Annotated in this window: 111 protein-coding genes and 4 tRNA genes (3 of these 115 only partly in view); 76 read left to right on the top strand and 39 right to left on the bottom strand. The window is 69.4% G+C overall.

The annotated features are described in order from the left end of the window. A protein-coding gene (locus tag KZC50_RS03455) for a pirin family protein (protein ID WP_301131909.1) crosses the window boundary here: on the bottom strand, positions 1–532 show its 5' portion. It extends 464 nt beyond the left edge of the window; only the first 532 of its 996 coding nucleotides appear in the window; its start codon is at positions 530–532; its stop codon lies off the left edge, out of view. An 8-nt stretch (positions 533–540) separates the two neighbouring features. Next, entirely contained in the window at positions 541–909 is a 369-nt protein-coding gene (locus KZC50_RS03450; RefSeq protein WP_343823355.1) for a GNAT family N-acetyltransferase, read from the bottom strand. A 32-nt stretch (positions 910–941) separates the two neighbouring features. Here KZC50_RS03450 and KZC50_RS03445 point away from each other — a divergent pair, with 32 nt between their 5' ends. Then, positions 942–3,473 carry a DEAD/DEAH box helicase gene (locus tag KZC50_RS03445; protein ID WP_310890625.1) on the top strand — a complete coding sequence of 844 codons (2,532 nt, stop codon included), beginning with the start codon at positions 942–944 and terminating at the stop codon, positions 3,471–3,473. Positions 3,474–3,503: 30 nt separating this feature from the next. On the opposite strand, the gene KZC50_RS03440 is transcribed toward KZC50_RS03445, so the two are convergent. Further along, positions 3,504–4,019 (bottom strand): DUF4262 domain-containing protein, encoded by a 516-nt coding sequence (locus KZC50_RS03440; protein WP_310890624.1) that lies wholly within the window; start codon positions 4,017–4,019, stop codon positions 3,504–3,506. A gap of 140 nt (positions 4,020–4,159) precedes the next feature. Here KZC50_RS03440 and recQ point away from each other — a divergent pair, with 140 nt between their 5' ends. Together recQ and KZC50_RS03430 are read left to right on the top strand one after the other, a co-directional pair. After that, positions 4,160–6,184: a DNA helicase RecQ gene (recQ, locus tag KZC50_RS03435; RefSeq protein WP_310890623.1), complete on the top strand. Its 2,025-nt coding sequence runs from the start codon at positions 4,160–4,162 to the stop codon at positions 6,182–6,184. A 182-nt stretch (positions 6,185–6,366) separates the two neighbouring features. Next, positions 6,367–8,472 carry an acyl-CoA dehydrogenase family protein gene (locus tag KZC50_RS03430; RefSeq protein WP_310890622.1) on the top strand — a complete coding sequence of 702 codons (2,106 nt, stop codon included), beginning with the start codon at positions 6,367–6,369 and terminating at the stop codon, positions 8,470–8,472. A 119-nt stretch (positions 8,473–8,591) separates the two neighbouring features. Here the strand turns inward: KZC50_RS03430 and KZC50_RS03425 are convergent, their stop codons facing one another. Then, on the bottom strand, positions 8,592–9,140 hold the full coding sequence (locus KZC50_RS03425) for a type 1 glutamine amidotransferase domain-containing protein (RefSeq protein WP_310890621.1): 549 nt from the start codon (positions 9,138–9,140) through the stop codon (positions 8,592–8,594). 107 nt (positions 9,141–9,247) lie between these two features. Between KZC50_RS03425 and KZC50_RS03420 the strand changes: the two genes are divergently transcribed. The 4 genes from KZC50_RS03420 to KZC50_RS03405 are packed head-to-tail and all read left to right on the top strand — an operon-like array spanning position 9,248 to position 12,898. Next, complete coding sequence (locus KZC50_RS03420) at positions 9,248–9,826, top strand: DNA-3-methyladenine glycosylase I (protein WP_310890620.1); 579 nt, start codon at positions 9,248–9,250, stop codon at positions 9,824–9,826. Positions 9,827–9,850: 24 nt separating this feature from the next. Then, positions 9,851–10,078: a hypothetical protein gene (locus KZC50_RS03415; RefSeq protein WP_053546559.1), complete on the top strand. Its 228-nt coding sequence runs from the start codon at positions 9,851–9,853 to the stop codon at positions 10,076–10,078. Next, complete coding sequence (locus tag KZC50_RS03410; protein WP_053546558.1) at positions 10,075–10,500, top strand: TA system VapC family ribonuclease toxin; 426 nt, start codon at positions 10,075–10,077, stop codon at positions 10,498–10,500. The genes KZC50_RS03415 and KZC50_RS03410 overlap by 4 nt, the downstream gene beginning before the upstream one ends. A 43-nt stretch (positions 10,501–10,543) precedes the next feature. Next, positions 10,544–12,898, top strand: coding sequence for an ATP-binding cassette domain-containing protein (locus KZC50_RS03405; protein WP_310890619.1), 2,355 nt, complete (start codon positions 10,544–10,546; stop codon positions 12,896–12,898). Between the two features lie 9 nt (positions 12,899–12,907). Here KZC50_RS03405 and KZC50_RS03400 read toward each other — a convergent pair whose 3' ends face one another. The 3 genes from KZC50_RS03400 to KZC50_RS03390 form a co-directional block, all read right to left on the bottom strand. Further along, entirely contained in the window at positions 12,908–13,447 is a 540-nt protein-coding gene (locus KZC50_RS03400; RefSeq protein ID WP_310890618.1) for a recombinase family protein, read from the bottom strand. 65 nt (positions 13,448–13,512) lie between these two features. Beyond that, positions 13,513–15,258 carry a cation:proton antiporter gene (locus KZC50_RS03395; RefSeq protein ID WP_310890617.1) on the bottom strand — a complete coding sequence of 582 codons (1,746 nt, stop codon included), beginning with the start codon at positions 15,256–15,258 and terminating at the stop codon, positions 13,513–13,515. Next, complete coding sequence (locus tag KZC50_RS03390; RefSeq protein ID WP_310890616.1) at positions 15,259–16,299, bottom strand: malate dehydrogenase; 1,041 nt, start codon at positions 16,297–16,299, stop codon at positions 15,259–15,261. It abuts the gene before it with no gap. Between the two features lie 74 nt (positions 16,300–16,373). On the opposite strand from KZC50_RS03390, the gene ypfJ reads away from it, so the two are divergent. From ypfJ to KZC50_RS03370, 4 genes are all read left to right on the top strand, one after another. Next, on the top strand, positions 16,374–17,246 hold the full coding sequence (ypfJ, locus tag KZC50_RS03385) for a KPN_02809 family neutral zinc metallopeptidase (protein ID WP_310890615.1): 873 nt from the start codon (positions 16,374–16,376) through the stop codon (positions 17,244–17,246). Continuing rightward, positions 17,243–18,235, top strand: a complete 993-nt coding sequence (gene pip / locus KZC50_RS03380) for a prolyl aminopeptidase (RefSeq protein ID WP_236967817.1) — start codon at positions 17,243–17,245, stop codon at positions 18,233–18,235. The genes ypfJ and pip overlap by 4 nt, the downstream gene beginning before the upstream one ends. Continuing rightward, positions 18,232–18,393, top strand: coding sequence for a hypothetical protein (locus KZC50_RS03375; protein WP_156305094.1), 162 nt, complete (start codon positions 18,232–18,234; stop codon positions 18,391–18,393). The genes pip and KZC50_RS03375 overlap by 4 nt, the downstream gene beginning before the upstream one ends. Before the next feature lie 230 nt (positions 18,394–18,623). After that, on the top strand, positions 18,624–20,150 hold the full coding sequence (locus KZC50_RS03370) for a DEAD/DEAH box helicase (protein ID WP_310890614.1): 1,527 nt from the start codon (positions 18,624–18,626) through the stop codon (positions 20,148–20,150). A gap of 82 nt (positions 20,151–20,232) precedes the next feature. Here KZC50_RS03370 and KZC50_RS03365 read toward each other — a convergent pair whose 3' ends face one another. From KZC50_RS03365 to KZC50_RS03350, 4 genes are all read right to left on the bottom strand, one after another. Beyond that, a complete protein-coding gene (locus KZC50_RS03365; protein WP_310890613.1) occupies positions 20,233–21,876 on the bottom strand; it encodes a GMC family oxidoreductase in 1,644 nt (547 codons plus the stop codon). Next, positions 21,873–23,666, bottom strand: coding sequence for an aldehyde dehydrogenase family protein (locus KZC50_RS03360; RefSeq protein ID WP_310890612.1), 1,794 nt, complete (start codon positions 23,664–23,666; stop codon positions 21,873–21,875). Before KZC50_RS03360 ends, KZC50_RS03365 begins: the two co-directional genes overlap by 4 nt. A gap of 80 nt (positions 23,667–23,746) precedes the next feature. Beyond that, positions 23,747–25,012, bottom strand: coding sequence for a kynureninase (locus tag KZC50_RS03355; protein WP_375294563.1), 1,266 nt, complete (start codon positions 25,010–25,012; stop codon positions 23,747–23,749). Positions 25,013–25,019: 7 nt separating this feature from the next. Then, entirely contained in the window at positions 25,020–25,892 is an 873-nt protein-coding gene (locus tag KZC50_RS03350) for an amidohydrolase family protein (protein ID WP_310890611.1), read from the bottom strand. A gap of 158 nt (positions 25,893–26,050) precedes the next feature. Here KZC50_RS03350 and KZC50_RS03345 point away from each other — a divergent pair, with 158 nt between their 5' ends. Then, positions 26,051–29,194, top strand: a complete 3,144-nt coding sequence (locus KZC50_RS03345; RefSeq protein WP_310890610.1) for a DUF8811 domain-containing protein — start codon at positions 26,051–26,053, stop codon at positions 29,192–29,194. A 79-nt stretch (positions 29,195–29,273) separates the two neighbouring features. Here KZC50_RS03345 and kynA read toward each other — a convergent pair whose 3' ends face one another. Both kynA and KZC50_RS03335 read right to left on the bottom strand, forming a co-directional pair. Next, positions 29,274–30,122, bottom strand: a complete 849-nt coding sequence (kynA, locus tag KZC50_RS03340) for a tryptophan 2,3-dioxygenase (protein WP_310890609.1) — start codon at positions 30,120–30,122, stop codon at positions 29,274–29,276. Between the two features lie 72 nt (positions 30,123–30,194). Beyond that, complete coding sequence (locus KZC50_RS03335; protein WP_310890608.1) at positions 30,195–30,449, bottom strand: glutaredoxin domain-containing protein; 255 nt, start codon at positions 30,447–30,449, stop codon at positions 30,195–30,197. 65 nt (positions 30,450–30,514) lie between these two features. Between KZC50_RS03335 and KZC50_RS03330 the strand changes: the two genes are divergently transcribed. Then, on the top strand, positions 30,515–31,657 hold the full coding sequence (locus tag KZC50_RS03330; RefSeq protein ID WP_310890607.1) for a glycosyltransferase: 1,143 nt from the start codon (positions 30,515–30,517) through the stop codon (positions 31,655–31,657). A 43-nt stretch (positions 31,658–31,700) separates the two neighbouring features. On the opposite strand, the gene KZC50_RS03325 is transcribed toward KZC50_RS03330, so the two are convergent. Next, positions 31,701–32,855, bottom strand: a complete 1,155-nt coding sequence (locus KZC50_RS03325) for a xylanase (protein ID WP_310890606.1) — start codon at positions 32,853–32,855, stop codon at positions 31,701–31,703. Positions 32,856–32,918: 63 nt separating this feature from the next. Here KZC50_RS03325 and KZC50_RS03320 point away from each other — a divergent pair, with 63 nt between their 5' ends. The 3 genes from KZC50_RS03320 to KZC50_RS03310 all read left to right on the top strand — a co-directional run bounded on the left by KZC50_RS03320 (position 32,919) and on the right by KZC50_RS03310 (position 35,089). Beyond that, positions 32,919–33,434 carry a glycine cleavage system transcriptional repressor gene (locus KZC50_RS03320; protein ID WP_301131934.1) on the top strand — a complete coding sequence of 172 codons (516 nt, stop codon included), beginning with the start codon at positions 32,919–32,921 and terminating at the stop codon, positions 33,432–33,434. Positions 33,435–33,692: 258 nt separating this feature from the next. After that, a complete protein-coding gene (gene tatA, locus KZC50_RS03315) occupies positions 33,693–33,944 on the top strand; it encodes a twin-arginine translocase TatA/TatE family subunit (RefSeq protein WP_053546544.1) in 252 nt (83 codons plus the stop codon). 65 nt (positions 33,945–34,009) lie between these two features. Further along, a complete protein-coding gene (locus KZC50_RS03310; protein ID WP_310890605.1) occupies positions 34,010–35,089 on the top strand; it encodes an NADH:flavin oxidoreductase/NADH oxidase in 1,080 nt (359 codons plus the stop codon). 7 nt (positions 35,090–35,096) lie between these two features. Here the strand turns inward: KZC50_RS03310 and KZC50_RS03305 are convergent, their stop codons facing one another. Then, the gene (locus KZC50_RS03305; RefSeq protein WP_310890604.1) at positions 35,097–35,903 is read right to left on the bottom strand and encodes a siderophore-interacting protein; all 807 of its coding nucleotides are present in this window, start codon (positions 35,901–35,903) and stop codon (positions 35,097–35,099) included. Between the two features lie 150 nt (positions 35,904–36,053). Between KZC50_RS03305 and KZC50_RS03300 the strand changes: the two genes are divergently transcribed. After that, complete coding sequence (locus KZC50_RS03300) at positions 36,054–37,103, top strand: alpha/beta fold hydrolase (protein ID WP_310890603.1); 1,050 nt, start codon at positions 36,054–36,056, stop codon at positions 37,101–37,103. Between the two features lie 44 nt (positions 37,104–37,147). On the opposite strand, the gene KZC50_RS03295 is transcribed toward KZC50_RS03300, so the two are convergent. The 3 genes from KZC50_RS03295 to KZC50_RS03285 all read right to left on the bottom strand — a co-directional run bounded on the left by KZC50_RS03295 (position 37,148) and on the right by KZC50_RS03285 (position 37,477). Beyond that, positions 37,148–37,220: transfer RNA gene (locus KZC50_RS03295), tRNA-Phe, on the bottom strand. A gap of 82 nt (positions 37,221–37,302) precedes the next feature. Beyond that, positions 37,303–37,376 (bottom strand) — tRNA-Asp (locus tag KZC50_RS03290). A gap of 28 nt (positions 37,377–37,404) precedes the next feature. Beyond that, positions 37,405–37,477: transfer RNA gene (locus KZC50_RS03285), tRNA-Glu, on the bottom strand. A gap of 192 nt (positions 37,478–37,669) precedes the next feature. Here KZC50_RS03285 and KZC50_RS03280 point away from each other — a divergent pair. Next, positions 37,670–39,160, top strand: coding sequence for a M23 family metallopeptidase (locus KZC50_RS03280; RefSeq protein WP_301131940.1), 1,491 nt, complete (start codon positions 37,670–37,672; stop codon positions 39,158–39,160). Positions 39,161–39,231: 71 nt separating this feature from the next. Here the strand turns inward: KZC50_RS03280 and ppa are convergent, their stop codons facing one another. Further along, positions 39,232–39,765, bottom strand: coding sequence for an inorganic diphosphatase (gene ppa, locus KZC50_RS03275; RefSeq protein WP_053546539.1), 534 nt, complete (start codon positions 39,763–39,765; stop codon positions 39,232–39,234). 159 nt (positions 39,766–39,924) lie between these two features. Between ppa and tilS the strand changes: the two genes are divergently transcribed. The 14 genes from tilS to KZC50_RS03205 all read left to right on the top strand — a co-directional run bounded on the left by tilS (position 39,925) and on the right by KZC50_RS03205 (position 54,825). Then, entirely contained in the window at positions 39,925–40,920 is a 996-nt protein-coding gene (gene tilS, locus KZC50_RS03270; protein WP_310890602.1) for a tRNA lysidine(34) synthetase TilS, read from the top strand. A 46-nt stretch (positions 40,921–40,966) separates the two neighbouring features. After that, positions 40,967–41,518 (top strand): hypoxanthine phosphoribosyltransferase, encoded by a 552-nt coding sequence (gene hpt / locus KZC50_RS03265; protein ID WP_053546537.1) that lies wholly within the window; start codon positions 40,967–40,969, stop codon positions 41,516–41,518. A 167-nt stretch (positions 41,519–41,685) separates the two neighbouring features. After that, a complete protein-coding gene (gene ftsH, locus KZC50_RS03260; protein WP_053546536.1) occupies positions 41,686–43,695 on the top strand; it encodes an ATP-dependent zinc metalloprotease FtsH in 2,010 nt (669 codons plus the stop codon). A 9-nt stretch (positions 43,696–43,704) separates the two neighbouring features. Further along, on the top strand, positions 43,705–44,292 hold the full coding sequence (gene folE, locus KZC50_RS03255) for a GTP cyclohydrolase I (RefSeq protein ID WP_236967832.1): 588 nt from the start codon (positions 43,705–43,707) through the stop codon (positions 44,290–44,292). An 11-nt stretch (positions 44,293–44,303) separates the two neighbouring features. Next, positions 44,304–45,125 carry a dihydropteroate synthase gene (folP, locus tag KZC50_RS03250; protein WP_375294583.1) on the top strand — a complete coding sequence of 274 codons (822 nt, stop codon included), beginning with the start codon at positions 44,304–44,306 and terminating at the stop codon, positions 45,123–45,125. Next, positions 45,098–45,472 carry a dihydroneopterin aldolase gene (folB, locus tag KZC50_RS03245; protein ID WP_053546534.1) on the top strand — a complete coding sequence of 125 codons (375 nt, stop codon included), beginning with the start codon at positions 45,098–45,100 and terminating at the stop codon, positions 45,470–45,472. Before folP ends, folB begins: the two co-directional genes overlap by 28 nt. Next, a complete protein-coding gene (gene folK / locus KZC50_RS03240; RefSeq protein ID WP_310890600.1) occupies positions 45,469–46,002 on the top strand; it encodes a 2-amino-4-hydroxy-6-hydroxymethyldihydropteridine diphosphokinase in 534 nt (177 codons plus the stop codon). The genes folB and folK overlap by 4 nt, the downstream gene beginning before the upstream one ends. After that, complete coding sequence (locus KZC50_RS03235) at positions 45,999–46,514, top strand: DUF3180 domain-containing protein (RefSeq protein WP_236967836.1); 516 nt, start codon at positions 45,999–46,001, stop codon at positions 46,512–46,514. Before folK ends, KZC50_RS03235 begins: the two co-directional genes overlap by 4 nt. 25 nt (positions 46,515–46,539) lie before the next feature. After that, positions 46,540–47,106, top strand: a complete 567-nt coding sequence (locus KZC50_RS03230) for a PH domain-containing protein (protein ID WP_375294582.1) — start codon at positions 46,540–46,542, stop codon at positions 47,104–47,106. Continuing rightward, positions 47,103–48,788 carry a PH domain-containing protein gene (locus tag KZC50_RS03225; RefSeq protein ID WP_310890599.1) on the top strand — a complete coding sequence of 562 codons (1,686 nt, stop codon included), beginning with the start codon at positions 47,103–47,105 and terminating at the stop codon, positions 48,786–48,788. Before KZC50_RS03230 ends, KZC50_RS03225 begins: the two co-directional genes overlap by 4 nt. Beyond that, the gene (locus KZC50_RS03220) at positions 48,785–49,492 is read left to right on the top strand and encodes a DUF2520 domain-containing protein (protein ID WP_236967839.1); all 708 of its coding nucleotides are present in this window, start codon (positions 48,785–48,787) and stop codon (positions 49,490–49,492) included. The genes KZC50_RS03225 and KZC50_RS03220 overlap by 4 nt, the downstream gene beginning before the upstream one ends. Before the next feature lie 82 nt (positions 49,493–49,574). Further along, positions 49,575–51,101 (top strand): lysine--tRNA ligase, encoded by a 1,527-nt coding sequence (lysS, locus tag KZC50_RS03215; RefSeq protein ID WP_053546530.1) that lies wholly within the window; start codon positions 49,575–49,577, stop codon positions 51,099–51,101. A gap of 236 nt (positions 51,102–51,337) precedes the next feature. Beyond that, a complete protein-coding gene (locus KZC50_RS03210) occupies positions 51,338–52,276 on the top strand; it encodes a HamA C-terminal domain-containing protein (protein ID WP_310890598.1) in 939 nt (312 codons plus the stop codon). Then, entirely contained in the window at positions 52,273–54,825 is a 2,553-nt protein-coding gene (locus KZC50_RS03205) for a DEAD/DEAH box helicase (protein WP_310890597.1), read from the top strand. The genes KZC50_RS03210 and KZC50_RS03205 overlap by 4 nt, the downstream gene beginning before the upstream one ends. Here KZC50_RS03205 and KZC50_RS03200 read toward each other — a convergent pair. Further along, on the bottom strand, positions 54,822–55,544 hold the full coding sequence (locus KZC50_RS03200; protein ID WP_310890596.1) for a DCL family protein: 723 nt from the start codon (positions 55,542–55,544) through the stop codon (positions 54,822–54,824). The two genes, KZC50_RS03205 and KZC50_RS03200, sit on opposite strands and share 4 nt — an antisense overlap. Before the next feature lie 119 nt (positions 55,545–55,663). Here KZC50_RS03200 and KZC50_RS03195 point away from each other — a divergent pair, with 119 nt between their 5' ends. Further along, entirely contained in the window at positions 55,664–56,146 is a 483-nt protein-coding gene (locus KZC50_RS03195; RefSeq protein ID WP_310890595.1) for a hypothetical protein, read from the top strand. A 52-nt stretch (positions 56,147–56,198) separates the two neighbouring features. Further along, positions 56,199–56,519 carry a hypothetical protein gene (locus tag KZC50_RS03190; RefSeq protein WP_310890594.1) on the top strand — a complete coding sequence of 107 codons (321 nt, stop codon included), beginning with the start codon at positions 56,199–56,201 and terminating at the stop codon, positions 56,517–56,519. Between the two features lie 156 nt (positions 56,520–56,675). Here the strand turns inward: KZC50_RS03190 and KZC50_RS03185 are convergent, their stop codons facing one another. Next, positions 56,676–56,957 carry a helix-turn-helix domain-containing protein gene (locus KZC50_RS03185; protein ID WP_242090337.1) on the bottom strand — a complete coding sequence of 94 codons (282 nt, stop codon included), beginning with the start codon at positions 56,955–56,957 and terminating at the stop codon, positions 56,676–56,678. Positions 56,958–57,019: 62 nt separating this feature from the next. On the opposite strand from KZC50_RS03185, the gene KZC50_RS03180 reads away from it, so the two are divergent. The 21 genes from KZC50_RS03180 (at position 57,020) to KZC50_RS03080 (ending at position 76,944) form a co-directional block, all read left to right on the top strand. Next, complete coding sequence (locus tag KZC50_RS03180; RefSeq protein ID WP_310890593.1) at positions 57,020–57,400, top strand: hypothetical protein; 381 nt, start codon at positions 57,020–57,022, stop codon at positions 57,398–57,400. A gap of 490 nt (positions 57,401–57,890) precedes the next feature. Continuing rightward, positions 57,891–58,226 (top strand): Cd(II)/Pb(II)-sensing metalloregulatory transcriptional regulator CmtR, encoded by a 336-nt coding sequence (gene cmtR / locus KZC50_RS03175; RefSeq protein ID WP_310890592.1) that lies wholly within the window; start codon positions 57,891–57,893, stop codon positions 58,224–58,226. Between the two features lie 262 nt (positions 58,227–58,488). Then, positions 58,489–60,381 carry a heavy metal translocating P-type ATPase gene (locus KZC50_RS03170; RefSeq protein WP_375294581.1) on the top strand — a complete coding sequence of 631 codons (1,893 nt, stop codon included), beginning with the start codon at positions 58,489–58,491 and terminating at the stop codon, positions 60,379–60,381. A 47-nt stretch (positions 60,382–60,428) separates the two neighbouring features. Next, positions 60,429–60,866: a hypothetical protein gene (locus tag KZC50_RS03165; protein ID WP_310890590.1), complete on the top strand. Its 438-nt coding sequence runs from the start codon at positions 60,429–60,431 to the stop codon at positions 60,864–60,866. Between the two features lie 100 nt (positions 60,867–60,966). Next, a complete protein-coding gene (locus tag KZC50_RS03160; protein WP_310890589.1) occupies positions 60,967–61,629 on the top strand; it encodes a DsbA family protein in 663 nt (220 codons plus the stop codon). Beyond that, positions 61,629–62,648 carry a flavin-containing monooxygenase gene (locus KZC50_RS03155; protein WP_310890588.1) on the top strand — a complete coding sequence of 340 codons (1,020 nt, stop codon included), beginning with the start codon at positions 61,629–61,631 and terminating at the stop codon, positions 62,646–62,648. The genes KZC50_RS03160 and KZC50_RS03155 overlap by 1 nt, the downstream gene beginning before the upstream one ends. Positions 62,649–62,661: 13 nt before the next feature. Continuing rightward, positions 62,662–63,573 (top strand): cation diffusion facilitator family transporter, encoded by a 912-nt coding sequence (locus tag KZC50_RS03150; RefSeq protein WP_310890587.1) that lies wholly within the window; start codon positions 62,662–62,664, stop codon positions 63,571–63,573. Continuing rightward, positions 63,566–64,237 (top strand): copper resistance CopC family protein, encoded by a 672-nt coding sequence (locus KZC50_RS03145; protein WP_082334822.1) that lies wholly within the window; start codon positions 63,566–63,568, stop codon positions 64,235–64,237. The genes KZC50_RS03150 and KZC50_RS03145 overlap by 8 nt, the downstream gene beginning before the upstream one ends. Beyond that, positions 64,227–64,763: a signal peptidase II gene (locus KZC50_RS03140; protein ID WP_053549020.1), complete on the top strand. Its 537-nt coding sequence runs from the start codon at positions 64,227–64,229 to the stop codon at positions 64,761–64,763. The genes KZC50_RS03145 and KZC50_RS03140 overlap by 11 nt, the downstream gene beginning before the upstream one ends. Continuing rightward, the gene (locus KZC50_RS03135; protein WP_053549021.1) at positions 64,760–65,095 is read left to right on the top strand and encodes a DUF6804 family protein; all 336 of its coding nucleotides are present in this window, start codon (positions 64,760–64,762) and stop codon (positions 65,093–65,095) included. The genes KZC50_RS03140 and KZC50_RS03135 overlap by 4 nt, the downstream gene beginning before the upstream one ends. Then, a complete protein-coding gene (locus KZC50_RS03130; protein WP_053549022.1) occupies positions 65,092–65,700 on the top strand; it encodes a TlpA family protein disulfide reductase in 609 nt (202 codons plus the stop codon). The genes KZC50_RS03135 and KZC50_RS03130 overlap by 4 nt, the downstream gene beginning before the upstream one ends. Then, positions 65,697–66,464, top strand: coding sequence for a cytochrome c biogenesis CcdA family protein (locus KZC50_RS03125; RefSeq protein ID WP_301135779.1), 768 nt, complete (start codon positions 65,697–65,699; stop codon positions 66,462–66,464). Before KZC50_RS03130 ends, KZC50_RS03125 begins: the two co-directional genes overlap by 4 nt. Next, positions 66,445–68,163, top strand: a complete 1,719-nt coding sequence (gene resB, locus KZC50_RS03120) for a cytochrome c biogenesis protein ResB (RefSeq protein ID WP_053549024.1) — start codon at positions 66,445–66,447, stop codon at positions 68,161–68,163. Before KZC50_RS03125 ends, resB begins: the two co-directional genes overlap by 20 nt. Next, positions 68,160–68,441: a TFIIB-type zinc ribbon-containing protein gene (locus KZC50_RS03115; RefSeq protein ID WP_310890586.1), complete on the top strand. Its 282-nt coding sequence runs from the start codon at positions 68,160–68,162 to the stop codon at positions 68,439–68,441. The genes resB and KZC50_RS03115 overlap by 4 nt, the downstream gene beginning before the upstream one ends. A 21-nt stretch (positions 68,442–68,462) precedes the next feature. Then, positions 68,463–69,401 (top strand): cytochrome c oxidase assembly protein, encoded by a 939-nt coding sequence (locus KZC50_RS03110; RefSeq protein WP_231718064.1) that lies wholly within the window; start codon positions 68,463–68,465, stop codon positions 69,399–69,401. Positions 69,402–69,404: 3 nt separating this feature from the next. Then, positions 69,405–71,021 (top strand): apolipoprotein N-acyltransferase, encoded by a 1,617-nt coding sequence (lnt, locus tag KZC50_RS03105; protein ID WP_310890585.1) that lies wholly within the window; start codon positions 69,405–69,407, stop codon positions 71,019–71,021. Further along, a complete protein-coding gene (locus KZC50_RS03100; protein ID WP_301135775.1) occupies positions 71,018–72,424 on the top strand; it encodes a M23 family metallopeptidase in 1,407 nt (468 codons plus the stop codon). The genes lnt and KZC50_RS03100 overlap by 4 nt, the downstream gene beginning before the upstream one ends. A gap of 192 nt (positions 72,425–72,616) precedes the next feature. Then, positions 72,617–73,324: a M23 family metallopeptidase gene (locus KZC50_RS03095; protein WP_053549030.1), complete on the top strand. Its 708-nt coding sequence runs from the start codon at positions 72,617–72,619 to the stop codon at positions 73,322–73,324. A 76-nt stretch (positions 73,325–73,400) separates the two neighbouring features. Beyond that, positions 73,401–74,408 (top strand): c-type cytochrome biogenesis protein CcsB, encoded by a 1,008-nt coding sequence (ccsB, locus tag KZC50_RS03090; RefSeq protein ID WP_053549028.1) that lies wholly within the window; start codon positions 73,401–73,403, stop codon positions 74,406–74,408. A 114-nt stretch (positions 74,409–74,522) separates the two neighbouring features. Beyond that, entirely contained in the window at positions 74,523–76,502 is a 1,980-nt protein-coding gene (locus KZC50_RS03085; protein WP_310891521.1) for a bifunctional copper resistance protein CopD/cytochrome c oxidase assembly protein, read from the top strand. A 46-nt stretch (positions 76,503–76,548) separates the two neighbouring features. Beyond that, positions 76,549–76,944, top strand: coding sequence for a DUF4307 domain-containing protein (locus KZC50_RS03080; RefSeq protein WP_310890584.1), 396 nt, complete (start codon positions 76,549–76,551; stop codon positions 76,942–76,944). Between the two features lie 82 nt (positions 76,945–77,026). Here the strand turns inward: KZC50_RS03080 and KZC50_RS03075 are convergent, their stop codons facing one another. Genes KZC50_RS03075 through KZC50_RS03055 form a run of 5 tightly spaced genes read right to left on the bottom strand, consistent with a single transcriptional unit; the run spans position 77,027 to position 84,050 of the window. After that, positions 77,027–77,467 carry a hypothetical protein gene (locus tag KZC50_RS03075; RefSeq protein ID WP_310890583.1) on the bottom strand — a complete coding sequence of 147 codons (441 nt, stop codon included), beginning with the start codon at positions 77,465–77,467 and terminating at the stop codon, positions 77,027–77,029. Next, the gene (locus KZC50_RS03070; protein WP_310890582.1) at positions 77,451–79,568 is read right to left on the bottom strand and encodes a hypothetical protein; all 2,118 of its coding nucleotides are present in this window, start codon (positions 79,566–79,568) and stop codon (positions 77,451–77,453) included. The genes KZC50_RS03075 and KZC50_RS03070 overlap by 17 nt, the downstream gene beginning before the upstream one ends. Beyond that, entirely contained in the window at positions 79,565–81,382 is a 1,818-nt protein-coding gene (locus tag KZC50_RS03065) for a hypothetical protein (protein ID WP_310890581.1), read from the bottom strand. Before KZC50_RS03065 ends, KZC50_RS03070 begins: the two co-directional genes overlap by 4 nt. After that, positions 81,376–82,848 carry a site-specific integrase gene (locus KZC50_RS03060; RefSeq protein WP_242088071.1) on the bottom strand — a complete coding sequence of 491 codons (1,473 nt, stop codon included), beginning with the start codon at positions 82,846–82,848 and terminating at the stop codon, positions 81,376–81,378. The genes KZC50_RS03065 and KZC50_RS03060 overlap by 7 nt, the downstream gene beginning before the upstream one ends. A gap of 44 nt (positions 82,849–82,892) precedes the next feature. Further along, complete coding sequence (locus tag KZC50_RS03055; protein WP_310890580.1) at positions 82,893–84,050, bottom strand: DUF4192 family protein; 1,158 nt, start codon at positions 84,048–84,050, stop codon at positions 82,893–82,895. Positions 84,051–84,169: 119 nt separating this feature from the next. Here KZC50_RS03055 and KZC50_RS03050 point away from each other — a divergent pair, with 119 nt between their 5' ends. From KZC50_RS03050 to KZC50_RS03035, 4 genes are all read left to right on the top strand, one after another. Continuing rightward, a complete protein-coding gene (locus KZC50_RS03050) occupies positions 84,170–84,373 on the top strand; it encodes a hypothetical protein (RefSeq protein ID WP_310890579.1) in 204 nt (67 codons plus the stop codon). A gap of 51 nt (positions 84,374–84,424) precedes the next feature. Further along, positions 84,425–85,891, top strand: a complete 1,467-nt coding sequence (gene cls, locus KZC50_RS03045) for a cardiolipin synthase (RefSeq protein WP_310890578.1) — start codon at positions 84,425–84,427, stop codon at positions 85,889–85,891. Between the two features lie 79 nt (positions 85,892–85,970). Further along, the gene (locus KZC50_RS03040; RefSeq protein ID WP_310890577.1) at positions 85,971–86,717 is read left to right on the top strand and encodes a hypothetical protein; all 747 of its coding nucleotides are present in this window, start codon (positions 85,971–85,973) and stop codon (positions 86,715–86,717) included. Between the two features lie 406 nt (positions 86,718–87,123). Next, positions 87,124–87,978: a hypothetical protein gene (locus KZC50_RS03035; RefSeq protein WP_156305092.1), complete on the top strand. Its 855-nt coding sequence runs from the start codon at positions 87,124–87,126 to the stop codon at positions 87,976–87,978. A gap of 115 nt (positions 87,979–88,093) precedes the next feature. On the opposite strand, the gene KZC50_RS03030 is transcribed toward KZC50_RS03035, so the two are convergent. Further along, a complete protein-coding gene (locus tag KZC50_RS03030; protein ID WP_053546524.1) occupies positions 88,094–88,321 on the bottom strand; it encodes a helix-turn-helix domain-containing protein in 228 nt (75 codons plus the stop codon). Further along, positions 88,318–88,938, bottom strand: a complete 621-nt coding sequence (locus KZC50_RS03025) for a hypothetical protein (RefSeq protein ID WP_310890576.1) — start codon at positions 88,936–88,938, stop codon at positions 88,318–88,320. Before KZC50_RS03025 ends, KZC50_RS03030 begins: the two co-directional genes overlap by 4 nt. Before the next feature lie 204 nt (positions 88,939–89,142). Here KZC50_RS03025 and KZC50_RS03020 point away from each other — a divergent pair, with 204 nt between their 5' ends. From KZC50_RS03020 to KZC50_RS03000, 5 genes are all read left to right on the top strand, one after another. Beyond that, positions 89,143–91,671 (top strand): ATP-dependent Clp protease ATP-binding subunit, encoded by a 2,529-nt coding sequence (locus KZC50_RS03020; RefSeq protein WP_053546806.1) that lies wholly within the window; start codon positions 89,143–89,145, stop codon positions 91,669–91,671. A gap of 79 nt (positions 91,672–91,750) precedes the next feature. Then, positions 91,751–92,254 (top strand): amino-acid N-acetyltransferase, encoded by a 504-nt coding sequence (locus KZC50_RS03015; protein ID WP_301131960.1) that lies wholly within the window; start codon positions 91,751–91,753, stop codon positions 92,252–92,254. 55 nt (positions 92,255–92,309) lie between these two features. Next, positions 92,310–92,987 carry a hypothetical protein gene (locus KZC50_RS03010; RefSeq protein ID WP_236967849.1) on the top strand — a complete coding sequence of 226 codons (678 nt, stop codon included), beginning with the start codon at positions 92,310–92,312 and terminating at the stop codon, positions 92,985–92,987. A gap of 49 nt (positions 92,988–93,036) precedes the next feature. Next, positions 93,037–93,441, top strand: a complete 405-nt coding sequence (locus KZC50_RS03005; RefSeq protein ID WP_310890575.1) for a dehydrogenase — start codon at positions 93,037–93,039, stop codon at positions 93,439–93,441. Between the two features lie 191 nt (positions 93,442–93,632). Continuing rightward, complete coding sequence (locus tag KZC50_RS03000) at positions 93,633–94,016, top strand: hypothetical protein (RefSeq protein ID WP_310890574.1); 384 nt, start codon at positions 93,633–93,635, stop codon at positions 94,014–94,016. 23 nt (positions 94,017–94,039) lie between these two features. Here the strand turns inward: KZC50_RS03000 and radA are convergent, their stop codons facing one another. Both radA and KZC50_RS02990 read right to left on the bottom strand, forming a co-directional pair. Next, positions 94,040–95,404, bottom strand: coding sequence for a DNA repair protein RadA (gene radA / locus KZC50_RS02995; protein ID WP_053546516.1), 1,365 nt, complete (start codon positions 95,402–95,404; stop codon positions 94,040–94,042). 46 nt (positions 95,405–95,450) lie between these two features. Next, the gene (locus KZC50_RS02990) at positions 95,451–96,401 is read right to left on the bottom strand and encodes an L-lactate dehydrogenase (protein WP_310890573.1); all 951 of its coding nucleotides are present in this window, start codon (positions 96,399–96,401) and stop codon (positions 95,451–95,453) included. Positions 96,402–96,546: 145 nt separating this feature from the next. On the opposite strand from KZC50_RS02990, the gene pdxH reads away from it, so the two are divergent. After that, positions 96,547–97,197 (top strand): pyridoxamine 5'-phosphate oxidase, encoded by a 651-nt coding sequence (gene pdxH / locus KZC50_RS02985; RefSeq protein WP_310890572.1) that lies wholly within the window; start codon positions 96,547–96,549, stop codon positions 97,195–97,197. Between the two features lie 29 nt (positions 97,198–97,226). On the opposite strand, the gene KZC50_RS02980 is transcribed toward pdxH, so the two are convergent. The 3 genes from KZC50_RS02980 to KZC50_RS02970 all read right to left on the bottom strand — a co-directional run bounded on the left by KZC50_RS02980 (position 97,227) and on the right by KZC50_RS02970 (position 100,450). Further along, the gene (locus KZC50_RS02980) at positions 97,227–97,871 is read right to left on the bottom strand and encodes a response regulator (RefSeq protein WP_301131967.1); all 645 of its coding nucleotides are present in this window, start codon (positions 97,869–97,871) and stop codon (positions 97,227–97,229) included. Then, positions 97,868–99,514, bottom strand: coding sequence for a sensor histidine kinase (locus tag KZC50_RS02975; protein ID WP_310890571.1), 1,647 nt, complete (start codon positions 99,512–99,514; stop codon positions 97,868–97,870). The genes KZC50_RS02980 and KZC50_RS02975 overlap by 4 nt, the downstream gene beginning before the upstream one ends. A 117-nt stretch (positions 99,515–99,631) precedes the next feature. Then, entirely contained in the window at positions 99,632–100,450 is an 819-nt protein-coding gene (locus KZC50_RS02970) for a universal stress protein (protein ID WP_310890570.1), read from the bottom strand. 122 nt (positions 100,451–100,572) lie between these two features. Here KZC50_RS02970 and KZC50_RS02965 point away from each other — a divergent pair, with 122 nt between their 5' ends. Both KZC50_RS02965 and KZC50_RS02960 read left to right on the top strand, forming a co-directional pair. Next, on the top strand, positions 100,573–101,097 hold the full coding sequence (locus KZC50_RS02965; RefSeq protein WP_310890569.1) for a pyridoxamine 5'-phosphate oxidase family protein: 525 nt from the start codon (positions 100,573–100,575) through the stop codon (positions 101,095–101,097). A gap of 101 nt (positions 101,098–101,198) precedes the next feature. Continuing rightward, a tRNA-Ser gene (locus KZC50_RS02960) sits at positions 101,199–101,289 on the top strand. A gap of 165 nt (positions 101,290–101,454) precedes the next feature. On the opposite strand, the gene KZC50_RS02955 is transcribed toward KZC50_RS02960, so the two are convergent. The 3 genes from KZC50_RS02955 to KZC50_RS02945 all read right to left on the bottom strand — a co-directional run bounded on the left by KZC50_RS02955 (position 101,455) and on the right by KZC50_RS02945 (position 104,024). Continuing rightward, positions 101,455–102,894 (bottom strand): LLM class flavin-dependent oxidoreductase, encoded by a 1,440-nt coding sequence (locus KZC50_RS02955; RefSeq protein ID WP_310890568.1) that lies wholly within the window; start codon positions 102,892–102,894, stop codon positions 101,455–101,457. Between the two features lie 198 nt (positions 102,895–103,092). After that, a complete protein-coding gene (locus tag KZC50_RS02950) occupies positions 103,093–103,446 on the bottom strand; it encodes a TraR/DksA family transcriptional regulator (protein ID WP_310890567.1) in 354 nt (117 codons plus the stop codon). Between the two features lie 8 nt (positions 103,447–103,454). Continuing rightward, complete coding sequence (locus KZC50_RS02945) at positions 103,455–104,024, bottom strand: NADPH-dependent FMN reductase (protein WP_053546478.1); 570 nt, start codon at positions 104,022–104,024, stop codon at positions 103,455–103,457. Between the two features lie 148 nt (positions 104,025–104,172). On the opposite strand from KZC50_RS02945, the gene KZC50_RS02940 reads away from it, so the two are divergent. Further along, the gene (locus KZC50_RS02940) at positions 104,173–105,147 is read left to right on the top strand and encodes an ATP-binding cassette domain-containing protein (RefSeq protein WP_310890566.1); all 975 of its coding nucleotides are present in this window, start codon (positions 104,173–104,175) and stop codon (positions 105,145–105,147) included. Then, positions 105,144–106,022 carry an ABC transporter permease gene (locus KZC50_RS02935; protein ID WP_375294562.1) on the top strand — a complete coding sequence of 293 codons (879 nt, stop codon included), beginning with the start codon at positions 105,144–105,146 and terminating at the stop codon, positions 106,020–106,022. Before KZC50_RS02940 ends, KZC50_RS02935 begins: the two co-directional genes overlap by 4 nt. 64 nt (positions 106,023–106,086) lie before the next feature. Here KZC50_RS02935 and KZC50_RS02930 read toward each other — a convergent pair whose 3' ends face one another. Then, the gene (locus KZC50_RS02930) at positions 106,087–106,428 is read right to left on the bottom strand and encodes a hypothetical protein (protein ID WP_301131983.1); all 342 of its coding nucleotides are present in this window, start codon (positions 106,426–106,428) and stop codon (positions 106,087–106,089) included. A gap of 214 nt (positions 106,429–106,642) precedes the next feature. On the opposite strand from KZC50_RS02930, the gene msuE reads away from it, so the two are divergent. Then, positions 106,643–107,272 carry an FMN reductase gene (gene msuE, locus KZC50_RS02925; RefSeq protein WP_310890565.1) on the top strand — a complete coding sequence of 210 codons (630 nt, stop codon included), beginning with the start codon at positions 106,643–106,645 and terminating at the stop codon, positions 107,270–107,272. A gap of 127 nt (positions 107,273–107,399) precedes the next feature. Next, the gene (locus KZC50_RS02920; protein ID WP_310890564.1) at positions 107,400–108,359 is read left to right on the top strand and encodes an intradiol ring-cleavage dioxygenase; all 960 of its coding nucleotides are present in this window, start codon (positions 107,400–107,402) and stop codon (positions 108,357–108,359) included. A 34-nt stretch (positions 108,360–108,393) separates the two neighbouring features. Here KZC50_RS02920 and KZC50_RS02915 read toward each other — a convergent pair whose 3' ends face one another. Both KZC50_RS02915 and KZC50_RS02910 read right to left on the bottom strand, forming a co-directional pair. Continuing rightward, complete coding sequence (locus KZC50_RS02915) at positions 108,394–108,597, bottom strand: hypothetical protein (protein WP_310890563.1); 204 nt, start codon at positions 108,595–108,597, stop codon at positions 108,394–108,396. Between the two features lie 41 nt (positions 108,598–108,638). Beyond that, positions 108,639–108,950, bottom strand: a complete 312-nt coding sequence (locus KZC50_RS02910; RefSeq protein WP_310890562.1) for a sugar ABC transporter ATPase — start codon at positions 108,948–108,950, stop codon at positions 108,639–108,641. Positions 108,951–109,148: 198 nt separating this feature from the next. On the opposite strand from KZC50_RS02910, the gene KZC50_RS02905 reads away from it, so the two are divergent. Beyond that, on the top strand, positions 109,149–109,601 hold the full coding sequence (locus KZC50_RS02905; protein ID WP_310890561.1) for an SRPBCC family protein: 453 nt from the start codon (positions 109,149–109,151) through the stop codon (positions 109,599–109,601). Positions 109,602–109,732: 131 nt separating this feature from the next. Continuing rightward, a complete protein-coding gene (locus KZC50_RS02900) occupies positions 109,733–110,908 on the top strand; it encodes an alcohol dehydrogenase catalytic domain-containing protein (protein ID WP_310890560.1) in 1,176 nt (391 codons plus the stop codon). A gap of 7 nt (positions 110,909–110,915) precedes the next feature. Further along, entirely contained in the window at positions 110,916–111,218 is a 303-nt protein-coding gene (locus KZC50_RS02895) for a hypothetical protein (RefSeq protein ID WP_310890559.1), read from the top strand. Between the two features lie 163 nt (positions 111,219–111,381). Beyond that, positions 111,382–111,704 carry the 5' portion of a DUF7882 family protein gene (locus KZC50_RS02890; RefSeq protein WP_236967878.1) on the top strand. The gene runs 10 nt beyond the window's last position, so the window shows 323 of its 333 coding nt (coding positions 1–323); the start codon lies at positions 111,382–111,384; its stop codon lies beyond the right edge, outside the window. Beyond that, on the top strand, positions 111,701–111,704 hold the 5' end (the start) of the coding sequence (locus KZC50_RS02885) for a hypothetical protein (RefSeq protein ID WP_310890558.1). Its footprint extends 260 nt past the window's final position; 4 of the gene's 264 nt are visible here — the first part of the coding sequence; its start codon is at positions 111,701–111,703; its stop codon lies off the right edge, out of view. Before KZC50_RS02890 ends, KZC50_RS02885 begins: the two co-directional genes overlap by 14 nt.

Raw genomic sequence — 111,704 nt, 5'->3', positions numbered from 1 at the left:
GGGTGCCGAGGACCACGGTCGCCGCACCCGGCTCGCCCGCCGTCGCCTCCAATGTCAGCGAGGGGAGGTCGCTGTGCTGCTCGAACGCGGGTCCGCCGTGACGGCGCGACTCCGGGAGCGCGACCCACAGCTGCAGGGCGTCCAGCGGCGTGGCCTCCTCGCCGAGGGAGTACTCCGAGTGCGCGATGCCGGCGCCGCTCGTCATGAGGTTGAGCGCCCCGCGTCGCACGATCACGTCGCTGCCCACCGAGTCGCGATGACGGACGTCGCCGACGAACGGCCACGTCACCGTCTGCAGCCCGATGTGCGGGTGCGGTTCGACGCGCATCCGCGTGACCTGCGGCCCGAACCGGTCGAGGAAGCACCACGCCCCGACGAGCGGCAGGTCGCGCTGCGGCAACGCGCGGCGGACCGACATCGCCCGCACGCCGCCGAGCGGCACCTCGCGGGCTTCGAGCAGCAGGGCGCGGGGGCCGTCGCACTCGGAGGCGGTCTCCGTGGCGACGGCGTCGTCGGTGTCGAGTCGGGTCATCTCGGACCTCAGCCTTCGGAGGCCTCGGGTCGCGGCGTCGGCCAGTCCACCGTGAGCCCGTCGACATCGTTCTCGCTCAGGTACTTCGCGACGAACGGGCAGTAGGGCCGGACCGTCTCACCGCTGCGGGCGACGTCGGCCATGGCCCCGGCGACGAGGGTGCCGCCCAGTCCCTGCCCGCGAAAGGCGGGATCGGTCTGGGTGTGGGTGAACCGGAGGCGGCCCTTCGGGTCGGTGCTGAACTCGCTGAAGCCGGCGAGCTCGCCGTCGACGTGGATCTCGTAGCGCCCGGCCTCGTCGTTGCGGGTGACGGTCGTCTGGTCGTTGTCGGTCACGGTGGTCCTCTCGTCGTGATCCTCAACGTAGGCGCGCGGCATCCGATTCCGCCAGCGACTGGCAGAGTGGGGGGATGCCCGCGACCCTGACCGAGTCCCTCGCGTCGGCCGCCGGCGATGCGGATGCCGTGTACGACGTCTTCGTCGAATGGGCCACCGACCGGGGTTTCACCCTCTATCCGGCCCAGGACGAGGCCGTCATCGAGCTGGTCTCGGGCGCGCACGTGATCCTGTCCACCCCGACCGGCACCGGCAAGTCGCTCGTCGCCGTCGCGGCGCACGCCGCCTCGCTCGCCCGAGGCGGCCGCACGTACTACACGGCGCCGATCAAGGCCCTGGTGAGCGAGAAGTTCTTCGCGCTCGTGGAGATCTTCGGCGCCGACAAGGTCGGCATGGTCACGGGGGATTCCTCCGTGAACCCCGATGCGGCGATCGTCTGCTGCACGGCCGAGATCCTCGCGAACCTCGCCCTCCGACAGGGGACGGATGCCGCGATCGACCAGGTCGTCATGGACGAGTTCCACTACTACGGCGACCCCGAGCGCGGGTGGGCGTGGCAGGTGCCGCTGCTGACCCTCACCGGCACGCAGTTCCTCCTGATGTCGGCGACGCTCGGCGACGTCACCGCCATCGCGGACGATCTGCGGGAGCGCACCGGACGCCCGGTCGCGGAGGTCACCGGCGTCGAGCGCCCGGTGCCGCTGCACCACGACTACGAGCGGATGCCGGTCCACGAGGTCGTCCAGCGGCTCATGGATCAGGGCGAGACGCCGGTGTACATCGTCCACTTCTCCCAGGCGCAGGCGGTCGAGCGCGCGCAGGCCCTGTCGTCGGCGAAGGTCGCCACGCGCGAGCAGCGTGACGCCATCGCGGAGGCGATCGGCGGGTTCCGCTTCACCACCGCGTTCGGCAAGACCCTGTCGCGGCTCGTGCGCGCGGGGATCGGCATCCATCACGCGGGCATGCTCCCGCGCTACCGCCGTCTGGTCGAGACGCTCGCGCAGCGCGGACTCCTGCGGGTCATCTGCGGCACCGACACGCTCGGCGTCGGCATCAACGTCCCCATCCGGACGGTCGTGATCACGGCGCTGTCGAAGTACGACGGCACGCGGATGCGGCAGCTCTCGGCGCGCGAGTTCCATCAGGTCGCCGGGCGCGCGGGCCGCGCCGGGTACGACCCCTACGGCAACGTCATCGTGATGGCGCCGGAGTGGGAGATCGAGAACGAGGCGGCGCTGCGGAAGGCCGGCGACGACGCGGCGAAGCGGAAGAAGATCGTTCGTAAGAAGGCGCCGACGGGTGTCGTGAACTGGGGGCTGGGGTCGTTCGAGCGCCTGGTCGCGGCCACGCCCGAGCCGCTGACGCCGCACATGCAGATGACCGCGGCGATGCTCATCAACGTCATCGGTCGCGGCGGGGACGTCTTCGGCAACGTGCGCGCGCTCGTGTCCGACAACCACGAACCCCTCGCCCGCCGGTACGAGCTCGCCCGGCGCGCGCTGGCGATCTTCCGGACGCTCCGCGCCGCCGGCATCGTCGAGGTCGACCGCACGAGCCCTGAGCCCGTGGTGCGCCTGACGGTCGACCTCCAGCCGAACTTCGCGCTCAACCAGCCGCTGTCGCCGTTCGCGCTCGCCGCGATCGACCTGCTCGATCGCGACAGCGGAGCACCGCAGGAGGACGGTACGGGCTCGGGCCACTACGCCCTCGACGTCGTCAGTGTCATCGAGGCGACGCTCGACGATCCGCGGGCGATCCTGTCGCAGCAGGAGTACCGCGCGCGCGGGGAAGCGGTCGCGGCGATGAAGCGCGACGGCATCGAGTACGACGAGCGCATGGCGCTCCTCGAGGAGATCACCTACCCGAAGCCGCTCGCCGACCTGCTCGCGCAGTCGTTCGAGGTCTTCGCGTCGAGCCAGCCGTGGGTCCGCGACTTCGAGCTGTCGCCCAAGTCGGTGGTGCGCGACATGTTCGAGCGGGCGATGTCGTTCGGAGAGTTCGTCGCCTTCTACCAACTCGGTCGCAGCGAAGGTCTGGTCCTGCGGTACCTGTCGGACGCCTATCGCGCGATCCGACAGACGGTCCCCGCCGAGGCCCGCACCGACGACCTCATGGACGTCATCGAGTGGCTCGGCGAGCTCGTCCGTCAGGTCGACTCGAGCCTCGTCGACGAGTGGGAGTCGCTGACCCACCCGACCGCCGAGGGGGACGACGCGCCCGTCGTTCCGCCCGCGCCTCCGTCGGTGCTCACCAACCGTCGCGCATTCGCGGTCCTCGTCCGCAACGAGCTGTTCCGCCGCGTGCAGCTGGCGGCGCTGCAGGACGACGATGCGCTGGTCGCACTCGACCCCGACGTCGACTGGCCCGCCGCCCTCGACGCCTACTTCGACGAGCACGAAGAGATCCTCACCGGCGGCCCCGCGCGTTCGCCGTCGCTCGTGCGCATCGACGAGACGGATGCCGCCGCCGGCCGGTGGGTCGTCGAGCAGACCCTCGACGACCCTGCGGGGGATCACGACTGGCGCATCCGCGGCGAGGTGGACCTCGCGGCATCCGTCGAGGAGGGCACCGCCGTGCTCCGCGTGAACGAGGTCGTCCGCCTCTGACCGTTGATCCGCGCGCGGATCCAGCCGTCGTCAGGCGCGCCACTGCCCCGGGAGCGGTTGCGCGTCGGGCGTGAGGGCGCACCCGTCGTCCCAGGGGAACCGGCCCTTCTCATCGGCGTAGACGAGCTGCAGCAGCGGCACGGACGCGTGATCCGGGCGATGGTAGTGCCGGTTGGCGGTGAACGCGATCTCGGCGGGGTTGGGGACACGCTGCACCGAGATCCGTCTGGGCATCGACGCCGCATCCAGCGTCATCCCCGGCAGGAGGTGCGCGCCGTCGAGCACCGCCGCCGCCACCTCGTTGAGCACCTGTCCGGCCGTGTTCATGGACACCCCCGTGATCGCGAGCTCGGGGTGTCCGATGCCGAACAGGCCGGCGGTGTATCCGAACGCGGGGCTCTCGCCGGCCTCGGCGCACGCGCACCCCGGCATGGAGCACGCCCCTCCCACGTAGGTGATGTACGCGCCGTGCCGCCGGATCATCTCGGCGACGTGCGCGTCCTCCTGGTCGAGCCAGGCGAGTTCTGCGTCGGTGATGTCGAACATCGGTCTTCCTTTCGTCTCGCGCCCTGTGTCGCGATGTTCGAAGATCGCACACGCCTCCGACATTCTCCTCGAACATCTGTTCTCCACAGAAGCGCCCCCGCGCCCCACGTCGTGTCGGGGTCGGCGGTTACGCTGGAGGAATGCCGCGTCCTGTCGAACCCGCCGACCCGGGGGTGCCGTTCGACGCCCCGCCGTTCGACGACGCCCCGCCGTTCGACGACGTCCCGCCGGACGAGTGGGCGCCGCCCGAGGACGACGGCTGGATGCCGCCCCCCGAGCCGTACGGAGGGTCGGGTGCCCCGCCCGCAGCCGCGCCGCCCGGTCCTGGCGCGCCCCCGGTCCGCGATTTCACCGGCACCGCGCCCGTCGACGTCCTCCGCGAGGTCTACGGGTACGACGCGTTCCGCGGCGATCAGGCCGCGATCATCGATCAGGTGACCGGCGGCGGTGACGCGGTCGTCCTCATGCCGACCGGCGGCGGTAAGAGCGTCTGCTACCAGGTGCCCGCGCTCGTCCGGCCGGGCACCGGCCTCGTGGTCAGCCCCCTCATCGCCCTCATGCACGATCAGGTCGACGCGCTCGTGGCCAACGGCGTGCGGGCGGCGTACCTCAACTCCACGCAGGATGCCGCCGAGCGGCGTCGCGTCGAACAGGCGTATGTGAGCGGCGGGCTCGACCTCCTCTACGTCGCCCCCGAGCGGCTGAACACCGACTCGGCCCGCCGCCTCCTCGGGCAGGGCCGGCTCAGCGTGATCGCCATCGACGAGGCCCACTGCGTCTCGCAGTGGGGGCACGACTTCCGCCCCGACTACCTCGGCCTCGGCGATCTCGCCGAGCGCTTCCCCGACGTCCCGCGGATCGCCCTGACCGCGACCGCGACGCCCGCGACCCACCGGGAGATCTCCGAGCGGCTCCAGCTCCCGGGTGCCCGCCACTTCGTCTCCAGCTTCGACCGTCCCAACATCCAGTACCGCATCGAGGCGAAGTCCGACCCGCGCCGTCAGCTGACCGCGTTCATCCGTTCGCAGCCCGAGGGAGCCGCAGGCATCGTCTACGCGCTGAGCCGGAAGTCGGTCGAACAGACCGCCGAGTACCTGAGCGCCCAGGGCATCGACGCCCTGCCTTACCACGCGGGTCTTCCCGCGGAGACGCGCGCGGCCAACCAGTCCCGCTTCCTCCGCGAGGACGGGGTCGTGATGGTCGCCACCATCGCGTTCGGGATGGGCATCGACAAGCCCGACGTCCGCTTCGTCGCCCACATCGACCTGCCGAAGTCCGTGGAGGGCTACTACCAGGAAACCGGTCGCGCCGGCCGCGACGGCCAGCCCGCCGTCGCGTGGATGGCCTACGGCCTCGGCGACGTCGTGCAGCAGCGGCGCATGATCGACCAGTCGCCCGGCGATCGCACCTACAAGATGCGACTCGGCCAGCACCTCGACGCCATGCTGGCCCTCTGCGAGACGGTCGGATGCCGCCGCCAGAACCTCCTCGGCTACTTCGGTGAAGCCTCCACCCCGTGCGGCAACTGCGACACGTGCATCGAGGCCCCCGACACGTGGGACGGACTCGTCCCCGCGCAGAAGCTGCTGTCGACCATCGTGCGCCTCCAGCGCGAGCGCAACCAGGCGTTCGGCGCGGGCCACCTGATCGACATCCTCCGCGGCGCCTCGACCGACCGCATCCGTCAGCAGGGGCACGATGCCCTGGCGACCTATGGGCTCGGTGCCGATCTGTCGGACCAGGATTGGCGGAGCGTCATCCGTCAGCTTCTCGCCCGCGGAATCCTGGTCGCCCGCGGCGAGTACGGCACCCTCGCGCTGGGCGAGAGTGCCGGGGGCGTGCTCCGCGGCGAGACCCCCGTGCCTCTCCGTCGCGACACCATCGGTCGCACGTCGGCGCCGCGCGTCCGACGCGCTGCCGCGCCCGACGGGGTGGCGGCGGGAGATGTCCCGCTGTTCGAGGCGCTCCGTGCCTGGCGGGCGGGGGTCGCCCGCGAACTCGGCGTCCCGGCCTACATCGTCTTCGGCGACGCCACCCTTCGCGCGCTCGCGCAGCGGCGTCCGTCCTCGCTCGCCGATCTCGACGGGGTTCCCGGCATCGGGGCGAAGAAGCGCGAAGCGTACGGCGACGCGGTCCTGGAGGTCGTCGCCGAACAGGCGGCGTAAGCCGGCCGCTTCAGTGGGTCGCTCGCCCCGCGACCCGAGGCGCCTGTCGATCGGACACAACCGCTCCCGGCGCGAAGCCCCGGCATCCTTGTGGGTTAAGTCCAACGGAGTTTGCCCAGCCTTGTGGGAGACCTACCGTTGAGCCAACCTTGCTTCTGTCCATCCCTCGAAAGGTGATGCACATGGCTGACGCCGCCGTCCGCACATCCAGGCCCGCCACCAACCGCCGCACCCCCGCCGGCGGCGCTCCCCGGGCACCCCATTCCGCCGCCGAGGCCGCCGAGGCCCGCATCGACATCGCCGCCGTGGAGAACATGCTCCTCGGCACGTGGGCAGACACCCGCCGCGAAACCCGCGAGGCCATCAAGGACTCCGCCTTCTGGCAGGTCACCGGCCAGACGAAGGAGGAGCACCGCGAGCGGGTCCTCACCCAGCTGCACATGCTCGTCGACATCGAAGGGTCGCGTCGCGCGTTCCCGGCCGAGTACGGCGGACACGACAACAACGGCGCCAACATCGCCGGATTCGAAGAGCTCGTCCTCGCCGACCCGAGCCTGCAGATCAAATCCGGCGTGCAGTGGGGTCTCTTCGGCTCGGCCATCTACCAGCTCGGCACCAAGACCCACTGGGACCGCTGGCTCCCCGCGGTCATCTCGCTCGAACTCCCCGGCGCCTTCGCGATGACCGAGACCGGTCACGGATCGGATGTCGCGGCCATCGGCACCACCGCCACCTACGACCCCGACACCGAAGAGTTCGTCATCAACACCCCGTTCCGCGGGGCGTGGAAGGACTACCTCGGCAACGCCGCCCTCCACGGCAAGGCGGCCACCGTCTTCGCCCAGCTGATCACCGGCGGCGTCAACTACGGCGTGCACTGCTTCTTCGTGCCGTTGCGTGACGACGACGGCAACTTCCTCCCCGGGATCGGCGGTGAGGACGACGGCGTCAAGGGTGGCCTCAACGGCATCGACAACGGCCGCCTGCACTTCGATCACGTCCGCGTCCCGCGCGAGAACCTCCTCAACCGCTACGGCGACGTCGCCCCCGACGGCAGCTACTCCTCCGATATCGCCAGCCCCGGTCGCCGCTTCTTCACGATGCTCGGCGCGCTGGTGCAGGGCCGCGTCTCGCTCGACGGCGCGGCGACGACGGCATCGGCCCTCGCGCTGAAGATCGCCGTGACGTACGGCAACCAGCGTCGTCAGTTCGATTCGGGCAGCGGCACCGACGAGGTCACCCTGCTCGACTACGGCAAGCACCAGCGCCGCCTGCTCCCGCTCATCGCCCAGAACTACGCGCAGTTCTTCGCGCACGACGAGCTGCTGACGACGTTCGACGGCGTCTTCTCGGGGCGCAACGACACCCCCGACGAGCGGGAGAACCTCGAGACGCTCGCTGCCGCGCTCAAGCCGCTGTCGACGTGGAACGCGCTCGACACGATCCAGGAGGCGCGCGAAGCGTGCGGCGGCCAGGGCTTCCTCGCCGAGAACCGCCTCGTGGGCCTGCACCACGACCTCGACGTCTACGTCACCTTCGAGGGCGACAACAACGTGCTGCTGCAGCTGGTGGGCAAGCGTCTGCTCGCCGACTACGCCCGCCAGTTCAAGGGAGCGGATGCCGCGGCGCTGGCGAAGTTCGCCGTCGGCCAGACCGCCGGGAAGGTGTTCCACGGCGCCGGACTCCGGCAGCTCGGACAGTCCGTCGCCGACTTCGGATCCACGGCCCGCTCGGTCGAGCTCGGCCTCCGTGCCGAGCAGCAGCACGAGCTGCTCGCCGGCCGCGTCGAGCAGATGGTCGCCGATCTCGCGACGGCGCTCCGCCCGGCATCCAAGCTGTCGCCGGCCGAGGCGGCCGACCTGTTCAACCAGCACCAGGCCGAACTCATCGAGGCGGCCCGCGCGCACGGGGAGCTGCTCCAGTGGGAGGCGTTCTCCGACGGGGTGAAGGCGATCCAGGACGAGGGGACCCGTCAGGTGCTCACGTGGCTGCGCGATCTGTTCGGGCTTCACCTCATCGAGAAGCACCTGGCGTGGTACCTCATCAACGGGCGGCTCTCGGCCCAGCGTGCGGCATCCGTCTCGCGGTACATCGGCCGGCTGTCTGCGCGACTCCGTCCGCACGCGCAGGATCTCGTCGACGCCTACGGCCTCGCGCCGGAGCACGTCCGCGCCCCGATCGCATCGGGCGCCGAGCAGGAGCGCCAGGATGAGGCGCGCGAGCACTACGCCCGGCTGAAGGCCTCCGGAGATGCGCCGACGTCCGAGAAGGCGCTGCAGAAGAAGTAGGTCGCAGCTCGTCGCGGGACATGCCGCGAAAACAGGAGACCCGGCGAGAACAGGACGATTCCGAGGAATCGGACCTGCACTCGCCGGGTCTCCTGTTGCGGTGAGGGGGAGCGGAACCGTCAGGCGGTCTGCTCGGCGTGCGCGCCCTCGGCGATCTCCTCGATCACCTTCGCGTTGAAGGCGGGGAGGTCATCCGGCGTGCGGCTCGTGACGAACCCGGCGTCGACGACGACCTCCTCGTCGACCCAGGTGGCCCCGGCGTTGCGCAGGTCGGTCTTGAGGCTCGCGAAGCTCGTGAGCGTGCGGCCCGAGACCACCTCGGCCTCGATGAGCGTCCACGCCGCGTGGCAGATGGCGCCGACGGGCTTGTGCTGGGCGAAGAACGCGCGGGAGAAGGCGACGGATGCCGCGTCCATCCGCAGATCGTCGGCGTTGACGACGCCGCCGGGGAGGACGAGGGCATCGAAGTCGGCGGCGTCCGCATCCGACGACACGATGTCGACGCTCTGGGAGTGGCCGTTCTTGCCGGTGATGGAGCCGGCGGCGGGGGCGACCATGACCGCGGTGGCCCCGGCGGCCGTGACCGCCTCCCACGGGGAGGTGAGTTCGCTGTCTTCGAATCCGTCCGTCGCGAGGAAGGCGACGCGCTTTCCGGTGAGATCTGTCATGCCCTCACGGTAGGCAGGGTGCGTGCCGGCGTGCGCGGGGTTGACACCGCCCGGCGACGTGGCATCATCCGCGTGCGCGTGTCGGTGGCTGCTCCTATGCTGGCGCGATGATCGGGGATGTCGTGGTCGGCGACGACGGACGCAGCCGGTGCGCGTGGGTGGGGGCGGATGCCGAGTACGCGCGCTACCACGACGAGGAGTGGGGGCGCCCGCTCCGCGGCGACCGCGCGCTGTTCGAGAAGGTGAGCCTCGAGGGCTTCCAAGCGGGCCTGTCCTGGATCACCATCCTCCGCAAGCGTCCGCGTTTCCGCGAGGTCTTCGTCGGGTTCGAACCGGAGGTCGTCGCGGCGTTCGACGAGGCGGACGTCGAGCGCCTGATGACGGATGCCGGCATCATCCGCAACCGCGCGAAGATCCTCGCCACGATCTCCAACGCGGGCCTGGTCGCGCAGATGGAACCGGGGGAGTTCGAGGCCCTGCTGTGGTCGTTCGCCCCGGCATCCGGGGTGCGCCCGACGACCCTCGCGGACGTGCCGGCGGTGACGGCGGAGTCCGAGGCGATGAGCAAGGCCCTCCGCAGACGCGGCTTCCGCTTCGTGGGGCCCACGACCATGTACGCCCTCATGCAGTCGGCGGCCATGGTCGACGACCACGTCGTCGCGTGCTGGCGAGCCGTTGACGAGTGATGCGTGATGCATGATGCTTGATGCATGCGCACGACCCTCACGATCGATGACGACGTCCTCGCCGCCGCGAAGCAGTTCGCCGACGTCCGCGGCATCACCCTCGGCGAAGCCATCTCGCAGCTCGCCCGCGCGACGCTCACCGAGCGGCGCCGATTCGGTACGCGCAACGGCGTCGTGCTCCTGCCCACCCAGGCCTCGTCGGGGAGCGCCGGCCTCGACGACGTCAACGCCCTCCGAGACGACCTCGCGTGACGCGTCATCTGCTCGACGTCAACGTCGTCATCGCCCTGATCGATCCCCTGCACGTTCATCACGAACGAGCGCACGCGTGGTTCGCCACCCGCGACGCGCCGTGGTGCACCAGCCCGACGGTGCAGAATGGTGTCGTCCGCGTCGTCAGCCACCCGAAGTACCCGAACACCCAGCCCGCGCCCACGGTGATCGCGAGCCTCGCGAGCCTCGCCGCGCAGCCGGATCACGAGTTCCTCCCCGACTCGGTCAGTCTGCTGGACGCATCGGTGCACACCGAGCGCCTGCTGGCGAGCTCGCAGGTCACCGACACCTATCTGCTGCACCTGGCCGCGTCGTACGAGGCGAGGCTCGCGACGTTCGATACCCGGATCGTCACCGCGGCGGTACCCTCGGGCGCGGAGGTCGTCTTCGCCATCCCCTAGACGCCGCGGCCGGGCCGGTCGACGATCGACGGAGGGACCCACGATGAGTGACTACACCGGAACGCACATCGCCGACGCGCACGACGTGATCCGCGTCATCGGGGCGCGCGAGAACAACCTGAAGAACGTCGACGTGGAGATCCCCAAACGCCGGCTGACGGTGTTCACCGGAGTCAGCGGGTCGGGGAAGTCCTCGCTCGTCTTCGGCACGATCGCGAGCGAGTCCCAGCGCCTCATCAACGAGACCTACCCGACCTTCGTCCAGCAGTTCATGGCGCAGCTCAACCGGCCCGACGTCGACGGTCTCGAGAACGTGAGCCCCGCGATCATCGTCGACCAGGAGCGCATGGGGGCGAACGCCCGGTCGACCGTGGGCACCGCGACCGATGCCCACGCGATGCTCCGGATGCTGTTCAGCCGCCTCGGGCAGCCGCACGTCGGATCGCCGCAGGCCTTCTCGTTCAACATCCCCTCCGTCTCCGGTGCCGGCGCGATGACGCGCGAGAAGAACGGGGAGACCGTCAAGGAACGCCGGTCGTTCGAGATCACCGGGGGGATGTGCCCGCGCTGCGAAGGTCTCGGCGAGGTCAGCGACATCGACCTCGACGAGCTGGTCGACCGCGAGAAGTCGCTCGCCGACGGTGCGATCACGATCCCCGGCTACAGCGTCGACGGGTGGCTCGTACGCATCTTCACCGAATCCGGCTTCATCGATCCCCACAAGCCCGTGAAGGACTTCACCGAGAGCGAGCACCACGACTTCTTCTACAAGGAGCCGGTGAAGGTCAAGGTGCAGAACATGTCGATGACCTACGAGGGCATCGTCCCGAAGATCACCAAGAGCATGCTGCAGAAGGACCGGGAGGCGTTGCAGCCGCACATCCGCGCGTTCGTCGACCGCGCCGTTAAGTTCCAGCCGTGTCCCGACTGCGGCGGCACCCGCCTCAACGACGGGGCGCGCTCCTCGAAGATCGGCGACGTCAACATCGCCGATGCCGCCGCCATGCAGATCACCGACCTCGCCACGTGGCTCGACACCATCGCCGACCCTGCCGTGGCACCCCTGCTGGCGACCCTCCGGCGCACCATCGCGTCGTTCATCGACATCGGTCTCGGGTACCTCTCGCTCGACCGGTCGGCGGGGACGCTCTCGGGAGGGGAGTCGCAGCGGACGAAGATGATCCGGCACCTGGGCTCGGCCCTCACCGACGTCACCTACGTCTTCGACGAGCCCACCGCGGGCCTGCACCCGCACGACATCGCCCGTATGAACCGGCTGCTCCGGCAGCTGCGCGACAAGGGCAACACGGTGCTGGTCGTCGAGCACAAGCCCGAGGTCATCGAGATCGCCGATCACATCGTCGACCTCGGCCCGGGCGCCGGGCGCGCGGGCGGCGAGATCCAGTACGTCGGCGATGTGGCGGGCCTGCGCGTCTCGGGGACGGTCACGGGGCGCCACCTCGACGACCGTGCCCGGGTGAAGGACACCGTCCGAACCCCCTCCGGCGCGATCGAGATCCGCGGGGCCACGCGCCACAACCTCCGGGGCGTGGACGTCGACATCCCGCTCGGTATCCTCACCGTCGTCACGGGGGTCGCGGGGTCGGGGAAGTCCTCGCTCATCCACGGCAGCCTGCCCGACCGCGACGGGGTGGTCGTCGTCGACCAGGCCCCGATCAAGGGCAACCGGCGCTCCAGCCCCGCGACCTACACCGGGCTCATGGATGCCGTGCGCTCCGCCTTCGCCAAGGCGAACGGCGTGAAGCCGGGCATCTTCAGCGCTAACTCCGAGGGTGCGTGCATCGCGTGCCGCGGCCTCGGCGTGATCATCACCACCCTCGGTTTCACCCAGACGGTCGAGACCCTCTGCGAGGTCTGCGACGGCAGCGGGTTCAGCGACACCGTGCTGGAGTTCCGCCTCAACGGGAAGAACATCGCCGAGGTGCTGGCGATGTCGGCGGCCGAGGCCGCGGACTTCTTCCCCACCGGGGCGGTCCACACCACTCTCATCCGCATGATCGACGTCGGGCTCGGCTACATCACGCTCGGCCAGGCGCTCACGACGCTCTCGGGCGGCGAGCGGCAGCGTCTGAAGCTGGCGATCTCGATGGCGAAGAAGGGCGTGATCTACGTCCTCGACGAACCGACGACGGGCCTGCACCTCGCCGACGTGCAGGCGATGCTCGGGCTGCTGGATCGCCTCGTCGACGCGGGCAACAGCGTCATCGTCATCGAGCACCACCAGGCCGTGATGGCCCACGCCGACTGGATCATCGACCTGGGCCCCGGAGCGGGCCACGACGGCGGGCGCATCGTGTTCGAGGGGACTCCGTCCGCCCTGGTCGCGGCGCGCTCGACGCTCACGGGCGAGCACCTCGCGGCGTACGTCGGCGTCTGAAAGATCCCCTCAGCGCCCGGTGTCGAAGAGGTGCCGACCGCCCGGCTCGAGGACCTTCACGACGACGCCGCGGCGATGGAGCTCGGCGACCGTCCGGGTCTCCTCGTCGATGTCGCGGCCGAGGGCGTGCACGTTCGCCACGACCAGCACGTCACCGCGCTGCAGCGTGCCGAACAGGCGCACGAGCCGCTCCTCCCAGCTCTCCAGGATCTCGGGAGACGGATGCCGGAACCCCTCGATCGGGACGCCGAACCGTGTCAGCGCATCGCGCTGCGCGACCACCGAGGGCATGTCATCGCGTGAGATCACGAGTCCGACGAGGCGCGAACCGGCCGGGCGTGCGCGCCACCAGTGCCGATCCTGCTGCAGCTCGGTGAAGCACTTCGGGCACTCGGCCGCGGGGTGCGGGAGGTGCAGCGGACTCGTGTCCGCGGTCACGGCGTCGTCGGCCGCGCGCTGTCGGTGCACCGAGACATCCACGGAGGCCTCCTCGGCGACGTCCACCGCGGCATCCGTCCCCGTCGACGGAGCCTCACCGATCTCACTCATGGGAGCCCTTTCACGTGAACGCCCATTCTCTCCCGGATCCGTGCAGATCGCACCTCGGCGCGGTCTCACTCGCCGTCGAGCCGCAGCTGCAGGCTGAGCTCGTCGGCATCGAGCTCGGCGAGGGCGTGGCGGAGAGCGGCGGTGCTGTATTCGCCGCCGTGCGACAGCTCCTCCAGCCGCGCGCGCATCGCGTCGATCAGCGCCATCCGCAGCTCGAGCAGATCGCGGGCGAGGCTGGTGGTGTCGTCGTCCGGCGGTTCGGTGAGGCGCCGGCCGACGCGTTCGACGAGGTGCTCCGGGAACGGGGAACCGTCGCGACGGCGGAGTCCCGGCTCCTCGAGAGCGGATGCCGCGGCCCGGCGCAGCGCGTCGTCGATCCGGGTCTGCTCCTCGCGTGTGATCGCATCCTGGGCGGAATCGTCCAGCCGCAGCATCCGCACCAGCGCCCGGAGGGTGAAGCCCTGCAGCATGAGGCTTCCGACCGCCACGGCGAAGGCGACGAAGACGAGCAGTGCGCGGTCGGGACTGTCGCGGGGAAGCGTCTGGGCGGCGGCGAGGGTGACGACGCCGCGCATCCCCGCCCAGACGATGATTGTGCCGTGCTTCCAGCCGAGAGGCGTCGCCTGGTAGTAGTCCAGGTCCGCCATCATGCGCGACACGCGCGCGCGGGCCGCTGCGATCCGGGACTGACGGACCTCGGGGTCGGTGCGGCTGAGCCGCGGTGGTCGTTCGGCGGCGGCGTCCAGGCGCTGCTGGGCGTCGTCCAGACGTTCCCGTCGCCGACCGCGTCGACGCGCCCGCCGGCCCTGGAGCCAGAGGAGGAAGGCGACGTAGACGCTCCGGACGGCGAGGATGATCACGAGCGCGACCGCGGCGAGGCCGACCCCCTGGCCGATTCCCTGCGGCGATTCGCGGAGGTCGAGAAGGATCTCCTTCAGTTCCAGTCCCATCAGGAGGAACACCGCGCCCTCGAGCACGAGCTCGATCGTCCGCCAGTTCAGCTCGTTCGACAGCCGCTGCTCCGGAGTGAACCACCGGGCCGACCCCTGCCCGGTGACGATGCCGGCGACGACGGCGGCGACGAGTCCCGAACCGCCGAGCTCTTCGGTGGGGAGGTAGGCGGCGAACGGGACGATGAAGCCGATCGCGGTGCCGGCCGCCGAGTGCGAAAGCGCGTTCCGCAGGCGCAGGTTCAGCCACCCGATGATCCCGCCGACGACGAGGGCGACGAGGACGCCCCACAGGAACGACCCGACGAAGTCCGGAGCCTCCACTGTCGTCGTCGCGCTCGCACCGATCGCGGCGGCAGCGACCGCCGTGCGGAGGATCACGAGGGACGTCGCGTCGTTCAGGAGGCTCTCGCCCTCGAGCAGCGTCACGACGCGCCGCGAGATGCCCAGGCGCTTGACGATCGAGGTCGCCACGGCATCCGTGGGGCTGAGGATCGCCCCGAGGGCGAGGGCCAGGAAGAAGTCCAGACTCGGGATGACGGCCTGGAAGAAGAGGGCGAGGACCACGGCGCTGACGACCACGAGCAGGACCGAGAGGCCGGCGATGGGCCGGAAATCCCGGCGGAACTCGATCGCCGGCATCGACACCGCCGCCGAATACAGCAGGGGTGGGAGGACGCCGACGAGAATCAGTTCCGGGTCGACCTCGATCGGCGGGACGAACGGGAGGAGGCTCACTCCGATCCCGATGATCACGAGCGCGAGGGGCCCCGCGATGCCGAGCCGGGGCGCGAGGGCCGTGGCGAGGGTGATGACGAGGACGCCGAGGATCGCCGCCAGGACGATCTCGGTCGGCCCCATCTACCGCCCCCCGAGGTCGCGGACCGCGGCGCGCTCGGCGACCAGCTCGTCGACGGAGGTCTGCAGCAGCGATCGTCCGCGGTCGTCGAGGGCGAGACCCTCCACGGCGCGATAGCCACCGTCCGACCCGGACACACCGGGAGACACGACCGGCATCGAACAGACCAGGCCTTCCGGGATGCCGTACTCGCCGTGCGACACGATCGCCGCCGAGGTCCGGCGGCCGTCGGTGCCCAGCTGCTCGTCCCGCACATGCTGGATCACCGCGTGCGCCGCGGAGGCGACGGACGACGAGCCGCGGACCTCGATGATCTCCGCACCCCGGCGGGCGACGCGCGGGAGGAAGGTCTCATCCAGCCACGTGTGCGCCGCGTCCACGCCGCCGAACCGCTCGGCGAGGGCGTCGAGGACCGGGCGCTCGCCGTCCGGCATCCGCACGCGCGCGTGGGCGACATCCGGGAACTGGGTCGCAGAGTGATTCCCCCAGACGATCAGTCCGTCGACCGCGGCGGGGGAGACATCGAGGACGCCGGCGATCTGCGCCACCGCGCGGTTGTGGTCGAGTCGCGTGAGCGCGGAGAAGCGCTCGGTCGGGATCTCGGGCGCCGCCGCCGCGGCGGCGAGGAGGGCGTTGGTGTTGGCGGGATTCCCGACCACGACCGCACGGATGCCGGGGGCGGCGGCCTCGGCGATCGCTCGCCCCTGCGGCCCGAAGATGCCGGCGTTCGCGGCGAGGAGGTCGGCGCGCTCCATGCCCGGTCCGCGGGGGCGGGCGCCGACGAGGAGGGCGATGTCGGCGCCGTCGAACCCGACCCGCGCGTCGTCGGTGACCTCGACGTCCTTAAGGAGAGGGAAGGCGCCGTCCTGCAGCTCGAGGGCTGCGCCTTCGGCCGCGCGGAGGCCCTGGGGGATCTCGAGCAGACGCAGACGCACCGGGCGGTCGGTGCCGAGCATCTCGCCCGCGGCGATGCGGAACAGCAGGGCGTACCCGATCTGCCCTCCGGCGCCGGTGAGAGTGATCGTCGTCGCATCGCGCACCATGGTGCGAGCCTACTCACCCGCGTGCGCACGGGCGGGTGAGCGTGCGCGGACGCGGGGGGCTGTACCGTCAACCCATGACGTTCAACGACAACGCCCGCGTGGGCGGTCATTCCGCCAAACGGCGGGGACGGGGCGTCGCGATCGCGGGCGGCGGCGTGGCCGGCCTCGGAGTGATCGCCGTGCTCCTGCTCAACCTCTTCACCGGCGGCGACTTCTCGGGATTCCTCCCCACCGACGACGCGGGGCAGGGGGCGAGCGGCGAGAGCGAGATCGCCGAGTGCGACACGGGTGCCGACGCCAACGCGCGCGACGACTGCCGCCTGGCGGCGGCGACGCTCGCCGTCGATCAGTACTGGGAGGGCGAGCTCCGTGGCTACCGCCCGCCGCAGCCCGTCATCGTCGACGGTTCGACTTCCACGCCCTGCGGCACCGCGTCGAACCAGACCGGACCCTTCTACTGCCCCGCGGATGAGACCGTCTACATCGATCCGACGTTCTTCTCGCTCCTGCGCGAACGCTTCGACGCCACCGGCGGCCCCCTCGCGCAGCTCTACGTCCTCGCGCACGAGTACGCCCACCACGTGCAGTACATCACCGGTGTCTTCGAGCAGTACCCGCCCGGCGACAGCGGGCCGGCCAGCAACGGCGTCCGCCTGGAGCTCCAGGCCGACTGCCTCGCCGGTGCGTGGGTCGGTGCGATGAGCGAGCAGGTCGACGAGAACGGCACCCCGTTCCTCCAGGCGCCGACCGAGGCGCAGATCCAGGACGCCCTGAACGCCGCGGCGACCGTCGGCGACGACCACATCCAGGAGGTCTCGACCGGACGCGTCTCCCCGGAGACCTGGACCCACGGCTCCAGCGAGCAGCGCCAGGGCTGGTTCCAGACCGGTTACCGCGAAGGCCCCGCGGCGTGCGACACCTTCGCCGTGGACGGGAGCCAGCTGTGACGGCCCACCTCGACGGCATCCTGTACCCGCCGATCGAGCCGTACGACACCGGCGAGCTGCTCGTCGGTGACGGCAACCGCGTCTTCTACGAGCAGAGCGGCAATCCCGACGGCAAGCCCGTGGTGTTCCTCCACGGCGGCCCCGGCGGGGGGACCTCGCCCTGGCACCGCCGCTTCTTCGACCCCGAGCGGTACCGCATCATCCTTCTGGACCAGCGCGGATGCGGGCGGTCGACGCCGCACGCGAGCGCGCCGGATGCCGACCTCCGCCACAACACCACGTGGCACCTCGTGGCCGACATCGACCTGCTGCGCCGGAACCTCGGCATCGACCGGTGGCAGGTCTTCGGCGGCTCGTGGGGGAGCGCCCTCGCCCTGGCGTACGCGCAGACGCACCCCGAGGCGGTCACCGAGATCGTGCTGCGCGGGATCTTCACGCTGCGCCGGCACGAGCTGGAGTGGTTCTACGAGGGCGGCGCCGGGGCGGTGTTCCCCGACCTCTGGGCGGACTTCATCGCGCCGATCCCGGTGCTGGAGCGCTCGCGCATGATCGAGGCGTACCACCGGCGGCTGTTCGACCCCGACCCCGCGGTCCACCGCCCCGCGGGCCTCGCCTGGACCCGGTGGGAGGCGTCGACCCTGACCCTCCGTCCCGACCCGGAGCTCGTCGCGGCGATGACCGACCCCGACACCGCGGTCGCCTTCGCGCGGATCGAGAACCACTACTTCGTCCACGAGGGATGGTTCCGCGAGGGGCAGCTCATCGAGAACGCCCGGATCCTCCGCGGCATCCCGGCCGTCATCGTGCAGGGACGCTACGACGTCTGCACCCCGATGATGACCGCGTGGGATCTCCACCGGGCGTGGCCCGAGGCCGACTTCGTCGTCGTTTCGGATGCCGGGCACGCGGCATCCGAACCCGGGATCGCCACGGCGCTGCGGGCGGCGACCGACCGGTTCGCGGACGACGCCGTCACCTCCGAGGGGTGAGGTCGGAGCACATCATCGTCCAGCGGATCGTGGTCCGTCGCGATCTCAGCCACGACATGGCCGACAAGCTCCTCGCCGACATCCGCACCGAGGTCGCCTACCTCGACGCCCTCCAGGCCCCCATGCCGTCGCTGCACAACGAGGTCTTCCACCACTGATCGGCACCCACCCGAGGGCGCTCGCCGCCGACGTCCAGCCGTGTGCTGGTAGTGTCGGAGACCTTGCAGCGCGATTCTCGCGCTTCTTGCGTCGTTAGAACGCTTCTCTCGCCCGCATCCGCTCTCCCGTAGCGGTTGCCGTCGGCCGATGACATTCACGCGGCGACCCGGGATCGAAATCCGATCCCGGCCACCGACCCCAGGTGCCTGTGCGCGCCGGAGACATCCCCATGACCGAAATGACTTTCGGCGCGCTCGGCGTGCCCCAGCCCCTCGTCGACGCCCTCGCGGCGGACGGCAAGACCACGGCCTTCCCGATCCAGGCCGACACCCTCCCCGACACCCTCGCCGGCCGCGACGTCCTCGGCCGCGGCAAGACGGGCTCGGGCAAGACCCTCGCCTTCTCGCTGCCCCTCGTCGCCCGCATCGCCGAGCGCCGCACCGGCCCCGCGCGTCGCGGACGCCGTCCCCTGGGCCTCGTCCTGGCCCCCACGCGCGAGCTCGCCACCCAGATCGACGCCGTCCTCGCCCCGCTCGCCGCGGCGACGGGCCTGGTGACCACGACGATCTTCGGCGGTGTGAACCAGAACCGTCAGGTGCAGGCCCTCGCCGCCGGCGTCGACATCGTCGTCGCCTGCCCCGGGCGCCTCGAAGACCTCATGCGCCAGGGCTTCGCGCACCTGGACGCCGTGGAGATCACCGTCATCGACGAGGCCGACCACATGGCCGACCTCGGCTTCCTGCCGGTCGTCACCCGCATCCTCGCCGCGACCCCCGCGCAGGGACAGCGCCTGCTGTTCAGCGCGACGCTGGACAACGGCGTCGACAAGCTCGTCGCGCGGTTCCTCCGCAACCAGGTGCTGCACTCGGTCGACGAGGCGCATTCCCCGGTCGCGGCGATGACGCACCACGTCTTCACCGTCGCCGACGCCGACGCGAAGAAGGACCTCGTGCAGACCCTCGCCTCCGGCACGGGCCGCCGCATCCTCTTCTCCCGCACGAAGCACCACGCGAAGAAGCTCGCGAAGCAGCTCACCGCGCAGGGCATCCCGGCGGTCGACCTGCACGGCAACCTGTCGCAGCCGGCGCGCGACCGCAACCTCGCCGCGTTCTCGTCGGGCACCGCCCGCGTCCTCGTGGCGACGGACGTCGCCGCCCGCGGCGTGCACGTCGATGACGTCGAACTCGTCGTCCACGTCGACCCGCCCACCGAGCACAAGGCGTACTTGCACCGTTCGGGCCGCACCGCCCGCGCCGGCGCCGAGGGCGCGGTCGTGACCGTCGTCCTGCCCGAGCAGCGTCGCGACGTCACCCAGCTGCTGCGCAAGGCCGAGATCAGCGTCGCCCCGGTGCAGGTCACCGCGACCGATGCCGTCGTCGCCGAGCTCGTCGGCGAGGTCGCCGCGTACGTGAAGCCCGAGCCCGTCGCCGCCGCCCCCCAGGGTGGCGGACGCAGCCAGGGCGCGAACGCGCAGCGTAAGCGCGCGGCGCGCGGCGAGTCCGGATCCGGTGCCGGTGCGGCATCCGGCGGGGCCTCCCGCGGTCGCCGTCGCCCCCAGGGCGCCGGCGGTTCCGACCGCGTGCAGACGTCCGGTGCAACGCGCACCGCGCACGCTCCCGCTGAGCGGTCCGCTGCTCCCGCCGGCAACCCCCGCTCGACCGGACGCCGGGCCTCCGGCGGCGGCGCCCAGGGCGGGAAGCTCATGGTCGGCTCCGTCGTCCGCGACAACGGCCGGGGCCGCCGCACCGGGCGCTGACCCGGGCCCCGCGCCTTCCCCGACACACGCATCCTGCGCCGGGAGACGCCGTTTCGACGGTGGCTCCCGGCGCAGTCCGCGTTCAGTGGGTGGTCGACGCGAGGAGGTCCGCGGCGCGCTCGCCGATGACGATGCTCGGAGCGTGGGTGTGGCCGCGGATGACGACGGGCATCACCGAGGCGTCCGCGACGCGCAGCCCCTGCACGCCGCGCACCCGGAGTTCGGGGTCGACGACGGATCCCGCATCCGTTCCCATCCGCGCCGTGCCCACCGGGTGGTAGAGCGTGTGGGAGTGGTGCCGGAGTGACGCTTCGGCGCGCTCGGCCGCGGTCATCGCGTCGCCGCCGTCGGGCTGGATCCATCCGCCGGTCGTGACGGCGCGGAGCGACGGCATCCGCAGCAGCCGTTCGCACTCGGCGAGACCCGCGAGCATCGTCCGCTCGTCGACGCCGTCGGGATCGCTGAGGTACCGCGGGTCGATGACGGGCGCCCGGGTCGGGTCGGTCGAGGCGAGTCGGATCTCACCGCGGCTCCGCGGACGCAACAGGATCGCTCCGACCGTGAGCCCCTCCCCGGGTGTCGGCACGAGCCCCTCCCCGACGTACGGGACGGGCGCGAAGATGATCTCGATGTCGGGTAGATCCGCGGCCATCCCGACCTCGTCGGCGACGGGGGTCCGGACGAACCCGTACGCCTCGGCGACGTTCGAGGTCAGCATCCCGCGCCGCCGCGCGAGGTACGGCGCGAGGTGACGTGCGCGCGTGGCGGTGTGCAGCGTGCCGCCGTGCGCGGCCGGCGCGAGCCCCGCGACGAGGTGGTCCTGCAGGTTGCGTCCGACCTCCGGGGCGTCCACCACGGGGCGGATGCCGAGCCCGGCGAGCGCGTCGGCGGGACCGATGCCGCTCAGGAGCAGCAGCTGCGGCGTTTTGATCGCGCCGCCGGCGAGCACGACCTCCTCGCTTGCGGTCACGCGACGAGTGACCCCGTCGATCCGGACGTACACGCCCGTCGCGCGCGGACCGCCGCCGGTGTCGTCGTCGTCGAACAGCACGCGCGTCACGAGCGCGTCGGTCACGATGCGGAGGTTCGGGCGCCCGCGTGCGGGGCGGAGGTACGTGTCGGCGGTCGAGGCCCGGGCGCCGCGGTGCTGCGTGACCATCGTCTGGCTGAACCCCTGCCCGGCGGGGAGGTTCGCCGGCGTCACCGGATGCCCCGCTTCGACCGCGGCGGCGAGGAACGCCGCCGTCTGCGGTCGGGGGTCGCGCTGGTGCTCGACGTGCTGCGGCCCGTCGGCGCCCTGCGTCGGATCCACCGGATCGTCGGTCCGCTCCACGCGCCGGAAGAGGGGCGCCAGGTGCTTCCACGACCACGCGGGGCCCGCGGCATCCGCCCACTCGTCGTAGTCAGCGGCGAATCCGCGCACCCACATCATCGCGTTGAGCGAGGACGAGCCGCCGAGCGTGCGGCCCCGCGGCCAGTACACGCGCCGTCCGGCGAGGTGCTCCTGCGGTGCGGTGTCGTACGACCAGTCGTAGGGACCGCGGAACAGGCGCGAAAACGCGGCGGGCACGTGCAGTTCCGGCGCCCGGTCGACCGGTCCCGCCTCGAAAAGCAGCACGGTGCGTCGCGGATCCTCGCTGAGGCGGGCGGCGAGGGCGGCGCCGGCGGAGCCCGCGCCGACGACGACCACATCGGCGACGAGGGCGCCCCGGCCCGTGTCGCTCATGCGCGCAGCGCCCGGAGGAACGTCGGCACGAGCCCGCCGACGGCGCGGATCGAGCGGAGCCCTCCGCGCGCCCGGAACCGGGTGAAGCCGGCGCTGACGGATGCCCCGGTGCGCGCGCCGACGAACCACGGCGGCTTCGGCAGGACGGAGAAGATCCCCGCCCGACCAGGGATGAGCGCGGACAGCGATCGCGGGAACGGCCGGAACGGCGCCCGCCCGATCGAGCGCTCGACGTCGTCGAGGAGGAGGGCGTTGTGCACGACCCCGGTGCCGCTGCCGATGTCGGCGAGCGTGCCGCCGGGGAACGCGTTCCACGTGAGCGTCGGGGTGAGGAAGACGAACCCGGTCCACGTGTTGATCGCGATCGCGCCGTGGCGGAGCGCGGCGACGGCCTCCTCGAACCCGCTCCCCAGCGCCCGCTCCGTCTCGGGATCGATCAGCAGGTTCGCCCCGAGGGACCCGGCCAGCCGGTCGTTCGCGTACGCGACCGCGCGGTCGAGGAACTCCTGCCCGTCTCCGGCGAGGGTCTGCACGCCGAGGACCGGGGCGAAGTACTCCGTCTGCTCCATCGGCGTCGCGTCGTCGTCCGGTCGGAGTTCGACGAGCAGGCGCTCGCCCCCGACGCGGAGGGCGTGCGGGAAGGATGCCGCGGCCGCGGCCACGCTCGTGGCGCCGCTCGGATACCAGACCGGCCGCGCGGGGGCGGCGGCGAGGGCGCGGCGGAGCTCCTTCAGGAACGCGTTCCGCTGCGGCCAGTCGGCGCTGAGGATCACCACCTGGCCCGCGATGCAGTTGTGGCCGGCGTTGTGCAGGCGCATCGTCGCGATGTGCTCGGCCTGGAACCGGAGGTCGGCGGCGCTCCAACGGCCGGGGACGACGATGATCGGCGAGACTCCGCCGAGCTCGGCGGAGATGGGGACCTTCAGCTTCGGGCGTCCCTCGCGCCGTCGCCGGGTGGTCGCGCCCGAGGGTGGACCCCAGACGATCGCGTCGAAGGTCTCGGCCGCTCCCGTGATGTGCACGTGGTCGATGCCGGAGTGGGCGGTCAGGTGGGCGCCGACCGCGCCGCCGCCACGGACGATCCGCAGGTACCCGCCGGAGATCAGCGGCGCCAGGACCTGACGGAGGATCGGGAGGAGGGCATCCTGCAGGGGGTTGAGCTTCAGCAGCACGACGCGGTTGTGCGCGAGGAGCTCGGTGAAGACGTCCTGCACGGGGATGGAGGTGATGTTGCCCGCGCCGAGGACGAGTCCCACGCCGCCGGGAGCCTGCGGGTCGCGCTGGGCGAGGCCTGCCCGCCGGCGGGCGTCGGCCGCGGTCGTGCCGGGCGTGAACCACACCTCGCCGGTGTACCCCGACAGCACGAGCCGGTCCGAGAGGTCGCCCGGGAACACGTGCGCCCGGACCCGCCCGCCCGGCGCGGACGCGAGCGCGACGTCGTCGAGGGGGGAGGCGCCGCGGGCGAGCGTCCGCAGCGTCCGGGCGTACGCGGCCGTCGCCACGAGCGCGGCGTACGGACCCGAGAGCCACTCCTCGCCGCGGGACGGATGCCCCGGGTCCAGGCCCTTCGCCCGGGACGCGGCATCCGCCCATTCCTCCGCGCCCGCGGCGATGGTGTCGTGCAGCCGGTCGAACAGCCGTGCGCGCTGGGAGAGCGTCAGGTGCCGCCAGGTCCGCGCCCCGCGCCGGAGGCCGTCGAGGGCGGCGTCGACGGTAGCCCGCTCGGTGTCGGTGAGTCCGGCCACCGTGGCTGAGGCGGACGGGGCGGCGAGGTGAGAGGCCTGCGGCATGACGCGCTCCTTCGTGCGTGCCGTCAGTGTACCCGCGCGGTGAGACCTCGTCTCAGGAGGACGGGGACCGGATGCCGCGCTCAGCCGACCTCGGCCACCGCCCGTGCGATCTCGCGCATGCCGTCGAGGGTCTCGGCGAAGCTCGTCGACAGGGGCGAGAGCCCGATCCGGAGTCCTCCGGGGTCGCGATAGTCCGGGATGACGTCGCGCTCCCACAGGCGGCGGGTCACCTCGCGCATGCGGGGGTGCGAGAGCGTCACGTGGCCGCCGCGGAGCGCGGGGGAGCGCGGCGAGGCGATCCCGACCCCGAGGGGCGCGAGGAGCTCCTCGGTCGCCTCGACCGCGAACTCGGTGAGCGCGATGGACTTCGCGCGGATCTCATCGATCCCCGCCTCGGCGATCATCCCGAGGGTGTCCTGCATCGCCAGCATCCCGACGATCGGCGGGGTGCCCGACAGGAACCGGCGCATGCCGTCGGCCGGGCGGTAGCGGGGGCCCATCGCGAAGACGTCGGCCGCGCCCATCCACCCCTGGATCGGCTGCGCCAGTGCCGCCTGGTGGCGGTGGGCGACATAGGCGAAGGCGGGCGAGCCCGGACCACCGTTGAGGTACTTGTAGGTGCAGCCGACCGCGATGTCGACCCGCCACGCGTCGCACTCCACCGGCACGGAACCCGCCGAGTGGCAGAGGTCCCAGAGCACGAGGGCGCCGGCGTCGTGGCTGATGCGCGTAAGGGTCTCGACGTCGGCGAGGTGGCCGGAGCGGTAGGCGACGTGCGAGAGCACCACGACCGCCGTCTCCGGTCCGACCGCGGCGCGCAGCTGGTCGGCCTCGACGCCCGCGGCGGTGTCGACGTCGATCCACCGGATGCGTCCGCCCCGCTCGGCGGCGATCCCCTCGACGAGGTAGCGGTCGGTGGGGAAGTTGTCGCGGTCGACGACGATCTCCACGCGGCGCGGGTCGATCGCGTGCTGGTGGTCGAACGCGGCCCGGATGAGCTTGTACAGCAGCACCGTCGTGGAGTCGCCGATGACCGTCTGCCCGGATGCCGCGCCGATGGCGGTGCGGCCGATCTCGTCGCCGATCGTGAAGGGCACCTCCATCCACGACTCGTCCCAGCCGCGGATGAGGCGTCCGCCCCACTCCTCGAGACCGAACCGCTCCCACCGCTCGAGCGTCGCGCGGGGCGGGCGTCCGAGGGAGTTGCCGTCGAAGTACACCAGCGACGTCTCGCTCCCGACGAACCGGTCGCGGAACCCCGCCAGCTGGTCGGCGGCGTCCAGGCGCGCGGCCAGGCGGTCCAGGTCGTCCGGTCCGGTCGCGGGCGGGGTCGCGGTCCTGGTCACGGGGTCCTCACATCCTCACCACGCGCGCCCGGGCGAAACGGGCGGCGACGGCGGCATCGGTCTCGCGGATGCCGCCGGTGACGGCATCCGGAACGACCGTACCCACTCCGGCGGGCGCGTGGGGGAGCGGCCACGGATCGCTGAGCGCCCGGACGAGCGCATCGCCGCGGATGCCGGCCGCGAGGAGCCGCTCGATCTCGGTCGCGTTCACGCCGAGCGGCAGATCTCCGTTGCCGAGGTCGGTGCCGTAGAGGACGCGGCCGCCCGCGCGATGGAACCGTGCGAGGTGCGCCGTCGCCGTCGCCGCCGCCGGGGAGCCGGCCTCGTGGATCGCGAGCGTCGAGATCCAGAGCGTCTGCGCGGCGGCGCGGGCGAGGAGCTCGTCGTCGAGGTGATCGTCGAACGGGGTGTGCGCGAGGGCGTCCACCCCGGCATCGAGCGCGCGCCGCGTCATCCCCTCGCCCTCGACGTGCGCGACGACCGGGAGACCACGCGTGCGGGCTGCGGCCACGACGGCGCGGAGGATCTCGTCATCCGGAACCGGTCCGGAGCGCGCGTTCAGGGCGATCTTGATGAGCGAGGCGCCGGGCGCGGCCTGTTCCGCGACCGCGACGGCCGCGTCCGCGGCATCCGTCATCTCCCGGACGACACCGCCCGGCGCCCACGCGCGCCCGGCGGGATACCCGCCCACCGCGGTGAGGAACGCGCCCGCGTAGGCCGGATGCGGCATCGTCGCCCGTGCGGCGGCGAGGCGTGTCGGATCCCCGCCGAGGTCCACCCAGCCGGCGATCCCGCCGGCGTTCAGAACCGTCGTGTCGACGAGATGCGCGTGCACGTGATGGTCGATGAAGGGCGGGAGGAGAGTGCCGGCGGAGGCCATCGCGTCAGTGTATGAGAAAGCTCTCAGGAACCTTTGAGGTTGTCTCACCCTCTGCCTACGGTTATCGCGCCGCGCCCACCCGGTGCGGCGCCGCCGACGCATCAGGCCGGATCGGTACACGGGGGCGGCGAATCCTTCCGCAGAAAAAAGGGAGTGTCATGGGTCACAGACGACGCAGGTTCCTCGCGGGGGTGGTCATCGCGACCGCCGTCCCGATCCTCTCGTTGGGCGCGATGCCCGCCGCGTGGGCGGTCGAGGGCGGGCCCGAGCCCGTCCCGGACGGCTCGATCTCGGACACGTTCGAGACGCCGCTTCCCCGCGGTGTCGCCGACAGCCTGCAGCGCGCGAGCGGTCAGGTCGAGGTCACGGTCCGCCTGGATCAGCCCGCGATCGCCGAGGTCGTCGCCGACGGCGCGCTCGCCGAGGGGGACGTGCCGGCAGAGCCCGTGCAGCAGGAGACCCGCGACGTCGTCGCCACCCAGCAGGACGGATTCCTCGCCGAGGCCGCGAACCTCGGCGCCTCCGAGATCGGACGCACCCAGCTCGCCGCCAACGTCGTGGTCGTCTCGGTCGACGCCGCGCAGCTAGAGACCCTCGCCGCGATCGACGGCGTCGTCTCGGTGAACCCCCTCAACCGCTACGAGAAGCACGAGCTTCCGCAGGACACCGCGTCGGGGAGCCTCTCGCAGGCGATCGACTACGTCCAGGCGCGGCCCCTCCACGACGCCGGCATCGACGGCGCGGGCGTGCGGGTGGCGGTCCTCGACTCGGGCATCGACTTCACGCACCGCAACCTCGGCGGCCCGGGCACGCCCGAGGTCGTCGAGGAGTGCTTCGCCGGAGCGGATGCCGATGTCACCGGCGTCTGCGCGGAGTTCTTCGGCCCCGACGCCCCCAAGGTCAAGGGCGGCTACGACTTCGTCGGCGACGTCTGGCCGAACGGCGACGTGATCCCCGACAGCAACCCCATCGACAGCGGTCCCGAGGGCGGCCACGGCACCCACGTCGCCGACATCATCGCCGGCCGCTCCGCCGACGGCGCGCACCAGGGCATCGCCCCCGGAGCCGAGCTCTACGGCGTCAAGGTGTGCTCGGCGGTGTCGACCTCGTGCAACGGCGTGGCGATCCTCCAGGGCCTCGACTGGTCGCTCGATCCGAACGGCGACGGCGACATCTCCGACGCCGTCGACGTCGTGAACCTCTCGCTCGGTTCCTCCTACGGCCAGGACCAGGACGACTCGTCCCTCGCCGCCGACAACCTCGTCCGCGCCGGCATCGTCGTCGTCGCCTCGGCGGGCAACTCCGCCGACCGCCCCTTCATCGTCGGTTCGCCCTCCTCGGCGCCCGGCGTCATCAGCGTCGCCCAGACGGCGCTCCCCGACGACCTGCAGTGGGTCCTCGATCCCTCCAGCGGCGACGCGATCAGCAACGCCGTGCACCAGGCCTGGTCGCCGGTGCCGGAGGGCGTCGTCTCCGCGCCGCTGGTGCGACCCGGAGACGACGGCGGCGTCGGATGCTCGAACGAGGCCTTCGCGGGCTTCCCCGAGGGGTCGATCGCGCTCATCCAGCGCGGTGTCTGCAACGTCTCCGACAAGGCCGTGTTCGCCCAGGCCGCCGGAGCCGTCGCCGTGGTCATCTTCAACAACGCCCCCGGCGACCCGCCGAGCTTCAGCTTCGGCAGCGCCGAGCCGGTCGTCGTCCCCACCTTCACGATCAGCCAGGCCGCCGGTCAGGCCCTCGTCGCCGCGCTCGGCGCCGGTGAGGTCACAGTCACGATCGACCCGGCATCCGCCATCCCGCTGACGAACACCATGGTCGGCACCTCCAGCCGCGGTCTCACCGTCACCGGACTCCGCGCGAAGCCCGACATCGGCGCTCCCGGGGCGTGGCTGTCGGCCGAGACGCAGACCGGCACCGAGGTGACGAACTTCGGCGGAACCTCCGGAGCCGCCCCGGTCGTCTCGGGTGTGGCCGCGCTCGTGCTGCAGAAGCACCCGGACGCCACCCCGGCACAGGTCAAGGCGCGCCTGCTGAACGGCGCCGACTCCTCCAACCGCACCCCGACGGCGGACGGCTTCATCGCCACCCCGATCTCGCGGGTCGGTGCGGGCGAGGTCCGCGCGCTCCCCGCGGCGGATGCGGTGGGTGTACTGGCGACGGCCGGCACCGGCGGCAACGTCGGGCTCGGCATCCCGTCGGTCACGCGGTCGGAGCGCTTCACCGTCGACCTGACCCTGACGAACACGTCGAATGAGCGCAAGCGCTACGACATGGCGGCGGCTTTCCGCGACGAGACCGATGCGGCCAGCCGCGCGGTCGACCTGCAGATCAGCCCGCGCAACGTCACCGTCGCCGCCGGGCAGAGCAAGAAGGTCTCGGTCCGGGTCACGATCGACGGCTCGCGGCTGCAGGACTGGCCGTTCGACTCGGCCGGTGCGATCGGCGACGGCTCGGCCCTCAACGGTCCCGAGTTCGACGGCTGGATCACCGCGACCGCGGGCGACGAGGAACTGCACGTCGGCTGGACGGTGCTTCCGCGGAAGGCCGCCGAGGTCACCGCGCCCAAGAGCGTGAAGCTCGACCGGCGCGGCGAGGCGGACCTCACGCTCAAGAACGACTCGCGCGTCGGCACGGGCGGCGTGGAGATGTTCGCGCTGACCGGCACGAGCGAGCGTCAGCCGAAGCCGGCCGAGGGCGACCCGGGCACGCCGGGGAGCAACGCGGCCCGGATCGACCTCGCCGCGACCGGCGTCCGCACCGTCGACGACGTCGTCCAGTTCGCCGTGGCGACCTACGACCGCCGGACGGTGCTGACCTACCCCGCCGAGTTCGACGTGTACGTCGACGTCGACGAGGACGGCACGGATGACTACGTCGTCTACAACGCGGAGGCCGGAGGGTTCGGCCTCACCGGGCAGTCGGTCGTCTACGTGTACGACCTCGCGACCGATGCGGCGTCGGCCTTCTACTACACCGACGGCGGCTTCGACTCGTCCACCCAGATTCTCACGGCGCCGCTGGCGGCGCTGGGGCTCGAGGCGGGACAGACGTTCTCGTACAGCGTGCTGGCGATCGACAACTACTTCACCGGAGCCGTCACCGACTCCATCGAAGGACAGCGGTTCACCGTCGGCGGGGAGAAGTACCTCGTTCCGACCACGACCGAGATCGGCCCGCGCGAGCGCGTGAAGCTCGACGTCACCGCGAACCCCGCCGCGGGGGAGTCGACCCAGACCGGACTGCTGCTGCTGAACCGCAGCGCCGCGAAGGACGACTTCTCCCTCGTGGAGGTGCGCGGCTGACGCTCGGAAACACCCCCCCCGGAGCGGGTCGGACCTCAGGGTCCGGCCCGTTCCGGGTTTTCGGCGGGTGGGCGCGCGTCTACAACGATGTGCGGACGGCGAAGAGCTCGGGGAAGAACGTCAGCTCCAGTGCCCGCTGCAGGAACGGGGCGCCGCTCGAGCCGCCGGTGCCGGTCTTGAACCCGATGATGCGCTCGACGGTCTTGAGGTGACGGAACCGCCACAGCTGGAAGTTGTCCTCCAGGTCCACGAGCTCCTCGCACGTCTCATACGCCGCCCAGTGCGCCGACGGGTCCGCGTAGATCGCCGTGAAGACGGGGACGAGCTCCTCCGAGAATGTCCACGCGCGGGTCACGTCGCGCGTGAGCACGGCATCCGGAATGTCGTAGCCGGTCCGCGCGAGCATGCGGAGGAACTCGTCGTAGAGGCTCGGAGCCTCCAGCGCCCCCTGCACGAGCGCCCGAGCGGCGGGATCGGCGTCGAAGACCCGGACCATCGCGGCGTTCTTGTTGCCGAGGGTGAATTCGATCGCGCGGTACTGCGCCGACTGGAAGCCGCTGGAGTTGCCGAGCACGTCGCGGAACTGCACGTACTCCGCGGGCGTCAGGGTCGCCAGCACCGACCACTGCTCGGTGAGGGTCTTCTGGATGTGCTTCACGCGGGCGATGCACTTCAGCGCCGGCGGCAGGTCATCGGCCCGGAGCAGGCGCGCAGCCTCGCCGAGTTCGTGCAGCACCAGCTTCAGCCACAGCTCGGTCGTCTGGTGCTGGATGATGAACAGCAGCTCGTCGTGGTGCTCCGGGTTGCTGAGGGGCTCCTGCGCCGAGAGCAGCGCATCGAGACGGAGGTAGCCGCCATAGCTCATCCGGTCGGAGAAGTCGGTGACGACCGTCTCCTCGATCTTCCGTGTGTTGTCCCGGACGCCCATCCGGCCAGAATACGACCGGCCGCGGCATCCGTCACCGGGGCGGCGGGGCGAGCAGAGGTCGAGCGGGGCGGCTCAGATGAGGGACAGCTCGCGCAGCTTCGCCTCGACGTCGGCGTTCGACGGCTCGACCTGGTGCGAGGAGTCCGGGTACAGCACGACGGGGATGTTGGTGCGACCGGAGATGTCGCGCGCGACGTCGGCGGAGGCGGGGTCGGCGACGAGGTCGACGTAGGTGTACTCGACACCCAGCTCGTCGAGCTGCTTCTTGGTGCGGATGCAGTCGCGGCACCAGTCCGCGCCGAACATGGTGATGGTCTTCGAGGTCATCCCCCTATTCTCGCCCCTTGCACGCGGTGTCGGGGGCGGTTCGCGCCGTGCGAACATAGGGGGCGATGCCGCTCTCGATCATCGTCCCGACGTTCAACGAGGCGCCGAACATCGCGGAGCTCGTCCGCCGTGTGACGGCGGTCGTCGACACGTCCGACACCGAGATCCTCTTCATCGACGACAGCACCGACGACACCCCCGCCGTCATCGCCGAGGTCGCCCGCGCCGCTGCCCTGCCGGTTCGTGTCATCCATCGCGATGTGCCCGCCGGAGGGCTCGGAGGCGCGGTCATCGCCGGAATGACGGCCGCGACCTGGGACACGTGCCTGGTCATCGACGGTGACCTGCAGCATCCGCCGGAGAAGATCCCCGAGCTGCGCGACCGGTTCGCCGTCGGCGACGTCGACGTCGTGATCGCCTCGCGCTACGCGGGCGGCGGCACCTCGAAGGGGCTCGCCGACCGTACGCGCGTGCTCGTGTCGAAGGTGTCGACCTCGGTGACCAAGGCGATGTTCCCGGTGCGCCTGCATGAGGTGACCGACCCGATGACCGGGTTCTTCATGGTCGACCGCCGCGCGGTGGACGCCGCGACGCTCAAGCCCCGCGGATTCAAGATCCTGCTCGAGATCCTCGCGCGCCGGCCCCTGCGCATCGCAGAGGTGCCCTTCGACTTCGCCGGGCGTCACGCCGGCGAATCCAAGGCGTCGTTCCGCCAGGGTCTGCACTTCCTCGCGCAGCTGACCGCGCTGCGGTTCGGCAAGATGTCGCTGTTCGCCGTCATCGGCGGGATCGGCGCGGTGGCGAACCTCGCGATCGTCTGGGCACTGACGCAGTTCGGCGTCGACTACGTCATCGCTGCGGTCGTCGGCGCCGAGGTGACCATCATCGGCAACTTCCTGCTGATGGAGCGCTTCGTCTTCCACGACATGAAGCACTCGGCATCCGGGGTGTGGTCGCGTTTCGCGAAGTCCTTCGGGTTCAACAACGCCGAGGCCCTGGTGCGCATCCCGATCATGGCGCTCATGGTCGAGAGCTGGCACATCTCGGCGGTCCTGGCCACCGCCATCACCCTCGTGGTCGCCTTCGTCGTGCGCTTCGTCTTCCACTCCCTCGTCGTCTACGCACCGCGGAAGGATGCCGCGCCCTCGCGCGCGCGCCGCTTCGTCGAGCAGGTCGACGAGCAGGCCATGAGCCCCGGCGAACTCTGAGCGCGTTCGCCGTCGTTGGCGGGGTTCGCGGGGGATAGCGGGGTCAGCCGATGAGTGAGACGAGCGAATCCAGCCCCATGCCGTAGTCGATGCGGACCACCGGGAGCGCGAGCTTGTCGGTGCCGATGGCGACGGTTCCCGGTTCGATCGTGCGCGCCATCTCCCACCCGCCCTGACGGAGCGCCTCCTTGGCCGTGTCGTTGTAGTGGCCGAACGGGTAGGCGACGACCTCCTTGACGCCGAGGACGTCGGCGGAGGCCTGCATGTCGGCGATGATCTCGGGGATCCCCCAGTTCACGATGCGCCCCTGGCCGTCATCTCCCGCCTGGTGCATGTCGTGCGTGTGCGAGCGGCGGAGCACGTACGGTGACGGCGCGGGATCCTGCCGGTAGGCGGTCACCATGAACGACGTGGAGAGGACGCCGTAGCGATCGACGACGGGCACCGCCAGGTCGAACCAGGTCTGGTCGGCGTCATCGTCGGTGACGATCACCGACCGCTCGGGAAGCCACAGGCGACCGTCGATGAAGGCCGAGAGCTCATCCCACGTCGGCAGGTAGAAGCCGGTCGTGGCGATGTGGTTCATGTGCGCGTCGAAGTCGCCGATGTAGGCGTAGTTCCCGCGCAGCCAGTGGTCCTCGCCCTCGGGACGCTCGGTGAACTGGTGGTACATCAGGATCGGGACGCGCGTGGCGGCGGCGACGTTCTCCTCCGCCGTCATCCACGCGCCGTGGAGGGTGGCACGGCGGTCCTCGCACGCCACGAGCTCGGATCCGTTGACGCGGGCGGGGACGGCGCGGGACGCGGCATCCTCCGCGGTGGAGTACCAGCCGGCGAACGCGTAGCCCTCGCGATCGGGGATGGGGAGGGAGGCGTAGAGCGTGCCGGCGGTCTGGAGCATCGGTGCGGCTGAGATCTCGTCGCCCGCGAACGACACGGCGCAGGCGGCCGGGTCGTCGGTGGCGGCGAGGAGCTCCTCCTCGGGAGTGAGGGGGGTCGGCGTCGGCGTCAGGGACGGTGCCGGGGTGGAGGTGGCGGCCACGGTCGGCTCCTCGGCGCGCGGGGAGGTGAGGGCGATGACGCCCCACGTCACGCCGCCGATCAGCGCGACCGCGCCGATCGCGGCGACCAGTGCCCGGCGACGCCGGACCCGAGCGGAGACGCGGCGCCGGCGCGCTCCGGTTCTCGTGCTCTCCATGCGGTTCCCCTTCGCCGTCGACGGGGCCTGTGGTCCGGCCCGGCGCGTGGCTACGCTGATCGTATGACAACCCTCGTGCTCACCGTGGTCGGCGACGATCGGGCGGGTCTCGTGGCGACCGTCGCCGAGATCGTGGGTGCGCACGGGGGCAACTGGGAGACCAGCGCGCTCGCCGAGCTCTCGGGGGCCTTCGCGGGAATCATCGAGGTCTCGGTGCCCGCGACCCGGGCGGACGAGCTGCGCGAGGCGCTGTCGGTGCTCGAAGGGCTGCTGTCCGTCGCGGTGCACGCGGGGGGCGTCTCCTCCGGGCGGGACGAGACGGGGCGCAGGATCTCCCTCACCGTCCTCGGGAACGACCGCACCGGAATCGTGCACGAGATCTCCTCCGCGCTCGGGGCGCAGGGCGTCAGCATCGAGCGCATGTCGACCGAGACCCGCGACGCCGCCATGGCCGGTGGGCGGCTGTTCGAGGCGACCGTCGTCGCGCGCGTGCCCGCCGGGGTGGACGTCGCCGACGTCGCAGCCCGCATCGAGCGCCTCGCCGACGACCTCCAGGTCGACGTCGCCCTCGAGGACTGACCCCCGTACCCAACTCCTCAGTTTCGGGCGGGAACGGGCCCGGGGGTGGGTTTCGGGGCGCCACGGGCCCGGATCGGAGGAGTTCGGCCCGGGCTGTGCCCGGCGGCGGGTTCGGGGCAAACGCATAGCCGTGGGAGGGCGGCGGCGGGGCGGCGCGGGCGTACGCTTCCTCTGCGCGCGTGCGCGACTCGGGATGCCGGTGGGTCTCACCTCCGGCGGCGGCCCGGGCCGGCCGCGCCCGAGTCCGGGAAGACACACATGCTGAACAACCTCACCGGGTGGCACGCCGTCCTCATCCTCGTCGTGATCCTGCTGCTCTTCGGCGCCGGGAAGCTCCCGGCCCTCGCCAAGAGCGCCGGGCAGTCCGCGCGGATCCTGAAGTCCGAGCTCCGCGAAGGAGCGACGGCGCCCACCCTCGCACCCGACGCACCCTCGACGGCGACGGCCGAGAGCTCCGCCGAGCCGCAGCCCCGGGTCTCCTCCACACCGCCTCCGCCCTCGACGGCCTGACCGGCTTCCGCGGCGATTACGATCGACCGGGTGCCCGACCCCGATCGGGCCGCCGGAGGAGCGACATGCGGAACCGTCACCTGTTCACCCCCCTCACGTTGCGTGGTCGCACCGTCCGCAACCGCCTGTGGGTCGCGCCGATGTGCCAGTACTCCGCGGAAGACCGCGACGGGATGCCGACGGACTGGCACCTGGTCCACCTCGGTTCCTTCGCCCACGGCGGGGCGGGTGCGGTGCTGACCGAGGCCACGGCCGTGAGCCCCGAGGGGCGGATCAGCCCCCAGGACCTCGGCCTGTGGAACGACGCGCAGCGCGACGCGCTCGCGCGCATCGTCGACGCCCTCCACGCGTGCGGTGCATCCGCCGGCGTGCAGCTCGCGCACGCGGGCCGCAAGGCCTCGACCCACCGCGCGTGGGACGACACCCGCGGATCGGTCGCCCTCGCCGACGGCGGGTGGGAGACCGTCGCCCCCAGCGCGATCGCCTTCCCGGGTCTCGCGGAGCCCCGCGCCCTCGACGCGGACGGCATCCGGGCGGTCGTCGACGACTTCGCCGCGGCGGCCACTCGCGCGAAGGATGCCGGGTTCGACCTCGTCGAGGTCCACGCCGCGCACGGATACCTTCTGCACGAGTTCCTCTCGCCGCTGTCGAACCACCGCACCGATGCCTACGGCGGCTCGTTCGACAATCGCGTGCGCCTCCTCCTCGAGATCGTCGACGCGGTCCGCGCGGCGATCGGGGACGACCTCATCCTCGTCGTCCGGTTCTCGGCGACCGACTGGACCGACGGCGGCTGGACGATCGACGAGACGGTGGAAGCCGTGCGCCTCGTCGCCGCGCACGGCGCCGACCTTGTCGACATCTCCAGCGGCGGCAACGTCGCCGACGCGCGCATCCCGGTCGGCCCCGGCTATCAGGTGCCCTTCGCCGCCCGCATCCGAGCGGAGACGGGAGTGCCGACGGCCGCGGTCGGGATGATCGACAGCGCGGCGCAGGCCGAGCAGATCCTCGTCACCGGACAGGCGGATGTCGTCCTGTCGGGCCGCGAGATGCTCCGCAACCCGCACTTCGCCCTGCGCGCGGCGCGGGACCTGGATGCCGATCTGTCGGCGACGCCGCCGCAGTTGACGCGCGGCTTCGCCTGACGCCGGCTCAGGCCGTGGGCGCCTCCGCGGCGGCGAGCTGCTGCTTCCACTCGCGGAAGCCCTCCTCGGTCCGCCCGCGCCGCCAGTAGCCCGAGATCGAGACCTGGCCTCGGGTCAGCCCGCGTTCTCCGTACAGATACGGACGGATGCCGTGCATGACCTCCGCCGCTTCGCCGTGCACGAAGGCGTGCACGCGGCCTTCCGGCCACTCCAGCGCCTTCACGGCGGCGAGCAGCGGATCGGCATCCGTCGCCGGCTCGCTGCGGTAGAGGTGGACGACCTCGGCGTCGTCGGGGAGGGGCAGCTCGGGCTCGTGTCCGGGCTGCTCCAGCTGCAGGATGACGTGGGCCACCGCATCGCCGGGCAGCGCCTCGAGGGCCGCGGTGATCGCCGGGAGTGCGGACTCGTCGCCGACGAGCAGGTGCCAGTCGGCCTCGGGGGAGGGGGCGTACGCGCCTCCGGGGCCGTTCACGACCAGGGTGTCGCCGGGTTCGGCGCGCGCCGCCCAGGGCCCGGCGATCCCTTCGTCGCCGTGGACGACGAAGTCGATCGCGAGCGTTCCGGCCCCGGCATCCGGATACAGCGCCGTGTACGTGCGGACGATCGGCATGTCCTCGGGCGGAACGACTCCCCGCATGGCGCGGACGTCCACGCCCTCCGGCAGGACGACGCCCGGGCGGGGGAAGACGAGTTTCACGTACCGATCGGTGAAGCGGCTGCCCGCGAACGCGGACAGGTCGTCGGAGCGGAAGTGCACGCGCCGCACGACGGGGGTGGTCCAGGACGTCGCGGTGACGACGAGCGTGGTCGGCATGGGAGCTCCTCCGTGCGGGCCCTGCCCGCGCTTGCGGGCGGCATCGATGGGTGCGGCCCTGGCGAGTGTACGACGTCCGTCGCTTCGCCGCCCCGGGGTCGGGCGCTGCGCAATGGACGGCAGCTCGCGCGCTCCTGGCATCCTGGACGCATGCCCGCGACAGAGGATGCCCCCGACGTCGACGTCGAGCATGTCGGCGACGGCCGCCATCTCACGCGCGTGACGCGCGTCCAGACGACCTCCGGGGACGCCGGGCGGCCGTTCGTCCTGGTTGCGGGCGTCGGCGTCGCGGCGACGTACTTCGAGTTCCTCGCGCCGACCCTCGCCGAGAGCGGGGACGTGTTCGCCCTCGATCTGCCGGGCTTCGCGGGGATGCCGCGGCCCGGCGATCAGCCGACGGCGGCGTTCTTCGCCGATCGGGTGGAGGAGGTCCTCGACCACTACGGCCTGATGGATCCGGTCATCATCGGTCACTCGATGGGGACGCAGGTGGTCACAGAGGTGCTGATCCGTCGTCCCGAGGTGCGTCACGCCGTCCTCGTCAGCCCCGTCGTCAACGACCGGGAGTCGTCGTTGCCGCTCGTCGCCCTGCGATTCGCGCAGTCGGCGACGCGCGAGACCTTCCATCTGGCGATGACGGCGCTGTCGGCGTACGTCCTCTGCGGCGTCGTGTATTTCGCGCGGGTGCTTCCGCATCTCCTGCGGTACCGGTTGATCGAGCGGCTTCCGCTCGTCGCCGCATCCGTCCTGCTGATCCGTGGCGAGTTCGACCCGATGTCGCCCCGGCGATTCCACTCGCGCCTGGTCGCGGCTGCGCGAGACGCGCGCCGGTGGGAGATCCGGGGAGCCGCGCACTCGATCATCAACGCCCACGCCATCGGAGCGGCCGACCTCATCGTGCGACACGCGAACGACGCGATCGCTCCGAAGGGACGGATGCCGGCCGAGAAGGCGGTCGTTCCGCCGCCGCCGCATGCGGGTGTGGACATCGTCCTCAGTGCGTTGCGCGAGCGATTCGCGGAGTGGTGGTCCGCCGCGCGTGGCGACGAGGCAGGTGTCGAGCGGGCGAAGGAGCGGCACGCCCGCATCCTGTGGCGCGCCTACTCGCGGTCCGGTCGCGATCCGCGTCGCGCCGTGGGTGCCGAGACGGCGACGGCGACCGAGCGTCCTTCCGGAGAAGACGAAACCCCCGCGATGTAGAAGCTACGCGAGGGTTCCTGGGATGACTGTAACGGTCATCCGTGTGGCTCCGACCGGCATCGATCCGGTGACCTTTCGATTTTCAGTCGAACGCTCTACCAACTGAGCTACAGAGCCGCGTGGCATCCGTATCGTGAACGACGCAATGCCACGTCCTAGACGAAAGGCCCTCTTTTCACAAAGGGCCTGTCGCTCGGAGCGACCCTGACGGGACTTGAACCCGCGACCTCCGCCGTGACAGGGCGGCACGCTAACCAACTGCGCTACAGGGCCATACGTTTTCAATTATATGTGCGGAGAGTGACCCCAACGGGATTCGAACCCGTGCTACCGCCGTGAAAGGGCGGCGTCCTAGGCCGCTAAACGATGGGGCCGAGCGAACCGGGAGGCTCACGCTTACCGACGCCCAAGCATACGTAATCTTCGGCCGATGTGCCAATCGAGGGCGTGTGCACCCGGAAAGAGAGCGGTCGAGGGCGCACACTGGGCCCGCGGATGCCGCGTCCCGACGTCGGTTGTGCCGGAAAAAACCGTTGCGAAAGTGACGTGTGTTGCTAGTGTGATCGATGTTGCGACGCGGGAGGGAGGTTGCCGTGCACTCCGACGACGCATCAGACGATTGCGGCTGCGCCCCCACTGCCGCCGAACGCGCGCGCCTCTGGCCCGTGGTCAACCGCCGCAACGCCCTCGGGCTCGGCCTGATCGGCGCGGCGACCCTCGGCACCCTCGCGGGACCGATGATGCCGGCCGCCTTCGCCGCCGACTATCCGACGTGGGACGACGTCAAGCGTGCGCGCGCGAACGAAGCGGCAAAGCGCAGCGAGATCTCCCGCATCGAGGGACTCATCCGCTCGCTCGCCGATGACGTGACCGCCAAGCGCGCCGAGGCCGAGCGCCTTGCCGACGAGTTCTACGTCGCGCAGCAGGAGTACTTCGCCGCCGCCTACCGCGCCGACCAGCTCCAAGCCGAGGCCGACACGCAGGCGGCGGCCGCCGTCGATGCGGCCAACAAGGCGGGGCGTGTCGCCGCCCAGCTCTACCGCCAGGGCGGCGACGACACCTCCCTTGAGCTCTTCTTCGCCGGGTCCGCGGCATCCGCCGACGATCTGCTGTCGCGCCTCGGCACGATGGACAAGCTGATCCAGCGGAACCAGGCCGTGTACGCCGAGGCGATCACGGCGCGCGACTCTGCGCAGAACCTCAGTGACCTGGCCCTGCAGCAGCGTACCGAGCGCGACCGTCTGCAGCGCATCGCCGAAGAGAAGATGGTCGCGTCGCAGCAGGCTGCTGCGGCCGCCGAGGCGGCGCTCCAGGCCGAGCAGAGCAACCGCGTGCGCCTCGAGGCGCAGCTCGCGGCCCTCCGCGACACCACCAGCAAAACGGTCGCCGAGTACGAAGAGGGCGTCCGCGTCCGCGAGGAGGCCGAGCGCAAGGCCCGCGAGGAAGCCGAGCGCCGGGCGCGGGAGGAGGCCGAGCGCCTCGCCCGCCTCGAGCGCGAGCGTCTCGCCCGCGAGCAGCGCGAGCGCGAGCAGGCCGCCAACAACGGCGGGGGCAACTCCGGCGGCGGTGGCGGGGGCGGCGGCAATTCCGGCGGCGGTGGCGGCGGCGGCAACTCCGGTGGTGGCGGCGGCGGAGGCGGCAACGGCTGGGCCCGCCCGTCGGCCGGATGGCGCACCTCCGGGTACGGACCTCGGTCGGTGCAGTGCGGATCGGGCTACTGCTCCAGCGGCTTCCACTACGGCGTCGACCTCGCGGCCGGCTGCAGCGCAGGCATCTACGCCGCCGCAGCGGGCACCGTGGTCTACTCCGGCTACAACGGCGGCTACGGCAACTACATCAAGATCGACCACGGCGGCGGCATCAGCACCGGCTACGCCCACATCCGCTCGGGCGGGCTCTTCGTCGGCTACGGCCAGCGCGTCGGCGCCGGGCAGCTCATCGCCGCCGAGGGCAACACCGGCAACTCGTTCGGCTGCCACCTGCACTTCGAGGCGTACGTCAACGGCGGCACCGTGAACCCCATCGACTTCCTCGCCGCCCGGGGCATCTGGGTCTGATCCCGCCCGCACGGCGCGCGAAAAAGGGGCGCCGGCTCGCGCCGGTCACCCCTTTCCCGATCGGATGCCGATCAGAGCGTCGTGGGAGCTTCGCCCTCACCCTGGGTCTTGGTGCGACCCTCGTGCTCGTCGAAGCGCTCGAAGGCTTCGGCCACGAGGCGCTCGGCCTCGGCGGCGTTCGCCCACTGGTCGACCTTGACCCACTTGCCGGGCTCGAGGTCCTTGTAGTGCTCGAAGAAGTGGTTGATCTCGTTGCGGGTCCACTCGTCGATGTCGTCGACGTCCTGGATGTGGTTCCAGCGGGGGTCCTTCGCCAGGACCGCGACGACCTTGTCGTCTCCGCCCGCCTCGTCGCTCATCTTGAGCACGCCGACCGGGCGGACCTTGGCGAGGACGCCGGGGTAGAGGTCGCGGTCGAGCAGCACGAGCACGTCGAGAGGGTCGCCGTCCTCGCCGAGGGTGTTCTCGAAGAACCCGTAGTTGCTGGGGTAGCCCATGGGGGTGAACAGGACGCGGTCCAGGAACACCCGGCCGGTGCCGTGGTCGACCTCGTACTTCACGCGGCTGCCGCGCGGGATCTCGATGACGGCGTCGTATGCGCCCATGCTGGTCTCCTTCGAAGAGGGGTGAATGCCGCGCATCAGCCTACCGTCGGCCCCGATCGGTCGAAGATGCGGGGGATCCGGGGGGTTCGGCGCGCGGCCGGTGGCCGAAAGGCCCCTGCGTCACGCGTTCTCGACGGCGCGGGCCGCTAGCGTGGGCGCGTGGACGAGCGACGACCGAGCCTTCATCCCGCCGTCGCCGAGATCCGGCGGGCGGTGCGCGCGGCTCTGGCCGACCTCGACCCGAAAGCGACGGTCGTCGTCGCGCTGTCCGGCGGCGCCGACTCCCTCGCCCTCGCCGCGGCGGTGGCCTTCGAGGCGCCGCGCGCCCGCCGCGACGCCCTCGCCGTCATCGTCGATCACGGTCTTCAGGAGGCCTCGGCGGCGGTCGCGGCATCCGCTGCCGAGACGGCCCGCGGCCTTGGCCTCGCCGTCCGTGTCGTCCGTGTCGACGTCGGCGATGAGGGCGGCCCGGAGGCCGCAGCCCGGTCGGCGCGGTACGGGGCGCTCCGCACCGAGGCCGCCGAGCGCGCGCCCGCGGTGATCGTCACCGGACACACCCTCGACGACCAGGCCGAGACGGTGCTGCTGGGGCTCGCTCGCGGGTCGGGAGCCGCGAGCCTGCAGGGGATGGCGGCGGTCGGCGACCTCGACGGCGTTCCCCTCGTCCGGCCACTCCTCGACGTGCGCCGCGAGACCACCCGCGCCGCCTGCACCGCTCAGGGACTGTCGTGGTGGGACGACCCCCACAACACCGACGACCGCTTCGCGCGGGTGCGCGTGCGTGAGCGGGTGCTGCCGGCGCTCGAGGCCGAGATCGGCCCCGGGATCGCCGAGGCCCTCGCCCGGACGGCCGCGCAGCTGCGCGAGGACGCCGCGGCGTTCGACGAGATGATCGCCGAGACCATCGAGGACATCGTCGAGCCGGCCGAAGCCGGGATCGCGGTGTCGGTGGCGGCGCTCGCGGCCAACCCGGCCGCCCTCCGCCATCGCATCATCCGCCACGTCGTGGCCGCCGAGTTCCATCAGAGCCTCACTCGCGCGCAGACCCTCGAGGTCGCGCGCCTGGTCACCCACTGGACGGGTCAGGGGCCCATCGACCTCCCCGGATGCCGCGCCGCCCGCGTCGGCGGTCGCATCGAGGTCACCGCCCGCTGACGCGCACCCCGTCGCCGAACCGGCGTCCGTTCCTTAGACTCGGGGGATGCGCGCGGCCGACATCTCCGACGACCTGACCGACGTTCTGGCGACCGAGGAGGAGATCCTCGCCAAGCTCGACGAGGTCGCCGCCGCCGTCGCTGCCGACTACGAGGGCAAGGACCTCGTGCTCGTCGGCGTCCTCAAGGGCGCGATCATGGTGATGGCCGACTTCTCGCGGGCCCTCCCGACCCTCGTGCCCATGGACTGGATGGCGGTGTCCTCGTACGGCGCCGGCACCAAGTCGAGCGGTGTGGTGCAGATCCGGAAGGACCTCGACACCGACCTGTCGGGCAAGCACGTGCTCATCGTCGAGGACATCATCGACTCGGGCCTCACCCTCAGCTGGCTGCTGGAGAACTTCTCCTCCCGCGGAGCCGCGTCGGTGGAGGTGTTCGCCCTCTTCCGGAAGCCGGATGCCGCCAAGGTCGAGGTCCACTGCCGCTACGTCGGCTTCGACATCCCCAACGACTTCGTCGTGGGCTACGGCCTCGACTACGACGAGCGCTACCGCAACCTCCGCGACGTCGCGGTGCTCGCCCCGCACGTCTACTCCTGACCGGCATCCGCTCGGCCGGGATCCGCCCGGAGGGGCCGGCGATTTCGCCACCGGCGAATGTTCAGGCCGGGCATAGGCGCCGCGGGATACCCTGAACGCACCGTCGCCGGGGCGTGGTGCCCCCGGAAGGACGTCGGCCGACGAAGGGACCGGGCACACGCCCGACTATGGACTTCAAGAAGATCGCGCGCAACCCGCTGTTCTACGTGCTGGTGATCGGACTCCTGCTGATCGTCGGGTTCTCCCTCATCTCCAGCCTCGGGGGCGCGAAGCAGATCACCACGCAGGAGGGCCTCGAGCTCCTCCGCGGCGACACCGTGACCGAGGTGGTGAACACCGACGGCGACCAGCGCGTGGACATGACCCTCTCCGACGCCTACGACGGCGCGACCGAGGTGCAGTTCTACTACGTCTCCGCCCGCGCCGACGAGGTGGTGCGCGCGATCGACTCCGCCTCCCCGACCGACGGCTTCAACGACGTCGTCCCCCGCGCGACGTGGTTCGACGGCTTCCTCTCCCTCCTCCTGCCGATCCTGCTGCTGGGTCTGCTGTTCTGGTTCCTGCTGTCCTCCGCCCAGGGCGGCGGCAGCCGGGTGATGCAGTTCGGCAAGTCCCGCGCGAAGCTCGTGACGAAGGAGATGCCGCAGGTCACCTTCGCCGACGTCGCCGGATCCGACGAGGCGATCGAGGAGCTCGAGGAGATCAAGGACTTCCTCAAGGACCCGACGAAATTCCAGAACGTCGGCGCCCGCATCCCGAAGGGTGTGCTGCTGTACGGCCCTCCCGGAACCGGCAAGACGCTCCTCGCCCGCGCGGTCGCGGGTGAAGCGGGTGTGCCGTTCTACTCGATCTCGGGTTCGGATTTCGTCGAGATGTTCGTCGGCGTCGGCGCGAGCCGCGTCCGCGACCTGTTCAACCAGGCCAAGGAGAGCGCGCCCGCGATCATCTTCATCGACGAGATCGACGCGGTCGGTCGCCACCGCGGCGCCGGCATGGGCGGCGGTCACGACGAGCGCGAGCAGACCCTGAACCAGATGCTCGTCGAGATGGACGGCTTCGACCCCAAGGCCAACGTCATCGTCATCGCCGCGACGAACCGCCCCGACATCCTCGATCCCGCCCTCCTGCGCCCGGGACGCTTCGACCGACAGATCGGCGTGGACGCGCCCGACCTCAAGGGCCGCAAGCAGATCCTCGAGGTGCACGGACGCGGCAAGCCCCTGGCCGACGGTGTCGACCTCGAGGTCGTGGCCCGGAAGACACCCGGCTTCACCGGTGCGGACCTCGCGAACGTCCTGAACGAAGCCGCCCTGCTGACGGCCCGCTCCAACGCCCAGCTCATCGACAACCGTGCCCTCGACGAGGCGATCGACCGCGTGCTCGCCGGCCCGCAGCGCCGCACCCGCGTCATGAAGGACCGCGAGAAGCTGATCACCGCGTACCACGAGGGCGGTCACGCGCTCGCCGCGGCCGCGATGAACCACACCGACCCGGTCACGAAGGTCACGATCCTCCCGCGCGGCAAGGCGCTCGGCTACACGATGGTGCTGCCGCTCGATGACAAGTACTCCGTCACCCGCAACGAGCTCCAGGACCAGCTGGCGTACGCGATGGGCGGCCGCGTGGCCGAGGAGATCGTCTTCCACGACCCCACCACCGGTGCCTCCAACGACATCGAGAAGGCGACGAGCATCGCCCGCAAGATGGTCACCGAGTACGGCATGACCACGGATGTCGGACCCGTCAAGCTCGGGCAGTCCTCCGGCGAGGTCTTCATGGGCCGTGACATGGGGCACGGCCGCGACTTCTCCGAGCGCATCGCCGAGCGCGTGGACGCCCAGGTCCGCGCCCTCATCGAGCAGGCGCACGACGAGGCCTACCGCGTGATCAACGCCAACCGCCACGTCCTGGACCGCCTCGCCCTGGCGCTGCTGGAGAAGGAGACGCTCGACCACCTCGAGCTCGCCGAGATCTTCACCGACGTGCAGAAGCTCACCCCGCGCCCGCAGTGGCTCTCCAGCAACGACCGTCCGGTCTCGCAGCAGCCTCCGGTCGAGGTGCCCAAGCGCGCCGTGCCCGTCGATGTCGCGGCATCCGTCGAGGCGGCGCCGGAGGGCGAGCCCGAGAAGGCCGCCACGCGGCAGCCGTCCGGTCAGGCGCGCCCCGCGACCGCATAGGCTCGGTGCGTGGCCGTCGATCGTGAACGGGTCTCCGCACTGGTGAGGGACCTGCTGGAGGCGATCGGGGAAGACCCCGATCGCCCCGGGCTCAAGCACACACCGCAGCGCGTCGCCGACGCCTACGCCGAGTTCTTCGGCGGGGTGGGGGAAGATCCCGCGGCGCCCCTCGCCCACACGATCTCGGTCTCGCGCGGCCCTGCTCCCGAGACGCTGCCCTCGGGTGCGGTGATGCTGCGCGACATCCTCTTCCGCTCGGTCTGCGAGCATCACCTCCTGCCCTTCCGCGGGCACGCGCACATCGCGTACCTGCCCGGTGAGCAGGTCGTCGGCCTCGGTGCCCTCCCGAAGGTGGTCGACATCCTCGCCGCCCGCCCGCAGGTGCAGGAGCGCCTCGGCGAACAGATCGCCGACGTCATCACCGCGAAGCTCGACGCGCGGGGCGTCCTGGTCGTCCTCGACGCCGCGCACGAATGCCTCACGATGCGCGGAGAACGCCAGCCCGACGCCTCGACCGTCACCATCGCGGCACGCGGCGCGCTCGCCGAACCCGCCGCCCGCGCCGAAGTCGTCCTCCTCCTCGGAGCGCGCCCGTGACGGCGCTCATCATGGGCGTGGTGAACGTCACCCCCGATTCGTTCAGCGACGGCGGACGCTTCCTGGATGCCGAAGCCGCCGTCGCGCACGGGCTGCGCCTGCGCTCCGAGGGCGCGGCGATCCTCGACGTCGGCGGCGAATCCACCCGACCCGGGGCCGAGCGGGTGACCCCCGAGGTCGAGCAGGAGCGGGCGCTGCCGGTCATCGCGGAGCTCACGCGGCAGGGTGCGGTCGTCAGCATCGACACGCTCAACGCCTCCACGGCGGCCGCCGCCGTCTCCGCCGGAGCGCGGCTGGTCAACGACGTCTCGGGCGGTCTCGCCGATCCGGACATGCTGGCCGCCGTCGCGGCATCCGGCGCCGACGTCGTGCTCGGGCACTCGCGGGGGCCGTCGTCGGACATGTACGCCCGGGCCCGGTACGACGACGTCGTGGGCGAGGTCGTCGCCGAACTCGGCGCCCGGATGGACGCCGCGACCCACGCCGGGATCCCGCCCGCGCGGGTGCTGGTCGACCCCGGCATCGGATTCGGCAAGCGCGGCGAGCAGAACTGGGCGACGCTGCGCGGACTGTCCCGGATCGTGGCGATGGGCCCGCGCGTCCTCGTCGGCACGAGCCGCAAGCGCTTCCTCGCCGAGTCGCTCGCCGACGACCCCGGCGACGCATCGGTCGAGCGGCGTGACCTCGCCACCGCCGTCACGAGCGTCCTGGCCGCACAGGTCGGGGTGTGGGGCGTGCGCGTCCACGACGTGGCCGCCACCCGCGACGCGCTCCTCATCGCCGAACGCTGGAAGGGAGATCACCGATGGACGTCGCCGATCGCATCACGCTGAGCGGGCTCCGGGTCTTCGGGTACCACGGCGTCTACGACGACGAGAAGCGCGACGGACAGGACTTCGTCGTCGACCTCCGGCTCGACCTCGACACCCGTCCCGCCGCCGCGAGCGACGACGTCGCCGACACCGTCCACTACGGCGAGCTGGCGGCATCCGTCGCCGCGGTCGTCGCGGGCGACCCGGTCGACCTCCTCGAGACCCTCGCGCAGCGCATCGCCGACGTCGCGCTCGCCGATGCGCGCGTCGCGCGGGTGGAGGTCACGGTGCACAAACCGCAAGCGCCCATCGCCCTGCAGTTCGACGACGTCTCGGTGACCATCGCACGCTCCCGGACCGCGGCATGAGCCGGCGCCTCGCCGACGGCATCCAGGCGGAGCCGCCTCGTTCCGATCGCCCCGTCGAGACGGCGATCGTCGCGCTCGGCGCCAACCTCGGCGACCGCGTGGAGACGCTCGAGGCCGCGGTGGCCGACATCCGTCGCCTGCCGCTCGTCGACGGGATCCGCGTCTCGCCGGCGGTCGAGTCCGTCGCGGTCACGCTGGACGGGCCGGATGCCGAGGCCCCGGCCTACCTCAACGCGGTCGCGATCGTCCGCACCCGCCTCGCGCCGACGGTGCTGCTCGGGTACCTCCACGCCATCGAGGCGCGCCACGGGCGCGTCCGCCGCGAGCGGTGGGGCGACCGCACCCTCGACCTCGACCTCATCGCGTACGGCGACGTCCGCAGTGACGCCCCCGCCCTCCTCCTGCCGCACCCGCGCGCGGCGGAGCGCGACTTCGTCCTGGAGCCGTGGCTCGCACTCGATCCGGATGCCGTCCTCCCCGGTCACGGCCGCGTCGACGCGCTGCTGGCGGACCTCCGGAACCGTCGATGAACCGCACGGGGGCAGGGGTGCTCATCGTCGCGGCGGTGCTCGGCGGTGCCGCGGGGTTCGTGCTGAACCAGGTGCTGACCGCGACCGGGCGGCCGACCTTCACCCCCATGGTGTCGCTCCCGATCCTCCTGCTCCTCCTCGGCGCGGTCGTGGTGGTGCTCGCCGTGCCGATCCGCCAGGCGACACGCGGACGCGGGCGGGCGGCGCTGAATCCCTTCCGGGCGCTCCGGATCGCCATGCTCGCCAAGGCCTCCAGCATCGTCGGCGCCGCGATCGGCGGATTCGGTCTGGGGCTCCTGGCCTTCCGTGCGACGCTCCCGGTGGCGCCGTCGGTAGGCTCGGTGGGCACGCTCATCGCGACCGCCGTCTGCGGCGCGGTCCTCATCGCGGCGGCCCTCGTGGCCGAGCACCTGTGCACCATCCGGAAGGACGACGATGACGAACAGCCCGGAGCCGGAGGCCCCGGTCCCCACGACCCCCTCGGAGCCGGACCCGGCGAGCCGACCCACTGAGGCCGATCGGCCGGCGGCCGTCGCGCTGCCCGCCGAGGCCCCTCAGGGGACGGAGGCCGCGCAGACGGACGAGCCGGCGACGTTCGACCGCATCGTCGAGTCCCGGTCGGAGTCGCGCCTCGTCCTCGCCGAGGGCGTCTGGCACCAGATCTCGCCCCGCTACGTGTGGGTGCAGCTGCTGTCGTCGGGAATCGTCCTGGCGCTCGTCGTCGCGGCGACGCTCGTCCTCGTGCTCGCCTTCGGGCAGGTGTGGGCGTACATCCCCGGCGGGATCTTCACCGTCATCATGGTGTGGACCCTCGCGATCCTGCCGCGGCAGGCGCGGGCGATCGGCTACCGGTTGCGCGAGGACGACCTCGTGTTCCGTCGCGGCATCCTGTGGCAGCGGTTCGTCGCCGTCCCCTATGGCCGCATGCAGCTCGTCGACATCACGCACGGTCCGCTCGACCGCGCGTTCGGCATCGCCCAGCTGAAGTTCGTCACCGCAGCCGCGGCGACCGGGGTCACGATCCCGGGGCTGCCCCAGGCGACCGCCGACACGCTGCGCGACCACCTCGTCGAGGTCGCCGAGAGCCGGCGCACCGGCCTATGACCGCTCCCGATCCGAACGACGGTCCGGGCGGGGCACCGAGCGCGGGCCCCGGCGCCCCGCCGCCCGCGCTCGTGCGCTCACCGCTCAGCGACGGCGAGTGGCACCGGCTGCACCCCCTCACTCCGCTGCTGCGCGGTGGACTTTTCCTCCTCGTCGTCATCGGCATCGTCGTGGCGAACCTCCGCGACCGGCTGATCGCGATCTTCTTCCCGTGGTCCGGTGAGGACGGCGTGGATGTCGACATGCAGGGTGACCCGGTCGACTTCGTCATCGACAACAACCTCTACCTGGTGGCGCTCCTCATCGTCGTCGGGGTGCTCGCCGTCCTCGTCGGCGGGTTCTACCTCTCCTGGCGCTTCCACACCTTCCGCATCACCGATGACGACGTCGAGGTGCGCAGCGGCATCCTGTTCCGCACGCAGCGCCGTGCTCCGCTGGATCGCGTGCAGGGCGTCAACCTCACGCGGCCGATGATCGCCCGCCTCCTCGGGATGGCGAAGCTCGAGGTGATCGGCGCCGGAGCCGACGGCAACGTGCGCCTGGAATACCTCTCGACCGAGAACTCCGAGGCGGTCCGGGCCGACATCCTGCGCCTGGCCTCGGGGCAGCGGTTGGCGGAGGAGAGCGCACGGCGCGAGGCGGCCGGTTCGCGGGTCGCGGCGCTCGGCCAGACGGTCTCGCGGGGGCTGACCGGACTCGTCGAGGGCGAGGAGGCCCCCGTCGCCGAACCCGAATCGGTGGTGGACATCCCGGTCGCGCGGCTGATCCTGTCGCACGTGGTCAGCACGACCACCGTGATGCTGATCCTCGGCGTCGTCGCCGTCGCCGTCGGAGCCGCACGCGGGACCCCGTGGCTGCTCTTCGCGATCGTGCCGGGTCTCATCGGCGTCGGAGCGTACTGGGTGCGTTCGATCATCCGCTCGCTGCGGTATTCGATCGCGCCGACGCCCGACGGCGTGCGGATCACCTTCGGCCTGCTGACCACGATCACCGAGACGGTGCCGCCGGGGCGGATCCACGCGGTCGAGATCACCCAGCCGATCCTGTGGCGCCCCTTCGGCTGGTGGGCGATCCGGATCAACCGCCTCAGCGGACGCAACGCCGCTGACACCTCGGCCGATCAGTTCACCACCGCGCTTCCGGTCGGCACGGCCGCCGATGTCGAGCGCGTTCTGCGGCTGCTGCAGCCGGGTGTGCCGGCGGACGAATGGGGAATGATCGTCACGCAGGGGATGGTCGGGCCCGGCCGGCGACCAGCGCCTGTCGGCGAGGACGATGCCGAAGCGACGGATGCCGCAGCGGATGCGTTCCGGACCTCCCCGCGTCGTGCGTGGCCGCTGCGACCCCTGTCGTGGCGACGCAACGGCTTCCGCGTCACCCCCGACCTGCTGCTCCTGCGTCGCGGGTTCATCTGGCGTCGCCTCGCGATCGTGCCGCTGGCGCGCCTGCAGTCGATCGGCATCGATCAGGGCCCGCTCGACCGTGCTCTGCGGGTCGCCGGGCTCCGGGCGCACATCGTGTCGGGTCCGGTCTACGCCTCGCTCGGAGCGATCGATCGCGACGACGCCGTCGCCGCCTTCGACGACATCGCGCACGCCGCCGTCGCCGCGGCGGGCGACGACCGGTCGCACCGATGGGCGGAGTACCTCGAGGCACCGGTTGATCCGGAGAGCGGGTCGTGAACCGCGACGGCCGCCTCGGCGTCGGCATCGTCGGCGCCGGCCGCGTCGGGCCCGTGCTCGGTGCGGCGCTCGCGGGTGCGGGGCACGCGCTCGTGGGAATCACCTCGGGCTCCGATCGTGAACGCGTCGAGGCGATCCTCCCCGACGTACCGGTCCTCGATGCTCCGGAGGTCGTGCGGCGCAGCGAACTGGTCGTCCTCGCCGTGCCGACCGCCGAGCTCCCCGGGCTCGTGCGCGGGCTCGCCGAGACCGGGGCCTGGCAGCCCGGGCAGCTCGTCCTCCACACCGACCCGGCCTCGGGGGTCGGCATCCTGTCCGATGCGGCCGCACGCGGGGCCATCCCCCTCGCCATCCACCCCGCGATCGCGTTCACCGGCACCTCGATGGACCTCCGGCAGCTGCACGGCGCCTTCGCCGCGGTCACGGCACCCGGGCCGGTCCTGCCCATCGCCCAGGCCCTCGCGGTCGAGATGGGGTGCGAACCCGTCGTCATCGCCGAGGAGGACCGCGCGGCCTACGCGGAAGGCATCGCCACAGCGACGACCTTCTCCCGAGAGATCGTCCGGCAGTCCACCGGTCTGCTCTCCCGTGCGGGGGTGCCGGAGCCGGGTCTTTACCTCTCCTCCCTCGTGCATTCCACGATCGATCACGCGCTCGCCGGCTCGCGCGCCGCGCGGGATGCCGAGCCGCCGAGCGAGTCCTGAACGCGCGGGCCGCGGCATCCGTCGGCGCGGGTCCACGGGTCGTCCGCCGGTAGACTTGCCCGGTCTTCCGAGGAGCCCCCACATGTCTGACACCGCACCCGACGCCGCCCCCGCGCCCGAGCCGACCGAAGAGGACGTCTTCGAGCAAAAGGCGGTGCGCCTGGCCAAGCGCGAGCGCCTCATCGGCGAACGAGCGGATGCCGCGGGCGGTGCGTACCCGGTGACCGTCCCGGTCACCGACACGATCCCGGCCCTGCGGGCTCGTTTCGGCGACCTCGAGGCGGGTGCCGAGACCGGCGTGACCGCGTCCGTCGCGGGCCGCATCGTGTTCAGCCGCAACACCGGCAAGCTCTGCTTCGCGACGCTCCAGTCGGGCGACGGCAGCCGCATCCAGGCGATGGTCTCCCTCGCGCAGGTGGGCGAGGAGTCGCTCCAGGCGTGGAAGGAGCTCGTCGACCTCGGCGACCACGTCTCGGTCACGGGCGAGGTCATCTCCAGCCGCCGCGGCGAGCTGTCGATCATGGTCACCGCGTGGCAGATCGCGGCGAAGGCGATCCTGCCGCTGCCGAACATGTACAGCGAGCTGAGCGAGGAGAGCCGCGTGCGCTCGCGCTTCCTCGACCTGATCGTCCGTGATCGGGCGCGGGAGACGGTCGTCGCCCGCTCGACCGTCAACGCCAGCCTCCGCTCCACGTTCGCCGCGCACGACTTCGTCGAGGTCGAGACGCCGATGCTCCAGGTGCAGCACGGTGGGGCCTCCGCCCGCCCGTTCATCACGCACTCCAACGCCTTCGACACCGACCTGTACCTGCGGATCGCGCCGGAGCTCTTCCTCAAGCGCGCCGTCGTGGGCGGGATCGATCGCGTCTACGAGATCAACCGCAACTTCCGCAACGAAGGCGCCGACTCCACGCACAGCCCCGAGTTCGCGATGCTCGAGGCCTACCAGTCGTACACCGACTACCGGGGGATCGCCGACCTGACGCAGGAGCTCATCCAGAACGCCGCGGTCGCGGTCGCCGGATCCACCACCGTGACGTGGGCGGACGGCACCGAGTACGACCTCGGCGGCCAGTGGGATCGCCTCTCGATGTACGACTCGCTGTCGGCGGCGGCGGGCCGCACGCTCTCGCCCGAGACGCCGTACGACGACCTCGTCGCCCTCGCCGAGGAGCACGGCGTGGAGCTCCCGCCGCACCCCATCCACGGCAAGCTCGTCGAGGAGCTGTGGGAGCACTTCGTCAAGCCGACGCTCACGCGGCCGACGTTCGTCATGGACTTCCCGCTCGACACCAGCCCGCTCGTCCGCGAGCACCGCTCGATCCCCGGCGTGGTCGAGAAGTGGGACCTGTACGTCCGCGGGTTCGAGCTGGCCACCGGCTACTCCGAGCTCGTCGATCCCGTCATCCAGCGCGAGCGGTTCGTCGAGCAGGCCAAGCTCGCCGCCCGGGGCGACCTCGAGGCGATGCGCATCGACGAGGAGTTCCTCCGCGCGCTCGAGCACGGCATGCCCCCGACCGGCGGCATGGGCATGGGGATCGACCGGCTGCTGATGGCGATCACGGGCCTCGGCATCCGCGAGACGATCCTCTTCCCGCTGGTCAAGTAGCACCGGCGGTCTCGCCGGGTCAACGCCGCCCGACGGCACGGAACGCCCAGTCGGTTCTCTTGCCCATTCACCGTGTTGCAATCAGCGCTCAGTTCAGATGCTCGAAACTGGTCGGTGGCCGTAGCTGTGCGTGTCGCGTGGCAGCCAGCCAACGTCCGTAGCGGGCGTTAGCGTGAGACATCGGGCAGTCGAGCGTGACCCTCGCGACGAAGCTACTGTTCCCGCCGAGGTGACAATTGGATGACGACGCAGATCTGATCGAGAGGTTCTTGGCCCTCGCCCGGGGTGAGGACCAAGCGCTGCTCGCGTTCCTGCCCCCCTTCGACGACGCAGTTCTCGTTCCGGGCACGGCGACGACCGTTCGTACCCCCTTTGTCGCGCACGACATCAATGGAGCGCCGGCGGTCGACCAACTCGCCGGGACCATGGCGGGCGCTGTGCTCGACTTCTGCATCCCGCGCGCGAAGACGGAGAAGGCGAACGCTGAGTACCGAGAGACGGGCTCGACATCATCGCTCGTCGCGCTGGTGGAGCAGGCGCGTGACCTTTTCGTCAAGTCAGAGAAGTCCGGCGAGGGAGGCGAACTGCTGCTATTTCTTCTGATGGAACGCCTCCTCCATCGCCCGCAGCTCCTGTCAAAGATGGCGCTGAAAACCAACACGCAGGTTCACGTGCACGGATCGGATGGCATTCACGCATCCCTGGCCGACGATGGGGTGCTTGATGTCTACTGGGGCGAGTCCAAGCTCTACGCCTCGAGCTCTGACGCGTTCAAAGACTGCTTCGAGAGCATCGCTCCGTATCTGAGTCCAGACGGCGACTCGAGGCGACGGCAGGATCTTCTGTTGGTGCGGGACCATCTGAATGTTGACGAAGCCCGGCTCGCTGCTCATCTCCTGGAATACTTCGACGATTCCAATCCAAAGACCCTCCAAGTCCGATGGAACGGTGTCTGTCTCGTCGGGTTTGATCACGCGAATTACCCCAACATCGCAGCGCTCACGGATGCGAACAGGGCCGCGGTTACGGCCGCCGTAAAACGCTGGCACAAGACAGTGTTCTCACGTGTCGAGCAGTTCGAAGTCTTGAGTGTTGGTATCGACCTGTTCTGCATACCAATGCCGGATGTAGCCACACTCCGGGCACGGGTGCTCGAAAGGATGGGGGTGAAGTGAGTGCAGCCGCCGAGCTGGAGGAGGTTGTGTTCAACTCGCGCAAGTTTCGCGAGGTGCTTGCGGACACGCGGCTGCTCACCCTTCGCGCCGAGTTTGACTCCATCGATTGGAAGGATTCTCTGCCGACGATCGATTGGAGCTTCGCGTTGTTGTACGCAAGCGCCCTCACGTCCGTTGAGTCGGAACGATCCCAGTCCGCAATTCTCCGAATAGCCACGGCTTGCATCCTGACCTCCGACGCTCAACCAGAACACAGGGCCGCTGCCGCCGCGCTACTCGAACGCAGCGGCAACCATATGGCGGTGGAGCTCGCCGAGGGGCGAGGTCGAATTCCTCTCGACGCGTGGCTCGAGCTTTCCGGTGCGCTCAGGTTAGAGGTGATGAGGGCCAGGATCGAGCACTCAGTGCGACTCTCCCACGGTGGTCTGATGGCAGTGAATCCTTTTCAGGGCCGATTCTGGGCTGCGGTCGAGGCGAACGACTGGCTCAGTGTGTCCGCTCCAACATCCGCAGGTAAATCCAGGATCATTCGCGAGCACTTCCTTGAGGTCACACGCGAGAGGGCGAAGTTCACCCTCGTCTACGTGGTGCCGACCCGTGCACTGATCGAAGAGGCATCTAGGGATCTCCGCCGCGAGGTCGCCGAGGGCGTTGGTGTATTTACTTTGCCCTGGGACCCGGATCTTGCTGCATCAGAGCGGACCATCCTTGTTGTCACGCAGGAACGCCTTCATCTCGTGCAGGAGATGTTTCCCCATCTGATGGTGGACCTCATGTTTGTCGACGAAGCTCAGTCGCTCGCGGGAGACGCTCGCGGTGTGCTTCTCCAGCGCGCTATCGAGCGCGTAGTCCGCACGAGTCCTAAAGCTCGTATTGTCTTCGCTAGTCCGCTCAGCTCTAATCCGGAACTTCTCATTGAGGCCGCACCAACGGCGATCAGGGCGAGCGCGTTCGTGTCAGAGACGGTAACGGTCAATCAGAACCTCGTCTGGGTCGAACACGTGGATCGGAAGCCAAAGCAGCGTGCCATCTCGCTCATCGCGGATGGGAACCGAACGATGGTCGGGGAGATCGAGCTCGCACAGCGTGCCACGACCGTTCCACTCAGAATCGCCCTGGTTGCCCGAGCGCTATCTGGAGGGGGTGGGGGCAACGTCATCTACGTGAACGGGCCTGCGGAGGCGGAAAAGGTGGCGAAGGCGGTCTATGAGCAGTTACCGCAGGACGACGTCGATGGGGAGATCGAAGACCTGCGCGCGCTCATCCGCACCGCAATTCACAACAAGTACCTGCTCGCTGACGTTCTTGGCCGCCGAGTCGCATTCCACTACGGAAACATGCCACTGATAGTTCGGTCTGAGATTGAGCGCCTGTTTGGTGAGGGCAAGATCCACTATCTCGTTTGCACCTCGACCTTATTGGAAGGCGTGAATCTGCCATGCCGCACTATTTTCATGCGCAACCCGCAGAAAGGGGTTGGTAACCCGCTGAGCGAAGCTGATTTCTGGAACCTCGCAGGACGTGCGGGCCGGTGGGGCAAGGAATTCCAAGGCAACATCGTGTGTATCGATACGGATGATGACGGTCTTTGGCCGAATCTGCCGCTCGTGCGGAAGAGGTCTGCAATCAAGCGGGCGGTCAATGAGGGGTTGGATGACGTCTCCCGGCTGCTCGCCTTCATACGCAGCGTTGATGTCGTTCATGAAGACAGCACCGCCGAAGGGCTCTTTGCCTACTTGTGTGCGCGCGCTTTGGAGGGTGAGCCAAACGATCATCTCCTCGATCGAATCCCCGTCGACGCTGAACGAGAGGAAGTTCACCTCGCGATCAACCATGTGGTCTCTTCGGCGACAGTCCCGTCGGCTCTGGTCGCCAGGCATAGCGGCATCTCGCTAACCTCCATGGAGCGGCTACTTCAGAGCTTCCGCGCCTCCGGGAGCTCTCCTGCGCACCTGGAGCTGCCACTGCCTGAAGAGCCCAACGCTCGGCAACGATTCCAGGAAGCGTTGGTTCGCATTGGTGGCACGATGACGACCGTTTTTGGATCTTCGCAAGAGGGAGAGGACCGCCGGAAATGGCAGCTCGCAAACCTCATCGTGAATTGGATGAAGGGCATGCCGCTGTCGAGGCTCATTGATCAACGCATTGCCAGCAGCACGATCACGCCCGCCGTCGCGATACGGAGTGTCATGACGGATATCGAATCGATCGCACGATTCCATGCGCCGAAGTATCTTGCCTGCTACTCCGACCTGTTAGGGGTCTATGCGGCCGAACTCGGCATGGATGAGATCGAGCGCCCGGATTACGCGATGATGCTTGAGCTTGGGGTGTCTCGTTCTAGCGAGGTGGCCCTGATGTCACTCGGACTTTCACGCACGGCTACCGTCGTCCTGGCTGACTACGTGGGAGTCGACGATTGGTCAACGGCAGAGGCGCTCACCTGGCTTGCGGCCCAGAACCTCGATGGATTGGGCATTCCTGTGTTGATTCAACGAGAGGTCAACGAAGTGGTGTCGACAGCGATACGACGCACTGCAGCCAATTAGGGCTGAGGCGTCCAGTCGGCCTCCGAAGAGCGACTGCGATGTGCGGCCTCGCTCCTCGTCGCCAAGCCCAAGACGGCGTGCTGAGCGTGAAATTTCAGCCATCGCGACGCTTGGGCGCGGTCCGCAAGCCGGCTCCCGATCGCGGCGTCGGTAGGTTTGGCGGGAGCCACCGGGATAGTTGCCCACCCGCCCTCGCCCTCGGCGAAGCGGGAGGTGAGCTGTGCCCAAGTCGGGTTCACATAGATCACTTGAGCGTCGTTTCGGTCGTTGATGACTGCATCGCTCAGAGCGCTGACAGGTTCGCCGTCCTCGGCGAATTGCGCCTCGCGGAAGGCGAGCCGCCGATGTTCGACTTCACTGCGTAGGGCTTCTTTTGCGTCTGACTTGGCTGAGTGCTGTCGGATTGCAGTTATGTAGCTGAAGTCGATTGTTGAGCCATCGACTCGTCGTATCCAGATACCGATGGCATCCCGTCCCACGTGCACTCCGGGGGCGTCCTGGGTGCGACCGATGAAGAACTCTTCGACGCCAACTCCCACTTTCTCTTCGAAGTCGGGGTGCCTCTCGAGGACCTCGGCGAGCATCCGCTGGTGCACAGGGTCAGTCACTGTGCCACCGACGGCGTACCCGGAGTTGCGAAGAATTTCGCGGAAGGCCGCCTCTGCTGAGCTCCGGGTATTCCACCGAAAAGAGTCGAGGATCACTGGGATGCTGGCCACTCCCGAATCCTAGAGGGAGCGATCGACCGCGAGGGTTGCGGGGGAAAGTCCGGCCAAGTCTCAGCAGTCTCGTAGCGGAGCCTGAGAGCGGCTCGTACATAGAGTTCGCGAATTAGACTGTGGAGCACGAGGAGATGGTCGACATGACGACGATCAATGACACCGCCGAACAGTTGCGTGAGTTAGCCAACTTGCACCGCCGGCGGGAGCTCATCGAAGAGACGATCGAGCAGCGCATCCTCACGCTCTGGCGTGCAGGTGGATGGTCGCTGCAGGAACTTGGCGCTGCGATCGGCAAGCGTGCCTCGCAGGTCTCGCGGATCATAGCGAGGTTGGAAGAGCGAAGCGTGAGCTTGGCGGACGCGCGCCGCACCATCACAGCAATGGAGCTCGTACGTCGAGCGCAGCGGGGGGAGATCGATCACGGGGAGTTTGTCGCGCTGCTCAAGAACTGGCGGTACGACCCGAAGTACACGGTCCACGACGAGTCCGACGACTGGGAGATCGCGGATAACAGTTTCGATGCCGTCTACCACGCCTATGTTGGTCTCGATCTGTTAACCGCGGAGGAGTACGAGGAGATCCAGAAAGCTGGCACCTAACCAGTCGCCGCCGTGAGCAGCAACTTGCCGCTTCGCCCGATATCAGTAGCGGATGCAGACAATCATCACCGCGCGACAGGCTACGGAGGGAATCCGGATGACAACACTTAGCAAAAGGGAGCAGGATCGCTATCGTGCCCTCGCGGCCCGAGCGGAAGACGAGCGTTACGCCCCGGTCGAGCAGATGGAGAGGCTAGCCTCGAGGCAGAGCACCACCTCGGAGGAGCTGGATGACTTAGTTCGCGACGTCTACGCGCTGCCCGCTTCCACAACCCCGGCCGGCGCTACCGAGGGCCGAGCCACCGAGGGTGACCTGCAGGAAATCATCGCCCTGGGCGGCGCGAAGCCTGAGGGATCGCCCGAGCCTGCGTGACAGTCCTGGAATCCGCACTGGTGGCCTGCGCTGCATGCCGCCACAGCCGAATGGCGCCATCGGGTTCACCGGTGAGGCTGCGGCTAATGCTATGCAGACTGGAGCCGCGATCGCGGTGGCGATGATCACCACCGAGGGGGCGTAGGTCTGACCCCGCTACCGCGCCCTGATGTCCGGGGCGTGCTGGGGAAGAAGAACGGTGAGTTCGACATCGAGCACCTGTGCGACTGCGAGGAGCGTCATCAAGCGGGGGTTGGCGGCCGAGTCCGGTCGAGACTCGCCCTTCTCGAGCTTCTGGAAGGTGTACCTGCTCAGATTCGCTTCGTAGGCGACCCGATCTTGGCTGTAACCGCGCGCCAAGCGCTGCCGTTGGATGTTGGTTCCGATCTCGCGGACGTACGCACTCCAGTCGGAGTTCGAGGACGAGTCTCTGCGCACCCTCTCAGGCTGACCGCGAGGCCTCCATCTCAAGGCCTAATCGGTATGGCATTCTCTCGTTCATGGGATTCGATTTCGTCGCGATGGACGGCTTCCAGATGGTCGTTCGTGATCCTTTCCTCGAGGCATTGATCCGCGTCGTCTCGGAGCCAAACGGTTCGTCGACGGCTCGCCACGCCTACGAGGCGACCTGTGAGTGGTGGGATGAGCACTCGCAGGGGCCGACCGGGGCGGAGCTGTTCGAGTCGATGTTCGAGCCGGCCGACTGGTTAGCTGTCATTGACGACTCTGGTCGGCCACGCGCCAATCAGGAGGCGCAGGTGCAACTACTCAGAGACTGGTTCCTGCTCTACTGGTCCCGGACGGGCGCGATCAGCTTTATCGCTGGTTCAGACCTCGTGATACGACCCGGCAGCCCCGCGTTCTTGACCCGCGAGTCGTAGGCCGCGGCGCCTTGTGCAATTCGCCAACGGCGCGTTGGCGAATTGACTGTCCTCGGGCTGATGTGGTCTTGCCCGCCCCGCACCGCAAAACCGAAGATGTCTGCGGCGAGAGCATTTGACTGCCCAACACGTTAGGGTCCAAGTCTTCGCTGCTTGTATTCTCGGAGCATCTTCTCCGGTGAATGGATCGTTGTGCCTTCTGCTGTTAAGCGTCCGACCGAGCGTGAACGCTGGTCATCCACTCGATTAGTCCTCTTTGCCTTCACGTTCAACGCGTTGTGTTTGTTCGTGCTCCTGGCGAATCTGCTCACCGGCAATGTCTGGTGGAAGGTCGCCGTGCCGATCGCTGTCGTTTGCCTTCTTCTCGGGGGGCTGGCGGGGTTCCTAGCCAGGAGATTGCGGCTCAAAGAGCGATAGGGGCGAGCTCAATCGTAGGCACCCCGACCAACAGAGATCCTCAACAGGTCATCGCGGGCTGTATAGTCATCGTGTGCTGACTCTTGCTTCTCGTCTTGATGTGATGAACCGGCTCGGTCGGGCGATGGCCGATCCGACGCGTTCGCGGATCCTGCTGTCCTTGCTGGACGGGCCTGGATATCCGGTAGAGCTTTCTCGGGACTTGGAGTTGACTCGCACCAACGTTTCCAATCACTTGACCTGCCTTCGAGGGTGTGGCCTGGTGGTGGCAACACCCGAGGGGCGCCGCACGCGATACGAGATCTCCGATCCTCATCTGACCCGAGGGATGCGCGATCTACTCGAGGCTGTGGTTGCTGTCGATCAGGGTGTCCCCTGCGTTGACGACGCGTGCGAGTGCTGCGCATGACCGGCGGGGTAGGGGTCTTCGAGCGGACGGGGTGGGCGGGATGAGCGAGGAGTGCTGTGCTCCTGACGAGCCTGGCAAGGCCAGGACGGTGCGGCGAATCGAGTTGTCTGCACCTCGGGTAGCCGCCGATTCTTGCTGCTCGCCGGGCGAGCCCACCGCCCTGGCCGTTGACGCAACGCCCTTGCACGTCGAGGACGGGGACGCGTGCTGCGGTCCGAGTGTCTCGTCGACGGTGACCGGTACTGCAGGCGAGGACCCGGAGGTGCGGCCGCCGTGGTGGCGGGATCCTGCACTGCTCCCCTCAGTCCTTTCCGGTGTTTTCCTTCTTGCCGGTTACGTTTTCGAGTGGTCCGGGCTCCCCGTTCCCGCGCTGGTGCTGCAGTGGGTGGCGCTCCTGGCGGGTGCCTACACGTTCGTTCCTGGCGCAGTCCGCCGGCTGCTGCGCGGTCGCCTCGGTGTCGGGCTGCTAATGATGATCGCCGCGATAGGAGCGGTGCTGCTCGGTCACGTCGGTGAGGCCGCGACGCTCGCGTTCCTGTTCTCCCTCGCCGAGGCCCTCGAGGACCGCGCTATGGATCGTGCGAGAGAAGGTCTGCGCGCGCTTCTGTCGCTGATCCCCGACACGGTACGAGTGTCACGGTTGAACGGCGATGTCACGATCCCTGCTGCGGATGTTCAGGAGCTCGACATCCTCGTGGTCGGCGCGGGCGAACGCGTTGCCACCGACGGTGTGGTAGTGGAGGGACGGTCGAGTCTGGACACGTCCGCGGTAACGGGCGAATCTATCCCCGTCGACGTCGCCCCGGGAGACCTGGTGGCAGCCGGCTCCGTGAACGGGGCAGCAACCCTGCGGATCGAGGCGACCGCCGACGGCCGCGACAATTCCCTGACGCAGATCGTCGCCCTCGTGGAGCAGGCACACGCACGAAAAGGCAACCGAGCGCGGCTTGCTGACCGGATCGCGAGGCCTCTCGTTCCTGCGGTGCTAATTGCGGCCGCCGCAATCGTGTTGTTCGGTTTCTTGATCGGGGACCCCGGGACGTGGACGGAACGTGCGCTCGTCGTTTTGGTCGCCGCGTCCCCCTGCGCTCTGGCGATCGCTGTCCCGGTGACGGTGATCAGCGCCATCGGCGCCGCATCCAAATTCGGTGTCATCATCAAATCGGGCGAGGCGTTCGAACAACTCGGCACGATCCGCGCCATCGCTTTGGACAAGACCGGCACCCTCACCCGAAACCAGCCCGTCGTCGTCGAGGTACACCCGGCGCCGGGCGTCACCCGCGAGGAATTGCTGGCCTGGGCGGCGGCAGTCGAATCGACTAGCACGCACCCCCTCGCCACGGCCATCACGGCGGCCACGCCCAGTGCTCCGGCCGCGGTGGATGTGGTGGAGGACGCGGGGCACGGTATTACGGGCCGAGTCGGCGGCCGCACCGTGCGTGTCGGCAACGCACGTTGGTTGGACTTCAGCGAGCAGAGCGACACCGCGGAACACATGGCCGGGCAAGGAATGACGGTTGTGGTCGTGGAGGTTGACGGGAGGTTCGCCGGCCTGATCGGAGTGCGCGACGAGCTGCGCCCGGAATCAGCGGAGACCGTGCGGATGCTGCACACGCAGGGGATCGCTACCGTCATGCTCACCGGTGACAACGGTCGCACCGCCCGCGCGATCGCCCGCGAGGCCGGAATCACCGACGTGCAAGCCGAACAGCTGCCGAGAGACAAGGCCGACGCGATCACCGCCTTGGTCGCCACCCGCCCCACGGCAATGGTCGGCGATGGCATCAACGACGCCCCAGCTTTGGCCACTGCCACTGTCGGAATCGCGATGGGCGTGAAAGGGTCCGCAGCGGCGATCGAATCCGCCGACGTCGCCTTCACCGGCCACGACCTTCGACTCATCCCCGCCGCGCTCGCTCATGCCAGACGCGGCCGACGGATCATGACCGCCAACATCGCCCTCGCCTTGGCGATCATCGTCGTCCTGTTCCCTCTCGCCTTGTTCGGGGTGCTGGGCCTGGCCGGGGTGGTCTTGGTTCACGAGATCGCCGAATTGATCGTCATCGCCAACGGTGTCCGCGCTGCCGGCCGCCCGGCCCTCGCACGCACCATGTCCACTCCCGTCACACCTCAGCCCGCGCTGACGGTGGCCTGAATCTGGGCACCGCAACCCACTGATCCGTAGAAGGTAGACTGCGAAGGATGATTTCGGCCGCTCGAACACAGGATGCTGTGATTCTGAGCGAGCGTCTGCTGATAACGAGGATCATTACGAGCGTGGCTCTCGCGCTGCTACTGATCGTCGGCGCGTGGATGGCGACCCACACCGAACCGGAGGCAGCCGCACCGACCGCGTCGTCCGTCACCGAGCATGTGGACGCGCACATCGCGCCCCTTGCAGCTGGTACTCCGGTGATCGATCAGGGAACGACGAGTCCCGCACTGCTGGGCGTCGCGGTGTGTGTGCTTGGGGTGTTGTGTGGGCTGCTGCTGGTCGTGGTGACCCGGTGGGTGCATCGCACCCGGCGTCCGCAGCCTGAACGAGGACTGCTGCCGTTGCTGAGAGCGCTGTTGCCCGCGCCGGCACCGCCCCGCGCCGCGGCGTTTTCGCTGACACAGTTGAGCATTTCCCGAACCTGACACCTGGCACGCCACCCGTCTGTGGTGGCGACCTTCTCCGGCGCGCCTGCCGGGGAGATTTCTCTTATGCCCACGTGTCGTGACTGTTCGGAGTGCCTCCATGAAAACCCCTGTGAAAGTGACGTTGATCACTGTCGCTGTCGTCGTCGCCTTGATCCTGGCGGCGGTCATCTATGTCCTTGTCAATCAACGCTCGACGCCTTCCCCGGGAGGGGAGGGGGAGCCTGCATCGGTGGTGCGACCGAACTCGCATGTTCTGGACGACGGGGGTGAGGGTGCGGTCACGGTGGTGGAGTTCCTCGACTTCGAGTGTGAGGCGTGCGGGGCGTTCTACCCGATCGTCGAAGACATTCGGGAGAAGTTTGCGGGGCAGATCACCTATGTCGTCCGCTACTTCCCGCTCCCCGGTCACACCAACTCCACCAACGCCGCCCTTGCTGCGGAGGCCGCTGCCGGGCAGGACCGGTTCGAGGACATGTATCACCGGCTGTTCGAGACGCAGGCCGAGTGGGGCGAGTCGCAAGAATCCCGCGCTGATTTGTTCCGCGGATTCGCGGAAGAGCTCGGGCTGGACATGGCGGCCTACGATGCGGCGATCGCGGACCCGGAAACGCTGGCCCGGGTGGAGATGGACCTCAACGAGGGTCAGGCGCTGGGTGTTTCCAGCACCCCGACGTTCTTCGTGGAAGGGGAACCGCTGGAGCTGCAGCAGTGGAACGACCTCGAGGACGCCATCACTCAAGCGCTGAGCACGGCCCCGTGATGCCTGCCAGTCTTGCGCGCCGTCGGGCGATCATTGTTGGTGCCGGCCAGGCGGGCCTTGCTGTCGCTGCGGCGCTGAGCGCGGAAGGGCTGCGGCCGCAACAGGATTTCGTCGTGATCGATGCGGCAGCTCCGGGTCAGCGCAGCTGGTCGTCAAGGTGGCATTCGATGGTGCTGCTCAGTGACGCCCGACACAGTGCTCTCCCGACTCGGCGGCATCCTGGGGATCAACGGCTGCACCCCAGGGTGGATGAGATGGTCGACTACCTCAAGGTTGTCGAGGCCGGGATCGGTGTCGAAACGGCCTGGGGTGTCCGCGTTACCGGGGTCGAGCGACGTGGCGACGGAACTACCCTGCACCTGTCCACCACCGTGGGTGAGGTGCAGACCCGCAATATCGTCTGCGCCACGGGCGCTGCTGCCCACCCCCGACTTCCCGAATGGGCCACCGCATTGAGCGTCCCCGGCGTCGCGATCCATACCACCAGCTACCAATACCCCCGCCAGATTCCCACCCGGGATGTGCTGATCGTCGGCGGCGGCAACAGCGGTTTGCAGATCGCACGGGAACTTGCCGCTTCCCACACGGTGACCGTGGCGGTGCGTACCCGCCGCGCGCACCGGCCGTTGGCGAGCTACCCGTTGGCCGCCGGCGGGCGTCGGCCGTTGTTCGGCGGGGATCTACGGCCCGAGCCGGTGTTCGGTGACAGTTACGAACGACTGCAACAGGCCGGGGTGCGAGTCGTCCCCGCGGTGACCGACGCGCGGGGCGGTGCAGTGACCTTCGCGGACGGGACGACGGCATCACCGGGCTCGGTGATCTTCGCGACCGGCTACCTCCCCGGAGACGACTGGCTCCCCGATGAGGCACGCATCCGTGGGCCGCGGCGCACAACGACCCCCGTACCGGGCCTGTTCGTCGCGGGATTCCCGCAATACAGCCGCCGCGGTGTCGACACCATCGCCGGGGTCTCCGCGGACGCGACAGCGATCGCACACCACATCATCAACCGGCCGTAAGAGAGGGACCAACATGGGCGCTGGACACAGCCACGACACGGGCGAGGCCACCCCCCGGAACAGATTGCTGATCGCGTTCTCGATCACCGCGTCCGTGTTCGTGATCGAAGTCATCGGCGCGATCATCACCGGCAGCCTCGCCCTGCTCGTGGACGCCGCGCACATGCTGACCGACGTGATCGGCCTCGCGATGGCGGTCACCGCCGCGCATCTGATGAACCGGCCCCCGTCTGACCGGTACACGTTCGGGCTGCGGCGTGCGGAAGTGCTCGCCGCCCTCGCCCAGGCCGCACTGCTCCTCGGTGTGGGGATCTTCGCGCTGGTTGAGGGCGTACGGCGACTGTTCGAGCCGCCCGAGATCGCGTCGGGCAGCCTATTGTTCTTCGGGATCGTCGGCCTGGTCGCGAACATCGCATCCCTGCTTGTGCTGATGAGCGGTCGCACACGCAACCTGAACATGCGCGCCGCATTCCTCGAGGTCCTCAATGATGCACTCGGCTCCGTCGGTGTCATCGTCAGCGCCATCCTGATCGCCACCCTCGGCTGGTACCAGGCAGACGCGGTCGCCGGCATCCTGATCGCTCTCCTGATCATCCCGCGCACCTTCATCCTGCTCCGCGCGTCCGGCAGCGTCCTCCTCGAATCCACCCCTCCCGGCCTTGATCTCGCGGAGGTACGCCGACACATCCTCGAGCTCCCGCAGGTGGTCGCTGTGCACGACCTGCACGCCTCCCAAGTCTCCACGGACCTGCCCACTCTGACCGCGCACGTCGTCGTCGACGACACCCTCACCCCGGAACAGTCCGCTCGGCTGCTGCAAGAGCTCCAGGAGTGTGTCTCCGAACACTTTCCGGTGAGCATCGAGCACGCCACGTTCCAGATCGAACCGCAATCCCACCCCGGAGAACACACCACCCATGCGTAACCACCGCCGCTCACTCATCACCAGCCTGGCCACCCTTCTCCTCGGAGCCGGACTGACGTTGGCTGTTGCGACCCCCGCCCAAGCGCACGACGAACTGGTCTCCTCCTCTCCGGCAGCGGAATCCACAATCACCGGATCACCGACAGAAATCACCCTGTCCTTCAGTGGTGAACTCATCGCGGGAATGCAATCCGCCGCCGTCGACGTGATCGCCCCAGATGGGAAGAACATCGCCACCGATGCACCGGCAGAGGATGGCACCTCCATCACTCAGCAGCTCGCCCCGAACCCGCCGGCCGGGCTGTTCACCGTCCGGTGGAAAGTCGTCTCCAGTGATGGCCATCCGATCAGCGGCGAATACACCTACACCGTCGCACCCACCGACGCCGTCGCGAGTAGACCCGCCGCCACACCGAGCACGGCTCCGCAGACCCCCGCACCGACCGCGACCGAAGCGCCCGCTGACAACGGATACGGGGGCGAGACCTCCGGAGGCGGCGATACCTTCGCGATCCTCGCTGTGCTCGGGGGAGTGGTCGTCCTCGGGGCGACCCTCGTCATCGTGTTGATGGTCGGCAGGGAACGTCGACAACTCGACCGTGCCGCCGCCGCGCGAGCCGCCCGGGATGCTCCCGCAGAGAAGGACTCTACAAATGAGTCGTAACCAAGCACGCAGGTTCGCTCTCGCATGCATCGCCGCAGCAGGCGTGGTGCTGATCGATCAGGCCAGCAAGGCGGCCGCCTTGTCCACGCTAAGAGAGGACGAGCGGATCCCACTGCTGGGTGAACTGCTCGGTCTGCAACTCGCTTTCAACCCTGGAGCCCTCCTCTCCTTAGGGTCCGGGGCGACATGGCTGCTGACCCTGCTGGGGGTGGCCGCGACCGTCGTTCTCATCGTCGCCGCAGCTCGCGCCCGCACCACCGGCTGGGCGGTCGGGATCGGGCTGATCCTGGGCGGCGCGATCGGCAACCTCATCGACCGGCTCTTCGCGCCACCCGCGTTCGGCCGCGGCCATGTCACCGACTTCCTCGCGTACGGCAACTGGTTTATCGGCAACCTCGCCGACGTTGCTCTCGGTGCCGGCGTGATCGTCCTGGCCGGAAGTCTCTGGATCCGTCACCGCCGCACCCCCACAACAGCCACGGATGAACCCCCGGTCACGGCTCCCACCCTGGAGGCAGGACGATGACGACGAAACAGCGAAACCCTTCGACCTACCAGCGCAACGCGTTCGCACCGAGCCTGCTCGCCGCGGCAGCCCTATTCCTCGCACCGGTGCTGATGGGCAACGACTGGTTCCTGGCGGTGCTGTTTCTCACCTCCATCCTGGGCGTGATTGTCGCGTGGTTCGCGGTGCAGGCGCGGCAGTGGTGGTGGGTGCCCGTGTTCGCGGTGATGGTGGTGATCTGGAACCCGGTCTTCCCGTTCCCGTTCACCGGGCCCGTGTGGACGGCGGCACAACCGGTCGCAGCCGTGGTATTCCTCGTCGCCGGTGCGCTGATCAAAGTGCGCCGCCCATGACCACGCACAGAGGCCGGACCCGGACTGCTGTCGCCCTGCTCCTCGCGGCGACGTTACTGACCGGATGTGCGGCGGATGACTCCCTCGCGCAGCAGTACCGGGACGGCAATGAGAAGGGTTACATCTCCGGCGATTTCCAGGTCGTGGAGATTCCGGAGCCGGAACGGGGGGATCCGGTCGTGTTCGAGGGTGTTACCGAGACCGGTGACCCGGTGACCAGTGACGACTATCGGGGTGAGGTGTTGGTGGTGAACTTCTGGTACGCCGCGTGTGGGCCGTGCATCGTCGAAGCGCCGCTCCTGGAAGAGGTGTGGCAGGAGTACCAGGACCAGGGTGTCGCGTTCCTCGGCGTGAACACCTACGATCAGCCGGCCACCGCGCTCTCTTTCGCCCGCGATAACAACATCACCTACCCGAGCGTGATCGATGTGAACGACGGGCAGGTCAAACTCGCATTCGCGCAGCTCACCCCCATCCAAGCCACCCCCACCACCCTCGTCATCGACCGTGACGGGAGAGTCGCCGCGCGGATCATCGGACAGCTGGCCTCCGCGTCCATCCTCTCCACACTCGTCGCCGATGCTCTCGCGGAGGATGCCCCGTGAACCCGGGGGTGGCGATCGTCGACGGTGCCCTCTGGGTGGCTGTCCCGGTCGCGGTGCTCGCCGGGCTGGTGTCGTTCCTGTCCCCGTGCGTGTTGCCGCTCGTGCCCGGCTACCTCGGCTACCTCGGCAGCACCACCACCGACACCCTAACCACCTCAACAGGGTCAGGAACGACGGTGCGGACAGAGCGTGCACGACTCCTGCTGGGGGTGGCCCTGTTCATCGCCGGTTTCACCGTGGTGTTCGTGGCCGTCACCATCCTTGGGGGCGCGTTCGGATACTTGCTGCTGCAGTACGCGAACATCCTCACCCGGGTCTTCGGGGTCATCATCCTCCTCCTCGGGCTGGTGTTCCTCGGTCTGTTCGGGTTCGCCCAACGCACCCTTCGCCCCCGCGCCCGAGGCCGCGCCGGGTTGATCGGCGCCCCATTGCTCGGCTTCGCGCTCGGCGTCGGCTGGACGCCCTGTATCGGTCCCACCCTCGCCGCGATCATCTCGATGTCATGGAACCTGGGCGACCCGGCTCGCGCCGGACTGCTCGGCCTGGCCTACTCCCTCGGCTTGGGGATCCCGTTCCTGATCCTTGCGGCCGGGTGGGGATGGGCATCCCGGTCCGTGACATTCCTGCGCCGCCACATCCGCGCGCTGAACATCATCGGCGGAGTGATGCTCATCCTCCTCGGGCTGCTGATGGTCACCGGAGCGTGGACGGCGCTGATGTCGGCACTGCAACAGGTGGTGATCAATGTCCCCCTCCCACTCTGAGACCGATACGACGAACGAGGCTGTCGACCCGCTCCGACCTCGCGACCACGCCGACAGCGACGACGGTGACAATGCCGCGGACGTGACCTCGCCCGCGCTCGGCATCGTGGGCTGGGCGAGGTGGGCGTGGCGGCAGCTGACTAGTATGCGTACCGCCCTGGTGCTGCTGCTGTTTCTCGCGATCGCCGCCGTACCGGGGTCTCTGTTCCCACAGCGCACCGCCGACCCCAACGGCGTCATCAAATGGGAACGCGACAATCCGGAGGTGTTCCCTCTCGCCGACGCGATCGGCCTGTTCGACGTGTACCAGTCGCCCTGGTTCTCCGCGATCTACCTGCTGCTGTTCACCTCCCTCATCGGCTGTGTGATACCCCGCGCAAAGCACCACTACAAAGCCCTCAGATCCCAGCCGCCCCGCACCCCCGCCCGCCTCTCCAGACTCTCCGACTACCGGGAGGTCACCGTATCGGCAGGGGGTCCGACCAAGAACGGGGCGGAAGAGGCGATTGAGCTCGCGGAGCGGCAACTGCGCCGCGCCGGGTACCGGGTGCACAGGTACGACGGCCGCGGGTGGGCTTCGGTCTCGGCGGAGCGCGGGTATCTGCGGGAGACCGGGAACCTGGTCTTCCATGTTGCCTTGATTGGGGTGTTGGTCTCTGCTGGCATCGGCGGCGGGTTCGCATACACCGGACAGCGGGTCGTGGTGGAGGGCACCACGTTTGTCAACGCCCTGAGCGACTACTCCTCTTTTGACCCGGGCCGGTTCATCGACGGAACCGGCCTCGCCCCGTACTCGATGACCCTCGACGAGTTCGAAGTCACGTATCAGCTCCCCGGAGCCCCCGGCGCGGGGCAAGCAGGGGACTTCTCCGCCAACGTGACCATCCGCCAACCCGGGCAGGACGACCGCAGCGAGAGCGTCATCGTCAACTATCCGATCACCGTCGAAGGTGACCGGATCTACCTGCTCGGAAACGGGTACGCGCCCACCCTCACCATCCGGAACCCGGCGGGGGAAGTCGTATTCAGCGAATCGCAGCCGTTCTTGCCGCAGGACTCGTTCATGACCTCCTTGGGGGTCATCAAGGTCCCGGACGGGATGCCTGAGCAGCTCGGTCTGGTCGGATTCTTCTACCCCACCCAGGGTGTGCTGCCGTCCGGTGCGTACACGTCGGTGTACCCGGATGCGATCAACCCGGTGCTCACTCTCAATGTGTTCAGCGGTGACCTCGGGATCGATGACGGCACCCCCCGGTCCGTCTACACCCTCGATGTCGACGGGCTCACCCAGCACACCGGCGCCGACACCGGCGCCGCGTCGCTCGAGCTCACCCCCGGCGCGACCGCTGACCTTCCCAACGGGTGGGGGACGATCACCTGGGAGGACGACACCGCGGTGGTCGGTGAACCGGTGAAACGGTTCGCGTCGCTGCAGATCCAAAACGACCCCTCCGGCACCTGGGTGCTCGCCTTCGCCACCCTCGCCACCCTGGGACTGATCGCCGGGATGTTCGTACCCCGCCGCCGCGTGTGGATCAAAGCCCACACCACCCCTGCGGGCGTCCGTGTCGAATACGCCGGCCTCGCGCGCGGTGAAGACCCGACCCTCCACAAAGCCGTCCGCGACATCGCGGACACTCATGCCGCCGCGCTGACCGGCACCACAAGCCACATCCCTCCCGAAGGAGAAAACCGATGAAATGTCCCATTGACGATGCCCTGCTCGTGGTGACCGAGCGTTCCGGTGTCGAGATTGACTACTGCCCGCAATGCCGTGGCGTCTGGCTGGACCGCGGCGAACTGGACAAGATCATCGACCGCACCTCCGACTCCCGCGCGCCCGAATACCCCGCACCACCATCACGCGACTCCCCCGACGGCCGCAGCGACTCTCAACCGAACCGAGGCGATTCCCGTCACGACCGAGGAGAGAAGCGCCGTCGAGAGGGTTTCCTCGGCGACCTCTTCGACTTCTGATCACTCAACCGAGATGAGACCGTGAACGACTGGATCCCCGGGGCACCGCCGACACTGCTCGGCTTCCTCAGCCCTGGGCCGTTGCCGCTGCCACTGCTGCCAGTAGTGGCAGGCCTGCTCGCCGTCGCCTACCTGGCCGGCGCGGTGCGGCTGTGGTCGCTGGGGCGTCAGTGGCCGGTGTGGCGCACGGTCAGCTTCCTGCTCGGCTGCATCGTCCTCGCCGCGGTTACCGGGCTCGGAGTCGAGGGGTACGGGTACGCGCTGTTCTCGGTGTTTATGTTCCAGCAGCTCACCCTGATGATGGCAATCCCTCCGCTGCTGGTTCTCGGCTCTCCCGGCACGCTGTTGCTGCGCGCCACGCCCCACCACGGCGCCGGCCTCCTGATCCTCCGCGCGGCACATGCGGGGCTGCGCAGCCGGACCGCCCGGTGGCTGCTCAGCCCGTGGCTGGCGGTCCCGTTGTACCTGGCCGCGTTCTACGGTCTCTACCTGGCGAACTTCGCCGACCCGATCCTTGCCACCGTCACGGGCCACACTCTCCTCGAGGTCGGGTTCCTGGTTGCCGGGATGCTGTTCACGATCCCGATTCTGTCCTCAGACCCGCTCCCGGTGCGGATGAGCCACGGTGGACGCGCTCTGGATGTGTTCGCCGAAGCCGCCCTGCACGCGTTCTTCGGCGTGTTCCTGATGATGGCCACCAGCACCCTCGTGCAAGGGTTCGCCGGGCCGACGAGCGCGCTGGGAATGGACCCGATCGAAGACCAACGCCTCGCCGGTGGCCTGGCCTGGTCCTACGGCGAAGCTCCCACCCTGCTGATGCTCATCTACGTGATGCACCGCTGGTTCCGCGAGGACACCGCCCAGGCCGTCGCCGCCGACCGCCGCGCCGACGCTCACGGTGACCCCGAACTCGATGCATACAACGACTACCTGACCCGACTGCACCAGAAAGACACCTGACCGATGCCCACGACCCTGCCCCCTCCTGCCCCGGCTGCTGCGCCGGAGCGCGGGACGCCACAGCGTGCGCCGTCATGGTCGATGCCGCTCTGGGCGGCGGTAGCGGCGGCCGCCGCTGCCGGGGTCTTCCTGGATGTGGCGTCCGCGCCGGTCGGGTGGTGGCCACTGGCTTTCGTGAGCGTCACGGTCGCCCTGCTGAGCCTGATCGGCCGCAGCATCGGCGGTGCACTGCTGGTCGGCACCGTCTTCGGGACCGTGTTCTACACCGCCCACTTGGTATGGGTGGGGGAGTTCCTCGGCCCGGTGCCGTGGCTTGCCCTCGCCGGGCTGGAAGCGATCTTGTTCGGCGTAGGCGCGGTGCCGATCGCCCTCGCCTACCGGTGGACCGCACGTCACCGGCCACGCGGCGCCGTGCAGCTGCTCGCGGTGCCGCTGCTGGTCGGGGGGCTGTGGGCGGTACGCGAGGTGGTGATGGGAGCGTGGCCGTACTCCGGGTTCCCGTGGGCGCGGGTCGGGATGACGCAGGTCGGCGGGCCGTTCGTCGAGGTCGCGTCGTGGACGGGCGTGACCGGGTTGTCGTTCCTGATCGTGATGGTATGCGCCGCCGTGGTGCAGTGGCTGCGTGCGGGCGGGTTCCGATTCGCCCGCGGCCTGCTCCCCGTCGGCGTCGTCGCGGTTCTCCTGGCTGTGATGCCGCAGTTCCCCACCACCGCGGCCGGGGCATTCCGAGTCGGATGGGTGCAGGGCAACGGCCCGACCGGGTACTTCGACGTAAAAGCGCCTGGCGACGTCCTCGCCGCTCAGACATCAGCGACAAGCCCCTTGTACGGGCAGCCGATGGATCTGCTGGCCTGGCCGGAAGGCGGCGTCGACGCCGACCCGCTCAGCGACCCCGCCGCCGCGGCCGCACTGGACCGTGTCGTGAAGGCAGCGCGAGCACCGCTGCTGATGAACGCCGCCACAACCCGCGGCGGCGATGTCTTCAACACCTCGCTGCTGTGGACCGCAGATCCCGCGGACCGGCAGTGGCATGACAAGGTCAACCCGGTCCCGTTCGGAGAATACGTGCCCGACCGGTGGTTCTACGAACTGATCGTCCCTGACCTGGTCGGTCTGATCCAACGCGAATACACCCCCGGCACCAACCCCCCGCTCGTGCAGGTCGGAGACGTCGGTGTCGGGTTGGCGATCTGCTTCGACGTGATCTACGACACCGTCATCTGGGACGGCGCCCAGCAGGGTGCGCAAATGTTCGTGTTTCAGACCAACAACGCCGACTTCCGCGGCACCGACGAGAACCTGCAGCAACTCGCGTTCGCCCGCATGCGCGCCATCGAAACGGGTCGCGCCGTCGTTAACGTCTCGACGGTGGGCACCAGTCAGGTGATCGCCCCAGACGGCACCACCCTCGACAGCATCGGCGTCGACACCTCTGGCGCCGCGGTCAGCACTGTCCCGCTGCGCACGGGGCTCACCCCGTCAATCGTGCTCGGCCCCTGGCTCACCGGTTTCATCGTCCTCGCCTCCGGTGTTGCTCTCGCGGCGGCCGGCTTCTCCCACCGTGCCCGCACGCGGTCGGGCGACACGAATCATCCGACCGGCCGAAGGAGTCTTCGATGAACGCGGCGCGGACGGGACATGCCGGATACGAACACGACCACGGGCGCGCAACGCCACAAGTGGTCCCCACCAAGGCCGCGCGGGAAGATCCGCGGAGGGCAGAGGAATGCGGGTGCGCACCTACTCCCGCCGAGAGCCGAGAGCTGCGGGCAGGTGTCAGCCGACGCACCCTGCTGGGCGCGGGGACCGCTGGCCTGGTCGCCCCGATCGTGGCTGGCCCGTTGCTGCCCTCAGCGTTCGCGGCCACCTATCCGTCCTGGGACGACGTGCAGGCAGCCAAAGCGAACGAAGCGACCAAGGCTGCCGAGGTGCAGCGGATCCAGGGTTTCATCCAAAGCCTCACCGGCGAGGTGGCGCGCACCCGCACCGCCGCTGAGCAGGCCGCGGGTGCGTTCTACACCGCCCAGCAGGAGTACTTCGAGGCGGCCGTGCGAGCGGACACGCTGCAGTCCCAGGCCGACGCGGAAGCAGCCAACGCGACCGACGCGGCGAACAAAGCCGGCCGCGTTGCCGCACAGCTGTATCGAGACGGCGGCGACCAGACCTCTCTCGAGCTGTTCTTCTCGGGCTCCGCCGCCACCGCGGACGACCTGCTCACGCGGCTGGGCGTGATGGACAAACTGCTGGAACGCAACCAGAGGGTGTATGCCACCGCGATCACCGCGCGCGACGCTGCGCAGAGTTTGACCGATCAGGCGGTCGTGGCCAGAGATGAGCGCGACCGGCTGCAGGCGGTCGCGGAGCAGAAGATGTCCGAATCGCAGCAGGCCGCCGATGCCGCCCAAGCAGCCCTCGACGCCCAGACACTCAACCTTGGTCAACTGCAAGCCCAACTCGCCGCTCTCCAAGACACCACGGCGAAGACTATCGCCGATTATCAGGCCGGCGTCGAAGCTGCCCGCATCGCCGAGGAGCAACGCCGAGCGGCGGAACGAGCAGAGGCTGAACGTCTCGCCGCCGCAGGCAACGGAGGGGGAGTGGTCAGTTCCGGGTGGGCACGGCCCACATCCGGGCGCCGCACTTCGGATTTCGGGCCACGCAGCTCGCAATGCGGAAACGGATACTGCTCGACCAGCTACCACTACGGCGTCGACCTGAGCGGTGGCTGCAGCGCCGGGATCTACGCCGCCGCGGCCGGCACCGTCGTCTACGCCGGATACAACGGCGGCTACGGCAACTACATCAAAATCGACCACGGCGGCGGGATCGGCACCGGATACGCCCACATCCGCAACGGCGGGTTCAACGTGGGATACGGCCAGCGCGTGAACGCCGGCGACCTGATCGGCAGCGAAGGCAACACCGGAAACGCGTTCGGCTGCAACCTGCACTTCGAGGCCTACGTCAACGGGTCACCCGTCAACCCCATCAACTTCCTCGCCGACCGCGGCGTCTCCATCTAACCCGAAACGAAGGAGGACATCATGACTGACCAGCCCACATCACCAGGCGGCGATCACCCTCAGAGTGCCCCCACCAGGCGCAGCCTGCGCCACGCTGCACCCCTGCCACACACCAGCATCCTGACGCCACCGCTCCTACGGCGCACGACCGCAAGTAGGTCCGCTCCCCGCGGGTCCAATGTGCTCCGCCCGATGCGGTCCCTGGCGGTCCTCACGATGGTCACCGGCCTGGTCGCAACCGTCGCGCTACCCGCATACGCTGCCTGGCAGCCTGCGGACGCAGAGATCTCGACACTGCAGCAAGTTGCCTCGGACGACGCGCAATCCCTCGTCGTGGCCTCCGACTCAGCCGCAGGACAGCTCTCCCGAGAAAGCTACGCCGCAACCACACAGGCAGAGATCGACCAGAAGAAGGCGGCAGAAGCAGCCGCAGCCCGTGCCCGCGACTCAGCCCGCGTCGCCTCGGTGCCGTTCGACTACACCATGGTGAGCCCCGGCAGCGGGACCGTGCGCTGGCCGGTGGGCGGTCCCTTCACCGTGACCGACAGGTTCGGCGCTCGAGGCGGCGCGCACATGGGCACCGACATGGTCGCCGCCGGCGGTACCCCCGTCTACGCCTCCGTCGACGGCGTCGTGCGGATCTCGCAAGACAGCTACAACGCCTACGGCGTCACCGTCGTGCTGGAATCCGTTCTGAACGGGCAGCAGATCAGCACGGTGTACCCGCACATGCAGACCGGAAGCCGACAGGTCACCACCGGCCAGTCGGTCTCCGCCGGCCAGCTGGTCGGTCTCGTCGGCAGCACCGGGCGCTCCACCGCGAACCATCTGCACTTCGAGGTCTACCTCGACGGAACCGCTGTCGATTCGCTGGCCTGGCTGGAAGCGAACGCAGGCTGACCCATGCCCACGTATCTTCCACCCTCCACGCTCCTCCCCAGCCCGTGACCGCAACGAAGAAGAGGACGACCCTGCCATGACCGGACCCGACGCGCTCTCCCTCGACGGCATCTCGTTGCTGCTGGTATGGACGGCGATCGCCACCTACGTACTTGCGTTCATCGCCTACACCATCGACCTCGCCCAACGCTCCGTCCCCGCCAGCATCCCTCAGCGGGAGCCGCTCCTGGTCGGCGCCGCCGCAGCCGCGAGCTCACAGACGGGGACCACTCCGGCTGAGCCGCTCGACAGCATGCACACGCCTCCCTCGCAGCGGCAGCGGCTGATATGGGCGCGGATCGGGACGTCGCTGACGGTCCTCGCGTTCCTGTTCCACCTCGCTGGCACCATCCTGCGCGGAATCGCCGCCGAACGGGTGCCGTGGGCGAACATGTATGAATTCGCGCTGACGGGCACTGTCCTGATCGTCGCGGTGTACCTGGTGGTGCTCCGCCGCTTCGACCTCCGGTTCCTGGGCGCCTTCCTCATCGGTATGGTGGTGCTGCTCCTTGGCGGGGCGACGATCACGTTCTACGTCGACGTCGTCCCGCTGATGGACCCACTCAAGAGCGTGTGGCTGATCATCCACGTCTTCGTCGCCTCGCTCGCCACCGCCCTGTTCGCAATCGCATGCGGCCTCTCCATCACCCAGCTCATGCAAGCACGCCGTGAACGCCGCGCTCAGGCATCCTCGGAAACCGTCGGCCCCGGGTTCCTGCGCACGCTGCCCCCTGCCGACGCGCTCGAATCACTCGCCTACCGGTTCGCGATCGTGGGATTCGTGTTCTGGACATTCACTCTCATCGCAGGCTCGATCTGGGCGAACGACTCCTGGGGCCGCTACTGGGGCTTTGACACCAAGGAAGTGTGGACGTTCGTGATCTGGGTGCTCTACGCCGGCTACATCCACGCCCGCGCGACCAGGGGCTGGCGGGGCAGCCGCTCCGCCTGGCTGTCCATCATCGGGTTCGTCGCGGTGCTGTTCAACTTCACGATCGTCAACATGTTCTTCAAAGGACTGCACGCCTACTCCGGGCTCAGCTGACATGCGCTCCCACACTGAAGGCACCGACATGCCCCCGAGGCCTCCGACTCCCGGCGCCGCACATACAAGTCTCAACCCTGTTCTCAGGCGCAGAACGTGCCGACCATCACCGGGATGAAGGCCCGCACATTACGGGCAGTCGGACCGGCGATCCTCGGCACAGTCGCACTGGTCGTCATAGTCTGGGCGTTGGGGTTCGGCGGCGGTGCCGCGGAACTGTCGTTAGACGACGCCGGCCCGATCGCACGCTGGGGACTTCCCGTCGCAAAGCTGATCGTGAACCTCGCTGCCGCGGGTATGGTCGGCGTTCTCGTGACCGCGCTTTTCACGCTCCGCCCCGGTGAGCGCGAGTTCGACGTCGCCCTCGATACCGCCTCGATTTCCGCCGCCGTGTTCACCGTCGCGGCGGGCGCGACCGGGTTCCTCACGTTTCTCAGCGTGTTCAACCCCGCGCTCGACGCAGGACCGCAGTTCGGTGCGCAGCTCGGTCGGTTCCTCGTTGAGCTCGAGGTGGGCCGCACCTGGCTGATCACGACGGTTGCAGGCGCAGCACTGACCGTGCTCACCTTCGCCGTCCGGTCCTGGGTCAGCACGTTCGTCGTTGCGCTGCTCGCGGTCGCCTCGCTTGTGCCGATGGGCACACAGGGACACTCTGGCGATGACGCCTTCCACCACGAGGCGATGATGGCGCTCATTCTGCACATCATCGGCGCCGCGGTGTGGCTCGGCGGGCTGCTCCTGCTCATCGCCGTCCGTCCCGTCCTTGATCAGCGCCGCATCCCCGATGTCGTCGCCCGATACTCGAGCATCGCCCTTGCCGCGTTCGTGCTCGTCGCCGTGTCCGGCACCGTTCGTGCGGCTATAGGACTGCAGGAGTGGTCTGCCCTACTCTCTCCCTATGGCGCGATCTTGGGCGTCAAAGTCATCGCGCTCATTGGGCTCGGCCTCCTCGGTGTGTGGTACCGCGCTCGCCTAGTCGGCAGGATGCGCGAATCTGGCGCAGCATCCCGCGCCTTCTGGACACTGATCGCCTTCGAGCTAGCGCTGATGGGTGCGGCCAGCGGCGCCGCGGCAGCGCTGGCACGCACCCCGCCTCCGAACCCAGCCCCACTTCCCGAGATCCCGACACCGGCAGAACGCCTCACCGGTGCACCGTTGCCCCCGGAGCTCACGATCGAACGGTGGGTCACCGCATGGAACGTTGACCTGTTGTGGGCGGTGGTCGCTGGCTTCGCGGTCTTCTTCTACCTCGCCGGGGTGTGGCGGTTGCGGCGCCGTGGCGACGCGTGGCCGGTCTACCGCACGATCCTCTGGATCGCGGGGATGGCACTGCTGGTGTGGGTCACCGGTGGTGTAATCAACGTCTACCAGGACTACCTGTTCAGCATGCACATGGTCGGGCACATGCTGCTCACGATGGCGATCCCGGTGCTGCTGGTGGCTGGAGCTCCGGTGACGCTCGCAGCCCGAGCGATCCGCAAGCGTGACGACGGCACCCGCGGCGGCCGTGAGTGGATCCTGTGGGCCGTGCACTCCCCAGCCGCGCGCGTGTTGACGAACCCATTTGTCGCGGCCGGCCTGTTCATCGGGTCGCTGTGGATCTTCTATTACACCGATCTCTTCCGGTGGTCGCTGTACGACCACCTCGGCCACCAATGGATGATCGCCCACTTCCTCATCACCGGCTACCTGTTCGTCCAATCATTGATCGGCATAGACCCGGTGCCGTGGCGGCTGCCATACGCCGGTCGGCTACTGCTGCTGATCGGAATCATGGCGATGCACGCCTTCTTCGGCATCGCCATCATGATGCAATCGGGGCTGATGGTCGCCGAGTGGTTCGGAGCGATGGGCCGCACCTGGGGAGCCACACCGCTGGAAGACCAGTACATCGGCGGCGGCATCGCCTGGTCGATCGGCGAGATCCCGTCCCTCATCCTCGCGATCGCCGTCGCGATCCAGTGGAGCCGTAGCGACGCACGCGAGACGAAGCGCCGCGACCGGCACGCTGACCGCACCGGCGAAGCCGAACTGGACACGTACAACGCACGCCTGCGCGAGCTCGCCATGCGCGACACCCGCGACCGCAAATGATCGCCTCATCGGAAGGATCTATCGAGATCCGCGCAGGAGGCGCCGCATGACAACAAAGGAACAGCTCGACGAACGCTACGGCCGCGCTTCGCACCCCGCCCGCCGCCGCGCGCGGTGGATCATCCTCACGGTTGCGGCCGCCGCGGCAGTCGTGGCGCTCTCGTGGTTGACCGTCTCGAACTCCGCTGACGATGTCGGATACGACGAGACCGGTTTCGAGCTGGTCGACGCACGCACTGTGACCGTGTCGTTCCAAGTCACCCCACCCACGAACACAGCCTTCGCCTGCGCCATCAAAGCCCTCGATGAAGACTTCGGCGTCGTGGGCTGGCGAGTCGTGGAATACCCCGCGTCGGAGACGGTGACGCGAGCGTTTCTCGAGACCATTCCCACTGTCGCCCAGGCAACGACCGGCACAGTCCACTCCTGCTGGGCCAGGTAACCGCAGCCAAATGTTGCCAGCCCTCAACGGGGCATTCGGGCTTTCCAGCCAACTGGCGCACACTCCCGCGTGACACCGCCAATCACGTCGACCGATTCGTGGGCGTGAGCTCTGACTCGCTCATTGACGTGCGCGCATCGCTGATTCGGACTACCGGGCGCGTTGACGACGAGTGACCGTTTGCTACAACGATCTGTAGTCGAAGTTCTTCCAGAGCCTCCGCGTAAAGCCTGATTGTTGCCTTGGCGACGTCGACCTCGGTGCGAAGCTCGGCGTTCTGGTCGCGCAGGCGCGAGATCTCCTGCGACTGCGGCGAGAGCTCGGCGCGTGGACCCCATTTTTGAACCACCCGGTCGAGATAGTCGTCCTTCAGGTCGACATGTCGGTGAGTGAGCTTCCAACGCGGCAAACCTGTCATGGCGCACAGCTCTACGACGGTCGGACGTACACGCGAGGGGTCACGTGAGACGAGATCGGCGATGGCGCGCTCTATCGATTGACGCTCTTCAGCGTGGTCGCTCATCGTGCTCTCCTTCCTTGTGGATGGTGATGATCTTGGTGAGGCGGTCGAGTTCAGCTTGTTCTCGCGCGTGGCGGATCGGTGGACACAAGGGGTCGGCAACGATCGTGCGTAGGCCTTCAGCGCGAAGCTGAAGCTCCTCGATGTCACGATCGGTGCGGGCGATGTTCGTGCACGACGTGCGACAGGTTCCTAGGTGGGGGCCGTCCGCCGTGTTGCCGCCCGTCTCCTTGTTGCACAACGCTCTCGCCGAGTCGAATACGCAGCTCATGGCGTCGCCCTGAATGACTTGTAGGTCACGACTGTTTAGTAGGCGCCGCGCAGCCGCGTTGCTGGGGACTGTGATTCCCTCAAATCGTGCGGTGCTGGTTACCCTGGCGCGGTATCGCGGAGCGGCGGGACCGCTCACGTGCTCGCCTACCAGGAGACGCGCGTGCGCTTGGCCGAGGTTTTCGAGGCGCTCGAGGAATGCTTCGAAAGAGTGCTCGTCTGGGAATCCTGATGCGAGTGAGCCTGCGTAGCCTTGCGTCATCTGGGTTCCGACGTGCCCGTACTGGACCGACGCGGCGACGATGCCTTGCGGGCGCCGCGCGATGTGCCAGGCGAGCGTGCGGCGGAACCGGCTTAAGTAGAGCGACGGGCACTTTGGGTCGTCGGGGATTTTGTCGGCGCGACCTTGTTCGGCGCACTGTTCGTTGACCCATTGGACGAGGTCCATGATGCCGGCGGTTCGACCTGCAGCCGATACAGCGCGCGATGCTCCTCCTTTCTTCCACTCCTGTGTGCTCGCGAACAGTAGTTGGTTGTCGTGCAACGCTTCCATCGCGAGGACGGCTCGCACGACGGGAGAGCAGACGACCCACGGGACTTCGCGGATCTTTCCTTCCGGCTTCTTGGCGCCGGATTCGTCGAAGACGTTCTTGAAGGTCTTCCCAACCAGGTACTGCATGCGGCCGGACTCGCGCACGCAGCCTCGTTCCAGGTTCAGCGCCTCCCCGGGCCGCATCCCAGAGAGATAGGAGATGACGACGAGGCATGCTGCCCACAGGAGTCGCTCGAGCGTGGGGATCCGCTTCATTGGGAAGGTGACTGTGAGAGGTAGGCCAGCGACAGGCGGGAAGACGGGCTCGTGAAGCACCGTCGTGGCTGCAAGCGGGTGACCGCTCTCCTCGATGAGTCTCGCGGTGCCCGCGTCGATGGGCCCGATGTCGAGAAGCTTGGCGAGTCGACTTCTATCGACGGCAACTTGGTTGCCAGAGCGGAGCCCGGGCGCGGGTAGGTTGTGCGCGCGCAGTCGATTGAGTATGGCCTCGGCCGAGTGCGTGGCACTCGGCCGACCCTCAGCTCTGACTGATTCTGAAGCGGAAGAGCCAGCGGCTTCCGCGGGCGTCGATCGTATCCTTCGGAAGGCGCGGGAGGCGGCCGTGATCGGTTGGGCAAGCTGGTCAACGATGGCGATGCTCCAGCTGAGCAACGCCGCCATGGTCATTTCATCGACTCGGGGAGTTCTGTTCTCACCTGAGCTTGACGGCAGGGGGCCGAGGAGGTCTGCGGCCTTTTGCCCGTTCCACGGGACCAAGCTGTGCAGCCGGGCGAACTCCGGCACGAGTTCGCGGTACTCCCAAAGCGATCGCACTGCGTTGATCAGCTTGTGGCGTTCCCTGAGGCTACCCGTGTCAGCTTGGACCTGAGTGACCCACCAGTCCAGGTCGGCGGGTTCGACTTCCTTGAGCTGAGTACGACCGAGCGCTGCCATCTGGTGGGCGAAGCCGCGAAGGTGTCCGTGTTGGAACCTGATCGTGGCAAGAGACCACGCGGTGTGGTTTGTTTCAAGGCGCTCAGTCTCGATGTTGATGATCGCCCAGAAGTACTCCTTGAAAGAACTCCTCATCTGTTCCGGGTATGACAGCCAATCGAGTCGGACTGGTGACGCGTGGGCCTCGAATACTCCCGCTGACAAGTTCCACACGTCGTCGTGAAAACAAGACTCGTTGGGAACATCCTCACGCGTTGGCCGACGAGCCAACACCCGTGTCGCCGCGTTGGTAGGCAGCGGGGCGTCCAACGTGACTGGTGCCCTGCGGAGCTCGACGAGTGAGATCAAAGGTTTACCCTCCCCGAGACGAGTCGGTCGATGAGCGCTGACTGGTCGACTGTCAGCTGGGCCAACGCGCGATCGCGCGCGCCGTGTGGCATCTGGTCGACGAGTTGGGTTAGGCGGGCGTGGGACTCCCCGTATTTTCGCGCCCAATCGAGTTCAGTCATCTGGTCTCGCTTCTCGACGAGTCGAAGTTGAGTGGCCGCGATGAGGGGCCAATGGGTCGGTAGCGCAACCGCGCACGGGCACCCGGCGCAGAGAAGGAAGGAGGCACGGCACGGTCCATCATTGTGGGGACCGTGCTCGTTGTCGGTGCACGCAGAGAATGCCGTATCGAGATTGCCGCTCAGAAGGCGCTCAGCGATACGCACTGGCACTCCGAGGGCCCTAGCGGCCGAGGGGGTATCTGATGCCAGACGTGCGTAGTCATCCTCGCTCAGAAAAGCCGCGCGATGTGTGGAGCGAGCGAGCTTTACCTGCTCGTCGAGGACCCCGGCGACAAGACGCTGATATCCCTCGAGTTCTCGCGTATTCCTTGCCTGGTAAGTCTGTCGAAGGGTGCGTCGACTGTGTGCGACCGGTTCGTCACGCGCGGAGACGTATGTAAGGCGGATTCGACGAAAGCTGAGGTCGAGCGGCGACCCGTCATCTGCGGTGAGCCCGTGTCCACGCGCCCAGCTTTGGGGCCGAACCTTTGTGCCCTGATACACGGTCGACCGGACAAATCGTCGTGGCCCCGATGTGGGCTGCTGCGGGCTGACCCAGGAGAAGAGATGGTTCTGGCCGCTAACGACTCTCGCCGGAGCGGTGAGCCGCTCGAGGAGTGCGAACACGTTGTGCGCGTTGCGAAGATCGCGGCCGTGATCCGAGCCGCTATCTTCCTCACCGCGGTTGTTGAACGCGGTTACCGTCATGGCTGCCCGAGTCTTCCCCCGGCGGGGTTTCAGGGCGTTGGACACAACAGCGTCATCGACAGCCTCGGGCGTGTGCCCGGAGTGATGAAGAGGGGCCGTCATCGACTCGAGAGTCGACATGCTATGCCCCGTGAGTGCTGCCAGCAGGATTCCGAAGGCCACCGCGTCATGGGCGGTGAGGAAGATGCTGAAAAGCGCAGCGGTCCCGTTGGCAAACCCCGCGCGCATCAGAGGGCGGACATTCACCATGCCGTTGTCATATCGGGGCAGGTCGCCTTCGGTCACGATTCTGTCGAGGGACGCAAGTCGCCGAGCCTCCGAGGCATCGACATCGTCCCCACTCCGCCACCGTTCGAGGGCGACCAGGTTGGGAAGTATGCGGTCTCGAGTCGCGCGTACGTCGTTGCGCGCAGCATCAATGACCCGCGCAAATTCAGTGGCTGACAGTCCAGCGATCTCTCCATCGTCAGGTCGCTTACTCGCGCGGACGTGCAGCAGCTTCGATACCTCCGGGCTGAACTCGCTCGCTCGTCGGCGAAGAGCGGAACGAAGCAGGTCGTATGCGCGCGGCCGGATCTGTAGTCGAGTCTCCGTCAGGGCGACTCGGGGGATCTCTTCCGGCGACGTCGGGATCGGGCTCGAACGCGAAAGATTGCGCATCAAGGCCTTCAGCGCCAGAGCGTGATGATGTGCTGCCTGCCACGAGCGTGCGGTGCCCAGGGGGCCAGCGACCTCGTCAAAGAGCGAAAGGAAGAAGTTCAGGAGAGGGCCATCAATGCCCGTGCCGGAGAAGTCGATCTTGTGGCGCCGTCCGGATTTCGCAGCGATGAACAGATAAGTGGTGGCATCGATGACGCGCGGCTCTGGGACGCTGGATGGGATCGAGGCCGCTCGACCCGCTACCAAGACGTCCTCGATTCAACGCGCGGGTGCTTGTCGAGGAAGAGTGTGAGCAACTGCTCGGCATCCTTGTCCTGCACCTGGCTGAGGAGCGACTCGATGTCGAGGCCGATGAAGGGTTCGAGGTACGTGTTCCGGGTGGTCTCGACGCTGCGATGCCCCAATAGCGTTTGCACCAGGAACCACTCCGATCCCATTTCGTCGCGCAGTGTGTCCGCTTCGGCCTGCGAAAGTGTGGACGCTCTACCTATCCATAGCAGTCGCCCGATGATGAACCACTTCAGTGCAAAGCTGTGCCGCAGGCGGTGAGGCGTCATCCGGCTCATGGGAACGCCCATGGTTGCGACGCGGCTGTTCGCTCGATCGAAGACTCGGTTCCATGCCGTGTGTGGCAAGGGGAGACCCTGTTCGGTGAGCCAGAGCTGCGCAGGCTCGAGTACGTCTTTTGTGCGAATGAAGAGCCGCTGGCGATCGAACGGGGTTAGGAGGTTGAGTTTGAGACGTCGGCCCGCTGCGTCGTATGCGAACCGCGGACTGTCCCTTTCCTCGAGTGTGAGCACGTCTGGGAGGTTCTGGTAGACGCCGCGACGGTGGGCAGTTTCGATGGCGAGACGGCGATCGGTGCTGACGTAAGAGTGGACTGCGGATAGCGCTTCGGCCGATGCCCAGAAGGGTCTTCCGATGCCACCTTTCGCGAGCCCGTCGGGGAGTTGAAGCGTCGCGTAGGGTCCGGTTGGGGCCGCCGGCCATTCCGCACCAATGACGAGGCCTCCGAGCTCCTGAGTGCGTAGCCCTGTACCGTACGCGGCTCGCACGAAGGCACCGTCGCGGAGCCCCGAACGGTGCCTATAGCTCGAATCGACCGAACCGTCAGGCAGATAACCACGCAGACCGAGGTTGACCCATTGAGCAATCGCGGCAGCGGTGAACCACTTGATCGACTTGCTGCGCGGGTACGCGCTCCCGGGGTCTGCGACGCGCCGATGTGAGCGGTCGAAGCTCGGCGGGATTGGCGACTGAACGCCCCGTGTGGCGGCCCACGAGTAGAGCGAACTGATCGCCTGCGCCTGGCGCTGCCAAGTGGAATCGCCGACTGGTCGCTCGTTACCTTGCCCGTAGAGGCGCCAGGTTCGAACATCGCCGAGTGCGGCGGGCGAAGCGTCGCGCCAATCGACATTCCATTGCTGAAGGATGTTGAGGAACACGAGGATGTCATACGCATAGCTGCGGGCCGAGGTCTCCGCCAACCTCCCGCCGGAGCCGCCCGGCCCGAAGTAGTCGTTGATGATGTCGTCGGGGACACCCTCCGGGCCGATGAAGAACGGTGTCGATCGTCTTCGGGGTCGTGATCGGGCGGCGACGACGATCTCCGCGACTTCGGGTGGCACTGGCAGCTCATCATCCAGAAGAAGGCTGGCTGTCTCGTGGAAGAAGAGTCGCCATCGAGGCGTTGTCGCGGAGCTCGTTCCCATCCCGTGAAGCTACTGGGAGTCACACCTCGAACCAATTGCAACACTCACTTTGACCAGAGAAACTCGGGCAGATGCCCCGCCGCGACGAACGAGAGCACGATCTCGGCGAGCCCGTGTTCGGGATCGAGGTCGAGGGCGTGGCGCGCGTGCACCTCGGCGTGCGTCGAGCGCCCCAGGGCCCACGCGAGCCAGGCGCACACCGCGAGGGCTCCCGCTTGCGCGTCTTGTGGCGCGCACGCCGCGAGCCGGCGCACCACCTCCAGTGCACGGACGAGTCGGCGGGGCTGGGGCTGCGCGCCCTCGCCCCACAAGTGCATCGCGAGGTGTGGCGGGTACTCCTCGCCCGATTCCCACCGGCGCTGAGCCTCGAGAGCCTCGTCGCCGCCCTCGATGTCGCTGCACCACTGCACGAGGGCGACGTCGCGCAGGGAGGGCCGCGCGAGGCACCACAGCAGCGTCGCGGCGGGCACGGCGCCCAGTGCGGCGGGATCCCAGTCGAGGGCGTCCTCGTAGAGGGTCGGGACGTCGTCGAGCGCGCACGCGGCCATGAGCGACTGCGGGTCGACGCGTGCCCAGGCGACATCGTCCGGATCGTCGGTCTCCGCCGGACTGTCGTCGCCGGCGGCCGGGCCGCCGCACAGGATCCGGAGCGCGCGGTGGAGGCCGGTGAGGGCCTGCGCGATGCGCGCGCGCTCGGCCGATGACACCGCAGGAAGCTCCGCGCCGCTCACCCCGTCCGTACGGAGGGCGGGGGCGTCGCGCGGGGCCGCGGCGTCCACGTCGATCCGTTCCAGCGGCAGACCCTCGGGCGGCAGCGGCTCCAGCGTCGTGGATCCCCAGCCGTCCGCGGCCACCACGAGCGCGTCGGGCAGGGCGAGACCGCACGCGTCGGCGCGGCGGGCGACGGCATCGAGCAGCTCGCGATGCGGCATCCCCGCGGCATCCGCGAATCGCTCCTCGGTGTAGACGATGGGCACCAGGCCGTCGGCGCCGGCGACGCGGCACACCATGCCGACGACCGTCGCCGAGACGCGGTCGACCGCGTCGTGTTCGCCGCCGGGCAGGTCCACGCGCATGACTCCGAGACTTCGACCGCCGGTGAAGGGCACGACGACCAGGCTCCGCGACGGCGCGAAACCCATCAGGTGGGGGACGAGGGAGAGGAACCCGGCGGGGTCGCCGACGGTCACGGTGGTTGTCATGGATCGAGGATGCGGGCGGACGCCGGACAGGATCGGTCTGTCCACAGCATCCGTGCCCCTGGGGGTCGATCCCACCGGATCCGGGCACCTGGGGAGGAGCGGGCGCGTATCCTGTACAGGTGGAGAACTTCTGGCTCGCGGTGACCTGGTCGCTTCTGCCGACCATCGTCGCCGCAGGGGTGTTCTTCTTCGTGTTGCGCAGCGTCATCCGCGCCGACCGCAACGAGCGCAAGAGCTACGCCCGCATCGAGGCGCAGGAACGCGCCAAGCGCGGTCTCCCGCCCCGCGAACCGGCGGCATCCGCGACGGCGTCCGAGCGCTGAGCCCCCGCCCACTACGCTGGGCACACGCGCGCGGCGCGGAAGGGGGCACGGGTGATCAACGTCACGATCGACGCGACCTGGTGGGTCATCGTCGTCTTCGTCGTGGACATCGTCATCCGCGTCACCGCGATCATCATCGTCCCCCGTAATCGGCGCCCGACGGCGGCGATGGCGTGGCTCCTCGCGATCTACTTCATCCCGCTGGTCGGGGTGTTCCTCTTCCTCCTCATCGGCAACCCGCGGCTTCCGCGCAAGCGCCGCCGCAAGCAGCGCGACATCAACGAGTACATCCACGACACGAGCGCCTCGCTCGACTTCGGCACACTCCGGCCTGATGCGCCGGACTGGTTCACCTCGCTGGTCACGCTGAACCGCAACCTCGGCGCCATGCCGCTGGCGGGCGACAACGGTGCGACGCTGATCGCGGACTACCAGGAAAGCCTCGACGCGATGGCCGACGCGATCCGCGAGGCCACGCGCTACGTGCACGTGGAGTTCTACATCCTCCAGTCCGATGCCGCGACCGACAACTTCTTCCGCGCCCTGGAGGAGGTCGCCGCGCGCGGCGTCGTCGTGCGCGTGCTGCTGGACCACTGGGCCAACCGGGGCAAGCCGTTCTACAAGCAGACCCTTCGACGGCTCGACGCGATGGGCGCGCACTGGAAGCTCATGCTCCCGGTGCAGCCGCTCAAGGGCAAGTATCAGCGGCCCGACCTCCGCAACCACCGGAAGCTCCTGGTCGTCGACGGTCGCGTCGCCTTCACCGGATCGCAGAACGTCACCGACTCCACCTACAACCTGCCGAAGAACATCAAGCGCGGGCTGCACTGGGTCGACCTCATGGCGCGCATCGAAGGACCGGTCGTCGCCTCGATCAACGCGGTGTTCCTCTCCGACTGGTACAGCGAGACCGACGAGATCCTCACCGACGAGATCGACCTGTTCTCGGTCGAGTCGGGACCGGGCGACCTCGACTGCCAGATCATCCCTTCCGGCCCCGGATTCGAATTCCAGAACAACCTCAAGCTCTTCGCGGGTCTCCTCTACGCCGCCCAGAGCAAGATCATCATCGTCAGCCCGTACTTCGTCCCGGATGAGGCGCTGCTCCTCGCCGTCACCACGGCGTGCCAGCGCGGCATCCACGTCGAGCTCTTCGTGTCGGAGGAGGGCGACCAGGCCCTCGTCTATCACGCGCAGCGCAGCTACTACGAGGCGCTGCTCCGCGCGGGCGTGAAGATCTGGATGTACCAGAAGCCGTACATCCTGCACTCGAAGTCCATGACGATCGACGACGAGGTCGCGATCATCGGCTCGTCCAACATGGACATGCGCTCGTTCGGTCTGAACATGGAGATCTCCATGCTCGTGCGCGGCGAGGAGTTCATCGACGAGATGCGCAAGGTCGAGGCGACCTACCGCTCGCTCTCGCGGGAGCTCACCCTCGAGGAGTGGATGCGACAGCCGCTGCGCTCGACCGTCCTCGACAACCTCGCCCGACTGACCTCCGCACTGCAGTGAGACGATCCGGCGGCGGGTGACACCTTCTAGAGGAGGATGCCGCGGCCGCGGCATCCGGCGCGATCGAGAGGCGAACGAGATGACGCGACGGCGGATGGTCCTTTCCGGGTTCGGGGTGGCCGCGGCTCTTGCCCTGGCGCTGGCGGGATGTGCAACGCCGGCGGGAACCGGGGGCACCGGGGGTGCGACGACGGAGCCGGCACCGGCCCCGGATGCGTCGGCGCCGGTCGCGGTCGAGGTCGACGCCGCGTGGCTCGACGACGGCCGGTCGATCGGCATCGTCACCCACGGCTCGTCGACGTGCATTCCGATGGCCGAGGAGCCCACGTTCGCGGACGGTGTGCTGACGGTGACGCTCGTCGAACCGGAGAACACCGCGTGCACGCGGGATCTCGTGCCGCGCGTGAGTCTCGTGGGCGTTCCCGAGGGGGTCGATCCCGCCGAGGACCTCGACATCGTGGTCACCGGCGAGGGGTACCAGGGGGAGGTCGAGCTCGACGGGGTGACCGGGCTCGCCGGCCCCGGGGGTGAGACGCAGTACGCGCCGAGCGCGGGCTGGACCGGAACCGACGGCCAGTTCGTGCTGTTGACCTGGGGTTCGTCGAGCTGCCCGCCGGTGTTCCAGGAGGTCGTGGCGACGGGCCCCGCCGAAGTCACCGCGACCGTCGAGGAGCCACCCGCCGACCAGGTCTGCACGATGGACATGGCTCCGCGCGCCGCCGTGCTCGTTGTGGACGGGGTGGAGGCGGACGACGGCGTCGAGCTCGTCATCACCGGCTCGCCCGAGTTCGCCGACGCCCGCACCCCCATCCTGGGTTCGAACTAGCCCGCCCGCCCTGCCGCCCGTTCACTTGTCGCTTCTTGTGGGTGCGAGGCGGCAGCACCCGCAAGAGGCGACGAGTGAACGGAAGCCCCGCTGACTTGTCGCTTCTCGCGGGCGGGGCGCCAGACTCGCTCGCTTGTCGCCTCCTGCGGGTGCGAGGGTCTGACACCCGCATATCGGGACAAGTGAGCGGGGGTGAGGGTCCTCCACAGGTGAGCCGCGCGGCGGACTGTACACCGATTCGACCCCGGGGCGCCCGCGGGCGCGTAGTCGCTGTCAGCGTGAGGGGGTGCACCGCTCGCCGCTTCCCGATGGCATCCCGGCCCCCTTCTCCGTCGCTGATGCGCGCAGTGCTGGGGTGCCCGCATCGCGTCTGCGCGCGTCCGATCTGCACGCACCGTTCCGCGGAATGCGCACTTTTCACGCGGAAGATCCCGACGACGCGCCGGGATCGGTGTTCCGTCGGGTGCAGGAGTACGCCGAGGTGATGCCGGCATCGCAGTTCTTCTGTCTCGCCACCGCCTGCGTTCTCTGGAGAGCCCCGATTCCACCGGGGCTGATGCGGCGCCGTGATGCGAGCGGCGCTTTCGTCGAAAGTCCTCTCGATGTCGGCGTCTTCCTCCCGGATCGTGCATCGCGGACGCGGGGCGTCCGGGGTCGCTCCATCGCCCCCGGCTGGGCGGATGTCGTCACCGCGCCGGTCGACGGCATCCGACTGACGTCGCCGGCATCGACGTGGGCGATGATGGGCCAGGTGCTCTCGGAGGACGAGCTGGTGATTCTCGGCGATGCGCTGGTGCGAATGCCCCAGCGGGATGCTGACCCCCCTCCTCTCGCGACCGTCGACGAGCTCCGGCGGGCGGCCGAGGTGGGCAGGCGGCCCGGGGTGCTCCGCATCCGCGAGGCGCTTCCGTTCATCCGAACCCGCTCATGGTCGCCGCAGGAGACGCGGATGCGTCTAGTCCTCGTGCGCGACGGCGGGCTTCCCGAGCCGGAGCTCAACTGGCCCGTTCTGGTTGACCGCGCGGTGGTCGCGAACATCGATCTCGCGTATCCCGACCTCATGCTCGGCCTCGAGTACGACGGGGAGCATCACATGACGGATGCCGCCCAGTGGGCGAAGGACATCCGTCGCCTCGAGATGCTGGCGGACCTCGGCTGGAGCATCATGCGCGTGACGAAGCGCGACCTCGACTCGCTTCGCGGCCCGTTCATCGCCCGCGTTCGCTCCCGCGTGCTGGGGATCCGCCGTCGGTCTTCGTGACCTCCGATCGCCCGGGTCCACTTGTCGCCTCTTGCGGGTGTCGGGCCCCCGCACCCGCAAGAGGCGACAAGTGAACGGAAGGGGAACGCGCCACCGACGGAACCGGCGCCGGGGGTCAGGCGCGGGCGAGGAGGTCGCCGACCTCGCAGTCGAGGGCTCGGCAGATGGCGGCGAGGGTGGAGAAGCGCACCGCGCGCGCCCGGTCGTTCTTCAGCACCGACAGGTTCACCACCGACACCCCGACGAGCTCCGACAGGCGGGTGAGGGTCATCCCGCGGTCGGCGAGCAGCTCGTCGAGCCGGCAGTGGATGCCGCTCGGACCCTCGTCCTCGGCGGGGCTCACACCAGGCCCTCGGTCTCTCGCTGCAGCCGTGCCCCGACGGAGAAGACGGTGGTGGCAAGCGCGGCGACGAACGCCGCGACGATGAAGGTGAGCGGCTGGACCGTCAGGATCACGTTCTCGAACGTGCCGTCCGACAGTGCCGCGAAAGCGCCGTTGGCGGCCATGTTCCCGAAGAACGGGTAGAGCACGATCCCGAAGAACGCGGCGATCGACGCCGTCCCGACGTAGACGGTGTGCCGTGCGCTGAACACGATCCCCCGCAGGATGCCGAGAACCAGAAGGCCCAGCATCGCCGCGACGATGAGCACCGCCGCCACGAGGATGACCTGCTGGATCACCAGGGAGATCACGGAAGCCAGCGGCAGGTCGGAGACGCTCAGGATCGCCGTGTCCAGAGCGACCGTCACCGGCGCCCCGTCGACGCCGATGGGAGCTTCGGCGGGGGTGCCGGCGAACTCGGCGAGGACCTCGATGCGACCTCCGCCCAGGGTTTCGATCAGCCGGATCACCGCGCCGACCACCGTGATCGCGGCCAGCACGAGCCCGACGCCGACGAGCACAACGACACCGATGCGATCGGCTCGGGAGAGCGTTCCGGGTGTTGCGGACGAGGACATGCTGCACCTCCATATCGATGAACGTTATTAACGACAATCGTTAACTTATCGATTCTCGATACGAAGTCAAGCTCCGGATGCCGCATCCGCCCGCGTCGGTATGCCCACGGCGAACACGGGCATGCGGCATCCGCCTGCTCGTTACCCTCGATACAAGCGCCCGGAAGTGCGCCCTGTGGCCCTGAGCCCGAAGGAGTGAAGCCGATGTTCGAGAGATTCACGGACCGTGCCCGTCGTGTGGTCGTCCTCGCCCAAGAAGAGGCGAAGATGCTCAACCACAACTACATCGGGACCGAGCACATCCTGCTGGGCCTGATCCACGAAGGAGAGGGCGTCGCCGCCAAGGCGCTGGAGTCCCTCGGCATCTCGCTCGACGCCGTGCGCGAGCAGGTGCAGGACATCATCGGTCAGGGCCAGCAGCAGCCCACCGGTCACATCCCCTTCACTCCGCGCGCCAAGAAGGTGCTCGAGCTCAGCCTCCGCGAGGCCCTCCAGCTCGGCCACAACTACATCGGCACCGAGCACATCCTCCTCGGCCTCATCCGCGAGGGCGAGGGCGTGGCCGCCCAGGTGCTGGTCAAGCTCGGCGCCGACCTGAACAAGGTGCGCCAGCAGGTCATCCAGCTCCTCTCCGGCTACCAGGGCAAGGAGCCCGCGGGCGTCGCCGCCGGCGCCGGCGAGCAGAGCGCATCCGGACCCCAGGGCGGCTCGGCCGTCCTCGACCAGTTCGGCCGCAACCTCACCCAGGCCGCCCGCGACAACAAGCTCGACCCCGTCATCGGGCGCGAGAAGGAGATCGAGCGGGTCATGCAGATCCTCTCGCGTCGCTCGAAGAACAACCCCGTCCTCATCGGTGAGCCCGGTGTGGGAAAGACCGCCGTCGTCGAGGGCCTGGCCCAGGCGATCGTGAAGGGTGACGTCCCCGAGACGCTGAAGGACAAGCAGCTCTACTCCCTCGACCTCGGTTCGCTCATCGCCGGGTCCCGCTACCGCGGTGACTTCGAGGAGCGCCTGAAGAAGGTCACGAAGGAGATCCGCACGCGCGGCGACATCATCGTCTTCATCGACGAGATCCACACCCTCGTGGGTGCGGGCGCCGCCGAGGGTGCGATCGACGCCGCGTCGATCCTGAAGCCGCTGCTCGCCCGCGGTGAGCTCCAGACGATCGGTGCGACCACCCTCGACGAGTACCGCAAGCACTTCGAGAAGGATGCCGCGCTCGAGCGTCGGTTCCAGCCGATCCAGGTGGCCGAGCCGAGCCTCCCCCACGCCATCAACATCCTGAAGGGTCTGCGCGACCGCTACGAGGCGCACCACAAGGTCCAGATCACCGACGGTGCGATCGTCGCGGCCGCGAACCTCGCCGACCGCTACATCTCCGACCGGTTCCTGCCGGACAAGGCCATCGACCTGATCGACGAGGCCGGCGCCCGCCTCCGCCTCAGCATCCTGTCGAGCCCTCCGGAGCTGCGCGAGTTCGACGAGAAGATCGCCAAGGTCCGCGAGCAGAAGGAAGTCGCGTCCGAGGAGCAGGACTTCGAGAAGGCCGCGTCGCTGCGTGATGAGGAGAAGTCCCTCCTCGCCGAGCGTCTGCGTCTGGAGAAGCAGTGGCGCAGCGGTGACGTCGCCACCCACGCGGTGGTCGACGAGGGGCTGATCGCGGAGGTGCTCGCCCAGGCGACCGGCATCCCGGTGTTCAAGCTCACCGAGGAGGAGTCCAGCCGTCTGGTCTTCATGGAGAAGGCGCTGCACCAGCGCGTCATCGGCCAGGAAGAGGCGATCGCGGCGCTGTCCAAGACGATCCGCCGCCAGCGTGCGGGCCTCAAGGACCCGAAGCGTCCCTCGGGCTCGTTCATCTTCGCCGGCCCCACGGGCGTCGGAAAGACCGAGCTCGCCAAAGCGCTCGCCGAGTTCCTCTTCGACGACGAGGGTGCGCTGATCTCGCTCGACATGTCGGAGTTCGGTGAGAAGCACACCGTGTCGCGTCTGTTCGGTGCCCCTCCCGGATTCGTCGGGTTCGAAGAGGGCGGCCAGCTGACGGAGAAGGTGCGCCGCAAGCCGTTCTCGGTGGTGCTGTTCGACGAGATCGAGAAGGCCCACCCGGACATCTTCAACTCGCTGCTGCAGATCCTCGAAGAGGGGCGCCTGACCGACGGTCAGGGTCGCGTGATCGACTTCAAGAACACCGTGATCATCATGACGACGAACCTCGGCTCGTCGGCGATCGCCGGAGGCCCCGTCGGCTTCCAGGTGGAGGGCGACCAGGGCACGACCTACGAGCGGATGAAGGGCAAGGTCAACGAGGAGCTCAAGCGCAACTTCAAGCCCGAGTTCCTGAACCGCGTCGACGACATCATCGTCTTCCCGCAGCTGAGCAAGCCCGAGCTGCGCCAGATCGTGGGTCTGTTCACCAAACGACTCGGCGAGCGTCTGCTCGACCGTGACATGACGGTCGAGATCAGCGACGCCGCGAAGGACAAGCTGATCGAGATCGGCTTCGACCCCGCCCTCGGCGCTCGGCCGCTGCGTCGTGCGATGCAGCGCGAGATCGAGGATCGCCTCAGCGAGAAGATCCTGCACGGTGAGCTCGAGCCCGGCGACCACGTGAAGGTCGACGTCGAGAACGGTGAGTTCGCGTTCGAGCACGGCCCGCGCGGTGATCGCGTCGCGATCGGCGTCGGCACGAACCCCGACATCGCCGTGACGCCGGATCTCGCCATCACGAGCGACTGACACGCTGACACGGGAACGGGCGGATGCTGCGGCATCCGCCCCTTCCTCGTTCGGCGCACGCGGACCGTAGGCTGGGTGGATGAGCGACTTCACGGTCCGGCCGGCCACGACGCGCGATGTCCGCGGCATCCAGCGCATGCTCGAGCCGTTCGTGCAGCGCCGGATCCTCCTCGGCAAGGATCTCGTGGTGCTCTACGAGGCGGTGCAGCAGTTCGTCGTCGCGGAGGACGAGGACGGAACCCTCATCGGATGCGGCGCTCTGCACGTCATGTGGGAGGACCTCGGTGAGATCCGCACCCTCATCGTCGTCGACGAGTGGCTGCACCGCGGCGTCGGCCGCGTCATCGTGGAGAAGCTCGAGGACGCGGCGCGCACGCTCGGGATCACGCGGCTGTTCTGCCTGACCTTCGAGGTGGAGTTCTTCCAGCGCCGCGGGTTCGCCCCGATCGGCGAGCAGGTGGTCGACCCCGACGTGTACTCGCAGCTCATCCGTTCCCCCGATGAAGGTGTGGCGGAATTCCTCGACCTCGCGCATGTGAAGCCGAACACGCTCGGCAACACGCGGATGCTGAAGCGCCTCTGACAGCCGGCCGCGCGCCGCGCGGGATGCCGCGCCCGACCGACCTACGCTGGAGGGCATGAGCGGTTCGCAGCCTCGGAAGCGTCCGTCGCCCGCGGTCTACCGCCGGCGGCGCCTGGTCGTGCTCCTGGCGCTCGTCGCGGTGGTCGCGGTCGTCTGGCTCCTTATTGCGCAGCCGTGGCAGGGCGCGGCATCCGCGGGGGAGAATCCCGCCGCGAGCGAGTCCGTCGACGGCGCCGACGCGCTCCCCGCTCCCGAATCCAACGCACAGGACTCCACCGCCGCTCCGGAGGATCCCGCGGCCACCCCGACGCCGTCCGGCACGCCGGTCGCCCCGGCGTGCGCTGCCCGCAACGTCACCGTCGAGGCCGTCACCGATCGCGACGCCTACGGGTCGGGGGAGCAGCCGCAGCTGTCGATCCGCCTCACCAACACCGGTGACGACTGCATCCTGAATGTCGGCACGAGCGCGCAGGTGTTCACCGTCTCCAGCGGCGAGGACGTCTGGTGGCGATCGACCGACTGCCAGGCCGAGCCCAGCAACATGGTCGTGCTCCTCGCCGCCGGGCAGACGGTCACCTCCGCAGAGCCCGTCGCATGGGACCGCACGCGGTCGGCCCAGGACACCTGCGACACCGATCGTGCCCAGGCACCCGCGGGAGGGGCGTCGTACCACCTCGACGTCGAGATCGGCGGCATCCCGTCGACCGACTCGGCGCAATTCCTGCTCTACTGACGGTCGCCACCCCCGGAGGGCCCGCCCGCGCGCCGTCTACGCTGGGGGGATGGCCAAGAAGAAGAAGCCGAAGGACGTCTCGGCCGAGTTCCGCAACACGCAGCTGACCGACGCCCTGCAGACGCAGGACATGGCCGCGGTCGCCTTCGCCCTCCGCCACGGTCCGACCGTCGTGCCACTCCTGCGTCCGGGATCCCGCGACGACCCGCGCGACTCCGGCGAGGTCTGGACCTACCGCGACCCCGCCACGGGCGAGGTCGCGCTCCTCCTCTTCAGCGACGCGACGCACAAGCCTGCGACCCTCCCTCCGCACGTCGGCCTGCACTCGCCGCTGTGGCTGCGCGACTTCCTCGCGACCCACGGCGAGGTCATCACGACGGTGTTCTTCGACATCGCCGGCCCGCACCCGCTCCAGGCGGCGCCGGCCGACCTCCTGGCCGCCCTCGACGCCTGAGCGGAGGGCGCCGCGGACGTCATGTTCGCGCGCCGGACTCGACAATCGCGCCGCGGTTGCCTACTCTCGCGGGGTGGAGTTCCTCATGGTGGCCATCGTCTGTGCCGCGGGTCTGGCCGTGCCGATCGCCCTGGGCACGTTGCCGAGCCAGCGTCGTCGTCGCTATCGCGCGCGGCGCTGATCCCACCCCGATGTTTCTCAGCCGGCGCATTGCGGCGTTCGCCGTCGCCGGCGGCGTGTTCCTCCTCGCCGGATGCGGGGGCGCGGCGGTTCCCTCCGACGGCCCGCTCGGCATCCACCCTCGCCCCGACGCCGGGATGGACGCGCTCATCTCGGGTGTCCTCCGGACGGATGCCGGATGCGTGCGCATCGAGTCGCCGACCGGTGCGGGGGAGGACGTCGCGCTGACGTTCCCGTCCGGTGACGCCGAGATGGACGGCGACGCCCTCGTCTGGCGCGGCGACACCTACGTCGACGGCGAGGAGGTCTTCTTCGGCGGCGGGTTCTCAGCCGTCGACGGATACCTGCCGGACGGATGCCGCGGCCTCGAGCTGTTCGTCGTCTCGCCGTTCTGAAGCCCAGTCCGGAAGCCAGGGCCTCAGAAGCCCGGCGCGTTTTCCCCGGGACGGGCCCGCACGCGCCGCCGCACGTCGCCGAGGGCGGCACGCAGGGTGCCGGATCGGTTGTCGATGACGTCGGTGTAGCCGAGGCGGGCCGCTTCGCCGCGCCGCTGCGGAGCCTGAGAGACGGGGCGCACCTCGCCGGCGAGGCTGAGCTCGCCGACCGCGGCGAGGGTTCGCGGGGTGGCGTGGTTCAACACCGCTCCGGCGACCGCGATCGCGATGGCGAGGTCGGCGGCGGGTTCGGTGAAGCGGATGCCGCCCACCGTGGAGACGTAGACGTCCTGATTCGACGTGACGATGTCGGCCTTCTTCTCGAGCACCGCCAGTACCATCGCCACTCGCGCCGCATCGACGCCGTTGACGATGCGGCGCGGGTTCGGGGCGCCCGTGCTGATGGTGAGAGCCTGCACTTCCACCGGCATCGCACGCCGACCCTCCAGGGCGATCGCGACGCACGTTCCCGGCTCGGGCTGGCCGTGACCCAGGAACAGGGCGCTGGGGTCGGGGACCTCGGCGATGCCGTCCCCGGTCATGTCGAAGCATCCGACCTCGTCCGTGGGCCCGAAGCGGTTCTTCAGTGCCCGGACGAAACGCAGTGAGGTCTGCCGGTCGCCCTCGAAGTGGCAGACGACGTCGACGAGGTGCTCGAGCACGCGCGGGCCCGCGATCGACCCGTCCTTCGTGACGTGACCGACGATGATGACGGGCAGCCCACGGTCTTTCGCGATGCGGATGAGGGTGGAGGCGACCTCGCGCACCTGCGCCGGCTGCCCCGCCATGCCGTCGGAGAGCCCCGATGCGACCGTCTGCACGCTGTCGACGATGAGCAGCTGCGGCTGGACCTCATCGATGTGGCCGAGGATCGTCGCGAGGTCGGTTTCGCTCGCGAGGTACAGCTCGTCGTGGAGCGCGCCGGTCCGCTCGGCGCGCAGACGCACCTGAGCCGTCGACTCTTCGGCGCTGGCGTAGAGCACGCGGCGCCCGGAGCGCGCGGACTGCGCGGCGACCTCCAGCAGCAGGGTGGACTTGCCCACTCCCGGCTCGCCGGAGAGGAGGATCGCCGCCCCCGGGACGATGCCGCCGCCGAGGACACGGTCGAACTCGCCGACGCCGCTCGTGCGCCGCGGGGTGTCGGAGGTCTCGACGCGCGTGATGGGCTGGGCGGCGCGCGCCGCACCAGGCGCGACCGGCGTCACGGCGCGGAGGATGCCGGTCTGCTCGGCGGCCTCGACGACCGTTCCCCACTGCTGGCATTCCGCGCAGCGCCCCGCCCACTTCGCGGTCGTCCACCCGCATTCGGTGCACCGGTAGGGAGCGGTCGGGGTGCGCTTGGTCGCCATCCCCTCAGCGTAGGCGGCGCCCCCGACACCGGCCGGATGCCGCGGATCAGCGCAGCGAGTCGGCGACGCCCTTCAGCGCCTCGGCGCTGCGGTGCAGCAGCTCGAGCTCGTTCGGCGCGAACGCGGTCTCGATCACGGGGCGGGCGCCGGCGGCGCTGACGACGCTCGGGACGGAGAGGGCGACGCCGTCGATCCCGTGGAAGCCCCGGAGGACCGGCGAGACCGGCATGACGGCGTGCTCGTCCTTCAGGATCGCCTCGATGATGCGCGCGCTCGAGAGACCGATGGCGTAGTTCGTCGCACCCTTGCCCTGGATGACCTTGTACGCGGCGTCGCGGACGTCGACGGCGATGCTGTCGAGCTCCTCCACCGTCATGCGGTCGCCGCGCGGGGTCACCCAGTCGAGGATCGGGACGGTGCCGATGGTTGCCTTGGACCACAGCGGGAACTCGGTGTCGCCGTGCTCGCCGACGATGTAGGCGTGGACGCTGGAGGTCGACACCCCGGCGCGTTGGGCGAGCTTCCACCGCAGGCGCGAGGTGTCGAGCACGGTGCCGGAGGCGAAGATCCGCTCGGTCGGCAGCCCGGTGGACTCCTGCGCGAGCACCGTCAGCACGTCGCAGGGGTTTGTGACGATGACGTAGATGGCGTTCGGGGCCACCTCCAGCAGCTGCGGCATCATCGACCCGAGGATGCCGGCGTTCGTGCCCGCGAGCTCGATGCGCGTCTGCCCGGGGTGCTGCTTGGCGCCGGCGGTGATCACCACGACGTGCGAGCCCTCGACGACGGAGATGTCGCTGCCGCCGGTGATGTCGCTCGTGCCGGTGAACTGCGTTCCGTGGGCGAGGTCGAGGACCTCGGCCTCCACCTTCTCGGTGGCGATGTCGTACAGCGCGACGTGGCGGGCCGAACCGCGGATGAGCGCCGCGTACGCGGTGCTGGAGCCGACGCTGCCGGCTCCGACGACGGTGACCTTCGAGTTCTCGATGACAGTCATGACCCCAGTCTGGCAGGGCCGACGGGCGCCCGCGGCGGGACGAACGTCCTTCCCCGGCCCGCGTCGGCCCCGGCGTCGGCACCGCGCTCTACGATGGGGTGCACCCGCGCCCGACGGTGGCGTCGGCCGGAAGGACGCGTACCGGATGACCGCGGAGGATCCCCTGGCCCACCGACTCGACTACGCGCTCGACGCGCTGGGTGACGACGCCCGCGACGCCGACCCGTCGGATCTCTTCCACCGGTGGCTGACGGATGCCGCCGACCTGCCCGAGCCGAACGCGATGGTCGTCTCCACGGTCGACGCAGCCGGCCGGCCGACCTCCCGGACCGTGCTGCTCCGCGGGGTCGACGACGACGGGGCGCTGTGGTTCTTCACCAACCGCACCTCGCGGAAGGGGCGCGCGCTCGCCGAGAACCCCCGCGTCTCGCTCCTCTTCCCCTGGTACGCGCTGCAGCGCCAGATCATCGTGCTCGGCGAGGCGACTCCCCTCGACGCCGACCGTGACGACGCGTACTTCGCCTCCCGGCCGCGGGGATCGCAGCTGTCGGCGTGGGCGAGCGACCAGTCGCAACCGGTGGCTTCGCGCGCAAAGCTGGAGGCGGGGATGGATGCGGCATCCGCTCGCTTCCCGGACGATGAGACCGTTCCGCGCCCGCCGCACTGGGGCGGCTACCGCGTGGTGCCGACGGAGATCGAGTTCTGGCAGGGACGGCAGTCGCGCCTGCACGATCGCATCGTCTTCTCCCGGGACGGACCGGATGCGCCGTGGAGGTCGTTCCGGCGCCAGCCGTGAGGGTCGCCCCACACTCAGCCCCGCGCCGGTCAGATCCCGCGCCGGTGCTCCGCGCCGTACACCGCGGCCTGGGTGCGCCGGACCATCCCGAGCTTCGCCAGGAGTCCGCTGACGTAGTTCTTCACCGTCTTCTCCGCCAGCCCGAGCCGCTCGCCGATCTCGCGGTTGGTGAGGCCGTCGGCGATGAGGTCGAGCACCTGGCGTTCACGGTAGGTGAGGTCGGCATCCGGTGACGCCGGTGCGCTCCCGGTGACCGGGGCGGCGGCGGCCTGCGCGGCGGTGCGGAGCGCCTGCGCCGACTGCACGGTGCGTCCGGCGGCGCTCGCGCGGATCGCGTCGACGAGGGCGGCGCTGCGGATGTCTTTCAGCACATAGCCGCTCGCGCCCGCGAGGGCGGCCGAGCGCAGGGCCTCGTCGTCGTCGTACGCGGTGAGCATGAGGCACGCGATCTGCGGATGCCGCGACCGCACCTCGCGGCAGAGGTCCACGCCGCTGCCGTCGGGGAGGCGGACATCGAGCACGGCCACATCAGGAGCGGTGGCCTCGATGCGGCGGAGGGCCTCGGCGATGTCGCCCGCCTCGCCGACGACATCGAGGTCGGGTTCGGCGTCCACGAGCTGCGCGATGCCGCGGCGGACGATCTCGTGGTCGTCGACGAGGAAGACACGGGTCATCGGGGGCTCTCTTCTCTCTCCGGCGCGGTCTGCGGTTCTCCGAACGGCGCGCTCCATCGCAGCGTCGTGCCCGCCGCCGACGACGCGACGTCGAAGGCGCCGCCGCGCTGGCGGGCGCGTTCGGCGAGGTTCGCCAGCCCGCTCCGGCGGCTGTGCGGTGGGATGCCGCGCCCGTCGTCGCGGATCTCGAGGTGGACGCCGGCGTCGTCCGCGGAGACGGTGACGTCGACGGTCCGGGCATCCGCGTGCTTCGCGACATTCGTGAGTCCCTCGCGGAGGACGCCGGTGAGCTCGTCGACGAGGGCGGAGGGGACGAGGCTGTCCACCGGGCCGCGGAAACTCACGCGCGGGCTCGTCTCCAGCGGGCGCCCCGCTTCGGTCGCGACCGAGAGGAGGCGGTCGCGGGCGCCCCCGCGTCCCGCGCCGCCGGCGCTCCCGAGCGCGAAGATGACGGTCCGGATCTCGCGGATCGCGGCATCCAGGGTGTCGATCTGCGTCGAGAGGTCGTCCGCGGCCTCTGGATGCCGGTGGGCGAGGGCCTGCAGCGACAGGCCCGCTCCGAACAGGCGCTGGATGACGTGATCGTGCAGGTCGCGCGCGATGCGGGCGCGGTCGTCGGCCTGCTCGAGGCGGCGACGGTCGTCCCGGCCGCGGACGACCTCGATCGCCACGCCCGCCTGGCCGGCGAAAACGAACGCCATCTCCAGGTCGGCGTCGGTGAACGCCGCCGCCCCGGGAGCGCGCGACACGGTCAACACGCCGAGGACCTCGTCGCCGGCGAGCAGCGGGACGGCCACGGTCGGTCCCTGGGCGGCCTGCCCCGGGAACACCGCATCCGCCGGCTGGGTGGGCGCGCTCACCGCGCGCCGCGAGGTCATCGCACGGCCCGCTGCGGTGGCGTTGACGTCGTGCTCGCGGCCGAGGAGGGCCTCGGCGGCGGCACCTCTGGCGGCGACGATGCCGAGGGTGTCGGCATCCGTCGTGGGTACGGCGAGGGTCACGAGGTCGGCGTCGACGAGCGGGGCGATCCGGTCGACGATCACCTCCAGCGCGTCGTCGCCGCGCACGTCGAGGAGGGCGCCCATGACGTCCGCGATGGCGGCGCTCCACTCCTCGCGGATCGTGGCGCGCTCGTACAGGCGGGCGTTCTCGATCGCGATCCCCGCGATCGCGGCGAGGGACACGACGAGGTTCTCGTCGGCATCCGTGAATCGCCCGGCATCCGCCTCGGCGAGGTACAGGTCGCCGTACACCGCGTCGCGCACGCGCACCGGGACGCCCAGGAACGAGTGCATCGGCGGGTGGTGGGCGGGGAAGCCCACCGATCGCGGGTCGGCGGCGAGGTCGCCGAGACGCACGGGCTCGGAGGCGGCGATGACCGCGCCGAGGATGCCGTGGCCCCGCGGGAAATCGCCGATGCGACGTGCCGTGTCCACCGGCATGCCGCGGTGGACGAACCGGGTGAGCATGCCGTCGTCGCCGAGCACCCCCAGCGCACCGTATCGCGCGCCGACCAGGGACATCCCCGCCTCGACGATGCGGCCGAGGACCTCCTCGAGGTCGAGGTGCTCGACGACCGAGCTGCTCACGCGGAGGAGGTCGCCGAGGCGTCGCTGGGAGAAGCTCGTGTCGGCGGCATCCATGCCCGGCCTCCCGTCGGCGTCTCGGCGTGTGTCGTGTCGGGACCTCGTGGGGCGAGTCTAGCCAGGGGTGACGCGCTGTTCGGGGGCGGGGCGGGGGCGGGGTCGGGGGCGGGGTCGTCAGCGGGGATTCGGCGCGATGAGGACCGGCGTCGAGACGCGTCCGAGCAGATCCTGCGCGACCGAACCCAGGAGGCCGCCGGTGACCACCCCGCGTCGGTGCGTGCCGAGGACGAGGAGCGATGACAGAGGCGCCTGATGCGCGAGCGCCGGCGTCGGGGCGGAGGACACCAGGACGTCCTCGATCCGGAGTCCGGATGCCGCGGCCCGCGCCCGCTGCACGGCATCTTTCAGGATCCGCCGGTGCTGGTCTTTGACCTGCAGGGGCGAGGAGAGCAGGGCGACCGACCCCTCCAGCGTCGGCACCGGCATCGACCACGCGTGGACGACGCGCAGCGGTGCGCCCGCGGCATCCGCTTCCGCCGCAGCCAGGAGGATCGCCGACTGCGACGACGCGTCGTCGTCGATCCCCACCGTGACCGGTTCGTCGTTCGGGGCCCAGTCCTCGGGGACGAACGCCACCGGCCCGTGGGCGCGAGCGACCAGCCGCAGGGGCTTGCTCGCCAGGACCGCCTTCATCGGGGAGCCGCGGCGGATGCCGACCACGACGAGATCGGCGCTGCGCGCGTCTTCGGCAAGCGCCTTCGGCATCGATCCGTCGATCCTGTGGGGTTCCACGTGGACGCCCGGGGCGATGTCGTGCACGCGGCGGGTCGCGTCCTGCAGCATCCTGTCGACGCGCCGCGCGTCCGCGCCGACGAGGCTCGTGACGGTCGTGATGTGCAGTTCGGAGCCGTCACGCGCGGCTCGACGGGCGGCCCAGTCCAGCGCGGTTCGAGCGGCGGGGCCGTCGTCGTACCCGAGGGTGATGGTGCGCATGTCCGCGACGCTACGCGCGGCGGATCCGCCTGCCGAGGGCCGAAGGTCCCAGGTGCGCGGGGGGACCTTCGGCCCTTCCCGGTAGCACGGTCCTGTGTTGTGATCGAGGCGAGGAGAACGCCATGGACGCCACCCGCACCGCCCCTCCCGCCGCCCGCGCGGCCATCACCGCCGCGCCGCCGCCTGCCCGCCTCGCTGCGCACGCCGTGGAGAACCTGCGCGCACGCGACTGCTGGGCGCTGCTTCAGGGCGGTGGTGTGGGACGCCTGGCGCTCGTCGCGGTCGACGGCGCACCTGACCTGTATCCGGTGGACTTCACCGTCCACGACGACTGTCTTTACGTCCGCTCCGGCCCGGGGTCCAAACTCGCGGCGCTCGCCGCACGGCCGCAGGTGGCGTTCGAGACGGACGGCCTCGATGACGGATGCCGCTGGAGCGTCGTCCTGCGGGGACAGGCGGCGCGCCTCGACCGCGACGACGAGATCGAGGCGTCCGGGATCCTCGATCTCGTCTCCTCTTCTCCGACGCCGAAGCACGACTTCGTGCGCATCACGCCGAACCGGCTTTCGGGACGCCGGTTCCGCGTGTTCCCCGCGACAGCTCCGCAGGGGGCAGAGCAGATCACGGGGTCCCCGCGGGTGCGATGACACCCGCGAAGACGCTCCGCCGGCGGCCCGGGACGCCGCCGGCGGAGCGGTCGGGGCGTCCGAGTTCGCGACATCCGGCGGTGTGTCGTAAGCTGGTCGGCGGTGACGTGTCCGAGCGGCCGAAGGTGCAACTCTCGAAAAGTTGTGTAGGGTAACCCCCTACCGTGGGTTCAAATCCCACCGTCACCGCCAGAAAAACCCCCGTTATCCGGGGGTTTTTTCTTTGCCCGGGCGCCTCGTAGCGGCCGAAGCCGTGGAGAACGCGGGAGATCTCGTCGCGGGAACGGGGCGGAGACCGCTCCGGCGCCTGTATCTCCCGCGTTCTCGACAGCGGCCGCCCATGATCCCCGCCTCCGGTCAGGCCCCCGCACCCACCCGCGCGCCGACGCGGTAGCGGGCGCCGCGGTGCTCCTCCGGGAGGCGGTCGCCGCGGCCGTGGAGCTTTTCGCGGAGCGTCCCGGGCGCGTACGAATTGGGGTAGACCCCGCGGGCGCGGAGCACCGGGATCACGTGCTCCACGACGTCCTCGAACGTGCCCGGGGTGATGGCGTAGGCGAGGTTGAAGCCGTCGACATCCGTCTCCTCCACCCACTCCTGAAGGGTGTCGGCGATCTCCTCGCCCGACCCGACGATGAGAGGTCCGAGTCCGCCGATGGCGCCGCGCTCGGCGATGTCGCGGACGGTGAACTCCTGGCCGTGGCGAGCGGATTCCTCGAGGTTCGCGATCACCGACTGGATCGCGTTCGACTTCACGTTGCCGACCGGCTCGTCGAGGTCGTACTGCGACAGGTCGACGCCCATCCATCCGCTCATGAACACCAGCGCGCCTTCGGGGCTCGCGTACTGCAGGTAGTCCTGGTGCTTCGCGTGCGCCTTCTCGCTGGTCTCGTCGGTGATGATCGTCAGCAGCGTGTAGATCCGCGCGGAGTAGCGGTCGCGGCCGGCGGCCTCCAGGGCGTCGCGGATGCGGGAGACCGTCGAGCGCAGCACCTCCTTGGTGGGGGCGGCGACGAAGATCGCCTCGGCGTTGTCGGCCGCGAACGCGATGCCGCGCGGCGAGGCACCCGCCTGGTAGATCACGGGAGAGCGCTGCGGGCTCGGCTCGGAGATGTGGATGCCGGGAACGGTGAAGTGCTTCCCGTAGTGACCGATCTCATGCACCTTCGCCGGGTCGGTGAAGACGCCGGACTCGCGGTCGCGCTGGACCGCGTCGTCCTCCCATGAGCCCTCCCACAGTTTGTAGAGCACCTCGAGGTACTCGTCGGCGTGGTCGTAGCGGTCGTCGTGCTCGAGCTGGTCGTCGTGGCCCATGTTGCGCGCGGCGCTGGGGAGGTATCCGGTCACGACGTTCCAGCCGACGCGGCCGTTCGTCAGGTGGTCGAGGGTCGACATCCGCCGGGCGAAGGGATAGGGGTGTTCGTAGGCGGTGCCGGCGGTGATGCCGAACCCGAGGTGCTCGGTGACGAGGGCCATCGCGCCGACCAGGAGCAGCGGGTCCGAGACCGGAACCTGCGCGCCGTGGCGAATGGCGGCCTCGTTCGTGCCGCCGTACACGTCGTAGGTACCGAGGACGTCGGCGATGAAGATGCCGTCGAAGGTGCCGCGCTCGAGGAGCTGGGCCAGATGGGTCCAGTACGTGAGCTCCTTGTAGCGGTGCGACTGGTCGTCGGGGTGACGCCAGAGGCCGGAGGACTGGTGCGCGACGCAGTTCATGTCGAACGCGTTGAACCGGATCTGTCGCTTCGCGCCCGCGGGGGCGGCGGTCTCGGTTTCGGAAGCGCTGCCGTGCGTGCTCATGCGGCCATCGTGCCGACTCACGACCGCCGTGTCGCGGCCGGTGTCACGCGACGACGCCGGGCGTAACGCACCGTCACGAACCGCCGTCGGCGCGGTCGGCGCGGGCGATCGGTGTCGAAAACGCGGGATATCCGGGCTGTCTGCCCGCGCGCCGGGGCCGACACGTGCGGCTCGTCACGCGTCTTGGGCAGGCGGCGGTCAGCGCTGCGCGCTCGCACAGGCGACGCAGCGATCGGCGGTGGGGCGCACCTCGAGGCGCCCCACCGGGATCGCCCGTCCGCAGACGAGACAGATTCCGTACGTCCCGTCATCGACCCGCGCGAATGCGGCGTCGATGTCCGACAGCTCGCGCTCGACGTCCGCGCGCAAGCCCTCGAGCCGCGACCACTCCCCGGAGAGCGGCGCGCCGTCCGGGTCGTGCTCGTCGTCGTCTGACTCGCCGCTGCGCGCACGACGCAGTGCGGCGATCTGCGCGTCGAGGTCGGCGAGGCGGTCCCGGGCGGTGACCCGCGCCCGCTGGAGGTGCACGGTCGGGCCGTGCGGCGTCGGCATCCGTTCCCTCAGTCGCGGGGCAGGACCGTCAGGACCCGCTCGATGTGGTCGCGGAACTCGGTCATGTAGTCGCGGAGGAACCCCTCGAGCCCTTCGTCGTGAACCTCGCCGTCGGCGCCGAACTTCTCTTCCGAGAAGGTGATGTACGCCTCGGGGCTCGTCATCTGGCGGGCGTTGCAGAAGCTCAGCACGCCGCGGAGGCTCTGCTGCGCGACGGCGGTGCCGATCTGTCCGATGGAGGCCCCGATGACGGCGGCGGGGATGTGGTCGAACGAGTTCTCCCCCCACGGGCGCGACGCCCAGTCGATCGCATTCTTCAGGGCGCCGGGGATCGAGCGGTTGTACTCGGGGGTGACGAAGAGCACCGCATCCGAGTCGGCGATCGCATCCTTCAGGGCGGTCGCCACGGGCGGGTAGTCGGCGTCGAAATCCGGGCTGTACAGGGGCAGGTCGCCGATGGGGATCTCGCGGAACTCCAGTTCCGGCGGCGCAAGACGAATCAGCGCCTTCGAGAGGGTGCGGTTGATCGACGTGGACGACAGGCTTCCGACGAAGTAGCCGACGGTGTGCGTGGTCATGGGGGTTCCTCTCTGCAGCGTGTCCCCCAGCCTGTCGTCGACGGATGCCGTGGGGAAGGGTCTTGCGCGGTGCGCGAGCATCCGGTTATGAGCGCGAGGAAACCGGGCCGTAACCCTCGTGTCGGCAGCCGGGAGTACCATCACGCGCATGGCGTTCATCGAAGCCCGAGGGCTCGTCAAGACCTACACGCCGAAGGGTGCGCCGGTCGTGCGCGCGCTCGACGGGCTCGACCTGGATGTGCCGCGCGGAACCGTCACGGCGCTGCTCGGTCCGAACGGGGCGGGGAAGACCACGACGGTCAAGGCGCTCACCACCCTCATCAAGCCGGATGCCGGGACCGCGACGATCGACGGCGTCGACGTCCTGGCCGATCCGGAGCGCATCCGCCGGATGATCGGCGCGAGCGGGCAGTACGCCGCCGTGGATGAGAACCTCACCGGCTTCGAGAACCTCGTGATGGTCGGCAGGCTCTACCACCTCGGGGGGCGCGTCGCGCGGCAGCGGGCCACGGAGCTGATCGAGCTGTTCGACCTCATCGAGGCGCGGAACCGCCCGGTCAAGGGCTACTCCGGCGGCATGCGCCGTCGGGTCGACCTCGCCGGTGCGCTCGTGATCAACCCGCCCGTGCTGTTCCTCGACGAGCCGACCACGGGCCTCGACCCGCGCAGCCGCCTCGGCCTGTGGGACGTCATCCAGACCCTGGTCTCCGACGGGACGACGGTGCTGTTGACCACGCAGTACCTCGAAGAGGCCGACCGGCTGGCCGACTCGATCTCGGTCATCGACAACGGCAAGGTCATCGCCAAGGGCACCGCCGACGAGCTCAAGGCGTCCGTCGGCGGGCAGCGCGTGGCGCTGACCCTCGTCGACGACGCCGACGGCGAGGCGGTGCGCGCGATCCTCGCCGCGCACGGATCGGGCGCACCGGTGCTGACGGGAGGGCGCACGTGGGTCGTGCCCGTCGACGACGGGCCCGCCGCGCTCGCGGCCATCGTCGCTGCGGCATCCCGCGACGGCATCGCCTTGCACGACGCCGGAATGAGGCGGCCGACGCTCGACGACGTGTTCCTCCAGCTCACCGGGCGCGCGGCCGAGAACGACACCGAGGAGACGGCGGCATGAGCACGTCCGAATCTCGCCTCACGACCACTGCCGGCGCCGCCGGCACGTCGTCGATGACCCTCCGTCCCCAAGCGGGCACGCCGCTGTCGAGGTTCCTCAGCGACGGGTGGGTGACCACCTGGCGAAACCTCATGAAGATCATCCGGGTGCCCGAGATCCTGCTCTTCTCGCTCATCCAGCCGATCATGTTCGTCCTGCTGTTCACCTACGTCTTCGGCGCCGCCATCGACATCCCGGGCGACGGCTACACGTCCTTCCTCATGGCCGGCATCTTCGCCCAGACGGTGGTGTTCGGCTCGACCTATTCGGGGTCCGCGATGGCGCAGGACCTCAAGGACGGCATCATCGACCGTTTCCGCACGCTGCCCATGAGCGGTGCGGCGGTACTCGTGGGGCGAACCAACGGTGACCTCGTGATCAACGCCCTGTCCGTGCTGGTGATGATGGGCACGGGTCTGCTCGTCGGGTGGCGCGTCAACTCGTCGTTCCTCGAGTTCCTCGCCGGCGTCGCGCTCCTGCTGCTGTTCGCCTACGCGTTCTCGTGGGTGATGGCGTTCCTCGGGATGTCTGTGAAGAGCCCGGAGATCATCAACAATGCGTCGTTCCTCATCCTCTTCCCGCTGACGTTCATCTCCAACGCGTTCGTGCCGAGCGAGAACCTGCCGACGCCGCTGCGCATCTTCGCGGAGTGGAACCCGGTGTCCGCGCTCGTGCAGTCGGCACGGGAGCTCTTCGGCAACGTCCCCCCGGGAACCCCGGTCGGTGACGCGTGGCCGGCGCAGAATCCGATCGCCACGGTGATCATCGGCGTCGTCGTGCTGCTCGCGGTGTTCGTGCCGCTGTCGATCCGGAAGTTCGCCACGCTGTCACGCTGACGCGACGGACGGATGCCGCGACCCGTCACCTCAGGGTCAGCCGCGTCGCCGAGGTCCGGCGCCGTCAGCAGGGGAGCGGGCGGTACAGTGCGCGCGATACACGCCGCGCCTGCGATGTCGCGGCGTCGGCGACGGTGGCCCCGTGGATCGCGGCGATCGCTCGCGCCGCCGAGCCGAGCGAGTGGGTCTGCGCGCACTCGAGCGCGCGGTCGCGCCGTGGTCCGACGGACGCGACATAGATGCGGCCCGCCACCTCGATGAAGCCGATGGCGTCGTCTGCGATGGTGACGGCGAAGACGTCGTCGGCGACACGTTCCACGTGGGCATCCGGCATCCGCGGGGGCGAGGCGGCGTAGGAGCCGATCCCGTCGAAGCGATCCGTCGAAGCCTCCGACATGATGCTCATCGCGCCCTCGCTTTCCGCACCGTTCCGTGCTCTCCGGTGTGATCCGACGATAACCAGACAGGGTGTCTCGAGCCTCGGGGTTGACGGCTGGTTGCCTGTTCGCTACCGGCCGCTGAAAGACCGGTGGTGGTCCCGGATGACGCTGCGTGTCGCTCTGCGACGTTCCGTGTCATCGACCGCGCGCGGGTGCGGCATCCGGACGTACCGTCGGGGCATGACGACGACTCCGACCTTGCCGGCGACCCCGGTCGCGCCGACGGCCCTCGAGCCCCGCCGTGCCCTGCGGGTCGTGGGCGTGTCCGGTTCTCTGCACGAGCCCAGCAAGACCACCGCTCTGATCGCCGAGATCCTCCGCCGCGTCGGCGCGCACCTCGACGTCGAGAGCTCCCTCATCGAAGTGGCGTCCATCGGCCCGGCCTTCGCCGGGGCGCTCACCCGCGACGCGCTCCCGCCCGAAGCCCGAGACGCGCTCGAGCAGATCGAGACCGCCGACCTGCTCGTCGTGGGCACGCCCGTCTACCGGGCGTCGTACACCGGCCTCTTCAAGCACCTGTTCGATTTCGTCGAGCAGTACGCGCTGGTCGGGCGCCCCGTGCTCTTGGCGGCGACCGGAGGGGGCGAGCGGCACGCGCTCATCATCGAGCACCAGCTGCGGCCGCTGTTCGGCTTCTTCCAGGCGCTCACGCTGCCGCTCGGGGTGTACGCGAGCACGTCCGACTTCGACGGCTACGTGCTGCGAGAGGGCAGCGTCTCCGAGCGCATCGACCTCGCCCTCGAACGGGCGCTGCCGATCCTCTCCCACGGCGGACGAGAGACCCCGTCGGACCGCATCTCGACCTGGTGACCGCTGTGGGCGGCGGCGGGGGCCGTCGCCCACAGCCCGGCATCCATAGCCCGCGCACAGGCCCGTCATACGGCGTCGACAATCCCGCCGCGCATCCTGAAGTCCTCGCCGACGACAGGAGACCGAGATGACCCGCTTCCCCGACCCCGACGTCACCCCCGACGGGCCAGCCTACGAAGGAAGGCTGCTCGCGCGGCCCGACGACGAGGTCGTCGACCAGGGCATCGGCTTCGACCTCGGGACGCTGGTCAGCCGCCGCGGCATCCTCGGCATCGTGGGCCTGGGGGCAGGGGCGGTCGCGCTCGCCGCGTGCAGTCCGCTGGCGACCTCGGCCGCGACGCCGTCGGCGTCGGCGACCCCCACGACGACGGGCACACCCACCCCGACAGCCACGGCATCCGCATCCGCCGCCCTCCCCGCCGGGGAGATCCCCGACGAGACCGCCGGACCGTACCCGGGTGACGGCTCGAACGGCCCGGACGTGCTGGAGCAGTCCGGGATCATCCGCCGCGATCTGCGCACGAGCCTCGGGAGCTCCGCGATCGTCGAGGGGGTCCCGGCGGAGGTGACCCTGCGGATCACCGACATCGCGTCGGGCGACGCGCCGTTCGCCGGAGTCGCGGTCTACGCGTGGCACTGCGACGCGCAGGGGCGGTACTCGATGTACTCGGACGGAGTCACGGGTGAGACGTGGCTGCGAGGCGTCCAGATCGCCGACGCGAACGGACAGGTCACCTTCACCACGATCGTCCCCGGCTGCTACGCGGGGCGGTGGCCGCACATCCACTTCGAGGTGTATCCGGATGCCGCATCGATCACCGATGCGGGAAACGCCATCGCCACATCGCAGCTCGCGCTCCCGCAGGCGATGCTCGAGACGGTCTACGCCCTGCCGGCGTACGACGGATCCGCGAGGAACCTGACCGGGGTGAGCCTGACCTCCGACAATGTCTTCGGCGAGGACGGAGGGGCGCTGCAGATGGCGACGGTCACGGGCGACGCCTCAGCCGGATACGCCGCATCGCTCGTGGTGCGCGTGGACACCGCGACCACGCCGAGCGCCGGAGCGGCCCCCGGACGTCCGTGAGACGCGGGGGCCGCCCGGGCTCTGTCGGCCGTCGTCAGACGCCGAGGTCCGGGTCTTCTCCCTGGACCGTGGCATCGGGGTCTTCGCCCTCGGCCTGGCTCGGGTGACCGGCGACGTCCTCGGGCGGCGTCTCGGCGATCGAGGCGCGGTCGGTGCCGGGGTCTCCGGTGCCGCTGTCGTAGCCGTCGGCGCTGTGGTCGCCGGAAGGGTGGTCTTCGGGGCGGTCGTGGTGGGTCATGATGACTCCTTTCGGGGATCTTCGGATGTCGGGGTGCGCGCTCAGCGCATGTCGTCGCCGGGCGTCAGATCGCCCTCGCCGTCGGGGCCGAGGTCGATCATTGCCGGATCGGCGCCCTGCGACTCGGGCAGCGCGCTCGTGCCGGGGAGGTCCTCGGCGGGCACTTCGTCCAGGGGAGACGACAGCTCGGCGGGGTCGGCGCCTGTGGCTGTGGCATCGTCGGCGGGGGCTTGCCGGATGTCGCGGTCAGAGGCTTCCCAGTCTTGCTGGGCGGCGTCCCATCCGTCGTCGGCGGTCGCATCGGTTCCGCGTATCGCGGAGGTGAGGGTTTCGTTCTGATCGGGGTCGCTCATGCGTCGCTCCTTTCCTCTTCGCCCACTCTCGGCACTGTCGCCGCGAGTGCCGAGGGGCTTGCCCGCCGGGTCGCCGTGCGCTAGCGCCGATCCGCATCGGCGAGCCCGATAACAGGCGCGGCGGGGGAAGGCAACCCCCTGCGTGACGGCCGGAGCAGGGGGGAGCATGGCAACTCCCAACGAGAGGAAGGTCACGCAATGACCCAGATCATCGAAACCGTCGATGTCGACGTCGACGTGTCCACCGCCTACAACCAGTGGACGCAGTTCGAGACGTTCCCCCGGTTCCTGAGCTTCGTGAAGTCGATCACCCAGCTGGACGACAAGACCCTGCGCTGGGTCGTCGAGATCGCCGGCGCGGAGCGCGAGTTCACCGCGAAGGTGAGCGAGCAGCATCCGGACGAGCGTGTCGCCTGGGCGACCGTCGAGGGCGAAGCGCACCACGCGGGCGTCGTGACGTTCCACCGACTCTCCGACAACGAGACGCGCGTCACCGTGCAGCTCGACTGGGAGCCCGAGGGCGTGGCCGAGAAGATCGGCGCCCTCGTCGGACTCGACGACCACGCGGTGAAGAAGGACCTCAAGAACTTCAAGGAGTTCATCGAGTCGCGCGGCGGCGAGACCGGCGCTTGGCGCGGCGACATCTCCTGAGTCGCAGGTCGACGATGCCCGTCCCGGTTTCGGGACGGGCATCGTCGCGTGCGCGGCGCGCGGGTACGCCTCCCCCCTCGCGCCTGTCAACCCCCTCCACTGTTGTCAGGTGCGCGGGAGAGGCTTCGCCCATGAAGGCAGTCACCTGGCAGGGGCGACGTCATGTCGCCGTCACCGATGAGCCCGATCCTCGGCTGGAAGAACCCACCGACGCGATCGTGCGCATCACCTCCACCGCGATCTGCGGCTCGGACCTTCACCTCTACGAACTTTTCGGTCCGTTCCTCGACCGCGGCGACATTCTCGGCCACGAGTCCATGGGCATCGTCGAGGCGGTGGGACGCGACGTCGTCACCCTCCGGCCCGGCGACCGTGTCGTCGTGCCGTTCAACATCGCGTGCGGGCGATGCTTCATGTGCCGCCGTGGGCTGCAGTCGCAGTGCGAGACGACGCAGAACGACCACTACGGCACCGGAGCCTCGCTCTTCGGGTACACCAAGCTCTACGGTCAGGTGCCCGGCGGGCAGGCCGAGCTCCTCCGCGTCCCGCTCGCCGACGAGAACACGATCCCGGTCGGCACCGACCTCCCCGATGAGCGCTACCTGTTCCTCAGCGACATCCTCCCCACGGCCTGGCAGGCGGTGGAGTACACCGGCCTCAGCGAGCCGTCCACGCTGGTCGTGCTCGGACTCGGCCCCGTCGGCCAGCTGGCGGCGCGCATCGGCGTGCAGCGGGGGCACCGCGTGATCGGCATCGACCCCGTTCCCGAACGTCGTGCGATGGCCGTCCGGCACGGCGTGGAGGCCTGGGAGGGTGACGACGACGTCGCGCGCGTCATCGCCCACACTCAGGGCCGAGGAGCGGATGCCGTCATCGACGCTGTCGGACTCGAGGCGCACGGCAGTCCCTTCGCCCACGCCGCGCATGCCGTGACCGCGGCGCTTCCGGACGCGCTCGCACGACCTGTGATGGAGAACACCGGCGTCGACCGTCTCGCCGCCCTCCACGCGTCGGTGGACATGGTGCGTCGCGGCGGGACCATCTCCATCAGCGGCGTCTACGTCGGCGACAGCGATGTCATGCCGATGAAGACGATGTTCGACAAGCAGCTCACGCTGCGGATGGGCCAGTGCAACGTCAAGCGGTGGATCGACGATCTCCGCCCCTACGCCGAGGCCGACGACGACCCGCTGGGTCTCGACGACCTCGTCACCCACCGGGCCGGCCTCGCCGAGGCCCCGGATCTCTACGAGAAGTTCCAGAAGAAGGACGACGGGTGCATCAAGGTCGTCCTGCAACCGACATGAGGATCCCATGAAGACCGAACCCGTCCGCCACCTGGTGCTAGAGGCTCTGAGCGCGCGCTCGTGGCGTCTGTGCGACCGGTCGGCGGCCGCGAGCGACCCCGCCAAGGTGGTCGCCTACATCGAACAGCCCGACAGTGGCGGCTACGACGCCGCCTGGGTGCGCGCCGGCGGCATCGTGCGCCACTATCGGCGCCTCGACGACATCTTCACGGATGCCGCCGAGCTCGCCACGGGAGAGGCGATCCGCCCCGGTCGCAAGCCCGCCCCGATCCCCGCCCGCCCGCCGTTCACGCGGCGACCCGCCACCTGACGCGGACGTGCGCGCCCATTGGCCTAGCCCGCTGGGTGCCCTGCGTCAACAGGATGGTGCCCCCGTTCCCGGCCTGCCATCGTCGACGGAAACACCCCGGGCTGCTCCTCGCATCGCTTCTCGCACACCGCGGGCCCGGTTTCTGGACATCGAGGGGATCCTCATGGGCAAGTTCATCTACGACGGGTCGGTCAAAGTCGACTTCGAAGACCGCACCCTCGCACACCTGCAGCTGGTGATCGGCGCGAAGCTGCGCCGCGGCGAACCGTTCCATTTCACCTGGAAGGACGACTCCAGCATCGGTGACGGTCGCACCACGGTGTGGGTGCATCCGCGTTCGTCGCTCGTGTACAAGTACTACGGCAGTCGCAAGCCACGCTTGAACATGGCGTGGATCGACGCGCTCGCCTACACCGCCAACTCGCCCGCCGGGCTCTACCTCGTCCCTGAGCCGATGGACGTCGCACCGAAGGGGGCCACCGATGA

The sequence above is a fragment of the Microbacterium aurantiacum genome, assembly GCF_031625015.1.
In the GTDB taxonomy this organism is placed as follows: domain Bacteria; phylum Actinomycetota; class Actinomycetes; order Actinomycetales; family Microbacteriaceae; genus Microbacterium; species Microbacterium aurantiacum.
Note: the sequence above shows the minus strand (reverse complement) of the source record. Positions and strands in the feature narration are given on the sequence as shown.

What these genes read in the sequence shown, in the direction of transcription:
- KZC50_RS03135 (WP_053549021.1), top strand. Translation starts at nt 64,760, where the DNA reads ATGACGACGAAACAGCGAAACCCTTCGACCTACCAGCGCAACGCGTTC.
- KZC50_RS02980 (WP_301131967.1), bottom strand. Translation starts at nt 97,871, where the DNA reads ATGACCCGTGTCTTCCTCGTCGACGACCACGAGATCGTCCGCCGCGGC.
- tatA (WP_053546544.1), top strand. Translation starts at nt 33,693, where the DNA reads ATGCTGAACAACCTCACCGGGTGGCACGCCGTCCTCATCCTCGTCGTG.
- KZC50_RS02945 (WP_053546478.1), bottom strand. Translation starts at nt 104,024, where the DNA reads ATGACCACGCACACCGTCGGCTACTTCGTCGGAAGCCTGTCGTCCACG.
- KZC50_RS03450 (WP_343823355.1), bottom strand. Translation starts at nt 909, where the DNA reads ATGCCGCGCGCCTACGTTGAGGATCACGACGAGAGGACCACCGTGACC.
- recQ (WP_310890623.1), top strand. Translation starts at nt 4,160, where the DNA reads ATGCCGCGTCCTGTCGAACCCGCCGACCCGGGGGTGCCGTTCGACGCC.
- KZC50_RS03370 (WP_310890614.1), top strand. Translation starts at nt 18,624, where the DNA reads ATGACCGAAATGACTTTCGGCGCGCTCGGCGTGCCCCAGCCCCTCGTC.
- KZC50_RS03320 (WP_301131934.1), top strand. Translation starts at nt 32,919, where the DNA reads ATGACAACCCTCGTGCTCACCGTGGTCGGCGACGATCGGGCGGGTCTC.
- radA (WP_053546516.1), bottom strand. Translation starts at nt 95,404, where the DNA reads ATGGCGACCAAGCGCACCCCGACCGCTCCCTACCGGTGCACCGAATGC.
- KZC50_RS03075 (WP_310890583.1), bottom strand. Translation starts at nt 77,467, where the DNA reads ATGAGCGACCACGCTGAAGAGCGTCAATCGATAGAGCGCGCCATCGCC.
- KZC50_RS03325 (WP_310890606.1), bottom strand. Translation starts at nt 32,855, where the DNA reads ATGGAGAGCACGAGAACCGGAGCGCGCCGGCGCCGCGTCTCCGCTCGG.
- KZC50_RS02920 (WP_310890564.1), top strand. Translation starts at nt 107,400, where the DNA reads ATGACCCGCTTCCCCGACCCCGACGTCACCCCCGACGGGCCAGCCTAC.
- KZC50_RS03395 (WP_310890617.1), bottom strand. Translation starts at nt 15,258, where the DNA reads ATGGGGCCGACCGAGATCGTCCTGGCGGCGATCCTCGGCGTCCTCGTC.
- KZC50_RS02935 (WP_375294562.1), top strand. Translation starts at nt 105,144, where the DNA reads ATGAGCACGTCCGAATCTCGCCTCACGACCACTGCCGGCGCCGCCGGC.
- KZC50_RS02915 (WP_310890563.1), bottom strand. Translation starts at nt 108,597, where the DNA reads ATGACCCACCACGACCGCCCCGAAGACCACCCTTCCGGCGACCACAGC.
- KZC50_RS03430 (WP_310890622.1), top strand. Translation starts at nt 6,367, where the DNA reads ATGGCTGACGCCGCCGTCCGCACATCCAGGCCCGCCACCAACCGCCGC.
- KZC50_RS03415 (WP_053546559.1), top strand. Translation starts at nt 9,851, where the DNA reads ATGCGCACGACCCTCACGATCGATGACGACGTCCTCGCCGCCGCGAAG.
- KZC50_RS03345 (WP_310890610.1), top strand. Translation starts at nt 26,051, where the DNA reads ATGGGTCACAGACGACGCAGGTTCCTCGCGGGGGTGGTCATCGCGACC.
- KZC50_RS03420 (WP_310890620.1), top strand. Translation starts at nt 9,248, where the DNA reads ATGATCGGGGATGTCGTGGTCGGCGACGACGGACGCAGCCGGTGCGCG.
- lysS (WP_053546530.1), top strand. Translation starts at nt 49,575, where the DNA reads ATGTCTGACACCGCACCCGACGCCGCCCCCGCGCCCGAGCCGACCGAA.
- KZC50_RS03330 (WP_310890607.1), top strand. Translation starts at nt 30,515, where the DNA reads ATGCCGCTCTCGATCATCGTCCCGACGTTCAACGAGGCGCCGAACATC.
- KZC50_RS03095 (WP_053549030.1), top strand. Translation starts at nt 72,617, where the DNA reads ATGCGGTCCCTGGCGGTCCTCACGATGGTCACCGGCCTGGTCGCAACC.
- KZC50_RS02940 (WP_310890566.1), top strand. Translation starts at nt 104,173, where the DNA reads ATGGCGTTCATCGAAGCCCGAGGGCTCGTCAAGACCTACACGCCGAAG.
- KZC50_RS02900 (WP_310890560.1), top strand. Translation starts at nt 109,733, where the DNA reads ATGAAGGCAGTCACCTGGCAGGGGCGACGTCATGTCGCCGTCACCGAT.
- KZC50_RS03300 (WP_310890603.1), top strand. Translation starts at nt 36,054, where the DNA reads ATGCCCGCGACAGAGGATGCCCCCGACGTCGACGTCGAGCATGTCGGC.
- folB (WP_053546534.1), top strand. Translation starts at nt 45,098, where the DNA reads ATGGACGTCGCCGATCGCATCACGCTGAGCGGGCTCCGGGTCTTCGGG.
- hpt (WP_053546537.1), top strand. Translation starts at nt 40,967, where the DNA reads ATGCGCGCGGCCGACATCTCCGACGACCTGACCGACGTTCTGGCGACC.
- KZC50_RS03365 (WP_310890613.1), bottom strand. Translation starts at nt 21,876, where the DNA reads ATGAGCGACACGGGCCGGGGCGCCCTCGTCGCCGATGTGGTCGTCGTC.
- KZC50_RS03080 (WP_310890584.1), top strand. Translation starts at nt 76,549, where the DNA reads ATGACAACAAAGGAACAGCTCGACGAACGCTACGGCCGCGCTTCGCAC.
- resB (WP_053549024.1), top strand. Translation starts at nt 66,445, where the DNA reads ATGTCCCCCTCCCACTCTGAGACCGATACGACGAACGAGGCTGTCGAC.
- KZC50_RS03400 (WP_310890618.1), bottom strand. Translation starts at nt 13,447, where the DNA reads ATGAGTGAGATCGGTGAGGCTCCGTCGACGGGGACGGATGCCGCGGTG.
- KZC50_RS03425 (WP_310890621.1), bottom strand. Translation starts at nt 9,140, where the DNA reads ATGACAGATCTCACCGGAAAGCGCGTCGCCTTCCTCGCGACGGACGGA.
- KZC50_RS03180 (WP_310890593.1), top strand. Translation starts at nt 57,020, where the DNA reads ATGGGATTCGATTTCGTCGCGATGGACGGCTTCCAGATGGTCGTTCGT.
- KZC50_RS03280 (WP_301131940.1), top strand. Translation starts at nt 37,670, where the DNA reads ATGTTGCGACGCGGGAGGGAGGTTGCCGTGCACTCCGACGACGCATCA.
- KZC50_RS03155 (WP_310890588.1), top strand. Translation starts at nt 61,629, where the DNA reads ATGCCTGCCAGTCTTGCGCGCCGTCGGGCGATCATTGTTGGTGCCGGC.
- KZC50_RS03445 (WP_310890625.1), top strand. Translation starts at nt 942, where the DNA reads ATGCCCGCGACCCTGACCGAGTCCCTCGCGTCGGCCGCCGGCGATGCG.
- KZC50_RS02905 (WP_310890561.1), top strand. Translation starts at nt 109,149, where the DNA reads ATGACCCAGATCATCGAAACCGTCGATGTCGACGTCGACGTGTCCACC.
- KZC50_RS03225 (WP_310890599.1), top strand. Translation starts at nt 47,103, where the DNA reads ATGACCGCTCCCGATCCGAACGACGGTCCGGGCGGGGCACCGAGCGCG.
- KZC50_RS02895 (WP_310890559.1), top strand. Translation starts at nt 110,916, where the DNA reads ATGAAGACCGAACCCGTCCGCCACCTGGTGCTAGAGGCTCTGAGCGCG.
- KZC50_RS03440 (WP_310890624.1), bottom strand. Translation starts at nt 4,019, where the DNA reads ATGTTCGACATCACCGACGCAGAACTCGCCTGGCTCGACCAGGAGGAC.
- ppa (WP_053546539.1), bottom strand. Translation starts at nt 39,765, where the DNA reads ATGGGCGCATACGACGCCGTCATCGAGATCCCGCGCGGCAGCCGCGTG.
- KZC50_RS03000 (WP_310890574.1), top strand. Translation starts at nt 93,633, where the DNA reads ATGTTTCTCAGCCGGCGCATTGCGGCGTTCGCCGTCGCCGGCGGCGTG.
- KZC50_RS03005 (WP_310890575.1), top strand. Translation starts at nt 93,037, where the DNA reads ATGGCCAAGAAGAAGAAGCCGAAGGACGTCTCGGCCGAGTTCCGCAAC.
- KZC50_RS02930 (WP_301131983.1), bottom strand. Translation starts at nt 106,428, where the DNA reads ATGAGCATCATGTCGGAGGCTTCGACGGATCGCTTCGACGGGATCGGC.
- KZC50_RS02910 (WP_310890562.1), bottom strand. Translation starts at nt 108,950, where the DNA reads ATGAGCGACCCCGATCAGAACGAAACCCTCACCTCCGCGATACGCGGA.
- folP (WP_375294583.1), top strand. Translation starts at nt 44,304, where the DNA reads ATGGGCGTGGTGAACGTCACCCCCGATTCGTTCAGCGACGGCGGACGC.
- KZC50_RS02970 (WP_310890570.1), bottom strand. Translation starts at nt 100,450, where the DNA reads ATGCGCACCATCACCCTCGGGTACGACGACGGCCCCGCCGCTCGAACC.
- KZC50_RS03360 (WP_310890612.1), bottom strand. Translation starts at nt 23,666, where the DNA reads ATGCCGCAGGCCTCTCACCTCGCCGCCCCGTCCGCCTCAGCCACGGTG.
- KZC50_RS03100 (WP_301135775.1), top strand. Translation starts at nt 71,018, where the DNA reads ATGAACGCGGCGCGGACGGGACATGCCGGATACGAACACGACCACGGG.
- KZC50_RS02990 (WP_310890573.1), bottom strand. Translation starts at nt 96,401, where the DNA reads ATGACTGTCATCGAGAACTCGAAGGTCACCGTCGTCGGAGCCGGCAGC.
- KZC50_RS03405 (WP_310890619.1), top strand. Translation starts at nt 10,544, where the DNA reads ATGAGTGACTACACCGGAACGCACATCGCCGACGCGCACGACGTGATC.
- KZC50_RS03190 (WP_310890594.1), top strand. Translation starts at nt 56,199, where the DNA reads ATGCAGACAATCATCACCGCGCGACAGGCTACGGAGGGAATCCGGATG.
- KZC50_RS03310 (WP_310890605.1), top strand. Translation starts at nt 34,010, where the DNA reads ATGCGGAACCGTCACCTGTTCACCCCCCTCACGTTGCGTGGTCGCACC.
- kynA (WP_310890609.1), bottom strand. Translation starts at nt 30,122, where the DNA reads ATGGGCGTCCGGGACAACACACGGAAGATCGAGGAGACGGTCGTCACC.
- KZC50_RS03035 (WP_156305092.1), top strand. Translation starts at nt 87,124, where the DNA reads ATGCGCACTTTTCACGCGGAAGATCCCGACGACGCGCCGGGATCGGTG.
- KZC50_RS02950 (WP_310890567.1), bottom strand. Translation starts at nt 103,446, where the DNA reads ATGCCGACGCCGCACGGCCCGACCGTGCACCTCCAGCGGGCGCGGGTC.
- KZC50_RS03060 (WP_242088071.1), bottom strand. Translation starts at nt 82,848, where the DNA reads ATGGGAACGAGCTCCGCGACAACGCCTCGATGGCGACTCTTCTTCCAC.
- KZC50_RS03020 (WP_053546806.1), top strand. Translation starts at nt 89,143, where the DNA reads ATGTTCGAGAGATTCACGGACCGTGCCCGTCGTGTGGTCGTCCTCGCC.
- KZC50_RS03130 (WP_053549022.1), top strand. Translation starts at nt 65,092, where the DNA reads ATGACCACGCACAGAGGCCGGACCCGGACTGCTGTCGCCCTGCTCCTC.
- KZC50_RS03165 (WP_310890590.1), top strand. Translation starts at nt 60,429, where the DNA reads ATGATTTCGGCCGCTCGAACACAGGATGCTGTGATTCTGAGCGAGCGT.
- KZC50_RS03140 (WP_053549020.1), top strand. Translation starts at nt 64,227, where the DNA reads ATGAGTCGTAACCAAGCACGCAGGTTCGCTCTCGCATGCATCGCCGCA.
- KZC50_RS03160 (WP_310890589.1), top strand. Translation starts at nt 60,967, where the DNA reads ATGAAAACCCCTGTGAAAGTGACGTTGATCACTGTCGCTGTCGTCGTC.
- KZC50_RS02965 (WP_310890569.1), top strand. Translation starts at nt 100,573, where the DNA reads ATGGACGCCACCCGCACCGCCCCTCCCGCCGCCCGCGCGGCCATCACC.
- KZC50_RS03145 (WP_082334822.1), top strand. Translation starts at nt 63,566, where the DNA reads ATGCGTAACCACCGCCGCTCACTCATCACCAGCCTGGCCACCCTTCTC.
- KZC50_RS02975 (WP_310890571.1), bottom strand. Translation starts at nt 99,514, where the DNA reads ATGGATGCCGCCGACACGAGCTTCTCCCAGCGACGCCTCGGCGACCTC.
- KZC50_RS03350 (WP_310890611.1), bottom strand. Translation starts at nt 25,892, where the DNA reads ATGGCCTCCGCCGGCACTCTCCTCCCGCCCTTCATCGACCATCACGTG.
- KZC50_RS03025 (WP_310890576.1), bottom strand. Translation starts at nt 88,938, where the DNA reads ATGTCCTCGTCCGCAACACCCGGAACGCTCTCCCGAGCCGATCGCATC.
- KZC50_RS03305 (WP_310890604.1), bottom strand. Translation starts at nt 35,903, where the DNA reads ATGCCGACCACGCTCGTCGTCACCGCGACGTCCTGGACCACCCCCGTC.
- KZC50_RS03015 (WP_301131960.1), top strand. Translation starts at nt 91,751, where the DNA reads ATGAGCGACTTCACGGTCCGGCCGGCCACGACGCGCGATGTCCGCGGC.
- lnt (WP_310890585.1), top strand. Translation starts at nt 69,405, where the DNA reads ATGCCCACGACCCTGCCCCCTCCTGCCCCGGCTGCTGCGCCGGAGCGC.
- ftsH (WP_053546536.1), top strand. Translation starts at nt 41,686, where the DNA reads ATGGACTTCAAGAAGATCGCGCGCAACCCGCTGTTCTACGTGCTGGTG.
- folK (WP_310890600.1), top strand. Translation starts at nt 45,469, where the DNA reads ATGAGCCGGCGCCTCGCCGACGGCATCCAGGCGGAGCCGCCTCGTTCC.
- KZC50_RS03115 (WP_310890586.1), top strand. Translation starts at nt 68,160, where the DNA reads ATGAAATGTCCCATTGACGATGCCCTGCTCGTGGTGACCGAGCGTTCC.
- msuE (WP_310890565.1), top strand. Translation starts at nt 106,643, where the DNA reads ATGACGACGACTCCGACCTTGCCGGCGACCCCGGTCGCGCCGACGGCC.
- ypfJ (WP_310890615.1), top strand. Translation starts at nt 16,374, where the DNA reads ATGACGTTCAACGACAACGCCCGCGTGGGCGGTCATTCCGCCAAACGG.
- ccsB (WP_053549028.1), top strand. Translation starts at nt 73,401, where the DNA reads ATGACCGGACCCGACGCGCTCTCCCTCGACGGCATCTCGTTGCTGCTG.
- KZC50_RS03085 (WP_310891521.1), top strand. Translation starts at nt 74,523, where the DNA reads ATGAAGGCCCGCACATTACGGGCAGTCGGACCGGCGATCCTCGGCACA.
- KZC50_RS03390 (WP_310890616.1), bottom strand. Translation starts at nt 16,299, where the DNA reads ATGGTGCGCGATGCGACGACGATCACTCTCACCGGCGCCGGAGGGCAG.
- KZC50_RS02955 (WP_310890568.1), bottom strand. Translation starts at nt 102,894, where the DNA reads ATGAGCACGCACGGCAGCGCTTCCGAAACCGAGACCGCCGCCCCCGCG.
- KZC50_RS03150 (WP_310890587.1), top strand. Translation starts at nt 62,662, where the DNA reads ATGGGCGCTGGACACAGCCACGACACGGGCGAGGCCACCCCCCGGAAC.
- KZC50_RS03010 (WP_236967849.1), top strand. Translation starts at nt 92,310, where the DNA reads ATGAGCGGTTCGCAGCCTCGGAAGCGTCCGTCGCCCGCGGTCTACCGC.
- KZC50_RS03235 (WP_236967836.1), top strand. Translation starts at nt 45,999, where the DNA reads ATGAACCGCACGGGGGCAGGGGTGCTCATCGTCGCGGCGGTGCTCGGC.
- KZC50_RS03335 (WP_310890608.1), bottom strand. Translation starts at nt 30,449, where the DNA reads ATGACCTCGAAGACCATCACCATGTTCGGCGCGGACTGGTGCCGCGAC.
- KZC50_RS03055 (WP_310890580.1), bottom strand. Translation starts at nt 84,050, where the DNA reads ATGACAACCACCGTGACCGTCGGCGACCCCGCCGGGTTCCTCTCCCTC.
- pdxH (WP_310890572.1), top strand. Translation starts at nt 96,547, where the DNA reads ATGACCGCGGAGGATCCCCTGGCCCACCGACTCGACTACGCGCTCGAC.
- KZC50_RS03040 (WP_310890577.1), top strand. Translation starts at nt 85,971, where the DNA reads ATGACGCGACGGCGGATGGTCCTTTCCGGGTTCGGGGTGGCCGCGGCT.